The sequence below is a fragment of the Nonomuraea sp. NPDC052129 genome (assembly GCF_040680095.1).
Taxonomy (GTDB): Bacteria; Actinomycetota; Actinomycetes; order Streptosporangiales; family Streptosporangiaceae; genus Nonomuraea.
The window spans coordinates 334,847-444,259 of the sequence record NZ_JBFAVX010000003.1; the positions used below are offsets into that span (position 1 = coordinate 334,847).

Here is a 109,413-nt window from a genome sequence, read left to right on the forward strand (position 1 = left end):
GCAGCACCTTGTACAGGCCGGGGTGCCGTTGGACCCACCTGCCCAGCAGCAGGACGCGGGCACGCAGCTTCCCCGCCGGATCGGCGGCACCGGTCTCCGCCTGATCGACGGCCTCCAAGAGCTCGCGATGGAACTTCTCCAGCGCGGCCAGGACGAGCGCGTCCCGGTCGGCGAAGTGAATGTACACAGAGGTCGCCGCGACGCCGACCTCCCGGGCCACCGCGCGCATGGACAAGGCCTGGTCGTCGCCGTGTTCGTCCAGCAGTCGCAGGGCGGCGCCGATGATGTCCTCGCGCAGCCGCTCGCCCTGGCCGCGCGGGTTGCGGCCCCGCCTGCCACCGGAAGGGCTGGCCGGAGCGGAGGGGGTCGTGTCCATAGCGGCCCATTGTAGGCGAACGCCTTTAGCGCTACAGTCGTAGCACTACAGTCGTTCACATAGGGAGGATTCCCCATGGTCAACCAGGTAAAGGCGCTGGACCCGGTATTCGCCGAGATGAGCGCCGCCACCGACCGCCTGCTCTGGGACGAGAGCCCGGAGCTGACCGCGCGCGAGAAGGTCCTGCTGTGCCTCACGGCCGACGTCTGCCAGCAGACCCTCGGCCTGCCCTTCCAGCAGCACGTGATGATGGCGGCGGACTACGGTTTGTCGGCCGACGACCTGCGCGAAATGCTCCGCTTCGTCGCCTACGACAGTGGCTATCCCGCCGCCCTTGCGGCGCTCGCCTGCCTGACCGACCTGGAACGGGAGCACGCCCTGCCCGCCCCCGCCGGCCAGGGCCACGAGGTGAACGCCAACGGCACGGGCAGCCCGCTCCCCGAGTCGATGCGGCAGGCCGTGGCCGCCCTTGATGCACCGTTCGGCATCTACATGGACCTCCAGTCGCGGATGCGCGCCGGCATGCGACTGCTGTCGGTCCGTGAGCGCGCGTTCATCACGATGACCGTCGACGTGCTCTTCCAGACCCTGGAGGAGAGCTTCCGCGCCCACCTGACGCGCGCCCTCGCCGCTGGCGCCACGCCGGAGGAGGCCCGTGCCGTCGTACGGTTCTCCGCGCAGTTCGGCATGACCAAGGCATGGCGCGCCATGCACGTGCTCGACGCCCTGCTCGCCGAACTCGGCGCCGCCCGGGTCTGAAGTGAGAGGTCGCGGGGAGGGCTGTACGGCGCTTGCTGACGAGGAACCTCAGTGTGAGGTCGATGCCCTCCACCTCACCAAGCCGGCCGGCGGCCATGCCGCACTGACGGTGCCGGAAAAGATGCTCTTCGACCTCATTGCTTGGCAGATCAAGAAGCGCGGTGCGTACGTCTGGGTACGGTCAATGTCGTGTCCACCCTCCTCTACGGACTGTCGCAGGCATCGGGTGAGCATCCGGCGGCGTGGTGGTTGGCCAAATCGGGAAAGCTGCTCCAGTTTCTCGCCGGATTGGCGGTCGCACTCGATCTTGTGGGTCGCGCGCGGTGGCGGAGAGCCCACAAACGGGCGACGCGACAACGCGAATTACTTCGCGAGATTCGGAAGTTTGCGAAGTACGACCATCTACCGAAACAGCTTGCCAAAACGATCCTGGGCGCGGCGATCGAGGCACCCATTGCCCCGGGTGCCATTCCGATCAATGGATTTGTCATTCCTCATATAAAGGGGTATCGGTTCTCCGAGTCTCCACCGGTGGCGGTGCCGCCGCTGCTATCGGTTGCCAACGTCGAGGAATTCGTCGCACGGACGAGCACCCGAATGAGGGTGGCATGCCCGTGTAGCGAGCAGCACGACGACCGCATATGCCCTGGTCAGGCTGCGTTCATCGAAATGGAAGCCGTACAGGAGGTCGCTCGCCGACTCGACTTGTCGGACCAGGCGAATTCTTTCCTGGCCGTGCAACACCGTAGGTACAGCACCGATGGTGGTCTGTCCGGCAGCATCATTCCTGGAATGGTTGCGGTCGGTGCGGCGGGGATTGCCGTCTCCTTCTTTTACCTGCAACTGGTCATCACGACAGTCTTGGGGTTCGCCATTTTCGTCGCCGGCAGCTCCTTTGCGATGATCCTGCAATATCGGCGGGCCCGAATCGACGCCCATTTGCGTCTGACCGTGGCCGCTGTACGGGTCCTGAGTTCATGGGGCCTGTTTCTCCTCGGGCGGCAGGCAACCGGTGATCCGGTGAAATGGGCGGCGCTGATCCTCTTCATCGCGGGGTCGATATTGGACTTCGTGTGGGGGTGAACTGCTGCACAGCGCGATGATGAATACCGGCCGATGGCGGGATGCTCGGTGAGTCTCAGCGACGACTACACAGGCTGAATTCGTAGGGTCGGTCATGTGTTCAAGGGGTATTCGATCGTCAGGCCGGTCTGGGCGAGACAGCCGTCGAGCAGGTGCGGCCGGTACTGGATCTTCTTGAGTTTGCGTTTGACGATTCGGACGAGTCCGGGCAGGTCGGCGACGACGAAGTTGGCCATGCCCCGGCGGAGCAGGGACCAGATGCCCTCGGCCGGGTTCAGTTCGGGGGCGTAGGTGGGGAACTGATAGATGCGCAGCCAGTCGGCGTTGGCCTGCGCGAACTCGGTCTTTTCCGTGGCCAGGTGGATGTTGAGATTGTCCCAGCACCACACGAGCGGGGCGCCAAGATGCAGGTGGGTGGAGATGATCAGGTCGCGGTAGTCGCTCCAGGTGAAGCTCTTCGGCTCGCCTTTGCGGCCGTGGTAGATGAGCAGCTTGTAGAACAGATGCGGGCGCTGGCCGGGCCGGAAGCAGAGCACGCCGGCCATGTTGACCCGGCCGACGCGTCTGCCCCGGACGGTCACCCTCGGGCGGGCGCCGCGTGGTGCCCAGGTTCGTCCTTTGGGTGGCCTCAGCCCCTGACCTGCCTCGTCTTCGAAGCAGAGGTAGGCGCCCAGGTCCGCCGCGGTGGCTTTACGGCCGGCCACACCTGTTCTTTCCAGGCGGTGATCGCCTCTTCGTCGCGCTCCAGCGCGCGTTGCACCGGCACCTGCACCGACCAGCCGTGCCGGTGCAGCAGCTTGCCGACCCCCTCGATGGTGTACCCGAGGTGGAAGAGCCGGCCGATCAGCGTCTTGATCCGGGCCAGCGTCCAGCGCTGGTCGTCGGCGAACCCGTGTGTTAGCGGTCCCCGGGCCAGTTCGGCTTCCAGCCGCGCCCACTGCGCGGCGGTCAGCTTCTCCCGCGAGACGGGACCTTGCGATCGCAGTGCATCGATGCCGCCCCGCTGCCAGGCCGCGCGCCAGCGGCCGACCGACCGCTCACTGACCCGTAACTCCCGCGCGATGTCCCGGGTGGACTCCCCGTCCTCGAACCGCTGGGCGGTCTGGAGCCGTAACCGCTCCCGTCGCTCCTGCTCGGCGGGGGTGTACCCGCCCCTCTGCCCGTACCTCATGACTCCGGCATCCACCACAGACAGCAGACAGTCATGACGCTACGACTCTACGAGTTCATTCTGTGTACTGTACTGGCACCGGCCGCGGCGCTAGAGGATGGCAGGTGAGTACGCGATGGTGCACAGCTCCCGACGTGACCGGATGATCGCGGCGTGTGGCGCCCAGCCAGGATCGGTGGAGGACTACCCGTTCGGCGACGAGGTGGCGGTGTTCAAAGTCGCCGGCAAGATGTTCGCGCTGGTCGTGCTGGGCTCGCTCCCCGGCAGCATCAGCCTCAAATGCGACCCGGATCTCGCGGTCGGTCTGCGTGGCCGGTATGCCGCGATCACCGCGGGCTACCACCTCAACAAGCGGCACTGGAACACGATCACGCTCGACGGCTCCGTGCCCGACGACGAACTTCTCGACCTGATCGATCACTCCTACGACCCGGTCGTGGCCCGCCTGACCAGGGCTGAACGGGACAAGCTGACACCCGACCGGTAGTCCGCCGGAACACCGACGGGCTGGCGAGCTCCTTGATCCACACCTCGGCGAGCGTGATTGCCTGGCCGGGGCCGAGAGCTTCCTCTTGCTCACGAGGGCCTACGAGGGCCTACGAGGGCTTACGAGTGCTCACGAGCTGACGGGTGCTAGTTGCGCGAACTGGCGCTCGAGCACCTTGGTTGCGCTATCGCGCCAGAGAGCAGCCATGGGCGCTGAGGCGCGATCGGGGAATATCTCCTCCTCCCCATTGTCGATCGCGTCGAAGACGGCCAGCGCCACCGATTCCGGGGACGCCTTTGGTATGTCGAAGCCGCGGACCATATCGGTGTCCACCGGGCCGGGCAGGACGGCGTGCACCCTTACCCCCTGCCCGGCCACATGAGCGCGAAGCGACTGGGTCAAGGAGAACGCGGCCGCCTTTGAGACGGAATAGGCCGGGAGTATGAACGGCAAGGCAGCGAGAGAGTTCATTGAGAGGACGTTGACGATGGCCCCGCGGGAGCGGGTCACCGCGGGCAGGAAGGCCTGGGTCACGGCGTAGGTCCCGAAGAGGTTGACGGCCAGATGGCGTTCGAGTACGGCGGGGTCGGTCAGGTCATCGGGCAGCGCGATGCCGGCGTTGTTGATCAACATGTCCAGTGGCTCGACCTGATCGGCAGCCGCTTGGATCTGCGCCGTGCTGGTGATGTCCAGGCTCAGGGGCGTCACTCGGTCGTCTGGGTGGGCCAGCGGCTGGCGGGTGCCGCCATACACCCGCCTGGCGCCTCTGGCCAGGGCTTCGGCTGCCAGCGCCTGCCCAAGGCCGCGGTTGGCCCCGGTCACGAGAACCGTCTTGTCTTTCATGGTCATGCCTGTCGCTCCTGTCATTTCGGTGTGATCGGGCGCGAACCTGCCATCGGCAGAAGCCGCCTGGCGGCACGGTCTGTTCAGGGCCGCAGTGCCAGCTTTCCCACGGTTGCCCGCGCTTCCAGTTCCGCGAGCGCTTTCGGCCCTTCGGCCAGCTCGTAGACGGTCGGCCGGCCGGGGCCGAGCACCCCGGCGGCGAGGAGGCCAGACATCTCGCCCATGACTTCGCCGAAGATCTGTGGTGCGGCCTGGATCAGGGTGCCGATGTTCAGGCCGATGAGGTGGATCTGGTGTTTGTAGACCAGTTCCCAGTTGGTGATCGCGGCTTCGCCGCCGGCCAGGCCATAGACGACGACCCGGCCGGTGACCCGCTTGGCCGCGGCCAGGCTGGCGTCGAGGGTGGCGCCGCCGACCGACTCCAGCACCAGGTCGGCGCCCGCGCCGCCGGTCAGTCGCAGGACCTCGGCGGCGATGTCGGTGTCGCGGGAGTCGATGACGTGGTCGGCGCCTTGCGCCTGTACCACCTCGTGCTTGCCTGGCGAGGCCGTGGCGATCACCGTCGCGCCGTAGTGTTTGGCCATCTTCACCGCGGCCTGGCCGGTTCCGCCGGCCGCGGCGTGGATGAGCACGGTCTGCCCGGCGGCGATCTGGCCCAGCGGCTTGAGCGCCGCCAGCGCGGTCGGCCAGTTCACGACCAGGCCGAGCGCCTGCTCATCGGCCCAGCCCGCCGGCACGGGCACCGCGCCGGCCGCGGGCAGCACCATGTACTCGGCGAAGGCGCCGCCTGTGACGTCGCCGCCGATGATGTGGGCGCCGGGCTCCAGGCCGGTAACCCCCTCGCCGACGGCGGTGACCTCACCGGCGCCGTCGATGCCCGCCAGGTACGGCGGCCGCGGGCCGCCCGCGAACGTGCCGCGGGCCTGCGAGATGTCGACGAAGTTGACGCCGGCGGCGGTGACCCGGATCAGGACCTCGCCCGGGCCCGGGCTCGGTACCGGCGCGTCGGTGATCAGGCGCAGGTCCTGCGGGCCGTTCAGTGACGTCTGCTCCAGGGCGCGCATGGTCGCGGGAATGCTCATGACGATCGACTTCCTTTTTGTTTATCGAACAGCAAATAAATCGTGGCACGCCCGTACGACGCAGGTCAAGGTAAACTTGATCGAACGACAAACAAGTACGGAGGCACATCCCGATGGCTGCTCGCGGCAGGCCGCGCACGTTCGACCCGGACACCGCCCTGCGCCAGGCGCTGGACCTGTTCTGGGAACGGGGCTACGAGGGCACCTCGCTCAACGACCTGGCCCAGGTCATGGGAATCGCCTCGGCCAGCATCTACGCCTGCTTCGGCAGTAAGGAAGACCTGTTCCGCAAGGTCATGGCGCTCTACGGCGCGACCTCAGGCGAGCCGCCCAGGCGCGCGCTACGCGAACAACCGACCACACGCGCCGCGATCCACGCCATGCTGCGCGCCACCGCCGATGAGATCACTCGCCCCGACGCCCCGCACTACTGCATGCTCATCCTCGCCGCGCCGACCGGCGCCGTGGAAAACCACGCGGTCCGAGAATTCCTCGCCGACCGCCGGCACGACCAGTTCACCACCGTCAAAGACCGGCTCGCCCGCGGCATCACCGACGGCGACCTCACCGCACCACCCACCAGCCTCGACGCCATCGCCCGCTACTACACCACCGTGGTACAGGGCCTCTCCATACAAGCCCGCGACGGCGCCACCCGCGCCGAACTGGAAACGGTCATCGCCTGCGCGATGGCCGCCTGGGACACCCTCACGTCCGCGCCATCACAGCAGGTGATCTAGTGGAAACTCGCTCGTTCCCGTCGGCCGCGGCATTCGAGGCATGGCTCGCCGACCGCCATGCCTCCTCGTCCGGAATCTGGCTCAAGCTCGACAAGAAGGTGGCGGGCGTCCAGTCGCTGACCTATGCCGAGGCGCTTGACGTGGCACTGTGCTTCGGTTGGATCGATGGGCAAAAGGCCAAGTTCGACGATGACCACTGGCTGCAGCGCTTCACTCCGCGCAGGCCGAGGAGCAAATGGTCGAAGGTCAACCGCGACAAGGTCACCGCGCTGATCGACCAGGGTCGGATGAGGCCTGCGGGCCTGCTGGAGATCCAACGCGCGAAAGAGGACGGCCGCTGGGACGCTGCATACGACGGACCTCGGACCGCCACCGTGCCCGAAGATCTGGCGCGCGCCCTGGCTCAGAATCCCGCCGCGCAGGAATTCTTCGCGACGCTGGACAGCCGCAATCGTTACGCGGTGCTCTACCGCGTGCAGGACGCCAAGAAACCCGAGACTCGGGCACGTCGTATCGAGCAGTACGTCGCAATGCTGGCCGAGCAGAAGAAGATCTACCCCTGACGCTGCCCAGCAACGGTTGCCGGCACCACGGCGAGTTGCTGCCCAAGCGAGGGAAGCGCGGCCCTGAGAGACCGCTCTGAGGGCGAGCCGGGCCTGAGCGGGCCGCTGCACGACCGGGTGAGTCGCGCCTCCACGATCAAGGAGCTGAGCGGCTCCTGGTGGGCCGAACAGTGCAACCGGTTGTAGTCAGCGGAAAATTTTAGCTGGGAAGCTAATTGCTCGGATAGCGGCTTGAGCTGGCAAAATATAGATCACGATATATCGGTAACATCTACGTAACGCCTGCAAAGGGTTGACGAAACTTTTGGCGCACCTATAGGAAAGCGCTATCCGATCCCGCCGTGCCGGACGGCCAGGAATGAGGGACACATGCGTCTATGTCCGATTCGATCGCGGTAACCCCGGAACGGGCGCTCGCTCCCAGGCGAGCCCACGCCAAGCCGCCGGGTGCGGGGAGACGCGCCAAGCGGGTGAACGCCCACAAACGGCGAGAGGCCCGTACGGCCTACCTCTTCCTGGCACCATGGTTCCTCGGCCTGTTCGTGATCACGGTCGGCCCGATCCTGGCGTCGCTGTACCTGTCGTTCACCGACTTCAACATGCTGGAAACAGCCAAGTGGATCGGTCTCGACAACTACGCGAAGATGTTCACCGAGGACACGCGGTTCCTCACCTCGCTGAAGGTGACCACGATCTACGTGGTCGTGTCGGTGCCGCTGCAGCTCGCCTTCGCGCTCGGGCTGGCGCTGGCGCTCGACCGGGGACTGCGCGGTCTGTCGTTCTACCGGTCGATCTACTACCTGCCGTCCCTGCTCGGTGGCAGCGTGGCGATCGCCATCCTCTGGCGCAAGCTCTTCGGTAGTGACGGCCTGGTCAACGCCGTGCTGGACGTCTTCGGCATCCAGGGCGCCGGTTGGGTCTCCGACCCCGACACCGCGCTCGGGACGCTGATCCTGCTGCACGTGTGGACGTTCGGCGCACCCATGGTGATCTTCCTGGCCGGGCTGCGGCAGATCCCGCAGAGCTACTACGAGGCGGCCCAGGTGGACGGGGCCGGCAAGCTCCGTCAGTTCCGCTCGATCACGCTGCCCCTGCTGACGCCGATCATCTTCTTCAACCTCGTACTCGAAGTGATCAAGTCGTTCCAGTCCTTCACCCAGTCGTTCATCGTCAGCAGCGGCACCGGCGGACCCGTCGACTCCACCCTCTTCTACACGCTCTACCTCTACCTGAAGGGCTTCAAGAGCTACGACATGGGCTACGCGGCAGCGATGGCCTGGGTGCTGCTGCTCATCATCGCCGGACTGACCGGTGTCAACTTCCTCGCGTCGAAGTATTGGGTCTTCTATGGCGACACCAAGTAAGGCCGTCCCGCTGCTGTTCCGCCCGCTTCCGCGGGGCAGCCGGCTGCTCAAGCACCTCCTGCTGATCGGGTTCGGCCTGGTCATGCTCTATCCGCTGCTCTGGATGGTGTCCAGCTCACTCAAGCCCGAGGAGCTCATCTTCCGCGAGCCCGGCCTGTGGCCGAGCACCTTCACGCTGGAGAACTACAGCGACGGCTGGACCTCGCTCAAGCACACCTTCGGGTTCTACCTGTGGAACTCCGCGGTCATCACCGGCCTGTCGGTGGCGGCCAACCTGATCGCGTGCTCCCTGGCCGCGTACGCCTTCGCCCGGCTGAACTTCCCGCTGAAGAAGCTCTGGTTCGCCGTCATGCTCGGCTCGATCATGCTGCCGCACCACGTGACGGTCGTGCCGCAGTACATCGTGTTCTCCAAGCTCGACTGGATCAACACGATCTGGCCGCTGATCGTGCCCAAGTTCCTGGCGACGGACGCGTTCTTCATCTTCCTGATGGTGCAGTTCATCAGGACGCTGCCGAGGGAACTGGACGAGGCCGCCTCCATCGACGGCGCGGGTTACTGGCGGGTCTTCCTCCAGGTGATCCTTCCGCTCTGTACCCCGGCGCTCGCCACGACCGGCATCTTCACCTTCATCTGGACGTGGAACGACTTCTTCAGCCAGAACCTGTACCTGACGAACTCCGACAACCTCACGGTCGCCGTCGCGCTGCGCCAGTTCCTGGACTCCAGCGGTGAGTCCTCGTGGGGGCCGATGTTCGCGATGTCGATCGTGTCGCTGGGGCCGATCTTCGGATTCTTCCTGGCCGGCCAGAAATACCTGATCCGTGGCATGGCGACCACCGGACTCAAGTAACACCCCCCGCAACTCTTCACCAGGAGGTAGAGCTGTGAGTTTCAGCTCGCGCAAGAAGGTTTGGACGGTTGCCCTGCTCGCGGCCACCGTCATGATGTCGGCCGGCGCCTGCGGCGGCGGCGACAAGGCGGACAGTGGCAAGGTCGAACTCCGCTTCTCCTACTGGGGCAGCGACTCCCGGCAGAAGCTCACCGAGCAGGTGATCAAGAAGTTCGAGGAGAAGAACCCGACCATCAACGTCGAGGGTGACTTCTCCGACTTCAACAACTACTACGAGAAACTCGCCACCAAGGTGGCGGCGAACGACGCCCCCGACGTCATGAGCATCGAGATCCGCGGCCTGGGCGAGTACGCCGGGCGCGGCGCCCTGGCCGACCTGGCGGGCAAGGTGGTCACGACCGACCTCGACCAGCAGGCGCTCGCCGCCGGGAACATCGACAGCAAGCAGTACGCCATTCCCTCCGGCGTCAACGCCTTCTCCATGCTCGTCAACAAGGCGACGATCGAGAAGGCCAAGCAGAAGGTACCCGACGACAAGTCCTGGACCTGGGACGACTGGATCAACCTGGCCAAGCAGATCAGCGCGAGCGGTGGCGGCATCACGGGAGCCGAGTACAACTACAACCCCGCCTGGCTGCAGATCTTCGCGGCCCAGCGCGGCGAGAAGCTGTACGACGGTAAGAAGCTGGGCGTCTCGCCTGACACGCTGAAGGCCTGGTGGGCCATCCACCAGCAGCTCATCCAGACCAAGGGCTCGCCTGACGCGGCAAAGAGCTCCGAGCTGATCGCGGGCGGGGTCGAACAGTCGCCGTTGGGCACCAACGCCGGTGCGACGGGCATGTGGTGGAGCAACCAGCTCGGCGGCCTGACCAAGGCGTCCGGTCAGGAGCTGACCCTGCTGCGCATGCCCAAGGTGAAGGAGGCGACCACCAGCGGTATGTTCCTGCAGCCGTCGATGTTCTACACCGTCGCCGCCAAGTCCGAGCATCCGGCGGAAGCCGCCAAGTTCATCGACTTCATGGTCAATGACCCGGACGCGGCCTCGATCCTGCTGAGTGACCGTGGCCTGCCGACCAACGCCAAGGTGCTCGCGGCCGTCAAGGACAAGCTGCCGGCCGTCGACCAGAAGACGCTGGGCTTCATCGACGAGGTCAGGAGCGAGCTGAGCCCGATCGCCGCTCCGCCGAAGGGCGCCCTCCAGGTGGATGACATCCTCAAGCGCGTCACCGAGGAGGTCGTCTTCGCCAAGACGACACCGGACGCCGCCGCGCAGAAGTTCCTGACTGAGGCTAACGCCGCCCTCGCCGGCTGAGGTCGGTACGGGCAGGGCCGGGGCCGTCAGTGGCTCCGGCCCATCATTTTCGCTACTCGGGGAGAGAAGTTGAGCACCAGGTACGCCTTCGTCGGCCTTGGTCACCGCGTCCGGATGTACATCGACGCCCTGCTGGGCGACTGGCGGGACACCGGTACGATCGTCGGCCTCTGCGACACCAACCGGACTCGCATGGACTACTACGCCGAGCGCATCGGAGACGAGGTGCCCCGCTTCCATCCGGACGAGTTCGGCAAGCTGCTGGAGCTGGCCGACGCCGTCGTGGTGACCACGGTGGACGTGACCCACGCCCGCTATGTCGTCGCCGCCCTCGACGCGGGCCTCGATGTCATTGTGGAGAAGCCGCTCACCGTCGACGCCGAGGGCTGTGAGGCCATCGCCGCCGCCGCCGAGCGCAACCCGGGCAAACTGGTGGTCACCTTCAACTACCGCTACTCCCCGCGCAACTCGGCAGTGAAGAAGCTGATCAGCGAAGGCGCGATCGGCGACGTCACCTCGGTCCACTTCGACTGGGCGCTCGACACCATCCACGGCGCCGACTACTTCCGCCGCTGGCACCGTGAGCGGGCCAACTCCGGCGGCCTGCTGGTACACAAGTCCACCCACCACTTCGACCTGGTCAACTGGTGGCTCGCGGCCGCGCCCGAGCTCGTCTTCGCCCAGACCGACCTGCGCTTCTACGGCCAGGCCCTGCCCAGAGGCCCGCGCCCCGCCCGCGGCCAGGGCGCGCCCGGCCTCGGCACCGATCCGTTCATCCTGGACATCTCAGCCGATCAGCACCTCAAGCGCCTCTACCTGGACGCCGAGCACGAGGACGGCTACATCCGCGACCAGGACGTCTTCGGGCCGGGCGTGACGATCGACGACAACATGTCGGTCCTGGTCCGCTACGCCAACCGGGCCATGCTCACCTACTCCCTCACCGCGCACGCCCCGTACGAGGGCTACCGCGTCGTCTTCAACGGTACGGAGGGCCGGATCGAGCTGGAGGTGTGCGAGCGATCTTGGACGCCGCCGCACGCCGCGATCGACCCGAGCGCCGCCACCAAGCAGCACGCGGCCGGCGCCTGGGAGAAGCTCACCCTGCACCGGCACTGGCAGGAGCGCGAGGAGATCGTCATCGAGCAGGGGGAGGGTGGTCACGGCGGTGGCGACCGGCTGCTGCTCGACGACGTCTTCCGCGGCCCGAGCGAGGACCCGCTGGGCCGCCCCGCCGGGTACCGCGACGGCATCCGCAGCGTGCTGGTGGGAGCCGCGGCCACCCGCTCGGCCACCACCGGCCGCGCCGTCCGCCTGACCGACGACGGCACCCGCCTGGCCGACGCCTGACCGACGGCCCGGTCACCCGGTCGGCCCGGAAGGCCATCCATCCGCAGGCCGGCACACCACCTGCTCGGCGAGGCTCTGCCGGGCTTCCTGCTCGGCTACCCGCCCGCCGCGGTCGCGGAGATCACCGGGATACCCGAAGCCGACCTGCGGCGGGCGGCTCAGTGGATCGGCGAAGCCGGCGAGTGGATGAGCTGCTGGACGATGGGGCTCAACCAGAGCACGCACGGCACCTGGAACACCAACGCGCTGTGCAACCTGCACCTGGCCACGGGCGCGATCTGCCGCCCCGGCAGCGGGCCGTTCTCGCTGACCGGCCAGCCCAACGCGATGGGTGGGCGCGAGATGGCTACATGGGGCCCGGCCTGCCCGGGCAACGGTCGGCGCTGGTGGAGGAGGATCGCCGGTTCGTCGAGGAGTTGTGGGGGATCGCGCCCGGCACGCTTCGGACCGAGGTCGGGCAGGGCACGATCGAGATGTTCTCGCGGATGGCCGAGGGCGAGATCAAGGCGTGCTGGATCATCTGTACCAATCCGATCGCCGGCGTCGCCAACCGCAAGAGGGTGATCGCCGGTCTGGAGGCCGCCGAGTTCGTCGTCACCCAGGACGTGTTCGCGGCCACCGAGACCAACGCCTACGCCGACGTCGTCCTCCCGGCCGCCCTGTGGGCCGAGTCCGAAGGCGTGATGATCAACTCCGAGCGCAACCTCACCCTGCTCCAGCAGGCCGTGGAGCCGGTCGGGGAGGCGCTGCCGGATTGGCGGATCATCGCCAGGGTCGCCTGCGAGATGGGGTTCGAGGCCGGCTTCTCCTATGAGAGCGCGGAGGAGGTGTTCGAGGAGATCAAGCGTGCGGGCAATCCCGCGACCGGCTACGACCTGCGTGGCGTCACCTATGAGCGGCTGCGGGAGACGCCGGTGCAGTGGCCGAGCCCGCCCGGTTCCGGCGCGCGCAACCCGATCCGCTATCTCAACGACGGTCTCAGCCAGGCGCCGCTCGTACGGGAGGACGGCAGCCGTCCGCGCCTGGCCTTCGCCACCGCCGATGGTCGTGCCGTCTTCTTCCCGCGCCCGCACCTGCCCGCCGCCGAGCTGCCCGACGACGACTTCCCGTACGTACTCAACACCGGTCGGCTGGGGCACCAGTGGCACACCCTGACCAAGACCGGCAAGGTCGCCAAGCTGAACAAGCTCAACCCGGGCCCGTTCGTCGAGATCAACCCGCAGAACTCACCCAAATGCGCGACGACGGGCTGCTGACCCGCCTCGACCTGGCCTTCTCCCGTGACCAGCGCGCCAAGGTCTACGTTCAGGACCGCATGCGCGAGCACGGTGCCCAGCTCTGGGCCTGGCTGCGGGACGGGGCGCACGTATATGTGTGCGGCGACGCCGGCCGGATGGCCAAGGACGTCGACCAGACTCTGCATGACATCACGGCCCGCTATGGCGGCCTCTCTCCTGATGACGCGACCGCGTACGTCAAGCAGCTGGGCGCGAGCAAGCGTTACGTACGGGATGTGTACTGACGCCGGGCACCGAGCGTTTGCTTCAGGCGGCGCGCGAAGGGCGGTCGCGGTCGGTGTGACCCGCCGCGTCCGCCCCTCGATCCCCGGTCCGCCTTTCCCGAGTCGGCCCGGAGGCTTGTCACAGCTTGGTAGTCCCTATGAGACGGCTGGGGACGGCAGAAAGTAAGAGGGCATGAGCGGCTTGGATCAGGCGATCGTCCTCTCATTTGCCATGACTAAGATGAAAGCGCCTCGCAGTTGAGTGTCGCGACACTCCGCTCGATGCCGCAGCGGGAGACCACGGTGAGATTCGAGTGCCGCACCTCCGGGCTGCGGCGGCACACCGGGCGATGCCGGGTGACCGGTGCGGCGGCCGGCACATCAGCCCAGGTCACCGACATCGGGGTGTACGCCGACGACCGGTTATGGGGCTGAGCACTCCCAGGAGCAGGGCGGGCCGGCCCAGTGCAGGGCGATGTACGGCTCGGTCTGGCCCCAGTAGCGCACCCGTTCGCGGGTGACGCGGTAGCCGGCGCACTGCTCGGGCTCGTCCGGTGAGCGGCGCGGGACGGGGATGGCCAGGATGCCGATGTCCTGGTCGACGTGGGTGAGCAGGCCGTGGCAGGGCCCGCCGAGGCAGATGGCGTTGCAGTCATGCCGGTCGTCCGGCGCGGGCGGGTTCATGCGGGGTAGGCGTGGGTCTCGGTGGCCTTGGCCGAGGCCCAGATCTGCTGGCCCAGGGTCAGGTCGAGGTCGGCGACGGCGGCGGGGGTGATGTCGGCGAAGGCGATGATGGGGCCGTCGAGGTGTACGCGTACGTTGTCGCCGTGGCGTTCGATGCCCTCGATGCGGGCTTGCCACAGGTTGCGTGGACTGCCGTCCGGGCGGGTCCGGTAGAGGGCGACGGCGGAGGGCGGGAAGGCGACGAACGCGGGCCCGTCGAGGTGTTCGTAGGTGTGCAGCAACAGCTCACCGACCTTGACCCGCGATCCGTCGGCCACGCCGCGATACAGGTTGAGCCCGACGAGACGGGCCACGTAATCGGTACGGGGGCGGCGGGCCACCTCGGCCGGACTGCCCTGCTGGACGATGGCGCCGTTCTCGATCACGATCAGCCGGTCGGCCAGCACCATCGCGTCGAGGGGATCGTGGGTGACCAGCACGGTCGCGCCGTCGAAGTCGGCCAGGTGACGGCGCAACTGGGAGCGGACCTCCAGCCGGGTGTGGGCGTCGAGCGCGGCCAGCGGCTCATCCAGCAGCAGCAGATCGGGCTGTACGGCCAGCGCCCGCGCCAGTGCGACCCGCTGAGCCTGGCCGCCGGACAGCTGCCGTGGCTTGGCGGTGGCACGCTCGGCCAGGCCGACGCGTTCCAGCAGGGCGGCGGCGGTACGGCGGGCCTCGGCCTTGGGCACGCCGTGGCAGCGCGGCCCGAACGCGACGTTGTCCAGCGCCGTCAGGTGCGGGAAGAGCAGGTAGTCCTGGAAGACCATGCCGATCGGGCGTTCCTCGGCGGGCAGGGTGTGCAGCGGCCTGTCGCGCAGGACGATCTCCCCGTCGGACAGGCGGGTGAGCCCGGCCAGGGCGCGCAGGGCGGTGGTCTTGCCCGCGCCGTTGGGGCCGAGCAGCGCCACGACCTCGCCCGGAGCGACCTCCAGGGTGAGATCGAGGGTGAAGGCGGGCCGGGTGACCACCAGTCGGGCGTACAGGGTCATGGCGCGCTCACCCACCGATCCCGCAGGCTGGTCAGGATGATCACCGAGACGGCCAGCAGGACGAGGCTGAGCACGATGGCCGCCTCCGGCTCGGTCTCCAGCGCCAGATAGACCGCCAGCGGCATGGTGCGGGTGGTGCCGGGGAAGTTGCCCGCGAACGTGATCGTCGCGCCGAACTCGCCCAACGCCCGCGCCCAGCACAACACCGCCCCGGCCACGACACCCGGCATGACCATCGGCAGCGTCACCCGCCGGAACACGATCCACCGCGAGGCGCCCAGCGTGGCCGCGGCCTCCTCGAAACGCCGGTCGGCACCACGCAATGCCCCCTCCACGCTGATCACCAGGAAGGGCATCGCCACGAACGCCTCGGCGATGATCACCCCGGCGGTGGTGAACGGCAGCGTGATGCCGAACGTGGCCTCCAACCACTGCCCGACCAGCCCGCGCCGCCCCAGTACGAGCAGCAGCGCGACACCGCCGACCACCGGCGGCAGCACCAGTGGGACGGTGACCAGGGCCCGGACCAGCCGCCGCCCGGGAAACGACACCCGGGCCAGCAGCCAGGCGAGCGGCACTCCGAGCAGCAGGCACACGGCGGTGGCGATGGTGGCGCACACCAGCGACAGCCGCAACGCCTCCAGCACCTGCGGCTCGGCCAGCCGCTGCAGCAGCGTGGACCAGGGGGCGCGGATCAGCAGCCCGGCCAGCGGCAGTACAAGGAAGATCAAACCCACGACGGCGGGCACGATCAGCATCCACGGCAGGCGCCCGGAGACCTCGCGCCCCGCGGCCGGCCGACTGCCGGGCCCGCGTGGCGAGCTCGACAGGTCGACCTGCTCCGGCACGGAAGGGTTCATGAGCGATCAGGGAGCCTCGAAGCCGGCCTTGGTCAGCACGTCCTTGCCCTGCTGCGACAGCACCAGATCCACGAACTGCTTGGCCAGGTCGCCGGCCGGCGCCTTGGCCAGCGTGGCGATCGGATAGTCGTTGATCGCCTTGTCCGCCTCAGGGAACTCCAGCCCCTGCACCTTGCCCGCCGAGGCGATCACATCGGTCTTGTACACCAGCGCCGCGTCCACCTCACCCAACTCGACCTTGGTCAGTGTGGCCTTGACGTCCTGCTCCAGCGTCACGGGCTTGACCTTCAGCCCGGCCGCGTCCAGCGCCTTGACCGCCGCCGCCCCGCACGGCACCTGCTCGGCGCACAACGCCACCTTCACCTTGCTGTCGGCCAGGTCCGTCAACTCATCCACCTTGGCCGGATTATCCTTCGGCACGGCGATCTCCAGCTTGTTACGCACGAACGTGGTCGGCGCACTCGCCAGCGACGCGTCGGTCACCGTCTTCATCGTGGCCGGGCTCGCCGCGGCGAACACATCCGCCGGCGCCCCCTGAACGATTTGCTGAGCCAGCGTCGCGCTGGAGCCGAAGTTGAACTTCACCGTCGTACCAGGGTGCGCGGCCTCGAAGGTCTTGCCGAGCTCGGTGAACGTCCCGGTCAGCGACGCTGCCGCGAACACCGTCACCTCCTTGGCCCCGCCCGCTCCGGAAGCCGACGCCGAGCTCGAATCCGACGCCGTGGAGGAGGTGGCCGGTTGGCCGGAGCCGCAGCCGGACAGGCCCGCCAGCGCGAGCGCGACGGGCAGGGCGATCGCCCATCGGGAAAGACGCCTGAACACCAAGGAGGGCTCCTCACAAATAACTGGCCACGCGCTCGTGACCGGGAATCTCCACGACGACGTTGGTGGACTTGATCACGGCGACCGCCACCACCCCCACCTCCAGGCCCAACTCATCCGCGGCCTGGCGGCTCATCAGCGAAACCACCCGAAACGGCCCGGCGGCGATCTCCACCTGCGCCATCACCGCATCGCGGATCACCTCGGTCACGATCCCGCGAAAGCGGTTACGCGCCGAGGAGCGACTACCGCCGTCGCTCTCCTCGATCTGCGAGCGAGCGAAGGCGGCCAGGTCGGCGCCGTTGACCCGCCGGTGACCGTGCTCATCCCGCTCGGCGCCCAGCCGACCCGCGTCCACCCACCGGCGAACGGTGTCGGCGCTGACCCCGAGCAGCGCCGCGGCCTCGCTGATCCGAAACGTCGTCACAAGCCTCACGATACCTTCCGCACATTCAAGCCTGAATACCCGTCTTCTACCGCAGCAGCGGCATGACTGGCGGTCCTTCCATGGCATCCACGAGATCGGAGAGTGACCCCATGGGCCTCGGTTCCTCCCGCCTGGGTCTTGGTTCCTCCCGCCGCTGGGCCGTCGCGTCCGCGCTCGCCGCCGCCCTGCCGGCCACGCTCACGCCCGCCACCACAGCCATGGCCGCGGTCGCTGCCGGTCCATCCTCCGCCAAACAGAGCGCCGTCGGCACGGTCGTCCTCATGACGACCGTGATGCGGATGCTCACCAGCCCCGGTACGGACCCGCTCCGGCCCGGCCTGGTGCAATGGCTGCTATGACGATCGCCCGTTCTCTGCTGTTGTTCGGTCTGGCCGCGCTGTTCGAGATCGGCGGCGCCTGGTTGGTCTGGCATGGCGTGCGTGAGCAACGCGGCCTGATCTGGGTCGGCGCGGGCGTGATCGCGCTCGGACTGTACGGTTTCGTCGCCACCTTTCAACCCGACGCCCACTTCGGACGCATCCTGGCCGCCTATGGTGGCGTGTTCGTGGCCGGCTCGCTGATCTGGGGCATGATCGCAGACGGCTTCCGCCCCGACCGCTGGGACGTCATCGGCGCGCTGATCTGCTTGGCGGGCGTCCTGGTGATCATGTACGCGCCACGCGGCTGACCCGCACGGCACATAGGACCTCGCTTACGCTCGGACGCCCTCCTCAGGCGCAGGCTTCGCCTGCGCATTCTCCGCTGGCCCACAGGCAAGAGATATCGCTGCCAGTGATGCCCAGGGAAGCAAGGTGTGGCCTGAGGGCTCTCCCGGGCCTCGGTCCCAGGCGAGGTTCAACGATCCGGCTCTCATGGGTGGCGAAACGCCTTGATGATTGGTAGCCATCGGCGCAGGTGGTGAGCTGAGCGTAGTGCAAGGTTTCGTCCGCGGAGGTGGTGCACCGCGGCCGATACAGCAACACCGTCTTAGAGGAACACCCTCCACCGACTCGTACCACCATCTGGGCAAGGCGAGATTCCGCTGACCAGGCGTCCGCCCTTGCCTACGAACCGGATGGTCAGGTGTCGTACAAGCCGTCCCAGGGTTCGTAAAAGCCGATGCCGTTCGGGTAGAACTCGGCGTGTTCTTCGCCTTCGAAGGTCTCTATGACGAGGCCGTACAGGATGTCGTTGCACGTTTGCTGGAAAGGTCGGATGGCGATGTCGCCGAACCGGAGGCCGTGAAGGGCGCTGAGCCACTCTTGCAGTCGCTCTTGTGCGGTGTCGACGGCCGTTCGGTGGTCGTCGTCGGTGCCGGTTTGTTCGACGCGGGTGTCGAGGTGATGGCCGGCGGCGTCGAAGGTGTGCAGGACGGCGGACCAGCGTTTGTGTGCCGGCCAGTCGTCAGTGTGCGTGTAGCCCTGGGGGAAGGCGGCTATGACGGAGCCGAAGAACTGCCCGCCGTCCCAGCGGCCGATTGTGTCGGTGTGGTAGTCGGGCTCGTAGACGATGGGAATGACCTCGGGGACTGACATGTGCCGGAGAGTAGCCGTCGGGTACGACAAACATCCTGCGAGCGGGCGACGCTGACCTCTTCCGCTTCGCTTCCATCGCACACCAGCCGAACACGCTGAGATTGCTCAGCGGATGTGCGGCGTTCCACCCGTGCAGAGCCCACCGAAAGCCCATCGAGTCATCGCGCCTGGCCACTCAGGATCCTCAACCAAAGATCGTCGGCTGTTCTGGCGGGCACCCATGTGCTTTCCACGATGCCGGCCGGAGCCTGGTCAGAGATTCGCCGGACGAACCATAGCCCGCCTGCCGTACACAGCTCAAAGATCGGAAGCTGGCAGCTGCACGTGTACTGGCGCACCCGTATCCGATGCGCGCGTGGTCGGCTGGGCTCCCAGTTCGCCGGCTTGGCCTGAGCGTGCGGAGCTGCCACATGCAACCCGTGGCAATCGGCGAGGGGCATCGACGTGGCCACGGCTTAACTACCGGGTGTGCTGGTCGTGAAGTAGTGCCACGAACGTCGCCACGTCGTCAGCGCTCACCGTCTGCTGAAGACCCGCGTCGATCTCGGCGGTGCGGAGCTGGACGCCGCGTCTGGTCGCGTAGAACACGCCCGCGTCGCTGCGGAAGAACGACCAGCCGGGGAACGTGGCACGAAGCGCGTCAAGGTCATAGCCGAGTGTCGCCATGCCTCAACATTAAGCATGCGCCACATGGTTGTCTATAGGCGTCTACGGTGCCATCCGGTAAACGATGGTAGTTCACAGTTTTCTACAGTTGCATCGTGATCGAGTTCCGTGAGGATCAGCCAAGATGGCAGCAGGCTGCACAGGTGATCCGCGAACGCATCGCGGCAGGTGTCTACCGCCCCGGCTCACGCGTGCCAAGCGAAAACGATCTCATGCAGGAGTTCGGCATCGCCCGGATGACCGCCCACAAGACGATGAGAGCCCTCCGCGAAGAGGGCGCCATCTATACCGTCCGAGGCATGGGCAGCTTCGTCAGCCCGCCCGACGCCAGCAGCCCCTCCGAGGCGTAGGCCATAGCGCCAAGCCGACCGTCCAAGAACAGGCAGACTTAACTAAGCAACCTGGTGGGCTGGAGTGGTGCTCCACGCGGAAGCCCGACCCCATCGAGCTGTTCGATTCAAGCCGACAACATATTCGTCAGGTGCCTCATCGCCGCCAGGGCCTGCGACATCAGCGAGAACTTGCGCAGCTTGCCGCGCCCGAGTCGAATGGCCGTCCGGTCGCGTGCGTGAGGGCTGGCTGCGCACCGGCGAGGGCATGACGTTCACGGTCGGCGCCGTCACCGAGGTGGCCCAGCGCCTGGCCAAGGGCGAGGGCCGCCCCGGCGCGTTCACCCCGGCCAGGCTCTTCGGCCCCGAGGTGGCGCTGGCCGAGTTCGTGGTTACGGACTAAAGAGCTAGGCGAGAGCATTCCCGCCTTCTGATCTCGACATGCTAACTAGCATGTTGCTCGCATGCTCGTCCGCGCTGCTCAGGAGCTTACGGTGCTCGACGGTGAGCTCTCCAAGAGCTTCCGCCGAGCGGATCACATGGGCGTAGACCCAGAGGATGATCCAGGGATCCGAATCGCCGGGCTGGGCTCGCGACGACGTGTACCAGGACGCCTGTATGCCCAGGTGAAGCGGCATAGGTACCCCTAGCTATACCCCCATTGGGGCGTACATGGGAGCGACCGGGAGGGCCCCTGACTGGTGTGCTGATCACTGTCAGAGTCAAGCGCATCTCTCAGGAGAAAATGAAATGACAGTCGACAGTCGGCGGAGCAGCGAGCATTACGCGAGTCAGACCGGGCTACGGGGTTTCATCCGTCGTCGTCCGCTGCTCAGTTTCTTCGTACTGGCGAATCTGATGAGCTGGCTCGCCTGGACGCCCTACATTCTCTCGGCGACCGGCCTGGGGGTTTTAGATTTCACCTTCCCCTCGGTACTCGGGACCACGCAGTTCGCCGGTGTTCTCCCCGGCGCCTATCTCGGACCCATCTTCGCCGCGTTCATCGTGACCGCGGTCGCGGACGGCAAGGCGGGCCTTCGTCGGTGGGTCGGGCGGATGATGAAGTGGCGGGTCAGCTGGATCTGGTATGTCGGGGCCGCCGCCGGTGTTCCCGCAGCCATCATCATCAGCGGTTTCGCGGTGTCCAACGAAGACATCCACATGCCGCCCGTCGCCGTGCTGGTGGCCTATCTACCGAGTCTGCTGCTCCAGATGGTCACCACCGGGCTGGCGGAAGAGCCCGGCTGGCGTGACTTCGCCCTGCCCCGCCTGCAGCGCAAGTTCGGTCCGCTGGTCGGCACCCTCATCCTCGGCCCGCTGTGGGGCTTCTGGCATGTGCCGCTGTTCCTGAGCGAGTGGGGCGGGTGGCCGAACGTCACCTGGCTCACGGTCGCCGAGTTCATCGCCTTCGCCTGCCTGTTCAGCGTGATCGTCACTTGGGTGTTCAACCGGACCGGCCAGAGCCTGCCGTTGGTCATGGTGCTGCACGTCAGCGTCAATAACTTCATGTCGCTCGCCTACGCGGACATGTTCCCGTCGATCGCCAACGCGCAGCAGACGTCCCACGTCACCCTGCTGGCGAGCGGCACAGCAGCGATCATCATTCTCGTCGCGACCCGCGGCCGTCTCGGCTACCGCAAGACCGAGGAACCCGCACCGGAGGTCACTCATCAGAGCTGAACAACCGCAGAGCGAGAGCGCGGGCGTGGGGCCGGAAAGCGGTCCCACGCCCGCTTTGCGTCTTCGCCCCGGTTACGGAACGTCCCCCGCGTCGTCCACGATGCCGACGGCCACCTGAGCCACCGACAGGACCACCTCGTTCTTGGGCAGCTTGGCGTACGGGGACCGCGCATCCGCTCCGCCGATGTAGACGCGGCGCCCGCCGAGCAGGGCGTAGGTGTTCAGGTCGATGATGATTTCCTGGCGAATCCCCTCGCCGGCGTTGTCCGTGTAGATGGCCAAGCCTTCTCTGCCCAGCAGATCGCGTACCTTCTCCACGCCGACCCCGTCCAACTATGATCGCCGAGTCCTCCATCGGGGCCAGCACGTCGAAGGCCGCCGGATCCTCTGCCAGGTCGGCTCCACGCGTAGGGCCGCCTCTTCGTGGCTGAGCTGATGTCGCCATGCGGAGCGTCAAGCCCGCCGGGGTCGGATCCTCATCTGGAATGGGTGTCACAGCCGTACTTATCCGGATGCAAGAGAAAGGTTCCCATCCACATCCCGGACGTCAGCTGCGGAGGGTGAGTGGGGTGAGCTGGTGGATGTCATGGCGGACCCGCAGGGCGATGATCTCGGCCTGGTCCGGAGGGCCACCGGCTGACAGGAGTTCGCCGAGTTCCTTCAGGTAGTGCTCGTGGCCGGTGGGGGAGACGAGGAAGAGCATCCGGGCGGTGGTGGTGCCGGGGTTGGAAAAGGCGTGCGGGCAGCCGGCCGGGACGAACATGAAGCTGCCGGGCCCGCCACGCATGACCGTCGCTCCACTCGCGGACTCCCAGGTCCGCCAGTCGCCGACGGTTTCATCACGCGGGGAGAAGGCGAGCAGGTCGAGCTCCCCTTCGAGCACGTAGAAGACCTCCTCAGCCTCGTGGTGCAGGTGCGCGCCGACGTTGAAGCCGGGCGCGACCTCGCTCTCGAACGCCGAGAACACCTGCGACCGCTCGGCGCCGACCTTGAGGGTCATGCCCGCGGCTTCGAGCCGATGTCCGCCACCGGGCGGGAGAATCAGTCCATCGGTCATCACGGCCTCCAGCCAGTCGTGCGCAGGTAGGAGTCCAAGGTCATCAGGCCGGGGTGCTCGGCCCGCAGCTCCGCGAAGTCGGGAGCCCGCACGGCACCCTGATCGAACCACTCGAACGACTTGGCCACCTGCTCGTCGAAGGCCCGCAAGTGCTCGATCGGCAACTGCTGGAACCTGCCGGGCAGGCCGGTGACGCGGCCGAAGGCCTCGGCCATCTCGGCGGCCGACAGTTCGTCCCCAGCGATCTTGAGGGTGCGGCCGAGGAACCGGTCGGGGCGCTCGAACGCGATCGCGGCGAACGCGCCGATATCGCGGGTGGCGATCAGCGGCAGCCGGGTCTCGGGGCGCAGCGCGAGGCTGAGAACGACTTCGCCGTCGCCCAGCACTGGCCGGGTGAGGGTCGCGAAGTTGTCCATGAAGAAGAACGGGCGCAGAATCGTCGCCGGAACCGCTGCCTTGGCGATGTACTGCTCAATCATCAGCTTGTTGGCGTAGTAGGGGATCCCGGTGTCCCGGTCGGCCCCGCTGACAGAACTGTAGACCAGGTGGCCGACGCTGCTCTCCCGGGCGATGTCCACCACGGACCTGCCGCGCCGCGCTTCGGCCGCGATGCCCCCGGCGGTCACCTTCCGGCCTTCCAACATGGTCAGCACGAGGAAGACTCCATGGACCCCGCGCATCGCGGCCCGTAGCGACGTCGGATCGTCCAGGTCTCCGACGACGAGTTCGGCCCCCGCCTCGCGCAGCGCCTTGGCGGCTGACGTGTCGGTGTCGCGGACGAACGCATGGACGGCGCAACCCCGTTCGAGCAGTTCTCGTACGGCTCCGCCGCCCTGCTGGCCGGTGGCCCCGATGACTAATATCGGCCCATTTTGATCACTCATGCACTCTCTCCTCGGTTGCTATCGATGATGGCGGCGTTGGTCAGGAATGGGCAGTGCTGTCTGGTGACTCCGTACTGGCCCCGGCGAGCGCGGCGAGTTCGCCGCGCTTGCCGTACCAGGCGCTCCAGGCGGCGATCAGGCAGAGCGTGCCGACCAGCAGGGCGGTCGACAGCCCGGTCATCACGTCTACGGGGAGCAGGTAGATGAGCGGGATGCGGATCAGCGACTCGGCGACCAGGGCCATCACCCAGGTCAGGGTCATCACTAGATAGATGCGCCGGAAGGCCGGCTCCGCCTGGTACAGCACCCGCCAGCGGGCCGCCGTCTTCTCGTCCTCGGCGCCGAAGCGGATGGCCAGCGCGAACGCGGCGGGCCTGCCGACCAGGCAGGTGGCCGTCAGGACGGCGGCGATCGCGAACGTGCTGACGGACTTGATGGCCAGCATGAAGCGCTCGTCGCCGGTGAAGAAGGCCAGCACCAAGCCGATGCCGAAGACCAGGCCGGTGAAGGCGGCGAAGCCGTCCAGCTTGCGCTCGCGGAGGGCGACGTAGGCGGTGCGGGCGAGGCCGACCGCGGTGGCGGTCAGCAGCGCGGTGTACTCGCTCACGTGGAAAGCGCGCAGCAGGTAGTACGCGGCGATAGGCGGTGCCACATCAACCAGGATCGTCTTGACGAAGCCGCCTTTCATGACCAGGTCCTTTCCATAGCTGGGCTCCTTATCGCGAAGAATTTCGCTTCAAGATAAGCCCTTGGAAGGGCTAACGCAAGGAACTTCGCGTTAAAGTGGAAGCATGCAACAGGCACGAAGGCCAGGAGGTCGCAGCGCACGCGTCCGCCGGCAGGTCCACGAAGCGGTCCTCGACCTCCTGTCAGAACAGGACTGGCACAGCCTGTCGATCCCGCAGGTCGCCGAGCGTTCGGGCGTCCACCAGGCCACCGTCTACCGCCGCTGGGGGACGCTGGAGGCGCTGGTCGACGACGTGGTGACGGAACGGCTGTCGCAAGAGTCGCCGGTGCCCGACACAGGGTCGCTGCGCGGCGACCTGGAGGCCTACGCGGTCCAGCTGGCGGCGGACGTAGCCGGGCCGCTCGGCGCCCTGTACGTACGCGCCGCGCAGATCAGCACCCGAACCCACGAGCACGAGACCTACCTGGTCGACCGGGCCGTCCAGCTGCAGGACATGCTGGAGCGGGCGGCCAAGCGCGGGGAGGGCTCTCCCGACCTGCTGGAGTTCATGGAGGTGATCATCGCGCCGGTCTACTACCACGCGATGTTCTTCAACCGCCCCATCGGCCCCGACCATGCCCGCACCCTCGTGGACCGCCTGCTCCGCCTCAGAAAGTGACCTGCCGGACGTGGCCCTGCTCGATATCCGGATGCCGCTGCTGGACGGGCTGAGCGCGGCGGCCGAATTGCGCCGGGCGGCCCCGGACGTCGCTCTGTGCCGGTGATCCGGCGTCGGACCTCGCGGCCGCGTGGCTGCTCCTGCCCTCAGGAGCGGACACCCGATTCCTCGCCGCGTACGCCGACACGGACGAGGCGATGATCCGGCGCGCACGAGGGTGGGCGATCCTGCGCGCCCTGATGCTCATCAGTATCGGCCGGGCCGGAGACCGGGGCCTCCCCGGTGGCAAGAAGACCTGGGGACCCGCGGGTCGCTCGACGATCGAACGTGTTCTGGCGTCGATCTAGGAAGCCGGTGGACTGAGTCGGCACGCAGTCAGAGGGGCGGGGTGCCCAGGTCGGTGATGACTTGGGCGAAAGCGCGGATGAGGTCGGTCTCTGTCTCCGTACGCCACACGATGCCGTACGCGAGAGGTTCCATGTCGGTGATGGGCAGCCACACGATGTCGGGACGTGGCCAGTAGCGAGTCGAGTGAGCCGGCAGGAGATTGACGATCTCCCCGTTACTGACCAGCGAGAGCAGCTCGTCCATGTTCGCCACCAGGGGTCCGCGTTCGATCGTGCGGCCCCGGGGAGTGTGGAAAGGGATGAAGCTGTCCTCCCAGTAATCGGGAGTGCTCCGGGCACCGGAGTGCTGGTAGAACGCGATGTCCTCCACGGAAACCGATGCCCGTGGCGCCAGCTCGTGGTCGGCGGCCACGGCGAGTACGCGGCGGTCCTTGAACAGGATGGGGCCCACGCTGAGGTCGGGCTCTTCGACGGGCAGCCAGGTGACCAGGATGTCGATCTCGCCGGACCGTAGGCCGGCGAACGGGTCGACGAAGGAGGCGTGGCGGAGGCGGAGCTCGCAGTGCGGGTGGCGGGCCCGGAAAGCGTCCCAGAAGGGGCGAAGCTCGTGGGCGTTCACCGGCATCATTCCGATGCTCAGCCGTGCGGTCTTGCCACGGGCGGTGTCCTTGGCCCGTCGGACCGTGTCGGCCAGGGTGAGGTAGATCGGCCGGAGGTCCTCGCGCAGCTGACGGCCGAAGGGTGTGAGGCGGACCGTGCGGCTGGTCCGGTCGAAGAGCGTCGCGCCGAGAGCGCGTTCCTGCTTCTTGATCGCCTGACTGACGCGTGCGGGGGTGAGATGCAGCCGTTGGGCAGTGCGGCCAAAGTGCAGCTCGTCGGCCAGCGTCAAGAAGATCTCGATGTCGCGAAGCTCCATGATCCCTCTGGATCGTTAAGTCGAGGTTGATGCTCCGTTGTCGGATCTGGCGTTGTTCCAGATGGAGAGCGTATTCGATGCTGAGGCTTGTCCGAGTGGAGGTCCGGAGCCCACTCGGCCATGACGATCAACCCCGCCCCTCTGGTTCCAGGTGACCACGACTGGCTCCAGCTGACCGCATTTCTAGCGCCGCTAGCGTAACTGTCGCGGCTATGTTAGCGTCACTCTTGCAACTAGCAGCGCTAGAAATTGGAGTGGATCGTGCTTACCCCCATCGCTTACGGACTCGCTGTCGTGCTCGACCTGTTCATCCTCTTCATCGGCCTGCAGTTCCTGCGGGCGCCGCAGGCCGCCGCCGCCGGCTACGGCGTGCCTGCCAAGAAGGACGGGGACGCCGTCTACCTGACCGTCAAGGGCCAACGCGACTCCGTCTACGGCATCGTCGGCCTGGTCCTGCTCTTCTTCGTGGGGGTCCACGCCGAGGCCTGGTTCATGCTGGCCGTCGCCCTCCTTCCGTTCTCCGACACCTTCATCGTCCTGCGCAACGGCGGCACCAAGGCGGTGGCGTTCGGCATCCACTTCGCAACCGCCGTGGTCGTCCTCATCTGCGCCGTCCTGCTGTTCCTCGCCTGAGCCTGAAGCCGTCCTGCCGTTCCTCGCCTGAACCTGAAGTCGCCTGAGCCTGAAGGAGTCACCGAAATGTCGCTCATCCTGCCCAACTCCGGCAACAACGCGAACGAGTCCGTCATCGTCAGATCCGGGGACGCCGAAGTGATCGGCCAGGCCCCCACCACCATCCGGCTGCTGGCCGACAGCAGTTCAACCGGTGGCGCGCTGTCGACCCAGCGGGTCACGCTCGCGAACGGCGCGGACGGCGCCAAGCCGCACCGCCACGGCGCCTCCGCCGAGCTGTTCTACATGCTCGACGGCACCGCGCAGCTGTTGTCCGGCGAGCAGGTCGTCACCGCCGAGCGTGGGGACCTCGTGATCGTGCCGGCCGGTCTTCCCCATGCCTTCGCCGCGGCGCCGGGAGAGGACGCCGACATCCTCATCGTCATCACTCCGGGCGTCGAGCGGTTCGAGTATTTCCGCCACCTGGAGCGCATCGCGTACGGCAAGGTGCCGCCGGAGAGCCTCCTTGACGTGCAGGAGCTCTACGACACCTACTTCCTCACCAGCACGACCTGGAACGACGCCAGGTCCTGAAGCGCTGCCGACTGATCAACCCCTAGCAAATCACCGATAAAGGCGACAATCGTGAAAAAGCTCCTCCATGCGGCACACATCTACATGATCATTGGCGTGATCAGCGGACTGTACTATCGCGAGCTCACCAAGTTGACCGACTTCACGGGCGACACCCAGCTCGGCGTGGTGCACACACACTTGCTCGCGCTCGGCATGCTCTTCTTCCTCGTCGTGCTGGCGTTGGAGAAGCTGTTCACCTTGTCGGCCAGCAGGCTCTTCAACTGGTCCTTCTGGGTCTACAACGCGGGTCTGGCGTTAACGGTCCTGATGATGATCATTCACGGCACCCAGACCGTCCTGGGCGCTCAGACCAGTGCGATGATCTCCGGCCTCGCCGGACTGGGGCACATCGTGCTGACCGTGGGCTTGGTCCTATTCTTCATCAACCTCGGCAAGCGGATCGCTGCCGAAGACGAATCCTGATCATGGCGCCCTTAGCAGGTGCGGAGCATGTTGAGCAGGGCCACCTTCTCCTTTCGGGTCACGAGGAGCCGGTAGTGATGCTTCACGGTGATCCACGAGGTCGCGTACCGGCACCAATAGGCGCGCCGCGGCGGACGCCAGCTCTGCGGCCCTTGGCCGCCCTTGGCGATGTTGGCGGAGTGGCTGACCACCACCAGCTCGGGGCGGGTGAGGTCGTTGGCGAAGGCGCGGCGCCGCGCTTGGCTCCATTTGCTGGCACCGGAGCGCCAGGCGTACGCCAACGGCACGACATGGTCGACGTCGACCAGTCTCTCGCTTTTCAGCCGCTTGCCGTCGTACGGGCTGTACCAGACGCCCTTGACCGGATGACAGGCGGCGTTCCTGCGTACATGTCGCCCGTCACGGGCCAGGACCACCTCTCGTGCGTCGCACCTGCCCTTGTGGTGCGCCCACCGGGGCAGGAACCGCCGGTGGCTGTAACCACGGCTGGATAACGGCTTGGCGACCTTCAACCGGGCCAGCATGCGGCGGCCCGCCGTCCCGCCCTCGGCCTGCGACCGTTCGCGCACGTCGGCGGCCGCCGGTGGCGTGGCTGTGGCAGCGGTGATCGGGATGGCCAGAAGGGTGAGTACGGCGACTCCCACTGTCCGCCTTAAAAAGATCATGCTTCTACCCTTACCAGCTACTTCCGCTGACCGCGATTTTCACGACAGGGACGCTGCGGGTCCATGGTGCTGACGGACGGTGTGGGAGGAGTCGCCAGTGCGGCAGGGTCACCGCTCGTTACGTTGCCCGGCTTAGTAGATGCGGTACTTGCGGCCGCAGTTGTCGAACTTGCCCGCCCAGCAGGTGAACGTGTACACCTTCTTGATCCCACGCCCGCTCCAGCGGCCGACGACCTCGCCGTCCCACGACTGGTTGAACTTGTGCCAGCTGCCGTTCTTGTAGTACTCGAACCACACCCAGCCCTTCTTGCCGCCGACGTTGTCCACCCCGTGCCACGTCGTGAAGACCTTGCCACCGCTCTTCCACGTCCTGCCGAACGTGTACGCCTTGCGGTCACTGGAGAAGAACTTGCCCCAGTTCACGGTGAAGTTGGTCGCGCTGGCGGTGGTGGTCGTGGACTGGGTGGTCGCCTGGGCGGCCGGGCTGAGAGCGATACCGGTGAAGGCCATCGAGCCGGCCAGAGCCGCGATCGCAAAGGTCTTACGCATTGGGTTCCTCCCCCTTGTCGGTGCTGCCGGGTTCGTCCGGCAGGACAGACATTAGGGAGACGGCCAGCGATCAACTGTGCAGAAATCCGCACATCCAAGGTGATCAGCGCCACACGCGTACGGGACATCCAACCAGCGGTTTCGCACGAACGCCCGCCCGATTCAGGGGTCAGGCGTGCTGTCATCTTCAGCTGTCGTCGGCGCGGTTCGGCAACTCTGGGAGCACCCCTCGAATCGAGCGGTGTCGATGGGGGAGAAGGGCGTCGGGGGCACGCCCGCCAACGCGCCGATCATCGTGTCCTTCCAGATCGGCCCGGGAAGGGTGGCACCCGCCACCGCCCCGTAGTAGCGCCCGCCGATCGTCACCCCGGTCAGCTTGTGCTTCTGGGAGCCGCGCGGGTCCCCGATGCTCACCGCCGCCGCCAGGTCCGGGGTGAACCCGGCGAACCACGCTGACGCGTAGTCGTCAGTGGTGCCGGTCTTGCCCGCCGCGTCGCGCCCGATGCCCCCGACGTCGCGCATCGTGCCCTTGGTGAGCACGCCGGACAGCACGTCGGCCGTCGCGTCGGCGATCGCGGGGTCGAGCGCCTGACGGCACTTCGGCCGGTACCGGGTGGCCTTGCCGTCGCGGTCGGTGACCCGGGTGATCGCCGTCGGCGCGCAGTACTTGCCGCGTGCCGCTATCGCCGCGTACGCGGTGGCCACGGTCACCGGGTCCATCTCGTTGATGCCGAGCGTGAACGTCTCGTACTCCTGCAGCTTCCGCCCGTCCGAGCGGCGGATGCCCAATGACTTGGCCGTGGTGACCGTCTCGCAGAGCCCGGCCCGCCGCTCGAGCTCCATGAAGAAGGTGTTCACCGAGGCCCAGGTGCCGGTCCGCAGCGTCTTCCACCCGGGGGAGCCTTCGTCGTTGGTGACCGTGTGCGTCGGGTCGCCGATGTTCTCGCCCTTGCAGTTCTTGAACGTCGAATAGCCCGGGGCCCGGTATCCGGCGCCCGCGCTCAGGCCGTCGTCGAGTTTCATGCCGTTCTTCAGCGCGCTGATCAGGGTGAAGGTCTTGAACGTGGAGCCGGCCTGGAACCCGGCGCCGCCGCCGTGCACGGCGTCCGCGACGAGGTTGTAGGAGATCTCGTTCCTGGCGCGGTCGACGCCGTACGGCCTGCTCGCGGCCATGGCCTTGATCGCGCCAGTGCCCGGCTGGACCAGCGCCTCGGCGGCGACGGCGTCGTCGGAGGCGTACACGTACTTCCTGATCGCCCGATCCGCGGCCCGCTGCATGGCGGGGTCGATCGTGGTCCTGATCGTCAGGCCGCCGCGGTTGAGCATCGCCAGGCGCGCCGCGGCGGTCTTGCCGAAGTCGGGGTTGCTGAGGATCTCCTGCCGGACATACAGGCAGAAGTACGGATATTTGCTGGAGTCGCAGCCGCCGGGGAGCTTGGTGCCCTTGTAGCCGAGTTTGGTGGCCTTCGCCGCGGCCGCCTCGGCCGGGGTGATCTTGCCCAGCTCGGCCATCCGGTTCAGCACCACGTTACGGCGGTTCAGCAGCCTCTCGCGGTGCTTCCTGTCGATGTTCGGGTCGGTGGCGTTCGGGTCCTGTACGGCCCCCGCCAGCGTCGCGGCCTGTGGCAGGGTGAGCCGATCGGCCTTGACGCCGAAGAACCGCTTGGCCGCCGCCTCGACGCCGTAGGCACCGGCCCCGAAGTACGCGATGTTCAGATATTTCCCGAGGATCTGGTCTTTGGTGTACTTCTCCTCGACTCCCATGGCGTACCGCAGCTCGTTCAGCTTGCGCGTGTAGCTGGCCGCAAGGGCCGCGTTCCGCTCCGCGTCGGTGTCGGCGGAGTTGAGCAGCACCTGCTTGACGTACTGCTGGGTGATGCTGGACCCGCCCTGGCTCACCTTGCCCGCCCGCAGGTTCTTGGCCAGCGCTCGTACGGTGCCCTCGATGTCGATCGCGCCGTGCTCGTAGAAGCGGTAGTCCTCGATCGAGATGATCGCCGTCTTCATGACCTCGGCGATCTGGTCGAAGCCGACGATCTCCCGATACTCCTCGTAGAAGCGCGCGATCTCGCCCCCCTTGGCGTCCTGCACGATCGTGACCTCGGCCGGCGGCGGCTCGACGAGGGCGACCGGCTTGAGCTCCGCCTCGCCCACCGCCGACACGAACCCGAGCGCCGCACCCCCCACGGCCGGCACCGCGATCCCCGCCATGAGCACACCCGCGGCCACCCCGGCCGCAGTGAGCCGTACGATCTTCGTCCCCCGACGCGCCATCAAAGCCTCTCTTGGTCAGCAGAGGGCAGGAGCAAATCAGAACCGGGCGGATGATGTCTAATAGCGCTATTCGCCCGGAATCGATATCCGATTCTGTATGATCCCTGGTCAAAGGGCAGGCGGGCGAGTTGAGAGGCCGTGACCGGATTCGAACCGGCGTCCACCGCTTTGCAGGCGGTTCCCTGAACCACTCGGGCACACGGCCTAGCAGACGAACGGTCAGGCGCCGGCGCGGCGGGCCAGACGCTCGTCGAGGTGCTCCAGGCCGGACACGAACCAGACGTGATCACCCTGGTTCGTCTCATGAACGAAGTCGCGCAAGGCCGAGCTCGCCGCCGTGTGCCGGGAGATGTCCCCCACGATCACCAGAAGCAGCCGGTACGTCGTGAACTTCTGCATGATGTCACCCGCGACCCGGGTCCGGAGTTGGAAGAAGGCGTCGTCGAGCCGTTCCGCCGGAATGACGATCACCTCGGCGCGCTGCCCCCACGCCTCGCCCACCAGATCGGTGGCGGCGCGTTCGTCCTTAATGGGTTCGCCATTAGGGGCGCACGAGAGAACACGGAATCCCTGAATAAGGGAAAGCGTTTCAGGCATGACGATAACCACTCTCTCGAAAAGGGAAGAAAGCTAAAGGTGTGCGCGCGACGTCATTCGACCGCGCAGCGAGAAACCGCCTGTGGGGCGGTGGGCATGGAGGGGTTGCGCGTCAGGCGCGACAACAACGACAACAGGACGAAGCGGCCGGATCGCAGGCGGAGCAGGCCATCATGGCTGCTACCTTCCTGTCCATCGTCCGGCTCCTGACCTTCGTCTTCAGGCGGTCGGTGAATTCACGCCTGTTCGTCATTTCCAAAACGACAATAGCGACGGATATCGGCGACGTCAATCGCCGCGACTCGCGAGAAGGATCAGCGCCTGCTTTCGAGGACCGACTTCGCGTTCGCCATGTCGTCGGTGGCGATGACGATCCGTACACCGCCGAAGGTCGTGTAGGCGAGGTCGATGTTGACGTTGGCGTCAGCGAGCTGCCGGGTCAGGTCGCCAAGGGCGCCCGGATGGTCGTCCATGTCCGCCACGAGTACGGAGCGCTCGTCGGCGATCCCCATCCCGGCGCCTTCGAACGCCTGCCGGCATCTGGTGGCGGCCTCGTCATCGACGAGCACGTGTACGACGCCCTTGCCCTCTCCGGTGAAAGCCGCGAGACCTTGGATGTTCACGCCCGCCTCGCCGGTGATCCTGCCGAGTCGGGCCAGCTCACCCGGCTGATCATTGAGGATCACAACAATATCTGTTGGCATCGTCCGCCGATCCTCTCACTAGACCTCAAATGCGACAAAGCGCATGTGAGGCGACATTAATGAGGAAATTTCCCACTAAACGGCAACGTATTGAGCCTTTGGGCAAAGCTTGTCCGGCGCATATCCCACCCGCGACCATAGGCACGTGAACCCACAGGCGTTCTACCGCGACCCGTACCCCGTCTACACCGAGGCTCGCCGGACGCAAGGGCTTACCTTCGTACCCGAGCTGGACGCCTGGCTGGTGAGCAGACGCGAAGACGTACGCGAGGTGCTGGGCAATCCTGAGCAGTTCTCGTCGGCGGGCGCGCTGCGGCCCGACTACCTGCCGAGCAAGACCGCGCTCTCGGTGCTGAGCCAGGGGTTCGGTGGCGTCCGGACGGTGCTCGGTGCCGATGGCGACGCGCACCGGCGCCTGCGCCGCCCCCTCAGCAGAGGGCTGTCGTCCGCCAAGGTGACCGCCGCGCTCCCGTTCATCACCGAGCGGGCCGAGGCGCTCATCGGCTCCTTCGCCGGTGACGGTCAGGTCGAGTGGATGGCCGCGTACGCCAGGCCACTGCCCGCTGCCGTGATCGGCCATCTGGTCGGCCTGGACCCCGCCGACGCGCCTGGCGCGATTCGCGGGGCGCAGGGAGCGGAGAGGCTGGTGTTCACCGAGCTGACGGAGAGCGAGCAGGTCGAGGTAGCGGAAGAGATCGTGGACATGCAGCGGCTCCTCGACGGCTACGCCCGCGCGCGGAGGAGGGCTCCGCGTGACGACCTGTTCACGGAGATGGTCCGCGACCTGGCCCCCGGATCCGAGGACCTCACGCTCGACCAGCGCAAGGAGATCGTGTCCAACGTCCAGAACCTGCTGCTGGCCGGCCACCTGACGACGACCGCGCTGCTCGGCACCGTGGTGCTGAACCTGCTGCGCGATCGCCGCCAGTGGGAACTGCTCCGCGAGCAGCCGCGGCTCATCGCCGCGGCCATCGAGGAGGCACTCCGGTTCGAGGCACCGGTCCAGGGCTTCCGGCGTACGGTCACCACCACCGTGACGCTGAGCGGCACCGAACTGCACGAGGGCGACGTGGTCTTCGTGTCCTTCGCCTCAGCCGGCCGCGACGCTGACGCCGCCGCACGGGCGGACAGCGATGTGCGGGCGGACAGCGATGTGCGGGCGGACGGTGACGTGCGGGTGGACGAGTTCGACATCGGCCGGGAAGCCTTTCGCCACCTGTCCTTCGGTCACGGTCCGCACGGGTGTCCGGGCTCGCAACTCGCCAAAGAACAGGTCCGGATATCCCTGGAAATCCTGATCCGCGAACTCCCCGGCCTGCGCCTGGCCCGCACCGACATCACCATGGCCCCCACCCTCATCCACCGCTCTCCCGAGGCGCTCTTCCTCGCCTGGTGAGAAGGCGCCCGAACTCCGGTTCCGAAGTCACGCTGAGTTACGGTTCGCGCCTCGGATGAGTAGGCGGAACGGGGTTGCTCGAACGGGAAAATCCCCAGCTCATACTCCTTTTTTCGGGAGAGTGTCGTGCCATGGAGTAGCGCTTCGCGGCGATTACCATGTGTGATGATCGCTTTATCCTCGCACGCCATGGCTGCCCCCTGCGGACAGTGTCTCTCCGAGGTCATGACCGCTGAGGACTTTGACCTAAGGAGCGCGCATGTCCATCGTAAGATTCACGACCCTTGCCACTGCCCTGGCATTCGGAGCCGCCCTCACGACAGGGGTCGGTGCGCATGCCGACGCCCGCCCTGTCGTCAAGCAGACGGTAGCCAAGGCACTTTCGGGGACGACGACTCAGCGGATCGCTTCCGGGAGCACGGCGCCGGGAATGGGTTGGCAGCTCTACATAAACAACTCGCCCGGCCTCTACATCGACGTGGACACCACGTCCGCGGGCTTCAGGGGCACTCCCGTCTACACGGTCTCGGTCGGCGGCACGGATCACCAGTTCGAGCTGACGGGAACCAGCACCGTTTACCACCCCACCGCGACCGGATTCCGCGTTTATATCCGTTGGAGCGAGAGGGACATCCCCCCACTCACCGTCGCCGACGCGGAGACTTACGGGTGGTACGTCAACTGGATCGGTGTCGACAACCCGTAAGTACTCCCATAGTCACACCTCCGCTTGCCCAGTCGGCTCGGCAAGCGGAGGGACGGGGTGCGGTCAGCAGCGATACATCCGCAGTAGACAGATTCCACCCAGATCTGTCACCATTTCCACCATGATCGTAGGAAAGGACGACGCCACCTTCATCTGGTGAGCGCTCCCGAGCAGCGGGAAGCTGCCGCAATCCGCGAAGAATGGCTGGGTTCGACGCTGTCGACCATGCCCGCCGACCGTCCGGCCAAAGAGGCCGCCATCTCCGAGCTCTACCACCTGATCGGGCTCGCTCCACCGCGTTTCCACTGGGTCTCGTCACCGCTCGCGGCGCTGGAGACCGTCCCACCGGGCCTACGGCCTTCGGAAGCCGCCCGGCACATGTCCGAATGGCCGCTGCTTCGTCAGCTCTCCACCCTGATGAGGCAGCTGTGCCTCGAACTCGACACCCGGGTCAGATGGGAGCCGATGGACCGGCTGATTCGCCGGGAGGTGGTCGGCCCGCTCGCGCGATCCACCCAAGATTCGCTCCTCGTGCCGGTCCGGGCGGCGCATGACTTTCGGGAACGCCGGATGAACGGCTGGTACGGCGTGCAGTGCGTCTCCTGGATCGCCCATTACGACGCCCTCCGTCGAGCGGCCGGTGTGGTCTTCGCGACCGAGCGGGCCAGACAGCTCGATCTGTGGGCGGCAGCCGCCAGGTCAGGCGGCTGGTGGTGGCCTCGTGAAGGCGTGTGCGTCATCTCCGAACGGCCCGTCGCCCTGCACACGGAGGTGTGGAGCGACGACGGCGAAGTCCGGCTGCACTGTGCCGACGGCCCGGCGGCGCGCTACGCGGACGGGTGGGACGTGTACGCCTGGCACGGCACCCAGGTGCCCCCCTGGGTGATCACGGGTCCGGACGTCCAGCGGATCGCCCAGGAGGCCAACGTCGAGGTCAGGCGGTGCGCGATCGAGCGCATCGGCTGGAGCTCGTACATCGAACAGGCCGGCCTGCGGCTGGTCGCCGCCGCGCCGGACCCCGGCAACCCCGGGTCGGAACTGCGGCTGTACGACATGCGCAAGGAGACCAAGGTGCTCCTCGCGGTCAACGGGTCCGTCGAACGCGACGGGCACCGCCGCCGGTACGGGCTGACCGTGCCGGGGTTCCTCGACGACCCGCTCGAAGCCGCCGGCTGGACCTACGGGCTGTCCGCCGAGCAGTACTCCCTTCTCGTACGCCGAACCTGAGGTGATCTCCATGACTGTGACTCTCGCTTCCCTCTCCCAGCAGACCGGACTCGCCGTGCTCGACCACCTCGAGCAGACGGTGCGCATCCCTGTCGTCGACGGGCTCCAAGCCCAGGGCGACCTCATCGTCATCCCGCTCTCCGTCGTCGCGTCGTCCGTACGGCCATGGAACCCGACTACCTGGACGGACGTACCGCCCGAAGGGGTCGAACTCCTGCGTGGCGCGGCCGGCGGCAACCCGCACACGCTCGTCGCCGACCCGGGCACCTGCCGCTGGACGGTTGACGTGATGGACTCCGACCGGCTGGCGATCGGCATCTTCCAGACCTCCGCCGTCGCCTACCTGCTGCATCCCGAACACGGGGGCACGGGCTGCACGCCGGGCACGTACGTCATCCGGCGGCAGCGCGAGCACGAGGGCCAGAGGAGCCGCCTCGTGGCGGACTGAATCCACGCCGACACCCCTGCGGCGCGCGATCCCGGTGCGCCGCAGGCGGTACCCGATGATGGAGGGGCAAGTGTGGACAGTCTGCGGGAGGTTCGGTGGAACTCGGGTTGAGGGACAAGGTCGCCGTCATCACCGGTGGCAGCTCCGGGATCGGCCTGGCCGTGGCACAGGGGCTCGCGGCAGAGGGCGCGCATCTCGTACTCGCCGCCCGTGTCGGCGACCGCCTGGAGGAGGCGGCGCGCGGCATCCGCGAAGCCCACGGCGTGCGCGTGGTGCCCGTCCCGTGTGACGTGGCGACCGCGGACGGCACGGCGACGCTGATCGAGGCGGCCGAAGAGGGCTTCGGGGGCGCGGACATCCTGGTCAACAACGCCGGAGCCGGGTCCAACGAGACCATACTCGAGGCCCCGGACGAGAAGTGGCAGGCGTACTGGGACCTGCACGTCATGGCGGCGGTACGGCTGGCCCGCGGACTCGTGCCCGGCATGCGGCGGCGCGGTGGCGGGGTGATCCTGCACAACGCGTCGATCTGCGCCGTCCAGCCGCTCTGGTACGAACCCATCTACAACGTGACCAAGGCCGCGTTGATGATGTTCTCCAAGACGCTGTCGACGGAGGTCATCGACCACAACATCCGGGTGAACTGCGTCAACCCCGGCCTGGTCCTCACTCCCGACTGGGTGAAGACCGCCAAGCAGCTGACCGCGGACAGCGGCGGGGACTGGCAGGCGCACCTCGACGAGGTCGCGCGGGAGCACGCGCCGATCAAGCGGTTCGCCACCCCGGAGGAGGTGGCGGACTTCATGGTCTTCCTGTGTTCGGAGCGGGCCGGCTATTCGGTCGGCTCCACGTACTTCGTCGACGGCGGGATGCTCAAGACGGTGTGAACCGGGGGTCAGGTGAAGTGCGCCTCGGCTCGCAGCCTGCCGGAGGTGTCCTGGACGCTCAGCTGCCCCGACTCCGGCGAGCCGGTGACGACGAACGGCTCGCCCTCGAAGACGGGACGGCGCAGGCGGTAGGTCAGTCCGGTGATCCGCCGCCCCAGAGCGTGCCGTCGGGGCAACTCGGCCATGAGAACGGCGAGCAGCGGGCCGTGCACGACGAGGCCGGGGTAGCGCTCGACGTCGGCGCAGTAGCGCTGGTCGTAGTGGATGCGGTGGGCGTTGGCGGTGAGCGCGCTGAAACGGAACAGCAGCGGCGGAGTAGCGGTAACCGCAAGCCGCCACGCGGCATCAGCATCCGCAGGACTGGCGTCAGCGCCAGCCGAGGCGGGGGCGGAGGCAGCGGCCGGGGCCGGCTCTCCCGGTTGCGGAAGCGTCCCGCCGGGAGTCGCTCCCTCAGCCGGCGGAAGCGTCTCGCCGGGAGCCGTTCCCTCGGTCGGCGGGTCCGAGCGGTAGACCAGGTCCTGCTCGTCGACCAGCCGCAACTCCCCACCCTGCCGGTACTCGTACCGCACCGTCACGAACAACAGCTCTCCCGTCCGCCCCTCCTTCGGCGTGACAGCCGTCAGCTCAGCGGTCCGTACGGCGGGCCGCCCCATCTCCAGCCCCCGCCGCGCCCGCATCCGCCCGCCAGCGATCATCCGCCGCCGATGCGGGATGGGCGGCAGGAAGTGACCCTCGGCCAGATGGCCGTCGAGGCCGAGGGCGGCCTGTGGCGGCCACTCCAGGAAGTACAGCCACTGCCACGGCAACGGCAGCGCCTCACCGGCGGTGGGTGGCGCGTCGAGAACCGCCGCCAGGGCCGCCGCGGGCTGGGGCGAGATGACGTCTTCGCTGGTCACGGGCTTGGGTTGCCAGTCGCGTAGGTAATCCAAGAGTGTCATTCGCCTACCACCTCTTGAGCGCGCGACCGGGCCACCACGGCAGCGGTTCGCCCGGCACCTCATCTGTACGAGGCTATCGGCGAGGCAGGCGACGAAGGGCAGGTGGTCGCCCCAACTGGTCCGGACAGGCGGCAGGTGGTGACCCCAACTGGCGGAAGAGCCGTCTCGACAGCCCCGGGGACGGTTAGTGTCACTCCGGACACGAGGAGTGATGATGACCATGCTGGCGCGGGCCGTTGAGCTCAAGGCCGAGCTGATCCACTTTGCCACCTCAGGCAGGTTCGAACGCGAGCTGAGCGGGGTGCTCGATCGGTTCCACGCCGACGACCCGCCCACCGACGAGGCCGCGGCCTTCCTGCCCATCGACTACTTCGCCCACCAGCACCCGCTGACCGGTGGCGACACGGTCATCGACCGGTTCCTGCGCGAGCGGCCCGACCTGGCCAGGGCCGAGGTGGAGCTGCTGTCGAGCTGGAAGGAGGTGGTCGAGGGGGTGTACGAGGTGCGGGTGGTCGACGGGGCGGCCGTGCTGCTGTTCAACCTCGTGGACGAGCTGGTCTACCGGGCGTTCTCCAACCTGGGCGAGGCGGCGTTCGGGGAGCTGCGGCCAGGGATGTACGTGGTGGGCAGGCTGCTGCCGCTCGGCCTCGACTGGCTGATCAGCGGCACGCCCGCGGTCCACGCCGCCGCCGCGCGTGACACGCTCCTGCCGGTGGCCGCGCACATCGCGCTGGAGCATCCCGACTGGGTGTTCCGCAACCCGGTGCTGCTGGCGCGGGCCAGGGAGTTGCAGAGCGAGCAGCGCCGGTGCTTCATCAGTCACTTCGGGACCGACCTGGTCGTGCTGCGGCCCGCCGAGCTGGCCGACCGCATCCGCGGCTATCTGGCCTACCAGTCGGGTCGCCTGGGCGGCGCGGCGCCGACCACGGAGGAGCTGCCTGTACGAATGGACGGGGCCGAGACGGTGGCCCTGATCTTCGACGAGGTGGCGGGGCTCGGTTACTACGCCGACTTCGCCAAGCTGGAGGAGGTCTTCCTGGACCCCGGCCTGGTCGCCAGGCGGCCTTATCGCGAGCTGGTCAGCTCCTACCTCCGGGGCGACGCCGTCTCGCCGGTGCCGATCCAGCGGCTGGCCGAACGCGATCCCGAGAAGGCCGGCGCGGTCTTCGCGAGACTACTCAACAAGCGCGGCTTCGACTGGGAACGCAGCGGCGAGCTGCTGCTGCGCACCCACAAGCCAGCGCATTTCACCGCCCGGCCGCTGCCCACGGTCATACCGGTCACCGGGGCCATCGCCGAACACGTGGGAGCCGCCTGACAGCACCCGAAGGTCAGGAGGCCTTCTCCTCCGGGAGCGGGATCCACTTGTGCGCCCAGATGACCAGCTCGTCTATGACCGGGCGCAGCTCCTCGCCCATCTCCGTCAAGTGGTATTCGACCCTGACCGGTGAGGTGGCGAGCACTCGCCGCTCGATGAGCCCGGCCGCCTCCAGCTCCCGCAGGCGCCGGGCGAGCATCGTGTCGTTGACCCCGGGGATGGCCGCCTTGAGCGCGGCGTAGCGGTGCGCACCTTTGAAGATCATTTGCAGCACGGCGCCCGACCACCGGGCGCCGATCAGTTCGAGGGCGGTGTGGAACCTGACGCACACCGAATCAATGCTCACGCCGCAGATCTTACCCAACCGCCGCTCCATTTGCTAAGGAATATGTAGTTACTCAATAATGTTGAGCAGCTAGCCGTCTGAGATTGAGGAGCGCCCCATGTCCAAGCCCGTACTGCAGGTGGTCATCGCCAGCACCCGCCCCGGCCGCGTGGGCAGGATGATCGGGGAGTGGTTCTACGAGCGGGCCGTGGCCGGCGGCGACTTCGACGTCGAGCTGATCGACCTGGCCGAGGTCGGCCTGCCCTTCCTGGACGAGCCGAACCACCCCAGGCTCAAGCAGTACGAGCACGCGCACACCAAGGAGTGGAGCGCCATCGTCGAGCGCGGCGACGCCTACGTCTTCGTGACGCCCGAGTACAACCACAGCTTCAACGCCGTACTCAAGAACGCCCTCGACTTCCTGCACCAGGAGTGGCAGCACAAGGCGGCCGGTTTCGTGAGCTACGGCGGCCTCTCCGGCGGCACCCGCGCGGTCAACAGCCTGCGCCAGGTGGTCAGCACCTTGAAGATGATCCCGGTGGTCGAGGCCGTCAATCTGCCGTTCGTTCCGCAGTTCGTCGAGGACGGCACGGTCAAGCCCAACGACGTGATGACCGCCGCCGCCGACGCCATGCTGGCCGAACTCGCCAAGCTCACGGGCGCCCTACGCCCCATGCGCCTCTCGGCCGCCTGACCCGCCCGCTCCGCCTGGCGCGGCGGAGCGCCCGTCTGACCCGCCTGGCCACTCGCCCGTCCCGCGTGGCGCGTCCGATCGCCCGCCTGACCGTCTGACTGCTCGCCTGGCGCGTCCGATCACCGTCCACCCCACCGGCCTCACAGCCTGGCCCGCCCGTCGCGAGCGACGGCGAGCGAGGCCAAGCATCCGGTACGGCCTGCCATGGGCTTGCGGATGCCGGGCCGGTGCGGCAGGCGGGCTTATAGCGGGTTATGTCAGGTCATTCGGGTTATTTCAGGACTCGTCGTCGTTGTCGATCAGGTTGTCGAGCACGCGGGTCACGGCGTCACCCAGTGGGCGGAACGCCTGGCTGAGCGCGTTCGCGAGCGGGCCGAAGATCTCCGTCACCTCGTGGATCAGGTCTTCGGACTTGCTCTCGGGAGGCGCCCAGCGCATCGCGTCGGCGCTCAACGTCTCCCATTCGTCGACGACACCGTCGATGGCGTCGAGAACATGGTCGGGATCGCTCGGCATGGCCCTCCTCCAAAGCGCGGGAGTGGGATAAGGCCACGGTACATCCAGTGCGAAATGTGACGCCAGGACGTCAGGCGAGGGATGGAGACGCCAGGACGTCAGGCGGGGATAGTCGGGACGTCAGGCGGGGATGGAGACGCCCACGCCGCCGCGCGTCTGGCCGCCGTACCTCTCCTTGTCGGCCGCGAGATTGAGCGGCCGGATGCCGCTGCGCGCGGTCAGCACCTCTTCGGTGAGGAGCGAGGCGGGCACCAGCCACGAGACCTCGAACTCCAGGCCGTCCGGGTCGTGCGCGTACAGGGCCTTCGTGGTGGAGTGGTCGGAGGCCCCGGCCAGCGCGCCCAGCTCGCTCAGCTTGGCCGCGATGCGCTCCAGCTCGTCGAGCGTGTCCACCTCCCAGGCCAGGTGGTAGAGGCCCACGGTGGACCGGCCGGCGGTGGACTGACCAGCCTGCTCGCCGATCTGGAACAGGCCGAGGTCGTGGTCGTTGGTCGAGCCGGCCGCCTGCAGGAAGGCGGCGCCGGGCATGCCCATGACCACCTCGAAGCCGAGGGCCTCCCGGTAGAAGGCGACGCTGCGCTCGACGTCGCGTACGTACAGGACCGCGTGATTGAGCCGCTGGACCGGCATGGTGAACCCCTCTCGGCGGAAGCTATCTCCGAGTATATGAGAGTTCAACTAAAATGGGCGCATGACCCGATGGCTGGACGATGACGAGCAGCGCACCTGGCGCGACTTCCTGGCCGCGACCCAGTTGGTGAACGAAGCGCTCGACCGCCAGCTCCAGCGTGAGGCGGGCATGCCGCACACGTACTACATGATCTTGGTGGCCCTCTCGGAGGCGCCGGAGCGTTCGATGCGGATGAGCGAGCTGGCCAACAGGGCGCAGAGCTCGCAGAGCCGGCTCTCCCACGCGGTCGCGCGACTGGAGGAACGCGGTTGGGTGCGGCGCCGCCCCTGCGACTCCGACCGCCGGGGCAGCTTCGCCGCGCTCACCGATGAGGGCTTCGCCGCGCTGGCCGCCGCCGCGCCCGGCCACGTGGAGGAAGTGCGGCGGAGCCTGTTCGACGTCCTCACCCCCGAACAACTGGGGCAGCTCGCCGAGATCTGCGCGGCGGTGCGGAACACGCTGGAGCCGTAGCGCGAACGTAGCGCGAAACGGTGCGGAACACGCTGGAGCCGTAGCGCGAACGTAGCGCGAAACGGTGTGGAACACGCTGAGGCCGTAGCGCGAAACTGTCCCCGCGACGCCGTACGGTTCTCCCGGAAGTCGAACGAGGAGAGCGGATGCACGACACGGATGAGGCGCTGTTCAGGGCAGTTCACGGGATCGCCGGCCGCTTGGCCGGGCAGCCGGTACCCGTGGTGATGGACGCCTTGCTACGCCAGCTGCCCAAGGCCCCCGGCCTGGACATGGCCGAACTCCGCCGAATCGCCGAGGAGATCAGCGTCGGCAGAGACCCCTCGGGCTTGTAACCACGAGGGACCACGAGGGACCACGAGGGACCACGACAGATCCCGACAGGGTGTGTGGGCCCTCAACTCCCGAGCGGTGAGCACCGATGGACCGTGCCCGGCCAAGAAGACGCACGTCACGGCGCCCAGCCGGTGAGGCGGAGGACCGTGCCCCTGGAAGGCCGCCGACCCCGGTCGGCGGATGGGCCCTCCCGTGCCTGCCGTAAAAGAAAAGACCCTTAAAAAACCCCGACATCACCTCCGGGTCGGGTCAGGGGCGGCGCCGGATGTAAGCGTGGGCCGGGGGCGGGAAAGTAGGGCCATGACCGCAAAGAGGCTCTATCCCATCATCGCCTGCGGATCGATCGTGTTCGCGGTGGTCGGGATCGTGGTCGGGCAGCTGGTGCTCGACCCCGGCCTGAACCCACTCAACGCGACCGTCAGCGAATACGCCGTGTCCGACCGCGGGGGCGTCACGGAAGCGGCGATGATGGTGCTGGGCCTCGGTTCGCTCGTCCTGCTGAGGGCGCTGAAAGCGGCGAACGCACCGGTGCGGGGGCTACCGGAGCGGTTGCTGTGGGTGTGGTCGGGGGCGCTCATCGTCGCCGCGGTCATCCCGACCTCGCCCATCGGCGCCGACCTGACCCTGACAGCGGAGATTCACCGCTACGTGTCGGTGGCGGCGTTCGTCAGTCTGCCCGCGGCGGCGGCCCTGCTGGTGCCCCGGCTCACGGCCGACGAGGTGTGGAGGCCGGTCGCGCGGACCGTCGAGTGGCTGGCCCTGGCGGGCGGGCTCGGGGTGCTGGCGGTCACCTATGTGGCGCTGCCCGGCGAGCGGGTGATGATCGGGTTGGTGGAGCGGTTGCTGCTGGGCGCGGAGGTGGCGTTGCTGGCGGTGCTCGCCGCGTGGCTGCTACGGCTGGCATGGGGACGGGCAGTCGAGCGACCTGCGGATTTCCCGACATATCATAGATTTGTCGCGAGTCGATCTTAAGAACCGCCGCATTTGGTGCTATTCTCTCCCGCGATCTTCTATCCGGGAGCGGGCGTCATGGCATCTGGCAGATCCATCAGATTCAAGATCTCGACGCTGCTGGTTCTCCCACTGGTTTCTCTGGTCGGACTCTGGGGCTTCGCCGCGAGCACGACCTCCGGTGAGGCCATGGGCCTGCTGAAGGTCGACACGATCTGGTCCGGAGTCATCAGCCACGCCGACTTCCTGGTCTACACACTCGAGCAGGAGCGTCTCGCCTCCGCCGAGGTGATCTCCGGCGGCGTCGCCGACCCCGCCCAGCTGGCCGCCACGCGCGGCAAGGTCGACGAGGTCAAGAAGCGGCTCTCCGACGGGGGCCTGTCGGAGACGACGCAGGCCGCCCTCACCCCTGAGATGCGGGGGCGGCTGAAAGAGGTCTTCACGGCCATCGACCGCCTGCCTGAGATCAGGAAGAAGGTCGACAGCCGCAAGCTGACCCCCGGCGCGCTGGTCACCGAATACTCGGCGGTCAGCGACGCGGTCCATCACCTGTACCCGTCGCTGACGCTCGGCACGGACGTCGAGCTGGCCCAGCAGGCGCAGGGTCTGATCGCCGCCAGCGAGGTCCGCGAGCTGCTGAGCCGCGAGCACGCGCTGATCATCGCGGCCAACGGCAAGCCGTCCATGGGCGACATGCACATGCTCGCGAAGCTCGACGGCACGCGGACGTACATGTTCCCCAAGGCCATGGCCAACCTCGACGCCGAGCTGCGGGCCCCGTTCGAGCAGGTCACCGAGTCCGCGCGCTGGGCCGCGATGGAGCGCGCGCTGGACGGCTACGTCTCGGGCCGGATGCTCGACCCGGCGGTCTGGCGCGGCATGGCCGACGCCGAGCTGAAGGACTACACCCAGGTCATCTGGGACAACGGTGACCGGCTGCTGGCCCGGATGACGCCGGCCGGCATCGCCATCCTCGTACGGGCCGGCGTGGCGGGCGTCCTCGGCCTCATCGCGGTCGCCCTGTCCATCTTCATCTCCATCCGGGTGGGCCGGCGCGTCAGCCGTGAGCTGGCGGCGCTCCGCCGCAACGCGCTCGACCTGGCCGAGATCCGGCTGCCCGGCGTCGTGACGAAGCTGCGGCAGGGCAAGAACGTCGACATCCCGGCCGAGGTGCCGCCCATCAAGATGTGCGACGGCGCGACCAGCGAGATCGACGACCTGGCGAAGGCGTTCGACAGTGTCCAGTACACCGCCGTGGACGCGGCCGTCGAGCAGGCCAAGCTGCGCCAGGGTGTCTCCGAGGCGCTGCGCAACCTGGCCCGGCGCAGCCAGTCGCTGTTGCAGCGCCAGCTCAAGCTGCTGGACGAGATGCAGCGCGAGACCGAGGACCCGGAAGCGCTGTCGCGGCTGTTCAAGATCGACCACCTGACGACCCGCATGCGCCGCCACGCCGAGGGCCTGGTGCTGCTGTCCGGCGGCTCCGCCGGGCGCAGGTGGCGCGGCGTCATCCCGGTCGAGGACGTGCTGAGCGGCGCCGCCGCGCAGGTCGAGGAGTACACCCGGGTCCGCGTCTACCCGATGCCGGAGTGCGGGGTCTCCGGCGCGGCCGTGGCCGACCTCATGCACCTGTTCGCGGAGCTGATCGAGAACGCCGCCGCCTTCTCCTCACCAGGCAACGAGGTGTCGGTCCGCGGCGAGCTGGTCGGCAGGGGCTTCGCCGTCGAGGTCGAGGACCGCGGGCTGGGCATGACCCCGGAGGCCCGGCAGGTTGTCAACGAGAAGCTGGAGAGCCCGCCCGAGTTCGAGGCGTCGCAGACCGAGCGGCTCGGCTTCTCGGTGGTCGGCATGCTGGCCGCCAGACACGGCATCACGGTCACGCTCAAGCCCTCCCCGTACGGCGGCACCACCGCGATCGTGCTGGTGCCCACAGCGCTGATCCAGGCCCTCCCGACGCCGGTGCGGATGCCCGAACTGGAGTCGGTGTCCGTCTCGGTGGTCAGGACGCCTCAGGACACCAGGACGCCTCACGACACCAGGACGCCTCACGACACCAGGACGCCTCACGACACGACGGCCCCCGGCCAGCTGCCCCGCCGCCAGCGCACGGCCAAGCACGGCCCTGAGCGGTCCCAGGAGTCGGCGCTGCCCCGCCGGGTGCGACAGGCCAACCTGCCGGAGCAGCTCAAGCAGTCGCCACCCCCCGAGCAGACTGAGGCACGCTCGCCCGAGAGCCGTTCACCGGAGGAGGCCAGGGCTCTGCTCTCCTCGCTCCAGTCGGGCTGGCAGCGCGGGCGGCAGGACAGCGATCAGGATGGGGGATCCCAATCGTGACCCATGGGCCAGACGAGTGGGTTGACGAGGAGGCCGGCCCGGTTGTGCGGCCGTACGCGGTGGCCAGGGGGCGCACCAAATCCTCGTCACCCGAGCTCGACCTGCTGGCGACCGTGTCGTCGACCGGCCTGCCGGTGCCCGCCAAGGCGGAGCTGAGCGGTCAGCACCGCCGGATGATGGACTGCGTCATGGCTCAGACCAGGCCGGTAGTCGAGATCGCCGCCGAGCTGAACCTGCCCGTGGGGGTGGCCAGGGTACTGCTCGGAGATCTGCTCGACTACGGCCTGGTGTCGGCCCGGCCGCCGCTCGCCAAAGCGACGACCCCTACGGAGAGTTTGCTCAGAGAGGTCATCAACGGTCTACGGGCGCTCTAGTTCGCTGACGTCATCGTCCTCAAAGAGTGCTCGACCAGCGTGACCATGACCTCCTTGGCCGAGGTGCGCCGCCGTACGTCACAGAGCAGCACGGGCACGTCGTCGTCCAGGTCGAGCGCGATCCGCACGTCGTCCACGCTGTGCCGGTCGGCGCCGTCGAAGCAGTTGACGGCCACCACGAACGGCGTGCCGCGCTGCTCGAAGTAGTCGACGGACGGGAAGCAGTCGGTCAGCCGCCGGGTGTCGGCGATCACGACGGCCCCGAGCGCGCCGTAGGACAGCTCGTCCCACATGAACCAGAACCGTTCCTGCCCCGGGGTACCGAACAGGTAGACGACAAGCCCTTCGCGGATCGTGATACGGCCGAAGTCCATCGCGACGGTGGTGGTGGTCTTGGCCTCCACACCGTCGAGATCGTCGACGCCGACGCCGCGATCGGAGAGCACCTCCTCCGTGCGTAACGGCCTGATCTCGCTGATCGCGCCGACCAGCGTGGTCTTGCCCACGCCGAACCCCCCGGCGATCAGAATCTTCAGCGCGACGGGGTCCTCAGAGAGCACGGAGTCCATTGATCACTTCCTTGAGAATGCGCTCATTCGGGCGCGGTCCCTTTTCCGAGGGGGACGACACCGAGATGAGGCCGTGGTCACGCAGGTCGCCGAGCAGCACCCGGACGACGCCTACGGGCAGATCGAGCTCGACGGCCACGTCGGCCACCGTGATCGGGTTACGCGCTGCCCGCAGGATGAGCAATTGCTCGGGTTCGAGATCGTACGCCTCCGTGTCTCCGACGACGGAGACGATCGCCATGAGGTCGAACGCCTCCCCGGAGGTTCTGGTGCGCCCGCGAATGAGGGCGTAGGGCCGGACGACCGGCCCCGCGTCCTCGTCAAGCCACCGCGGGGGTTCGTTCATGACGATGTCGCCCTGGGGTTGGTGGATATGTGCTGCCCCACCCGCTTGACGAGCATCGCCATCTCGTAGGCGATGTGGCCGACGTCGACGTTGGCGTCGGCCAGTACGGCCAGGCAGGTGCCCTTCCCCGCCGCCGTCACGAAGAGGAACGCCGACTCCATCTCGACGATGGTCTGGCGCACGTCGCCGCCGCCGAAGTGCCGTCCCGTGCCGCGGGCCAGGCTCTGGAACCCGGCGGCCACGGCCGACAGGTGCTCGGCGTCCTCGCGGCTCAGCCCCTTGGAGTAGCCGACCGCGAGGCCGTCGGTCGACAGGATGACGGCCTGGCGTACTGCTGCGACCCTGGTCGTCAGGTCGTCGAGGAGCCAGTTCAGCTCACCGGTGTTGGTCGTCGGCACACTCATGCCTCCCCCTCCTCATTCGCTTCTTCTCGGGCGCGCTGGGTTCCCCGCTGGTAGGCGGAGAACAGGTCCCGTACCTCATCGGGAGAGCGCTCTGTCTTCGCTTCCGGTTCCGGCTCAGGCGGTTCGTCCGTCTTGAGCTGGGGTGCCAGATTTGCCTGTTTCACTCGCCTTGGCAGCCCGGCATGCGTGCCGTTCACCACCGCGAGCGTCTTCTTCTTGGTACGGCTGGGCAGCACGGGTGCCTCCCCGTCGCCGCCCGCCTCGAGTGCGGCCTGGTCGTGGACCAGCCCGCGCGGCACCAGCACGATCGCGGTGGTGCCGCCGAAGGGAGAACGGCGCATCAGCACCTGGATGCCGTGCCGTTCGGCCAGCCTGGCCACCACGAACAGGCCGAGCCGGTCACTGTCGGCCAGGTCGAACTCCGGCGGGTTGGTCAGCAGCGCGTTGAACGCCGCGTACTCGCCCGGAGACAGCCCCAGCCCTCTGTCCTCCACCTCGATCGCGTAACCGTTGCTCACCAGGTCGCCGCGGACGACCACGGTGGTGGTCGGTGGAGAGTAGATGGTGGCGTTCTCGACCAGCTCGGCGACCAGGTGGGTGAGGTCGGCGGCGGCGGCTCCGTCGAGCGCGCTGCCGGGCATGGCCTCGACGGTGACCCTGGTGTAGTCCTCGACCTCGGCGATCGCCGCCCGGACGATGTCGACCGCGGGCACCGGCTTGCGCCAGGCCCGGCCGGGGGCGGAGCCGGACAGGATGATCAGGCTCTCCGCGTGACGCCGCATGCGCGTCGTCAGGTGGTCGAGGCGGAAGAGCTCCTCCAGCCGGTCAGGGTCGTGCGTACGGCGCTGCATGCCGTCGAGCAGCGCGAGCTGGCGGTGCAGCAGGCCCTGCTTGCGCCGGGCGAGGTTGAGGAACACCTGGCCGATGCCGCGGCGCATCGCGGCCTGGCTCACGGCGGCCTGTACGGCGGTGCGCTGCACGGAGCCGAACGCCTTGGCCACGTCGACGATCTCGGCCGCGCCGCTGACCTTGAGCGGCTTGGCCTCCTTCTTGACGTTGACCTCTTCGCCCCGGCTCAGCCGGTCGACCAGGCCGGGCAGCCGGTTGTCGGACAGCTCCACGGCCGCGGACCTGAGCGCGGCCAGTTCGCCGGCGAGGCGGCGGCCGAAGCGTACGGAGATGATGATCGAGGCGAGCACGGCGATCAGCCCGAGACCGCCCGCGGTGCCGATCTTCACCATGGTGCTGGTGGCGGAGTCGAGCGCGCGCTCGCTCAGCACCTCGCCGGACGACGCGCCGAGCTTGTCGAGCTGCGCCGTGAGCCGGTCCACGGTCGCGTTCCACGTCGCGCCGTCGGCGGGTGGGGCGCCGCTCGCGATGATGCGCGCCTCCATGGCGGTGAAGTCCCTGAACGGCTCACCGGCGAAGATCTGCTCGTACGGCCGGCGGAGCGCCGTGTCGAGCCCGGCCTGGCCACGGGCGCTGAGGAACCTGCGGCTCGCGACGTACTCGGTGAACGCCGTGAGCTCCGGCTCGGTGAGCCGGCGGTCGATGAGCGCGCCGCTGACCAGCGCGTGCTCGCGGGCGATGATCTCCCGGGCGTTGCCCATGGCCTGCAGCGACGACGCCTGCTGGAAGAGCGGCAGGTCGGGCACCGAGACGAGTTGGTCGTAGAGCCGGAAGATGGCGTCGAGGACCCGGTTGTACTCGTTGAGGCTGGTCAGCCGGGAGCTGATGCCGCCGTCGATGTCGGCGCGGATGGAGCCGAGCCGGTTCAGCTCCGCGGTGAGGGTGTCGAGCGCGTCGCGCAGGTTGTCCTTGATCGCGTCACCCGCTGTCACGGCGGACTTCTGGAAGTCGGCCACGGACTTGTCGGTGCGGGCGCGCTGTGTCCCGAGCTCCTGGGTGAGTTGACGGGTGGTGACCGCCACGGCCGATTGGGCCCGCTCGGCTTGGAGCTGTAAGCCCAGGTCGGTGGAGGTGATGCCGATCGTCTGATAAAGCGTGTTGGCTCTTAGCAGGGCCTGGCCGTCACCCACGGTGAGATTGAGGGCAAAGCCCCAGAGCGCACTCAGAGACAGGAGGGGTAGCAACAGCAATAAGAAGATCTTGAACCGAATTGACCGGTTATGCGAGCCCATGTCCCAACCTCGGAGTCGAGGGGTATTTGCACACTCTGTGTAAACACACCTCCGGAAGATCGCACAGGAGACTAGCACCGATTATGCTTCCGGCGCAGTGGGAGGAACGCGTTGATTAGCGTGATTACTGGGGCGAGTGCCGGCATCGGCGCCGCGGCGGCGGCCGAGCTGTCACGACGGGGGCACCGGGTAGTGCTCGTCGGTCGGGACGAGGCTCGGCTCAAGGCCGTGGCCGACGGATTGAGCGGGCCGGAAGCCGATGTTTTGACCTGCGACTACACATCGCTTGACGACGTTCGTAGGCTCGCGGCGGTGTTGCGTGAGCGTTATGACCGAATTGCCGTACTGGCCAACAACGCGGGCGTCATGAGTCCGGGGCGCCAGATTACTGTGGACGGTCACGAGCTGATGGTTCAGGTCAACCATCTTGCCCCCTTTCTGTTGACCGATTCTCTAACAGATCGGGTCGACAGGGTAGTCACCACTTCTTCACGGGCGGGCAGAAGCGGCCGGCTCGACCCGGACGACCTGTCGCGTGAGCGGCGACGATGGAACGGCTGGCTCCAGTACGGCGACACGAAACAGGCGAACGCCCTGTTCACGGTCGGGTTGGCGGCTCGGGGGGTGGCGGCCACCTGTTTCCATCCCGGCGTGATCCGCACCGGGTTCGCGGCGCAGACGTGGATCATGCGGATGTTCCTGGCCGTGCCCGGCTACGCCAAGCCGCCCGAGTACGGCGCGCGCACGCTGGTGCACCTGGCCACGCACACCGACGGCGAGCGGCGCGCCGGAGCCTACTTCGCGAAGCGCGCCCCGGAGCCGGTCCCGTCCGCGATGTCCGACCCCGCCCTGGCCGAACGCCTCTGGCAGGCCAGCCTCACGGCCCTGAAGAGCTGACGCGGGCAGGCCGTCTCGGCGCCCTAGAGGGCTGACGCGCGCTGAACAGCTGACCCCAGCCTCAGCGCCCTGAGCGGCTGACGGAGCGCAGCCAGAGCAGCGCGACCAGCGAGATCGCCAGGAGCCCCGCCCACTCCAGGATCGTGTAGACGTGCACCTGCGCCGCGGTGACGCCGGGCACCCTGCCGATGCGCAGCAGCTGGAACTGCCACACCTGCCCGGTCAGTACCAGCGTGATCGCGATGGCGATGGCGTTCATCGAGTCCCACAACGCGTGGAGCAGCGAGACCCCGAGATAGGCGAGCACCACCCGCCCCTTGAGCCGGCCCCCGGCGGAGAAGAGCACCCCGCCCACGATGGCCGTCCACAGACCGTGGCCGACGGGCGACAGGACCCCGCGCAGCACCTCGGTCTCGACGAGTTGCGACAGCGACAGCCCGGCCGAGGTGAAGAGCGAGTTGAAGGCGTACCCGGCGCTCTCCAGCGCGGCGAAGCCGAAGCCCACGGTCGCGCCGAGCACCAGGCCGTCCTTGGTCGTCCGGCGGATCAGCCGCCGCGAGACGAACATCAGTGCCGCCAGCTTGACGCCCTCCTCGATCAGCCCCACCACCACGTACATCAGGAGCGACGGCCGGACCAGCCAGCTCTCCAGCAGGGACGCGCCGAGCACCCCCAGCGCGCCGCCGGTCACGAACGCGCCGAACATCGTCTCGACCGTCACCTCGGGCGAGCGCGCGCGCCCGTAGGCCCAGGTCACGAAGGTGACCGGGACCAGGAAGCTGCCGAACAGCACCACCGTCGGCACGAGGTTGGAGTTGGCGGTCCACGCGGTGACGATCACACTCGCCACCCAGAGCACGAGGCCGACCAGGAAGACGCGTAGCCATGGCCTCACGTCGGCAGTTCGCTGATGGCCCGATGGGCGGCGGTGATGGCCGCGTCGGCCCGGGAGGCCGGCACCGAGTCGCAGTTGGCGATCGCGATCCTGCCGAACCGCCGGCGGGCGAGGTCGGCGGGGAACGGGCCGTCCGGGTAGAAGGAGTTCCACGGGCGGCAGTACTCCGGGGCGTAGCCGTGGCCCCAGCGGTTGACCGTGATCGCCTCTATGTCCGCGGCCGGGTCGAAGCCGCCGGGGCCGAGCAGCCGGGCGAGCTGGTCGCGGATGGTGTACTCCAGGCGGCTGTAGGGCGTGTTGAGCAGCTCGTTCCGGCCCGTGGCGGCACCCGCGGCCGGACCCAGCTCCGAGCGGCACGTGGCGGCCAGCATGCGTACGTTGATCGGGTTGCCGGGCTTCGTCGGGCAGTCGTAGCCGGGCATGGTGACCGGGTGGTCGAGCTCCGACAGGCACCAGTAGGCGCCCGTCCAGCGGGTGCGGTCGATGCCGAGGCGCTGCCACGCCTCCCAGTCGCGCAGTTGCACCATGGCGTCCACCACCGGCATCTTGACCGCGTCGCGCAGCGCCTGCTTCTGGTCCTCGGGCAGGTCGGGGACGAGGTAAGGGATGACCATGTTCCAGCAGGCCAGGACGACCGCTCCGGCGCGGACCGTACGCACCCGGTAGCCGTCGAAGTAGCCGACGGTCGCGGTGCCCGCCGTGTCGGCCGGGCCGTCGTTGCGCGCGCTGACGGCCGTGCTCGACAGCCGGAAGCGGACCCGGTTCGCGGGCAGGTCGAGGCGGCCGTAGTCGAAGGAGGCGGTGGTGATGCCGTCCATGGAGGTGGAATCGGTGAAGCCGGGGATCATCCGGCCGACCATCATGCGGACCAGCGCCTGGTTGCCTTCGGGGAAGTGGTAGATGTTCGGGTCGGCCGCCTTCCACTCCTTCTTCATGCTCGGCGAGCTGAACCGCGAGGGCTTGCCGCCGTCCAGCCCCAGGCCGCCGAAGCCGGGGTAGTCGCTGCCCCAGGCGTCGATCGCGCCGAACGTCTGCGTGCCGTACCCCCACATGACGCTCGGCATGGTCCGGCAGAAGAGCTCGACGTCGGGGTGCGCCCGGCAGACCTTCAGCAGGAAGTCCGAGTAGGTCAGCGCCGCCAGCCGCTCCTCCTTCCGCTCCTGCGACAGGCCGGGGAACCAGTCGCGCGGCTTGTCGTACAGCATGACGAGGTCCTTCTTGGCCTGCTCGGCGATCGGCAGCCCCTTGACCCACTCCTCGGTCCGCGTCTTTGGGGCGATGCGGACGAGAGCGTCCGTCCGGAACGTCTCCCGGTCGCACATCACGCCGCGATGCATCCCGAGCTCGCCGTAGAGGCGTTGGTCGAAGTACCGGTCGAACCGCTTCAGCTCGATGCCGAGCCGGTGGAGCAGCTCCTTGCCCTCGGGCGTCCACACCGAAGGCGTCCGGATCGATCGCGAGCCGCCGCAGCCGACCAGCACCCCGTTGCGGCCGGCCGGGTGGAACTCGTTGCGCCGCGCGTGCCCGCCGATCTCGTCGTGGTTGTCCAGGATGAGGATGCGGGCCCCGGGGTTCTGCCGGTGCCACTCGAAGGCCGCGCTCACCCCGCTGATGCCCCCGCCGACCACCACCAGGTCGTAGTGCTCGCCGGTGGGTACGGGCGTGCCCGCGTACTGCCAGAAGCGGCCGTCGCGGAGCGCGTGGGCGACGCTGAGCGACTCCGGGGTGCCGCCCCGCAGTCCGGTCAGGCTCGGCGGAGAGACCTCGGCCCGGGGCACGCCCGGCGGAAAGGTCTCGACGGTGCCCGGCGGGCCCGGTCGCGACGTACAGCCCGCCGACACTCCCAGAGCCAGCGTCCCCACCGCCATGGCGACGCCGTCCAAGAAGTCGCGGCGCGAAATGGGCCGGTCCATCCCGAGGTCGCGCGCCGAGCGCGCGTTCATGTCGCTCATGCGCCGATCCTCAGGACTCCGGGTAAAAGCCGCGTCCTGCCGCGCAGTGCTTCGAGAAACATTTTGCGTGACCTATTACCGCGAATGCCTGTTTGGAGTAGCGTCCGAAATATCACGACGGGGGGAGTCCGGGTGGTCGGCAAGCAGGGCAGGGTCACTGGCAAGATCGGCCCTGGCCTCGTCGGCGAGGTCATGGTCCCGGTCAGAGGAGGCGTGGAGGCTTTCTACGCTCATCCGACCGTGCCTGACGAGGAGTTCTCCGTCGGAACGATCGTGATCGTGGTGGACTACTTCCCACCGCGAACGGTCTATGTGGCCCGAGCACTCGTCTAGGGAGGCCCCCGATGTCCCCCGAGCTCCTTCTTCTCGGCGGCGGCATCCTCGTCGCCGTCATCGTGCTGATCCTGCTCTTCAAGGCCGTGTGGCGGGTCGCCGAGCCCAACGAGGCCCTGATCATCTCGGGTCTCGGCGCGCGCCGGCGCAGCGAGGGCCCCGACAGCCTCGGCTTCAAGATAATCACCGGCAAGGGTACGGCGGTGCTGCCCGGCTTCCAGACGTCCAGGAGGCTGCGCCTGGACACCAGGGCCGCCAACCTCCAGGTCTCCTGCGTCACCCAGCAGGGCATCCCCGTGCACATCCGCGGCGTGGTGATCTACAAGGTGGGCGACGACCTGTCCTCGATCGCCAACGCCGCCCGGCGCTTCCTCGACCAGCAGGACTTCATGACCGGCGCGATCCACGAGCTGTTCACCGGCCACTTGCGCTCGATCATCGGTAACCTCACGGTCGAGGACCTGATCCTCAACCGCGAGCGGCTGACCAGCGAGACCAGGGCGTCGGCCGCCGACGAGATGAGCAAGCTGGGCCTGATCGTCGACTCGCTGCAGATCCAGGAGATCGACGACGAGACCGGCTACATCGTCAACCTCGGCAAGCCGCACGCCGCCAAGGTCGCCTCCGTGGCCCGCATCGCCGAGGCCCAGCGCGACCAGGAGGCCACCGAGGCCGAGCAGGCCGCCGCCGCGCGCAAGGCGGCCGCCGTACGCGAATCCAAGATCAAGCAGGCCGGTTACCAGGCGGAGATGGACCAGGCGGCGGCCAGGGCCAGGCAGGCGGGGCCGCTGTCGGAGGCGACGGCCAGGCAGGAGGTCGTCGTCCAGGAGACCAGGGCCGCCGAGCTGGAGGCGCAGCTGTCGGAGCAGCGGCTGCAGTCGCAGGTCCGCAAGCCCGCCGACGCCAAGGCGTACGAGACCGTCACGCTCTCCCAGGCCGAGCGGGACGCCCGCATCGCCCAGGCCGAGGCGGAGGCGCGGGAGACCGAGCTGCGCGCCGTCGCGCAGGCCTCCCAGGTCAAGCAGGCCGCCGCGGCCGAAGCCGAATCCGTACGGCTGCGCGGCGAGGCGGCGGGCGCGGCCACCAAGGTGGCGGGAGAGGCCGAGGCCCAGGCCGCCAAGGCGCGCGGGCTGGCCCACGCCGAGGCGGCCAAGGCGCTCGGCCTCGCCGAGGCGGCGGCCGCGCAGGCCAAGGGCCTGGCCGAGGCGCAGGCGATCAGCGCGCGGGCGGAGGCGCTGAAGGAGAACCAGGAGGCGGTCATCGCCCAGCAACTGGCCGAGCGCTGGCCCGAGGTGGTCGAGGCGGGCGCCAAGGCGTTCGGCAACGTCGAGCACATGGTGGTGCTCAACGGCGCCCAGGGCGTGGAGGAGATGCTGGCCAAGGCGCTCACCCTTGGCGGCACCGGCCTCGGCCTGGCCAGGGCGCTGCTCAACGGCGCGACCCCGAACGGCTCCGAACCGGAGTCCTCCGGCAAAGCGCAATAACCGGCCCGCCGTCACAAGCAGGTGAGCCGGGAAGTCCCTACGACACTCAGGGGGTAGTCATGGACTTAATTCTCACCGGCGTCATCGTGGCTCTGGCACTTGTCGCGATCGTCGCCTTCAAGCTGATCTGGCGCGTCGCCGAGCCCAACGAGGCGATCATCATCTCCGGCCTGGGCGCGCGGGGCAGGGAGACGCTCGGCTTCAAGATCGTCACGGGGAAGGGCGCGCTGGTCGTGCCGGGGTTCCAGACCGCGCGCCGCATCTCGCTCGACAGCCGGGTCTCGCCGCTCGAAGTCAACTGCGTGACCAAGCAGGGCATCCCCGTACACGTACGCGGGGTGGTCATCTACAAGGTGGGCGACGACTTCGCCTCCGTCGCGAACGCGGCGCGGCGCTTCCTCGACCAGCAGAAGACCGTGGACGACAAGACGCACCAGCTCTTCTCCGGTCACCTGCGCTCGATCATCGGCAACCTCACGGTCGAGGATCTGATCATCAACCGCGACGCGCTCACCAACGAGATCCGCACCTCCTCCTCCGACGAGATGAGCAAGCTGGGCCTGATCGTCGACTCGCTGCAGATTCAGGAGATCGAGGACGCCACCGGCTACATCGTCAACCTCGGCCGCCCGCACGCCGCCGCCGTGTCGGCGCTGGCCAGGACCGCCGAGGCGCAGCGCGACCAGGAGGCCAACAGCGCCGAGCAGGAGGCCCAGATCAAGAAGTCCGCCGCGATCCGCGAGGCCCGCATCCAGCAGGCCGGCTACCAGGCGGAGATGGATCGGGCCGCGGCCAAGGCGAAGCAGGCCGGGCCGCTCGCCGAGGCCACCGCGCGCCAGGAGGTCGTGGTCCAGCAGACGACGGCCGCCGAGCTGGAGGCGGTGCTGGCCGAGAAGCGGCTGGAAGGAGAGGTACGCAGGCCGGCCGACGCGCGGGCCTACGAGCAGGTCACCATCGCCGAGGCGGAGCGGCGGGCCGCCGTGGCGCGGGCTCAGGCCGAGGCGGAGGGCATCCGGCTGCTCGGGGAGGCCGAGGCCGAGGCGACCAGGCTGCGCGGCATGGCCGAGGCGGACGCGGCACGGGCCAAGGGCCTGGCCCAGGCCGACGCCATCAAGGCCCGCGCCGACGCGCTGGCGTCCAACCAGGAGGCGGTCGTCGCCCAGCAGCTGGCCGAGCGCTGGCCCGAGGTGGTCGAGGCGGGCGCCAAGGCGTTCGGCAACGTCGAGCACATGGTGGTGCTCAACGGCGCCCAGGGCGTGGAGGAGATGCTGGCCAAGGCGCTCACGCTCGGCGGCGCCGGTCTGGGCCTGGCCAGGACGCTGCTCAACCGGCCCGCGTCGGAGGCGCCCATAGCCGCCGCCCCCGCCCCTACTCCCAATGGAGCAAACTCCGAGGTCGTTCGCGAATCACCTGAATCACGTGAATAGCGCCGTTGCTCGGCTCGTTACTCCGCGCTTCCTCTAGCGTTTTATTATAAGTCGCTTTAGGGAAGTGGAGAATTCATGCTTAAGGCTCTTTCTCTCATTTGTCTGAGCATGATGGCCATATCGGGATGTGCTGCCGACGAGGTCGTGGGCGCGCCCCTGCCGGACGTGCCCCCGGCCGCCGACCCGTCCGGCACCACGCCCGCCGACCCGTCCGCCGCCCCGTCCCCGTCCCGGTCCGCGCCCGGAGCGGCCAGGCTCCGGGCCGGCCTGCTGCCCACCCCCAAGGGCATGAGCCTGACCTACGGGCCGGAGGCCGGGGCGTTCGGCTCGCTCAAGTCCACCAGGCAAGGGCTCGCGGCCGTGCGCCAGGCCAAGCTCGACCGGCCAGAGTGCGGCGGGGCCGGTCAGCTGGACCTGACCAAGCCCGAGGTCGCGGAGGCGCCCGCCGCCGTGGTCGCCTTCTCCTCCGGCAGCGACTCGATCACCCAGGCACTGGTGTCGATGCCCGCCTCCGCCTTCCCCGCGCCGCTGCCCGCGCAGTGCGCCTCCTACGGGGCCGACGTGCACGGCACGCGGGTGACCTACCGTACGCGCGACCTGGGCATGCCCACGCGGGGCGAGGAGTCCCGGGCCTACCTGACCACCGCGTCGGGCGGTCACGGCGACGCGCAGGTCGGTTCGGTCGTCATCCGGCGCGGCAAGGTCATCATGAGCATGCTCGTCGTCGGCCGGAAGGTGGCGCCCGCCGACCTGTTCGAACTCGCCGGCCTTGCCGACCAGAACCTGGCCCGCATCACCAGATAAAACTAAACAAGCACGTGATCGTCCGGCCGGCCCACAAAGGAGAATTGCGCGTTCCGCGTCAGCTTGATGTGGTCGGCCTGCCAGGTGTGCATGGAGGCGTCGGCGCTGCGCCAGTAGACGAAGTTGAACCGGTCCGCGGAGTAGATCTTGACGCTGTCCTCCTTCAGCCTGCGGACCAGGTGCGTGTCCTCGCCCCGGGTGATGTCCGCGAAGCCGTACGACCGGAACATGTCCGCCTTGCCGAGGAACGTCCCGCCCTGCACGAGGAACGAGTACCGGTGCTCCAGCCCCGGCAGCCGCAGCATCGTGGTGTTGAGGCCCTCGAAGTAGGAGTAGTGGGCACCCTTGCCGACCAGCTCCGCGTCGGTGTAGTCGAAGGCCCTGACCAGGTCCGACAGGTAGTGCTCGCCGTACAGGTTGTCGTCGTCCATCTTGGCGATCAGGTCGCCTTCGGCGGCTGAGATGCCCAGGTTCATGCAGGCGCCCAGCGACAGCTCAGCGGAGGCGGGCAGGACGACGACATCGGAGATGCCCGCCATGCGGGCCTTGTCGGCCACCACCACCGGGTCGATGTCCAGGCCGTGCAGGACCATGACGAGCTGCAGCGGCCGGTGGATCTGCTTGGCCACCGAGGAGATCGCGTGCTCGATCTGCGCGGCCCGGTTGGTCGGCAGCACCACGGAGATCGACCGGGCCCCGGTGGTGACGGGCCGCCCCAAGAACCGGAGTATCTGGTCCACCCGATGTGTGAACAGGTGCTTGTCGAACACCTCGCGCATCGCCAGGTGCCCCATGCGGGCCCGCAGCTCCGGGCTGTTGATCAGGTGCAGCACCTGGTTGTACGACTCGACCGGCTCGCGGGCGATCGGCAGCAGCTCGCCGAACGTCTCCTCGATCGCCCTGGACCACCCGGAGACGACCGGCGTGGAGCAGGCCGACAGCTCGAACACGCGGCGCGCGCACATCGTGGGCGAGTCGAGCACCGAGTTGACGTTGAGGAAGACCTTGTACATCCGGTAGGCCGCGAGCATCTGGTCGTAGGGGAGCTCGCCCACGATGTGCGGGCGATACTTCTCCGGCCAGGCGTACTTCTCGTCGACCTCGCCGTTGCGGGCGAAGATGTGCAGGCCCAGCTCGCGGATCGGGTCGATGACCGTCTCCATCTGCTCGCGGCGCTCGGGGTGCTTGTCGCGGAAGTACATGCCGGCGAAGACGACGTCGTGCAGGCGGCCCTGCTTCTGCTGGATCGGGTTGTGCACGCGGGGCTGGGCAGCGAACTGGAGCACGTCCACCCGATCGTGGCCCAAAGTTTCACGATATTTCGGGACCATGTCACCGTCGCAGGTGAACACGTAGTCGAACAGCTTGGCCGTGTCGATGAAGAACTCGAAGTTCGGCGGGTCCTCCTTGTTCCAGAAGACCGTCGGGATCCCCTCGGCGCGGCACCACGCCACGAGGTCGCGCAGCGGGTCCTTGGGGGCGTTCGTCCCGGTCATCTGGTAGCGCCAGCGGCCCTGGTTCCCGTGCCAGGCCGACTCGCAGAACAGCAGGTCAGGCCGCTTCTCGGCGAAGATCTCCGGCCAGTCCTTGAGCCCGAACTCGATCTGGTCCCACTCGTACCTGAACGCCAGCCGGGAGAAGTCGTCCAGGATGACGGCGACCTTGAGGTCCGGCCGGTTCACCGGCCCGGCCGGCCACTTCACGGTCGGCACCTCGACCAGCGGCGGCCGGTGGTTGGCCGCCGCGACGGCCAAGGTGACCGGGATCGGGGCCTTGGGTGCCCGGTCCTTGGACCTGACCGCCTCCAGCACCTTGCCCGGGCTCTTCGACCCCAGCGCCTCACCCAGCTTGAACGTCCGCTTGGCCTGGGTGGCTTCCAGCTTCCACGTGGCATAGGCGGCCTTGGCCTCGGCTATCTCCAGCCGCCGGCGCAGCTCCCTGATGTCCGCTTCGTAGCGCTCGACGAGCTTGCGCTCCTCGGGCAGCCAGTTCACGGGGCCGAGTCGCTGGTACGTGGGCTCTTCAGGGGTTTCGGCCATGGGGATGCACGCCTTATCGCTTAGCGGAGGTATGTCATGGTACGGCGGGGACCGTACGGAATGATGGGGTTATTCGGAACGCGCACCCTGTGCGGCGGGCGAGAGGTTGTCCCCCTTGAGCCAGGCCGAGATGACCCGGGCGATCCGCGGCCCGGCGGCGCCGTCCCACAGCGGCGGCAGCTCACCCGACGGCGTCGAGGCCCCGTCGGCCAGCGCCTTCCCGGCCGCGGCCGGCAGCAGGGCCGGGGTGACCAGGCGGTTGGTCCCATGCGTGATCGTGATCGGCCGCTCGGTGTTGGGCCGGACCGTCAGGCACGGTACGCCCAGCATCGTCGTCTCCTCCTGCACGCCGCCCGAGTCGGTGACCACCAGCGCGGCGCCCCGGACGAGTGAGAGGAAGTCCACATAGCCCAGCGGCTCGATCACCTTGACCGAGGGACCGTCGACCAGGCCCGCCTCGGCCAGCCGGGTACGCCCCCTGGGGTGGATCGGCACCACGATCGGGATCTGGCGGGCGACGTCCAGCACGGCCGAGACCAGCTCCTTGGCCGCCTCGGGGGTGTCGACGTTCGCCGGGCGGTGCAGGGTCGCCACGGCATAACGAGCCGGTATGTCCAGCCGGGCCACCACGGGCGCCGGATCCAGCGAGGGCAGCGCGGAGAAGAGGCTGTCGATCATGGGGTTGCCCACCAGGTGCACCTTGGCGGCGGGCACGCCCTCGGCGGCCAGGTGCGAGAGCGCGTCGGGCGAGGTGGCGAAGAGCAGGTCCGACAGGGAGTCGGTGACGATCCTGTTGACCTCCTCCGGCATGCCCCGGTCGAACGAGCGCAGGCCCGCCTCGACGTGCGCGGTGCGTACGCCCAGCTTGGCGCAGACCAGGATCGCGGCCAGCGTCGAGTTCACGTCGCCGTAGACCACCACCAGATCGGGGTCGTGCTCCAGGACGACCTCCTCCAGGCCGACGAGCAGCGCCGCGGTCTGCTTCGCGTGACTGCCCGAACCGACACCCAGATTGGCCACCGGCTCCGGCAGTCCGAGGTCGGCGAAGAACACGTCGGACATCAGCGCGTCATAGTGCTGACCGGTGTGGATGATGCCCTGCCGCACGCCGAGTTCACCGAGTGCCCGCACCACCGGGGCCGCTTTCACGAAGTTGGGACGGGCGCCCAGAACGTGCAGGACCAGGGGGTTCTCCCTCATTGACCTCGCCTTTCATAGCGGAAGGGAAAAAACGCTGCCTATGGTACGGTCACCGCGTGGCATCCGACGCCAGTCGTGAAGACTCCCCAAGACCAAACGGCAAGGTTTCCGCCAAGTCCGCTAGAGCCGGTGTCGGCGGCCTCATCAGGGGCTTCGTGCAGCACCCGATCATCGTCTCCCGCGTCGTCATGACGAAGGTGAAGGCCGACCCGGTGCGCGTGGCCCAGGCGGCGGCCGAGTCGCTCCCGCCCGCCCTCCGCCCCGTCGTGGGCAAGGTCGCCTGGCCGGCCGCCCGCCGGGCCAGGCGCGCGGTCCGCAAGTTCAGCATGCGGGTGCTCAAGGGGCCGTGGAACGAGGCCAAGGAGCACTGGGACCAGGGCCGGGTCAGCCAGGCCGCGGCCGTGCTCGAAGAACACACCAAATACCCCTTCGTCAAGCGCAGGGCCGCCTACTACCGGGGTGAGCTGGCCGCGATCAGCCCCGACCCGATCCCGCCGCAGCCCAAGGTGGCCGTCGTGGACCGGGTGGCCGGGCGGGTCCTGCACTGCGTGACCAACGCCCTGCCGTACACACAGGCCGGCTACACGGTCCGTACGCACCGCATCGTCATGGCGCAGCAGGCCAAGGGCCTGGATCCGCACGTGGTGACCAGCTGGGGCTGGCCGATGCTGCAGGGGCACGCCGACGCGCCGCCGTTCGAGGAGCTCGACGGGATCCCCTACTACCGGCTGCTGCCCGACGGGCACGGCGAGATGCCGTTCGAGACCCGCGGGCGGATCATCAAGGGCGCCGAGGGCGTCACCAAGCTCGTCGCGGAGCTGCGGCCCCAGGTCCTGCACGCCGCCACCGACCACCGCAACGGCTCCATCGCGCACGCCGTACGCGAGCGGACCGGCACGCCGTTCGTCTACGAGGTCCGCGGCTTCCTGGAGGAGACCTGGGCCTCCCGCGACCCCGGCCGGATCGGCAGCGAGCGCCATGTGCTCCAGCGCGAGCGCGAGGCGTTCCTGATGCGCGAGGCCGACGCGGTCGTCACGCTGGCCGAGACGATGGCCACGGAGATCGTCGAGCGGGGCGTGCCCAGGGAGCGGATCTTCCTGGCGCCCAACGCGGTCGACGACTCGCTGCTCACGGCCTCCTACGACGGCGAGGCGTTCAGAGCGGGCATGGGCATCGCGAAGGACGAGATCGTCGTCGGGTCGGTGTCCAGCATCGTGGGCTACGAGGGGTTCGCGACGCTGCTGCGGGCCGCGGCGCTGCTGCGCGACGAGGGCACGCCGGTGCGGGTGCTCATCGTGGGCGACGGCACCGAGCGCGAGAACCTGCTGGAGCTGGTCGGCGAGCTGGGGCTGATGAGCGCGCTCCTGCCGGGTCGTGTGGGCCCGGACGAGGCGCTGCAGGCCCAGGCGGCCATCGACATCTTCTCCTGTCCCCGCGAGGACCTGCGGGTGACCCGGCTCGTCACGCCGCTGAAGCCCGTCGAGGCGATGGCGCTCGGCAAGCCGGTCGTGCTCAGCGACCTGCCCGCGCTGTCGGAGCTGGTCGGATCCGACGGCGCCGGGCTGCTGGTGCCGCCGGGCGATCCGGAGGCATTGGCCAAGGCGCTCGCCGCGCTCAGGGAGGATCCTGCCAGGCGCGCGGCGATGGGTGAGGCGGGCCGGGCAGAGGTGGCCGCCAAGCGTACTTGGGGCCGAGTTGCCGAAACTTACCGGTCTCTCTACCGCTCCATTACCGAACGATGACCTTCAGATTGGCTGTCTGTTGTGACGGGTTCGGTCGCATTAGGCGTGAGCTAGGTGGACTTGAGATAGCCTTTGCGACCATGAAGTGTTGTTTCCGGCTCTCTAAGGCACTGCTGTGACAGAAATCGACTTGGCGGTCATCGGCCTGGGCTACGTCGGCATGCCGCTCGCCAAGGAGGCGGTCGCGGCCGGTCTGCGGGTCGTCGGCGTGGACGTCGACCCCCGCAAGGTCGACGCGCTCAACGCCGGTCAGTCCTACATCGATGACCTGACCGATGCCGATCTCGAGCACATGCTGACCAACGGGTTCAGCGCCACGCTCGATGAGTCCGTGCTGGCCAAGAGCAACACGATCGTCATCTGCGTGCCCACTCCGCTGGACGAGGACCACCGACCGGACCTGTCCGCCGTCGAGGGCGCCACGGGGACGGTCGCGCGCAATCTGAGCAAGGGCACGCTGGTCGTGCTCGAGTCCACGACGTGGCCGGGCACCACCGACGAGGTGGCCCGCCCGATTCTCGAGACCTCGGGCCTGGCCGCGGGGGAAGACTTCTTCCTGGCCTTCTCGCCGGAGCGGATCGACCCGGGCAACCCCAAGTTCGGGCTGCGCAACACGCCCAAGGTGGTCGGGGGCTACACGAGCACCTGCCGTGACCGCGCGACGGCGTTCTACGGCCAGTTCATCGAGCAGGTCGTGCCGGTCAGCGGCACGCGCGAGGCCGAGATGGCCAAGCTGCTCGAGAACACCTACCGGCACGTCAACATCGCCCTCGTCAACGAGATGGCGATCTTCTGCGACGAGCTGGGGATCGACCTGTGGGAGTCGATCGAGGCCGCGGCCACCAAGCCGTTCGGCTTCCAGAAGTTCCTGCCCGGTCCCGGCGTCGGGGGGCACTGCATCCCCGTCGACCCGTCGTACCTGTCGTACACGGTGCGCAAGCTCGGCTACCCGTTCAGGTTCGTCGAGCTGGCCCAGGAGATCAACGAGCGGATGCCGTCCTATGTGGTGGCACGGGTACAGCGTCTGCTCAACAGGCATAAAAAGGCCGTAAATGGCGCCAAGGTGGTTATGCTCGGCGTGACCTACAAGCCGGACATCGCCGATGAACGGGAGACCCCGGCCCTGCCGGTGGCGCGCGCGCTGCTGGAACTGGGGGCCGAGCTCACGTTCGCGGACCCGCATGTCAAGGAGTGGTCGGTCGACGGCACCCCGGTGCCCCGTGAAGAGGACCTGGCCGAGGCCGTGGTCGGCGCCGACGTGACGCTGCTGCTGCAGCAGCACGCCGCGTTCGACCTCGACATGGTCGAGGCTAAGGCCAGGCTCGTGCTCGACACCCGCGGTGTTCTCACCGAGGGTGAACGCGTCGAGCGGCTGTAGCGACGGAGGGCTGCGCGCAGTGCACGTGCTCGTCATGACGGTGGTGCATAACCCCGAGGACGCGAGGATCCTGCATAGGCAGATCCGTGCCCTCGTGGATGCAGGTCATGAGGTCACGTATGCCGCCTCGTTCACCGCCCACGGGGTCGTGCCTCGTCCTTGGGTCAACGGCGTCGATCTGCCCAGGGCCGCGCAGCGTAAGCGCATGGCCGGAGTCTGGGCCGCCCGCAGGCTGTTCAAGCGCATGCGGCGCAAGGTCGACATCGTGCTGATCCACGATCCGGAGTTGCTGTTCGCGATCTGGGGCGTGCGCAACCGCCCGCCCGTGGTCTGGGACGTCCACGAGGACACCCCCGCGACGCTCTCCCTCAAGCCGTGGCTGCCGTCGCTGCTGCGGCCCCCGGTACGCTTCCTCGCCCGCATGCTGGAGGGCACGGCCGAGCGCCACCTGCACCTGCTGCTGGCCGAGACGGCCTACGCGGGCCGGTTCAAGCACGCCCACCTGATCGTGCCGAACGAGACCTGGGTCCCCGACTCGGTCACGCCGCCCGGCGACGACCGGGTGGTGTACCTGGGCTGGCTGTCCAGGGCCCGGGGCGTGATGGAGGCCGTCGAGGTGGCCCGGTTGCTCCAGCCGTACCGGGTGGCGGTGGAGCTGATCGGCTACGCCGACCCGTACAGCCGGCCGATGCTCAACCAGGCCGTCACGGAGGGCCTGCTGGAGTGGCGCGACTTCATGCCGAACGACGAAGCGCTGAAGCGGCTCGACGGCGCGCTGGCCGGGCTCTCGCTGCTGCACGACGAGCCGAACTACCGCCACTCGATGCCCACGAAGATCGTCGAGTACATGGCCCACGGCATCCCGGTCATCACGACGCCGTCTCCCCGCGCGGTCGAGCTGGTCGAGCGGTATGACAGCGGCGTGGTCGTCCCGTGGGAGGACCCGAAGGCCGTGGCCCAGGCCGTACTGACGCTGAGGGACGACGTACGGGAGCGGCGGGCGCAGGGCGCGCGCGGCTACGCGGCGGCCCGCGCGAACCACCACTGGCCCAACTCGGCCAAGCGGTTCGTGGCCCAGCTCGAATCGTGGGCCGGCGTCAAGAACTAGCGGCTTATCCTCGGCAGATCACTAAGGCGGTAGGTTCCTCAACGTGCGCTGGCTTCTCGTGCTTCTCGGCGCTGCGATCCTGGCCGCCGTCGCGGCCGTGATCGTCGTGCTGCCCAACGACGAACCTCCGAAGAAGACCAGCCAGCAGGCCAAGGCGACGCCGACCCGCACGGAGCCCACGCCTAAGGTGAGCGAGGTCACCGACCGGTGTGGAACGTTCGAGACCAAGGAGAAGGCTCCCTACGCCGTCACCGGCTACTGGATCACCCCCAAGTCCAACCCCTGCACCTGGCGCCACCAGATGGAGGACATCCACAACCTCGGCGGCGACACGGTCATCAGGATCGGTTACGGCCTGCAGTTTCGTACCTCCGACGACGAGGGCCGCGTGCAGACCAAGGACGGACAGCTCGACCCGCTCTACAAGGACTGCGTGGAAGACGGCCGGAGCTGCCGCGACGCGGCCGAGCTCGACCTTCAGAAGGCGAACCCGAAGAACCGGATCGCCCGCACATACGTCTACCGCACCGATGAGTCGTTCGGTCCCGGCCTGTTCCGCTGCCCCCAGATGGAACGCAAGATCACCGTGGGCAAGCGGGTGTACTTCCGCGTGCTCACCCCGATGGACGGCTCCGACGACGCCACCTGCGACTTCACCAAGCCCAAGCCGTACGACCTGATCCTCGTCGCCGGCTCGGACACCGACAGCCTGACGCAACTCCTCGACCTCGGCGAGCAGTTCGGTGTGCAGGTCTTCCCGGCGCTGCCGCTCGCGCCGCGCGACCCCGTGACCCCGACCAGGGCCAACAAAAAGCACATCGACACACTTCGGACGCTGACCCGCCGCATCCTGCAGGACTACGGGGCGCGCTTCGCCGGGCGCACCTCGCTCGGTGGCGTCTACCAGCCGTTCGAGGTGCAGATGGCCGACACGCTCGCTGGCAACCCCACCCTTGAGGTGTACGCCGAGCAGCACCAGATCGTGGAGCAGGAGCTGGGCAAGCCCATCCTCATCAGCCCCTACCTCGACGCCCGCAAGCGCGTCCCCTTCGGGCAGACGCCCAAACAGGTGGCCGCGGCGTTCGTGGCGCTGGCCAAGACCGGGGTGGGCATCATCGCGCCGCAGGACAGCCGCGGCACCGGCAAGGTGGGCCTGTTCTGGCCCGACCAGCGCGACACCGAGGTCGACGAGCGGCTGCGGCCCGTCGTGGGCGAGACCACGTACGGCACCGCTTACCACGGCTCGACGCGCGACTACTACCGCGAGATGTCCGCCGCCCGCGACCAGATGCTCCAGGCGGGCTTCGACGTGCAGCTCTGGGCGAATGTCGAGGCGTTCGAGCCCTCCGGTGATCGCCCGTGCGCCCCGCAGGGCACCCGCGGTCAGACCGACAAGAAACGCCTCGACCAGGCCGTCACCATGGCCGGCAGGTACGTTCAGAAAATTGTCTCCTACATGTGGAGCGACTTCCTGACCTGCGGCTCCCCGTCGCTGGAAACGCAGATCAGCCAGGACTGGCAGCGCCCGATCGCGGTGGACGCCATCCGGCGCTCCCGCGACATCCAGGACGGGGTGGAGGTGCGCGGGTACAACCTCAAGGACGGCACGGTCACCCTCCAGTACGGGGACGAGCTGAAGGAACTGGTGATCTCCGCCGTGGGCTGGCTCGACGAGGACCCGCTGGAGGATCTGCCGGAGGGCATGCAGACGGCGTGGGTGCCGTTCGACTGGGCCCAGGTGCCGCCGGACGAATGGGTCAAGGTCGGCGTGAAACTCCCCACGGGGAAGGCCACCACGGAGCCGCTCCACGTCCGCATCGCGGCGTGAGCGCGCCCGCCGCTGAGGGCGACCTGGGCCGGTCGGCGTGTAACGTGCCTGCCATGGTCCCGAGCATCCCGGTGAGCGTCGATCTGGTCGTGCTCACCGTGCGCTGCCAGGCCCTGTGCGCCCTCGTGTGGCGCCGGGACAACCCGCCGTTCCTGCGGCGCTGGTCGCTGCCTGGCGGCTTCATCCAGCTCGACGAGGACCTCCCCGCGGCGGCCCAGCGCATCCTGGCCGAACGCGCCGGCCTCCCCGGCGCCCCGGTGCACCTGGAGCAGCTCCAGACCTACGGCTACCCGGACCGCGACCCCCGCCAGCGCGTGGTCAGCGTCGCCTACCTCGGCCTGGCCCCGGACCTGCCGGCCTCGGAGAAGGCCCACATGAGCTGGCAGCCCGTCGACGCCCTGTCGGTGATGGCCTTCGACCACCGGCGCATCATGCTGGACGGCATCGAGCGGGCGCGGGCGAAGCTCGAATACACCTCGCTGGGCGCCGCCTTCTGCCCGCCGGAGTTCACGGTGGCGGACCTGCGGCGCGTGTACGAGATCGTCTGGGGCCGTCCCCTGGACCCGCGCAACTTCCACCGCAAGGTCACCAAGGCGGAAGGCTTCCTGGTCGAGACGGGTGCCACCACCACCCGCGACGGCGGCCGCCCGGCCAAACTCCACCGCCGCGGCCCCGCCGAGCTGCTCCACCCCCCGATGCTGCGCTCCTTGAAGGAATAGCTCCATGAAGGAACAGCACCCGGACCTAGGGGCGGCGCCTCAGGCGGCGATCAAGGCGGAGCGCGGCCGCCCTTAGGAGAGGGTCGATCCGCGCCCGGCGGGGCTCGGCGGTGGATGGTCGCGGATCCGCAGGTCCCGGTTGACGGTCTCCAGTCCCAGGTTTCCGCGGGCAGGCGCCGGAGCGGTGCACGATCTCCGTGTTCTTGGTTGTCGGCCCTCTGTATGGCGAGGTTGAATAGATTTTGAATCGTTTATCATTTGGGGGAGTGATGATCGAGGAACGCGCCTACCTGCGACGCCTGATCCCCACACAGGAGTCCGTCGCCGAACTGCCGGCGGCGGCATGACCCGGCCCAGGATCGCCGTGTCGAGCTGCCTGCTCGGCGAGCCCGTCAGATTCAACGGTGGCCACAGCCGCGACCGTTTCCTGGCCGGGACCTTGGACGCGCACGTCGAGTGGGTGCCCAGTGGGCGGCGGCGGGCCGCCACGCTGGACGTGGACGGGTACGTGTTCAAGGCCAGGAGCCCGAGGAGCCAAGGCGTCCCGCTCTGTCCCGCGCTTGACCGGCGCAGGCGTGGCCTGTTCGCCGGCGCCGTCATCGAGGCCCACCCGCTGCTGCCGGTGGAGGACGAGGGGCGGCTCCACGACGCGCTGCTGCGCGAGGCCTTCGTAGAGCGCGTCTTCGCCCACGCCCGGCTGCGCGAGTTCCTGTGCGGCGACTGGCGGCCCCGCGACCTGGTCGCCTTCCACGCTCGCCACAAGATGCAGCTGCTCGCGCACGATCCTGCCCTCTACCGCGAGGCCGGCCGGATCGTCGCCGTCGCGGGGCCGCGGCCGCGCGCCGAACTCGTCGCGGACTACGCGCAGGTCTTCCGCCGCGCTCTGGCCGGGAAGCCCAGCCCGGGGCGGCACGTCAACGTGCTCCACCACTGCCTGGGCATGCTCGACCTCGACGGCGCGCTCCGCGACGACCTGCTGGAGGTCATCGAGTCGTACCGGCGGGGGCTGGTGCCGCTCAGCGTGCCCGTGACCCTGCTGCGCCACCACGCGACCGGCCGGGACGCGGGGTACGTGCGCGAGCAGAGCTACTTCTCGCCCTACCCCGACGCGCTGCGCCCGCGCGACCACGTCCCCGCCTGATCAGCGGATGCGCATGCACGGCTCACCGTCGCTGATCAAGAGGTCATTCAGCACGAAAGGAGCGATCGGGTGTCTGAATCGGGACAAGTGCTGGTGACGGGCGCGACCGGGTACATCGGCGGGCGACTCGTGCCCGAGCTCCTCGACACCGGGCATCGCGTGCGCTGCATGGTCCGCTCCCCTGCCCGCCTGCGTGACCTGCCCTGGGCGGGCAGCACCGAGATCGTGGCGGCCGACACTCTGGACGCCGCTGCCACGCGCGCCGCGCTGCACGACGTCGACGTGGCCTACTACCTGATCCACACCATGGGTGGCGGGAAGGGTTTCGCCGACGCCGACCGCCGGGCCGCGCGGACCTTCGCCGCCGCCGCCGAGGCAGCGGGCGTACGCAGGATCGTCTACCTCGGCGGGCTCACCGGCGACGAGAACCTGTCACCGCACCTGCGTTCACGCGCCGAGGTCGCCGAGATCTTCCTGGGCTGCCGGGTGCCCACCGTTGTGCGCGCTGGGTGCGCAGCCGTACGCAACCCATCGCGGTAGGTGACGTGCTGCGCTACCTGCGGGCGTGCGCGTCCATCCCCGAGGAGGTCAACCGCGCCTTCGACGTCGGCGGCCCGGACGTGTTGACCTACGCCGACATGATGCGCGGCTACGCGGCCGCCGCCGGGTTGCCGCCGCGATTCATCATCCCGGTGCCCCTGCTGAGCCCGTGGCTGTCCAGCCACTGGGTCGGCCTGGTCACGCCGGTCCCCGCCACCATCGCGCGACCCCTGGTGGAGTCGCTGCGAAACGAGGCGGTCTGCCGCGAGCACGACATCGCCGCTCTCGTTCCCGATCCGCCGGAAGGCCTGATCGGATTCCGCCGCGCGGTCGCCCTCGCCCTGCGGAAGATCAAGGAGGCCGACGTCGCGACCCGCTGGTCCTCCGCCTCCACCCCAGGCGCCCCGAGCGACCCCCTGCCCACCGACCCCGACTGGGCGGGCGGCAGCCTCTACATCGACCGCCGCACCCTGGCCTGCGACGTCCCGCCGGGTGCGGTGTGGAACGTCATCGAGGGCATCGGCGGCGGTAACGGGTGGTACTCCCTTCCCGTGGCCTGGCGGGCCCGCGGCGTGCTCGACCGGATCGCCGGCGGCGTCGGGCTGCGCCGCGGGCGACGGGACCCGCGCAGGCTCAGGGTGGGTGACTCCATCGACTTCTGGCGGGTGGAGGAGATCGAGTCCGGCCGCCTGCTGCGGCTGCGCGCCGAGATGCGGCTGCCTGGCCTGGCCTGGCTCGAGCTCGCCGTACGGCAGGAGGACGGCAGAACCGTCTACGAGCAGCGCGCCATCTTCTACCCGCACGGGCTCCTCGGCCACCTCTACTGGTGGACCCTGGTCCCCTTCCACCGGCTGATCTTCGGACGACTGCCAAAGAACCTGGTCACCGCGGCCTCCTGATCAGCTCGCCGCCGCCACCAGCCGGGTCACCGCCTCTTCGAGCGAACCCACCCTTGTCACTCCGCGTGGCAGCCCATCCCACCAGCCAGGACCGCCTACCACCACCCGGCACGGCGGCCGCACCGGCGGCAGCGCCGCCAGCGGAGCCGGATCTCCTGTCAGCGCCTGCTGTGACCAGAGGAAGACCGCGCACGGCCCCAGCGTGCGGATCGCACCGGCCAGCGCCCCGTACGGCGTCCGCGCGCCGAGCAGCCGCACCGCCACCCCCATGGTCCCGGCCAGCACGGCGCCGACCGCGTACAGGGGCAGACTGTGCTGCTCCTCCTCCGCGCACGCCAGCAACACGGGCCGGTGGTTGACCGGCGCCGCGGGCGGTTCGAGCAGCGGATGCAGCGCCGCCAGGACGCCGTCGGAGAACAGGTGCTCGACCTCGATGCCCGCCCCCGTCCTGCGCTGCAGGCGGCTGATCGTGGCGAAGACGGGCAGGACGAGCCGCTCCCACGTCCAGGCAGGGCCGTGCCGCGCGATCGCGGCCGTGACCCCCGCGCCGACGGCCCCGCCGTCCAGCCTTGTCGCGGCCCTGGCCAGCATCGCCGTCGTGGGCACCGGCCCGGTCACCCCGGCTCCGGGAGCGGCGGGCTCGGCCGGTTCGCGCTGGTCCGCCCCCGGTCGCAGACGCAGCGACGCCCGCGCCGCCTCCGCCGGTGCGACACCCTCCCGGATCAACCTGTTCATCTCCTCCAGGCGGAGAAGATCCGTGGCGTCGTAGCGGCGGTGCCCACCCCGGCTGCGGCCGCTCGGGCCGATGCCGTACCGCAGGTTCCAGGTGCGCAACGTGGGCGCGGGCACGCCGAGCCGCCGGGACACGGCACCGATGCCATATCCCGTTTCCACCGAATCCTGATGCTCGGCCATGGCTCCGCCCATTCTTTCGAACGATCGGCCTCCACGGTTGCAGTGAACCGGGTATTCGGCGCCGATGGCCTTGCGGGTGCGGATTTCGCCAGATTTGTTCAGCGGGCTGAGGATTCGCATAATGTTCAGCATGCTGAACAAATGGCGGTCGGGTCACGCCCTCGTGCTGGGAGTTCTGGCCTGCGCCGTCCTGACCGGGGTGGTGTGGCTGCTCGGGCAGCGCCTGAACGGCATCGCGCACCTGCCGGACCAGGGCGCGTCCTGGTACTACTGGAAACTGCCGGAGCCGACCCTCTGGACCCGGCTGTCGGCCTGGATCCCGTACGCCGCCCACCAGCTCGCGCTGTGGGGTCTGATCTACTACGCCCAGACCAGGGTGCGGACACCCGCCAGCGGATTACATCGGGTCAACCTGGTGGCCCTGGCGGTCAATGCGTCCTTCATCGTCCTGCACATGGCGCAGACGCAGCTGTTCTACGACGGCCTCGCCCAGGATGCGTCGATCTTCAGCTCCCAGGGGTCGGTGATCCTCCTCCTGGTCTTCGTTCTCATCATGGAGAACCGGCGTCGCGGCCTGTTCTTCGGCAAGCCCGCGCCGATCGGCAAGCAGGTGGTGGACTTCGCCCGCCGCTACCACGGCTACCTGTTCAGCTGGGCCGCCGTCTACACCTTCTGGTATCACCCCATGGAAGCCACCAGCGGCCACCTGATCGGGTTCTTCTACATGTTCCTGCTGCTCCTACAGGGCAGCCTCTTCCTCACCCGCGCACACACCAACCGCTGGTGGACTGTGACGATGGAACTGGCCGTCGCCGTCCACGGCACACTCGTGGCGGTGATGACCAGCGGTCCCCACGGCTTCTGGCCGATGTTCCTGTTCGGCTTCCTCGGTGTCTTCATCATCACGCAGATGCACGGGCTCGGCCTGCCGCGCGTGCTGAGGTGGGTACTCGCCTTGGCCTACACCTCGAGCGCGATCACGGTGTACGCCGCACGCCATGACGTCGCAGGGGTCCTGGCGGCCGGACGCATCCCCGCGATCGAGTACGTGCTGGTGACCGTGTGCGCCGGGTTGATCTGGCTGGGCCTCGCCGCCGCACAGGCCCTGCGCTCGCGTCCGGCCGTCCGCGCCAGTGGGCGCCCAAGGTCGTGATGCTCGCGGCGGCGCGAGGCTTTGCGACAATGAGCCGGTGGCCGACATCGACACCTGGCCCACCGGCCGGTTGCTGTCGGTGGCCGCGCGACTGGTTGAGGGGCGCTTCTACGAGTTCCTCGCCTCTCATGGGCTGACCCACGCCGGGCTCATCACCCTGCATCACCTGGCCGAGGGCCCGCTGGCGCAACGCCGCCTGGCGGTGCTGTGCCGGGTCACCGACCAGACGATGAGCCGTACCATCGAGCGCCTGCGACGGGCAGGGTACGTCGACAAGCAGGTCGACGGCCAGGACCGCCGGCGCGTGCTGGTGACGATCACGCCTGCGGGGTCCCAGGTCCTGGCCCTGGCCTACGAAGCGGAGCGAGAGTCGGAGCACCTGATGGGCGCGGTCGACGACTATGAGCAGTTCAGGCAGCAACTGGTCAAGCTCATCAAGACCGTCTGACCGTACGGTGCTCACTGCATGTCGGTGACGTATGCCTCCCGATGCTGCCCTGCTGGTCGGCTTCTTTTAGGGTGAAGCCATGCCTCGTTTCCGCACGATTCTGGACACCATGCCGGCGTACAAGCCGGGCAAGGCCGTCACGTCTCCTGACGGCCGCTCGTACAAGCTCTCCTCCAACGAGTCGCCCTATGACCCGCTGCCGTCCGTGGTCGAGGCGATCGCCGAGGGGGCGCGGCAGGTCCACCGCTACCCCGACCCGGGGGCGATCAAGCTGACGGAGGCCATCGCGGAGCGGTTCGGGGTGCCGGTCGAGCACATCGCGCTCGGGGCGGGGTCCGTCACCGTGGCGCAGCAGCTGTTCGAGGCCGTGAGTGAGCCGGGCGCCGAGGTGATCTACGCGTGGCGGTCGTTCGAGGCGTATCCGCTGCTGGCCGACCTGGCCGGGGCGGAGTCGGTCAGGGTGCCGCTGGTGGGCGAGGACCACGATCTGGACGCCATGGCCGAGGCGATCACCGACCGGACGCGCATGATCTTCGTCTGCAACCCCAACAACCCCACCGGCACCGCGATCCGCCGGGCCGAGCTGGTGGCCTTCCTCGACCGGGTGCCGGACGACGTGCTGGTGGTCCTGGACGAGGCATACCGCGAATACGTGCGCGACGAGGACGTGCCCGACGGTCTCACCCTCTACCGCGACCGGCCGAACGTCTGCGTCCTGCGTACGTTCTCGAAGGCCTACGGGTTGGCGGGGCTGCGTGTCGGTTACCTGGTGGGACACGAGGCGGTGGCGTCGGCCATCCGGAAGACGATCATCCCGTTCGCCGTCAACCACCTCGCGCAGATCGCGGCCATCGCTTCCCTGCGCGCGGAGGACGAGCTGATGGAGCGGGTCGACACGGTGGTCAAGGAGCGGACCCGGGTGCGCGAGTCGCTCATCGCCCAGGGCTGGACCGTACCCCTGACCGAGGCCAACTTCGTCTGGCTGCGGCTCGGCGAGCGCACGCTCGACTTCGCGGCGGCGTGCGCGGCCGTGGGCGTGGCGGTGCGGCCGTTCGCGGGAGAGGGCGCCCGCGTCTCGATCGGCGACCCGGAGGCGAACGACACGTTCCTCGCGGCGGCGGCGGCCTTCAAGGCGAGTTGACAGTTTGTGTGGTTAGGCCCTGTAATGGGCCTCTTGTCGCGTGTCGCCGGCCGGAGGACGTCGGCGGCATGGAGGCACCGGTTGTAGGGGATGATGTCGTGACTTCTCACTTCACAGGCAGCGCCTGATCTGATCGCGCGCCCGCGCGTCGTCCCCATGCCCGGTGGTGCCCCGCACCACCGCCGCACGCGATCCTTTGCGCTGCCCTGCGGTCCGGCCATCGCCTGACCGTTGTGCTGCCCTGCGGTCCGGCGATCGCCTGACCGCCCCTTCCTCTCGCGTGCTCATCGAGGCTCTCCGCCCGAGGCCGGTACGGCGTGCCGTGCGCATCCCGCCCGTCGTAACCCCTTCTCACATCTGGAGAGCAAGCAGAGCATGCCCCAAGACTTCAATCAGCAGATCATCGACGAGTTCCGCGCCAACCAGGGACAGGTCGCCATGTTCGACGGCGCCCGGTTGCTCCTTCTGACGACCACCGGCGCCAGGACCGGCGCCCAGCACACCACTCCGGTCGGCTACCTGCCCGACGGCGAGCGCATGCTGATCATCGCCTCCGCCGGTGGGGCGCCCAAGCACCCGGCCTGGTACCACAACCTCCGGGCCACGCCGCGAGTGACGGTGGAGGACGGCATCTTCACCTACCCGGCTGACGCGGTCGTCCTCGAAGGCGAGGAACGCGACGGCGCCTTCGCGCGGGCGGTCGAGATGGACCCCGGCTGGGCGGCCTACCAGGCGAAGACGAGCCGGGTCATCCCCGTGGTCGCGCTGACCCCGCGCGGCGGCGGTCCGGACGGCACGCGAGGGGGTGACTTCCTGGTGCGGGTGCACGACGCGTTCCGCCGGGAGCTGCGGCTGATCCGCAAGGAGGTCGCCGCGTCCGGGACCGGCGGCCTGGGCGTGCAGTTGCGGGTCAACTGCCTGACCCTGTGCCAGGGGCTCCATCAGCATCACAGGTTCGAGGACGCCGGGATGTTCCCTTGGGTCGAAGGGCGGCATCCCGAGCTCACCCTTGTGATGGACCGGTTGCGCGAAGAGCATGGCACGGTCTCCCGGCTCCTCGACGAGCTCCAGGGACTGCTCGCGGACGGCGAGCCGGCTGCGCCCGCCCCGAAGGTGCTCGCGGAGGTGAATCGGCTCGTGACCGAGCTCGAAGCGCACCTCGATTACGAGGAACGGGAGCTTGTCCCGATCCTGAACGCTATGAACCCCTAAGCCCTGACCTCTTCAGGGGTGAGCCGTTTCGCTCTGGGCCGTCGCTCCGTGGACACCACGAGGGCGACGCCCAGCAGGATCACCAACCCGCCCAGCATGATCTGCCAGGTCACCTGCTCGCTCACCACGAGCGCGCCGAGGAGCACCGCCACCGCCGGGTTCACGTACGCGTAGGTCGACACCAGCGAGATCGGCGCGTTGCTGAGCAGCCAGCTGTAGGCGGTGAAACCGACCAGCGACCCGACGAGGATCAGGTAGACCAGCCCGGCCCACGACCGGCCGGAGACGGCCGTGACGTCCAGACGTTCGCCCACCGACAGGCCCGTGACGGCCAGCCCGGCCCCGCCCACCAGCATCTCGATCGTGCTGGCCGCGAACGGGTTGGCCGGCATCGGGATTCGGGCCGACAGGAACGACCCGACCGACCACGACAGCGACGCCACCAGGACCACCACGATCCCGCTGGTGCTCGCCGACCCGCCACCGCCGCTCAGCGACAGTGCCGCCACACCGCCGAACCCGACCAGCACGCCGGCCAGCGTCAGCACCTTCGGCCGGTCCCTGGCCATGATCCTGAACACCACCAGCCACAGCGGCACCGAGGCGACGAGCAGCGCGGCCAGCCCGCTGGACACACTCCGCTCCGCCACGGCCAGCAGGCCGTTTCCGGTGGTGAGCAGGAGCAACCCCACCAGCGCGGCCCCGCCGAACTGGGCCCGGGTCATCCGGAACGGCGCCCAGCCCTTGCGCGCGACCAGGAATCCGCCGAGGATCACCGCCGCCGTCACGAACCGCAGCGCCCCGCTGAGCATCGGCGGGATGGTCTCGACGGCGATCTTGATGCCGAGGTACGTCGAACCCCAGACCACATAGACGATGACCAGCGCGCTCCAGACGAGCAAGGGAGGGCGGTCAGGGGTGTCCGATGCCATAGGCCATGACAATAGCGGGCGTTCCCGACAGAACGCTGGCGGGTCCCGGACTACGAAGTCGACGGGAGAGAGGCTTTGGTGCCCCCGTCCGAATCCCGTCGATCGGGGGCGACGCAATACATACCCTCTTCGGACGCGGCCAATCACTAGTTCACTTGACCAAAACACACCCGGCCGAAGAGTCAGGGGGCCCGCCGCCCCAGGAAAGGGAAGGGGGGACGGCGGACCCGTACCTGGGGGCGATCAGCGAGGCCCGAGCTTCTCCACGATGAGGCGGTAGAGCTGGCGCGGCCGGCCCGGTTGAGGCGTACGGTTGGGCGGCAGCGGCCACGCGAGTCCCTCGTCGACCAACGTGCGCAGCAACCGCCGAGCCGTACGCGGCGTCACTCCGAGCATCTTTCCCGCGCCCTCCGCGTCCACCACGGTGTCGCCGCCCTCCAGCTTGGCGGCGAGCCGGGCCAGCACCTCCACGCCCTTGGGCTTGAGCGCGGTGGAGCCCTGAGGGGGCATCCGCGGGGCCGGGATGAGCGCTCGGCCCTCACGGTCCACGGCGAAGCCCTGGGCCTGTTTACCGGCCTGGGTACGCGCCAGAGCCGCCCGTGCGTGCGACTCCGCGTCATGGGTGGTGCGTCCCATGCCCACGCCGACCTCGACCGCCAGTCCCAGCTCGTCGCGGATCCTGGCGGCGAACGGCAGCACCCTGAACCCGTCGGTCGCGGCGGCGATCGAGCCCCTGGTCGCGGTGACCAGATAGCTGTGATCGTCGATCGGCCAGACGGTGGCGTTGATGCGGTTCGCCTCCTGGACCAGCAGCCGGTGCAGCGACAGCCGGAGCTCGTCGCGCCAGTAACGCGGCGCGGCGCGGCGTACCGGCTCGCGTAACGTCGGCACCTCGACCAGCACCACGGTGAGCTGCGACTCCTCTAGGCGGTGGTGCGCACCGAGCAGCGCTGCGGTGTGCAGCGCGGTGCGCACGGCCGCGGAGGTCGGCCTGATCCTGATGACCGGGACACCGGACGCCTGGAGGCGTTCGGCGACCGCCGGCAGGCACGTGAGCGCGCCTGTGGTGGATCCCTGGCGGGCCAGGCGCTCGTGGTAAGCCGCGATCGTGCCGGTGGCGCCCGGCTCGTCGCGGCTGTGGACATCCGTTGCGGCAATCCCGAGATCTGTGTACGCCTCCTCGACGTCCGCCCTGGCCACCACATCGATGCTCACCCGCTGCGGGTCGATGCGCGAGTCCAACGCCGCCTTGGCCAGCGCGGCGACCAGCGCCGCGCCGCCGAGCTGCACGTAGGTCGCGGGCATCGTCAGCACACCCGAGCGCCTGGCCAGGTCGTAGGGGACCGGGCTGGCGAACAGGCATGCGTCCACGCCGGGCCCGAGCCGCGTCACTTTGTCGGGCGCCTCCTGCTCATCGCGGTAGGCGGCCGCCACAAGGCGGCACGGAAGTGGCGCAGCAGCGTGCCCCATCAGCATGACCCGCTCGACCAGATCGTGGGGTCCGACCACACCAATGGTGAGGTCCGGTGTCATGGCTCCCGGGCGTGACACTCGGGGAGTTTCTTCGGCCCTCTCGACCAATGTTCGTCCCATCCTGCTGTCTGTTGCAGTGCTCTCTTTTGGAACGATCGCTCGCGGGGACCATAATGTCACGCCCGACTTTTCCGGAAAGTCGTTCTGCTTGACAGGCTGTGAAGGTATATCAGCAGCTCAAGCAGGTATTCCTAACGCTTTTTAGTGGTCGGAAATCTCTTGTGTAATGTCCGCCCCCAGTGCCCGCATTCGCTCGGCGAGATGCGCGTGCCCGCGGTCGATGAGGTATCCGGACTCGATGACGGTCTCGCCTTCGGCGGCCAGTCCGGCCAGCACCAGCGCGATTCCGGAACGCAGGTCGTGCGCCGTCACCCGGGTGCCCTTCAGCGGGGTGGCGCCCCTGACGATCGCCCTGCTGCCCTCGACCTCCACGTCGGCGCCCATCTTGTTCAGCTCGCCGGCCAGCGCGAAGCGGCCGTCGAAGATGCGCTCGTGGATGTAGCTGGTGCCGTCGGCCAGGGCGGCGACCGTCATCATGGGCGACTGGAGGTCGGTGGCGAAGCCCGGGTAGGTGTCGGTGATGATGTTGATCGGCCGCAGCGGCCGCTCGCACCGTACGTGAAGAACCGCGCCGGGCCGGGCGAAGTCGACGCCCATCTGCTCCAGCTTGTAGCGGACGACGCCCAGGTCGAGGCCGGTGCCCACGAGGCTGAGGTCGCCGCCGGTGATCGCCGCGCCCATCGCGAACACACCGGCGTCGAGCCGGTCCGGCATCACGGTGTGCTCCACGGCCTGCAGCTCGTCGACGCCCTCGACGGTGATGAAGCCGGTGCCGCCGCCGCTGATCCGCGCGCCCATCTTGGTGAGCATGTCGATGACGTCGAGCACCTCGGGCTCCAGCGCCGCGTTCTCGATCACCGTGGTGCCCTTGGCCAGGGCGGCGGCCATGATGAGGTTCTCAGTGCCGGTGTGCGAGGGGGTGTCGAGGTAGAGGGTCGCACCCGTAAGGCCGGACGCCTTGACGTGGATGACCGTCTCGCCCTCGTCGACGACCGCGCCCAGCCGCTTGTAGCCCAGGTAGTGGAAGTCGAGGTTGCGACTGCCGAGATTGCAGCCGCCGACCCCCTCCACGATCGCCTCGCCCAGCCGGTGCAGCAGGGCGGGGGTGAACAGGACCGAGCCGCGGAAGCGCCTGGCGATGTCGGCGGGCAGCACCGCACTGGTCAGCCGGGAGGCGTCGATCACCAGCGTGCGCTCGGCCTCGTGCAGCTCGACGTACGCGCCGATGGCCTCGGCCAGCTCCACCGCCCGCCGCACGTCCTCGATGATCGGTACGTTGCGCAGGACGGTGCGGCCTTTGGGGGCAAGCAGGGCCGCACCGATCATGGGCAGCACGGCGTTCTTCGCGCCCTGGATGAAGGCGGTTCCACGCAGTGGGTTGCCACCGCGCACGCGGTAACGGACCATTCGTGCGGCTCCTCGGAGGTCTCGGTCTGAGCTGGACCGGGCCAAGAGTAGCCGCTAACCACTGCTGCCCCAGCCGAATCATCCCCTAAAGGGAGCTCCGGTGATGCGCTCGTAGGCTTCTAGATAACGCTGTCTGGTCTGTTCCACTACCTTGTCGGGAAGGCGAGGTGGGGGAGTTCCGGAGCTTTTGTCCCATCCCGATTCGGGCGACAACAACCAATCCCTTACATATTGCTTATCAAATGACGGTTGGGAGCGTCCCGGCTGCCACTGGTCAAGCGGCCAGAATCGTGATGAGTCGGGCGTCAGGACCTCGTCCCCCAGCGTGAGCACGCCGGCGGCGTCACGACCCAGCTCGATCTTGGTGTCGGCCAGGATGATGCCCCGCTCGCGGGCGATCTCGGCGCCGCGCGTGTAGACGGCGAGCGTGATCCGGCGCAGCTCCTCGGCCGTCTCCGCGCCCACGTCGTCGATGACCCGCTCGAAGGAGATCGGCTCGTCGTGCTGCCCGACCGGGGCCTTCGTCGAAGGTGTGAAGATCGGCTCGGGCAGCCGGGACCCGTCTTCGAGGCCCGGCGGCAGCTCTATCCCCGAGACCGCCCCCTCGCGCCGGTAGTCGACCAGGCCCGAGCCGGTCAGGTAGCCGCGCGCCACGCACTCGACCGGCACCATCGACAGCGGCCGGCACAGCACGCTGCGGGAGTCGGGCCCCGGCCCGAGGAGGTGATGGGGCACCAGGTCGGCCAGCTGCTCGAACCACCACAGCGACATCTGGGTGAGGATGGCCCCCTTGTCGGGGATCTCGGACTCGAGCACGTAGTCGAAGGCCGAGATCCGGTCGGAGGCGACCATCAGCAGCTGACCGTCGTCGGTCTGGTAGAGATCGCGGATCTTGCCGGAGTGCAGGTGCTTCATCGGGCGATGTCCGTCCTGTGGTGCGAGCCGCGCAGCCGTACGCGGGAGACCAGCTCATAGGCGTTGCGGCGGGCCGTCTCCTGGTCGGGGCCGGTGCCGACCACGTTGAGCACCCGCCCGCCGTCGGAGAGCACCTGGCCGTTGACCCGCTTCGTGCCGGCGTGGAGGACGTAGGCGCCCCCGATGGGGTCGAGCCCCTCGATGACGTCGCCCTTGACCGGGGCGTCCGGGTAGTTCTCGGCCGCGACGACCACGGCGACCGCCGACCCCGCGCGGAACACCGGCGCCGGATGCTCGCTCAGCCGCCCGGTAGCGCAGGCCGCCAGCAGCCCGGCCAGCGGGGTCTCCAGGCGGTCGAGCACCACCTGGGTCTCCGGGTCGCCGAAGCGCGCGTTGAACTCGATCACCTTCGGCCCCTTCGCGGTCAGGGCCAGGCCCACGTACAGGACGCCCTGGAACGGGCTGCCGCGCCGGGCCAGCTCGTCGATCGTCGGCTGGACGACCTCGCGCATGACCTGCTCAGTGAGCCCTTCGGGCGCCCAGGTGAGCGGGGTGTAGGAGCCCATGCCACCGGTGTTGGGGCCTTCGTCGCCGTCATAGGCGCGCTTGAAGTCCTGGGCGGGCTGCAGCGGCACGGCCGTCTTGCCGTCGCAGAGCGCGAACAGCGAGACCTCGGGCCCGTCGAGGAACTCCTCGATCACCACCCGCTCGCACGCCGCCGCGTGCGCGAGCGCCTGCTCCCGGTCGCCGGTGACGACCACGCCCTTGCCCGCGGCCAGCCCGTCGTCCTTGACCACGTACGGGGCGCCGAACTCGTCGAGGGCCTGAGCGGCCTCCTCGGGTGTGACGCAGGCCCGCGCCCTGGCCGTGGGGACGCCGGCGGCCGTCATGATCTCCTTGGCGAACGCCTTGGAGCCCTCGATCATCGCCGCCCGGCTCGACGGGCCGAAGCAGGCGATGCCCGCGGCGCGCACCGCGTCGGCCACACCCGCCACCAAGGGCGCCTCGGGGCCCACCACCACCAGGTCGGCGCCGAGTCGTAGGGCCAGCTCGGTCACCTGGGCGGGATCGGTGGCCGTGACCGGATGCGGGGCCGAGATCTCCTCCGTGCCCGCGTTGCCGGGGGCGCTGTGGAGCTCGGTGACCTGGGGATCGAGCATGAGTGAGCGGCACAGGGCGTGTTCACGCCCGCCGGAGCCGATGACTAGAACGCGCACCGCCCCATTGTGGCAGGGACGGCCGGACGGCCACCCGGCGCACCCGCGTCAGACCAGCCTGGGCGCTCGAAATGTGGGAACAGAGCAGTCGAAGTGTGGGAATAGGCGGGAATCTTTGTGGAGTTCTACCTGCTGTCGGGACCCGTCGGAGAGTATCGTCAGTCGGGTCCATCCGCCTGTGGTAACTTAGGGCGGCTTTGTGGCATCTCTTGTGATTGGAGGTGGTCCGGGATGAAACCTGGCGATCCCAGCAGTACGTGCTCACCCACGTACACCCTGTATGCCCCCGACCACTCCAATCCGGCAGCCTGATCGTGCCTCCACGTACTTTCGTTGATTGAGGTGACTTTTCGTCGCGCGTGGAGCGTGCCAGGTCGGGCGGAAAGGGACTGCCATGCGCACGTCTACGCTTTTCCGTCGCACCACCCGTCACCCCGCACAGCCGCATGTCTCGCGCCAGCTCACCAAGCCGGTGCGTGAGGTCTGCGTGCCTCCCGTTGACTCCATCGTCGAGTTCGGCGCCTACATCAAGGGCGAGAAGGTCGTCGCCCCGGGCATCGAGGAGTCGCTCGAGCTGGTCCGCGAGCACAACAGCCGCTCCGACGGCGCCAAGGCGTTCGTCTGGGTCGGCCTGCACGAGCCCGCCGCCCCCGAGGTCGAGTGGCTGGCCGGCGTGTTCGGCCTGCACCCGCTGTCCGTCGAGGACGCGGTCAAAGCCCACCAGCGCCCCAAGGTCGAGCGCTACGGCGACTCCCTGTTCATGGTGCTCAAGTCCATCGCCTACCTCGACCACGACGAGCTGACCGCCACCAGCGAGATCATCGCCACGGGCGAGATCATGGTGTTCCTCGGCGTCGACTTCGTGGTGACCGTACGACACGGCCGGCACTGTCCCCTCACCGAGGTGCGCGAGCGGCTCGAGGACAAGCCCGAGCTGATGAACCGCGGACCCGCGGGCGTGCTGCACGCCATCGCCGACCACGTCGTCGACCGCTACCTGCAGGTCGCCGACCTCATGCAGCTCGAACTCGAAGAGGTCGAGGCGACCGTCTTCGCCGACGTCAGCTCCCGCGACATCAACCGCATCTACCAGCTCAAGCGGGAGATGCTGGAGCTGAAGCGGGCCGTCACGCCGCTCCAGGCCCCGCTGGCCGCGCTGCCGCAGCGCCGGGTGATCCCGTCGGAGATGCGCGAATACTTCCGCGACGTCGGCGACCACCTCTCCCGCGTGTGCGAGCAGGTCGAGTCGTCGAACGAGCTGTGCAGCTCGATCCTGCAGGCGGCGCTGGCCCGCTCGAACGCCCTGGCCAACGAGGACATGCGCAAGATCTCGTCCTGGGTGGCCATCATGGCCGTGCCCACGATGATCGCCGGGATCTACGGCATGAACTTCGACTTCATGCCCGAGACCAATCAGGTGTGGGGCTATCCGGCGGTCCTCGGTGTGATGATCACGGCCTGCGTCCTGCTGCACCGCGGCTTCCGCCGCAACGGCTGGCTTTAGACCGTCAGACTCCGACGGGCCGCTTGAGCGGGCCGACGGGGTCGGGCAGTCGCAGACCGCGCTCCCGCCACAGCTCGCGCATCCGATCGGGGTAGTCGGTGACGATCCCCGCCACCCCCAGGTCCAGCATCCGAGCCGCCAGCGCCTTGTCGTTGACGGTCCAGACCGCCACGTCCAGCTCCGCCGCGGCCACCTGGGCCATCAGGTCCTCATTCACCATCACGTGCTCGGGCGACAGCGTCGTGGCCCCCGCCTCGCGGGCGGCGGCCGGGATGTCGTCGCCCAGCGGGCCGTTCCAGTGCAGGGTGTCGAGCTCGATCAGCGCGAAGCGCCGCGTGCCCGGCGCCAGCCGGGCGGCGTGGCCGATGATCCGCCAGTCGAAGCTGAGTATCGCCGCGTTGTCCAGCCTGCCGTGCCGGTCGAACTCCTCGAGCACCATCTCGGTGAACAGCTCGGGATCGGCCGTCAGCTCCGGCCTGGTCGGGTCGGACTTGAGCTCGACGTGCAGGCGTACGTCCTCGGCCTCGTAGGCGTTGACCAGCCCGAGCACCGCGCCCAGCGTGGGCATCCGGGTCTCCGGCATCGGCCGCTGCGTCAGCGCGAAGGGATCGTCGGCGTGCCGGGGCAGCCGTACACCCACGTCGAGCATGCGCAGCTGCGCCAGCCCGAGCGAGTTGATCGGCTTGCCGACATAGGGGAAGTGGGGGTCGTCCTTCGCGATCGGCCGCGTGTCGGCACTGGTCACGGCCGAGACCGTGAGGTCGTGCGTCAACACGAGCCGCCGATCGGCGGTGAGCGCGACGTCGAACTCGAGCGCGTGCACCCCGAGCTCCATCGTGCGGCTCAGCCCCGGAAGAGTGTTCTCGGGCCAGAGGCCCCTCGCTCCCCGATGACCGTGAATCTCAACGCGCACACCGGGGACACTACCTGCCGCGCGCCACGAGCACGACGTGCCACGCCGCGCCCTTTTTGTGGTGGGTATGGCTATTCCTGGCTGAACGTCCACACATAGACCACCTGGTCCTTCTCAGGCACCCCGCCCGCGCCGCTGTACGTGGCCTGGGCCGCCTCGTTGCCCTCGTCCGTCGCCACCCACATGCCGTGGCAGCCGCGCTCGCGAGCGAGCCGTTCCAGGGCCGCGACCAGCGCCCTGGCGATGCCCCGGCCACGGAAGGGCTCGTCCACGCCGAGCTCGTAGAGGAACATCTCGGTCCCCTTGTCGGGGTGGGTGGTCTCGACCCCGGTGATCATCCCGGCCGGGGTGTCGTCCACGTAGGCGATGAGCAGGTGGTGGCGCTCGTCCGCCAGGAATCTCGCGGTGGCCTCCGGCAGGGGAGCGGAGTCGAAGAGATGACCGGCCGCCTCGACGACCTCGGGCTCGGTGGCACGACGGATCTCCATGCCCGGAGAGTAAGCGCAGGTCGCCGCGCCACGCACGGCATTAATTAGGTCGATAAATGCGACTCTGTGGCAATAAGCTGGCGGTCATGACGGAGGCACTCGAAACGGTCCGGCCGGAAATCGTCCAGGCCTGGGTCGACGGCTGGGTGGTCTCGCGCAGCGCCCCGCGGCCCGTACGGGAGCCATGGGGCCTGCGAGTGGACGTCGGCCGGCCCGGCCACGTCGCCCGCCACGTGCTGCCCGCGCCCACCCCGGACGACCTGCGGCTGCTGGCCGAGACGATCAGCACGCCGGGCACCTGGCTCAAACTCTGCGCACCCGCTGAGGCGGTCGTCCCCTGGCTCACGCCGGCCTGGTCGATCGACGAGCCGGAGTTCATGATGACGGGGCCGCTGGCGCGGGGCCGGGCCGAGGCTCCCGACGGCTACACGCTGGCCGTCACCACCCGGTCGGACGTGACCGTGGCCCGCCTGCTCACGGCGGCGGGCGAGATCGCGGCCCGAGGGCAGATCGCGGTCACCGGGCGTACGGCGGTCGTGGACCAGGTCGAGACCGCCCCGAACCACCGGCGCCGCGGCCTGGGCCGCGTGGTCATGACGGCCCTGGCCGACACCGCCGCCTCGCGTGGCGCCAGGACGGGCATCCTGGTGGCCACCCCCGCCGGTCAGGCCCTCTACCGGAGCATCGGCTGGACGACGCGCACCCCGATGACCGCCGCCGTCCTGGCCGCCTCCTGACGGGCCTGACGTCCTGGGGGCTTTTTACGGTTGTTCGGGTACGGCCGGCGACGCGGTGCCGGCCGTACCCGTGAACCGGTTGGGTCAGACGAGCGAGCGGAGCACCAGCGTCTGGTCGCGGCCGGGGCCGACGCCGATCGCGGAGATCGGCGCGCCGCTCATCTCCTCCAGCGCCCGCACGTACGACTGCGCGTTGGGCGGCAGGTCGTCGAAGGTCTTGGCGCCGGTGATGTCCTCCTGCCAGCCGGGGAACTCCTCGTACACCGGCTTGGCGTGGTGGAAGTCCGTCTGCGTCATCGGGATCTCGTCGTGCCGCGTGCCGTCGACGTCATAGGCGACGCACACCGGGATCCGCTCCAGCCCGGACAGTACGTCGAGCTTGGTGAGGAAGAAGTCGGTGACCCCGTTGATCCTGGTCGCGTAACGGGCGATGACCGCGTCGAACCAGCCGCAGCGCCGGTTGCGGCCGGTGGTCACGCCGTACTCGCCGCCGGTCTGGCGCAGCCACTCGCCCATCTCGTCCTCGAGCTCCGTGGGGAACGGGCCCGAACCGACGCGGGTGGTGTACGCCTTGAGGATGCCGATCACCTTCGTGATCCGCATCGGCGGGATGCCGGACCCGGCGCAGGCGCCGCCGGCCGTCGGCGAGGAGGAGGTGACGAACGGGTAGGTGCCGTGGTCGATGTCGAGCAGTGTGCCCTGACCACCCTCCAGCAGCACGAACTTGTCCTCGTCCAGCGCCCGGCTCAGCACCAGTGAGGTGTCGGCGATGTGCGGCTTGAGGCGTTCGGCGTAGCCGAGATATTCCTCCACGACGGCCTCGGCCTCGATGCCGCGCCGGTTGTAGACCTTGGTGAGCACCTGGTTCTTCTCGGTCAGCGCGACCTCGATCTTCTTGGCCAGGATGCCGGGGTCGAGCAGGTCCTGGACGCGTACGCCCATCCGGTAGATCTTGTCGCCGTAGGCGGGGCCGATGCCCCGGCCCGTCGTGCCGATCTTGGCCTTGCCCAGGTAGCGCTCGGTCACCTTGTCGAGCGCCTTGTGGTGGGGCATGATCAAGTGCGCGTCGGCGGAGATCAGCAGGCGCTCGGCGGAGATGCCGCGCGCGGCCAGCCCGTCTATCTCGCTGAGCAGGACCCCGGGGTCGATCACGACCCCGTTGCCGATCACCGGCACGACGTGCGGCGACAGGATTCCGGTGGGCAGAAGGTGCAGTGCGTATTTCTGGTCACCGATGACCACGGTGTGACCCGCGTTGTTGCCACCCTGGTAGCGGACGACGTAGTCGACGTCGCCACCGAGGAGGTCGGTGGCCTTGCCCTTGCCCTCATCGCCCCATTGGGCACCAACGAGAACGGCAGCCGGCATGGTTCAGTCTCCCGAGCACAAAACGAAACCCCTGGCGCAAGTGCGACAGGGGCTCTTGCGTAGAGAGACTACCCGAGTCGGCCTATTCGTCCCAAGTGCTAGTTCTTGGCCAGCGCGTCATAGGCGTCCTCGCTGCTGTCCCTGAGGAACTGCAAGCATCGTTCGGCCTCGTCCTTCTCACCGATCGCCTGGGCGGCCCTGGAGAGCGAGTAGAGGCAGCGCAGGAAGCCGCGGTTCGGCTCATGCTCCCAGGGGATGGGACCGTGCCCCTTCCAGCCGCTCCGGCGGAGCTGGTCGAGCCCGCGGTGGTAGCCGGTGCGCGCGAAAGCGTAGGAGGTGACGGCGTGGCCCTGCGCGAAGTACTCCTCCGCGAGCGTGGCCCAGGCCGCCGGGTAGGCGGGGAAACGGGCCGCCACGTCGGCGGCCTTGGCGCCGGCTTCCAGCGCCTCCCTGGCCTCGGGCAGGTCCGGCAGTTGAGTCGGGGGCGGCCCGGCGAGAAGGTTATCCATAGGACAAGTCATACCCGCCGAGCCGCCGAAGTGGCTAGGAGATCTTCGTCCCAGCGGATTTGAGGTGCTCACAGGCCTCGACGACGCGGGCCGCCATGCCGGCCTCGGCCGCCTTGCCGTAGGCGCGCGGGTCGTAGGCCTTCTTGCTGCCGACGTCGCCGTCGACCTTGAGTACGCCGTCGTAGTTGCGGAACATGTGGTCCGCGATCGGCCTGGTGAAGGCGTATTGGGTGTCGGTGTCGACGTTCATCTTGACCACGCCGTAGGAGATCGCCTCGTGGATCTCCTCCATCGCCGACCCGGAACCGCCGTGGAAGACCAGATCGAACGGTTTGTCCTTGCCGTACTTGGCGCCGACGGCGTCCTGGATCTCCTTCAGCACGCTGGGCCGCAGCTTGACGTGCCCCGGCTTGTACACGCCGTGCACGTTGCCGAACGTGGCGGCCAGCAGGTAGCGGCCCTTCTCACCGAGCCCCACGGCCTCGGCCGTGGCCAGCGCGTCCTCGGTCGTGGTGTAGAGCTTCTCGTTCATCTCGCCGACGACGCCGTCCTCCTCGCCGCCGACGACGCCGATCTCCATCTCCATGATGATGTTGGCGCGGTGGCACTTGTCGATGAGCTCCTTGGCGATCTCCAGGTTCTCCTCCAGGGGTACGGCCGAGCCGTCCCACATGTGCGACTGGAAGAGCGGGTCGAGACCCTTGGAGACCCGCTCCAGCGAGATGTCGATCAACGGCCGCATGAAGCCGTCGAGCTTGTCCTTGGGGCAGTGGTCGGTGTGCAGCGCGACCGTCACCGGGTATTTGGCGGCGATCACCCTGGCGTACTCGGCCAGCGCCGTCGCGCCGATCACCATGTCCTTGACCGTGGCGCCGGACAGGAACTCCGCACCGCCGGTCGACACCTGGACGATGCCGTCGCTCCCGGCCTCGGCGAAGCCGCGGAGCGCGGCGTTGAGCGTCTGGGAAGAGGTCACGTTGATCGCCGGGTAGGCGAATCCGCCCGCCTTCGCGCGGTCGAGCATCTCGGCATAGACCTCTGGGGTTGCTATAGGCATGCTTCATCTCCCTGAGAAGTACGGCTTCGCGCAGCCCAGTATCCCGGTCCGCTACCCCGCGTGGTAGAGACAACGCGCGGCGGCCAAGGCCGTTCGCGACGGGTAGGCTCACCCCGTGGACTGGCTTTCCAATCTCCTGGACCCGACGTGGTGGCTGATGATGCTCGGCGCCTTCGCGACCGTCGGCGTCCTGGCGATCATCTTCGCCGAGACGGGCTTGCTCATCGGGTTCTTCCTGCCCGGTGACTCGTTGCTCGTCGCCGCGGGCATTTTCAGCTCCGCCGCCGCGGCGAAGGGGATTGGCATCGAGCCGCTGTCCTTCCCCGTGCTGCTGATCGCCACGCCGCTGTGCGCGGTGGCGGGCGCCCAGCTCGGCCACCTCATAGGGGTCAAGATCGGCAGGAGGCTCTTCGACAAGCCGGACTCACGGCTGTTCAAGAGGGAGTACGTGGAGAAGGCCGAGCACTTCTTCGTGAAGTTCGGCCCGGCCAGAGCGGTGATCATCGCCCGCTTCGTACCGATCGTCCGCACGTTCCTCAATCCGGTCGCCGGCGTCCTGGAGATGCCGGCCCGCACGTTCTTCCTGTGGAACGTGGTCGGTGGCGTGCTGTGGGTCGAGAGCATGCTGCTGATCGGCCACTTCCTGGGCAACCAGGTCGATCCGACCAAGATCGACAAGTACATCCTGCCTGGTGTCTTCCTCATCGTGCTCATCTCGCTGATCCCGATCATCGTCGAGGTCGTGAAGACCCGCAGGGCCGGCAAGCAACTACCGGAGCCCAACGGCAAGCACCACCGCGTGCGCTGATCCTCCTGGCGATCGTTCAGCGATCGAGCTTTAGCGATCTTTTAGTGATCGAGATCGACCCCGCCTACGAGTACGCTCCCCCTTGTGGGACGCCACAGGTCAGATCCGATGGGCCTCGCCCGCCTCGCGCTCGCCGTTCTGGCGGCGGTGGCCGTGGTGACGCTCCTGGTCGTCGGCGGTCGTGCGCTGCTCACCTCGCTCGACACGCGGCAGCAGCAGCCCGAACGCGGAAAGGTCGCGGCCCAGCCGCAGGCCAGCGCCCAGGTGCCGACCGTCCGCATCGAGTGCGTAGCGGACACCTGCCCCCTCGTCACGGTCCGCGTGCCGGGCGGTGATGTGCTGCAATATCGCGACATGAGTAGGGGCGAAGAGGTCAGCTACTTCGAACCCGAGCTCGACGTGGTGCTCAGCGACGCCGCCACGGTCGTGGTGACCGAGAACGGCAAGCCCCGCGCGCAGGGCAAGGCCGGCGCGCGGGAGGCGTTCACAGTCCGGGGTCGTGGAGCGTGAACGGGGCGCGGGAGATGTTCACAGCCCGAGGTCCTGGAGCGTGAACGCGGAGCGGTAGTCGAGCCCCTCCTCGGCCATCCGGGGCGCCGCGCCGCGCTCGACGATCGTGGCCACGGCGACCACCTCCGCGCCCGCCTCACGCAGCGCCTCGACGGCCGTCAGCGGGGAGGCGCCGGTCGTGGAGGTGTCCTCGACGGCCAGCACGCGACGGCCCTTGACCTCCGGACCCTCGATCCTGCGCTGCATGCCGTGCGCCTTCTGCGCCTTGCGCACCACGAACGCGTCGAGCGGGCGCCCCTGCGCGGCGGCGGCGTGCATCATCGCGGTCGCGACGGGATCGGCGCCCAACGTCAGCCCGCCCACGGCGTCGTACTCCAGATCCTTGGTCAGGTCGAGCATCACCCTGCCGACCAGGGGTGCGGCCACCCCGTCGAGCGTGATCCGGCGCAGGTCCAGGTAGAAATCGGCCTCCTGACCCGAGGAGAGCACGACCTTGCCGTGCACGACGGCCTTCTTCTTGATCTCGGCGAGCAGGTTGTCGCGGTCTGTCATGGGTCCCAGCTTAGGGTCCTCGCGTACGTCCAGGAGGTCCCGCCTACGGCTGGCCAGGAGGTCCGCCTAGGGCCGCCGGGAGCGGCTGTCGGAAAGCCCGGGAGGGCCGTAGGAAGGTAAACGCGGCCCTTCGGTTTAGCCGGGACGGTGGCTGCGGAATGCTCGGAGGTAAACTCTGGGTAATCGTGAGGTCACTATGAGTGCAGAATCGCCGCAGAGCGATGCGGATCTTCTCCACGCGGTCCGAGCCGGCGACGCCACCGCCTACCGCGAGCTCCACGACCGCCACGTGGCCGCCGCGCGCTCGCTGGCCCGCCAGCTCGTCAGGGGCGAGGCCGAGGCCGACGACGTGGTCGCCGAGTCGTTCACCAAGATCCTCGACCTCGTCGGCCGTGGCGGCGGTCCTTCGGCGGGCTTCAGGACGTACCTGCTGACGGTTGTGCGCCGCACCGTCTGTGACCGTACGCGGGTGGCCGACGGCCAGATAGCCCTGGGCGGGATCGAACGCCAGGCGACCACGGGCGGGATCGAACGCCAGGTGATCCTGGGCAGAATCGAGGGCCAGGAGGTCATAGGCGGGACCGAGCGGCAGTCGGCCGTGGGCGGGGCCGAGTGCCAGGCGGCCGTGAGCAGGGCCGAGCGGCAGGTGACCATGAGCGGGGGCGAGGGCCAGGCGGCTACAGGCGGAATCGAGCCGGTCGATCCCGGTGTGCCCTTCATCGACCCGGCACTCATCGGCCTCGAACGGTCGCTGATCGCCAAGGCGTTCCTGTCGCTGCCTGAGCGGTGGCGGGCGGTGCTCTGGCACACCGAGGTCGAGCACTTGCCGCCCGCCGACGTGGCCCCGCTGCTCGGCCTGTCAGCCAACGGCGTCACCGACCTCGCCCGCCGGGCTCTCGCGGGCCTGCGCCAGGCGTACCTGCAGACGCACCTGGCGGCGCCACCGCCCCACACGTGCCGACTGGCGCTGGGCAGGATGAGCCGTTACGTCCGGGGCGTGCTGGCCAGGCGCGACTCCAAGGCGGTGGACGAGCACGTGAGCGGCTGCCCCGAATGCCGCGCGGTCCTGCTGGAACTGACGGACGTGAGCCGGGGGCTACGCGTCATCATCGGACCCCTGATCACCGGCCCGGTCTTCGCCGGGTACGCGGCGGCACTGGCCAAGGAGGGAGCCTCGAGCGACGGCCCGGATGGCCTCCCGCGCGCACTGGGCCGCTTGGGGCGGGCGCCTGGGCGGCTGTTCGGGAGGGTGCGGCGGGTGCCCGTGTACATGCTCGGTCGGATGTGGCGGGCGCCTGAGCGCGTGTTCGGCTGGGTGTGGCGAGCGTCCGCACAAGTGCTCGGCCAGCTTGGGCGCCTGCCCAGGTACGTGCTCGGCTGGGTTCGGGACGTGCCCAGGCCCGCGCTCGGCTGGGTTCGGGGCGTGCTTAGGCATGTGTTCGGCTGGGTTCGGGGCGTGCCCACGTACGCACAGGCGGCGGTGGCGGGTGGTACCGCCGCCGCCGTCGCGGCCGCCGCCGCGTTCACGCTGGTCTCGGCCGAGGAGCCGATGCCGAGGCCGGTCGCCAAGCCCGTCGCGTCAGCCGGACCGCCGCCCGTACGGCCGGCCGACAAGCCCACACGGGTTCCTCCCGGTCGGCCGGACACCCCGACGGCGGCGAAGGGGCACCGGGCGCGCCTGCACGCCACGATCGGCGTGCTCGGCGCACTGGTCCGCGACCAGCCCGGCATCATCGGGCTACGACTCCGCAACTCGGGCAACGCCCCGACCGCCGAACTCACGGCCACCGTGGACCTGCCCGCAGGCGTCACGCTGATCCCATCGGGCGATAACCGTCCTGGCACAGCCGCAGGCGTGACCCTGACCCGCCCGCACGATTCCGACCACGGCGCCGCACCGATCCAGTGGGGTGGCTACAAGCGCAGTGTCGCGGCGGGCGAGATGCCGATCCAGCCGGGTGCCTACGAGCACAGCGTCGTGGGGGGTAAGGCGCCGATCCAGCCCGGTGGCTACGGTCGTGGTGTTGCGGTGGTTACGCCCGTTGGGACCCTGGATGGCTGGACTTGTCGCCCGGCCGGGCACGGCGCTGTGTGTGCCAGGGGGCCGCTTGAGGCGCGTCGCCGCACCGCCGTGTTTTTGCGCGTTCAGGTGGCCGCCCAGGCGCCCCAGGGCGACGGGCCCGCTGTGCGGATCACGTCCGGTTCCCTGCGGATCGGGGCGCGGTCAGCGGCCGGGGTACGGCGGGAGGGCATGCCCGCCAGGTTCGCCACCGACGGCCAGGTGACGGTCAGGGCGGTCGGCAACTCGCTCCTGAGCTGCCCGCTGGAGCGCGACGGCTGCGCGGAGGCCCGGCGGCGGGAGGGCGACAGGCGTGACGACGAGCTGTGGCCCATGGCGGTCGTTGACGGGGATGGGGTGCCGGATACGTACGCCTCCAGCGGCGCCACGCTGCGATTGCCCCCGGGCGGTCGGGTCGTGTGGGCGGGCCTCTACTGGTCGGCCAGTGGGGAGAACACGGGGCCGATCAGACTGCGGCCGCCGGGTCGGCGGCGTTACCTGTTCATCAGGCCCGAGCAGGTGACGGTCCGCGAGCTGCCCTCTGGGCCCGCCTACCAGGCGTTCGCCGACGTGACCGGGCTGGTCGGGAGTGTCAGGCAGGAGGGCACGTGGTGGGCGGCCGACCCGCCAATGGGGGAGGGGGTCGCGCAGCACGCCGGATGGAGCCTGGTGGTGATCGCGACCGATCCGACCGAGCCGTACAGCCACGCCGTGGTGCTCGACACACCGACTGTCATCGGCGGCGAGGCGGGTCAGGCCCGGATCCCGCTGGACGGGCTGGTCGCCGCACCCGAGCTCGCCCGAGGCCCGGGACGCCCGCGAGAGAACGTGGCTCCCGCGACCGTGCCTGCGCGGAGCCTGCGGGACGGTGCGACCTCATCTGCGGCCGCGTCTGTGCGGAGCGGGCAGAAGGGCGTGGCTCCTGGGGCCCTGTCCGCGCGGAGTCCGCGGAAGCGCGTGGCCCCTGCGGCCGTGCGCGCGCGAGTCCCGAGTAGACGCCCGGCCTCCGGAGGCTCGTCCAGGCGGGTTTCGTCGGGCGGGCTGGTGCCTGCTCGGGTCGAGGTGGTGACCTGGGGAGGCGATGCCGATCTCGACGGTGACCGGCTCTCTTTGGGCTCGGGGCCGCTCACCCCCGCAGGAGGCGACCGTGACGCGGACAACGTCTTCGACGGCTCGTCCAACGGCGCCAAGGGGATGACGTTCGGTGTCGACGTCGACACGTTCGGCGGCGAACTCGGCCATGACCCGGCGCTGGCCATCGATACGCGGAAGGATGTGGTGTTGTTCGCGATCGCCGCCGTCAGCGTGCGTGCACGGTCGTGACGTACGTGCACGATAGTGACCAAAGTCCGACATATTGGTACGGTCAGCCCGGACGCACCGGCGTATGGTCGGGGCAGGGGCGAATCGTCGGGATTAACCTCGCGCGATCACCCGCTTTCATTACCCTGAGAGAGGGCCGCCCGCGAATCCGGCTCTGACGGTGCACAGTCTGCTAGGTCGGACCACCAGGAAAGGGGCCGTGTCAGTGGATCGCTGCGCGCTGTTCGTGGACGCTGGCTATCTGCTGGCCGACGGCGCGATGGCCGTGCATGGCACCCGCCATCGTGAAGCCGTGGCCTGGGACTATCCAGGGCTCTTGCAGCTCCTGTCGAACCTCTCGCGCGAGCGCACCGGCCTGCCGATGCTGCGGTGCTACTGGTACGAGGCGACCGTCGAAGGCCGCCGTACTCCGGAGCACGACGTGCTCGCCGACATCCCCGGCCTCAAGCTCCGTCTCTCGCGCATCCGCCCCGGTCGGCGCGAAGGCGTGGACGCCCAGGTACACCGCGACCTGATGACCCTCGCCCGCAACAGCGCCATCTGCGACGCCGTCGTGGTCAGCGGTGACGAGGACCTCGCCCAGGTCGTCAGCGACGCCCAGGATCTCGGCGTCCGGGTGACCGTTGTGCACATCGCGGTGGACGGCAGCTGGGCGGTCTCCCGCACGCTCATGCAGGAGAGCGACGACCTCATCGAGCTGGGCGGCGTCCACCTGCGCCCCTACGTCAACATGGTGACCGGCGCCATCGAGGCGTCCAACGGACATCACCAGCCGGCCGGCAACGGCCACGCCGGCCACGCGCAGCGGGAGCTGCCGCCCGCCCAGTCGAGCGGGGGCAGCCACGCCGCCGACCGGGCGAGCCAGTCCGGTGCCAACGGCGCGATGCCGTCGGCGGGGCGTGGCCAGCAGTCGCCGCCCAGCTACGCCAATTACCAGCCCGATCCGACGCCGTCGGCCGCCCCGGTGACCGGACCCATCCCGCAGCAGCCGCAGGCGCCGACGACCGGGCAGTTCGCGTCGCAGTCCAACGGCACCTATCAGCCCCCGCCGTCGCAGTCCAACGGCACTTACCAGCCCTCGCAGCTCGGTGCCTACACCGGCCCGCAGCCCGCGCCGGTCTCCCAGCAGCCCTCGGCCGCCACGGCCGGGGCGACCACGCTGTCCGACGCCGTCAAGGCCGCCCATCGCGAGGGGCACGACTTCGGCGAGTCCGTGGCCCGCGACGCGCCGGCCCTGTGGCTGGAGGCCGTGCTCGCGCGCAAGCCGCGGATGCCCTCCGACCTGGAGGCCCGCCTGCTGCAGGGGTCGTCCCTGCCGATCGACTTCCTGCTGCACGACGAGGTACGCCACGCGCTGCGCCGCGGCTTCTGGGACGCCCTGGAGCGCGCCAGGCACTAGCTTGACGCCCCCTGGGGCCAGACCTCTCCGCCGCTGCCGTCCAGACGCCAGCGCGCCTCTGAGAACGATCTCAGCGCCTCGGGGGCGCACATGAGACGGCGCCTCTCGTACGGACAAGGCACAGCGCCTCTCGTACGGACAAGGCACAGCGCCTCTCGTACGGACAAGGCACAGCGCCTCTCGTAGGGGACGGCGTCTCGCGTACCGACGAGGGACGCCGCGGCGGCTTACGACAGGGCGTCGAAGCCGGAGCGCAGGTGGGCGAGCCGATCGGCGAGGTCGGCGAGCGGGACGGACAGCGTCGGGTCGTGCGACTTGTTGGCCAGCTCCCGCACCCTGCCCAGCTCGTCCTCCACCGCTGTCAGCCGCCGCGACAGCTCGGGCAGGATCGCCGCCTGGTCACCCGCGCCCGGCGGCAGCTCGCCGCTCAGCCGCTCGCGCAGCATCGACGCCTGCTCGGCCAGTCGCTTGTTCATGTTGTACAGCTCGGTGAACACCGACACCTTGGCCCGCAGCACCCACGGGTCGAACGGCTTGGTCAGGTAGTCGACGGCGCCCGCCGCGTAGCCGCGGAAGGCGTAGTCGGGCGCGCTGTCGACCACCGTGAGGAAGATGATCGGGATGTTGCGGGTCCGCTCCCGCCGTTTGATGTGGGCGGCCGTCTCGAACCCGTCCATGCCCGGCATCCGCACGTCGAGCAGGATCAGCGCGAACTCCGTGTTGAGCAGCGCCTTGAGCGCCTCCTCGCCGGACCTGGCGCGTACGGGCACCAGGTCGAGCGAGCTCAGGATCGCTTCGAGGGCGATCAAATTCTCCTCGCGGTCGTCGACCAGGAGGATCTTGGCACGATCCGGCATGGATCACGCCCCTTCGGCGGTGGACTCGCCGGTCGACCGCCCCCGGCCGAGCCAACCGCGCAGCCGTTCGAGCAGCCGGTCGACGTCGACGGGCTTGGGTACGTAGTCGGACGCGCCCGAGGCGATGCTCTTCTCGCGATCGCCCCGCATGACCTTGGCGGTCAACGCGATGATCGGGAGATCGGCGAACTGCGGCATGCGCCTGATGGCCGAGGTCGTGGCCCAGCCGTCCATCTCCGGCATCATGATGTCCATCAGCACGAGAGCGACGTCCTCGTTCCGTTCGAGCTGTTCGATTCCTTCCCGGCCGTTTTCAGCGTAGACGACCGTGGAGCCATGCCGTTCGAGGACGCTGGTGAGGGCGAACACGTTGCGGATGTCGTCGTCGACGATGAGGATCTTCGCGCCGTTGAGCGGGTCGTCGCCGTGCCACTGGCTGGTCTCGGCGGGCGGCTCGATCAGCTCGGGCAGTGGCAGGTCGAGCGGCATCGGCGGTTCGTGCAGCGCGGCCGCCGTCTCCTCGACCGGCACGGCGAGCAGTTGCCTGCGCTCGACCACGGCGTCGCTGTCGGTCTCGGCCAGCGGGCCGGTGTAGGAGGCCGGCAGGTAAAGGGTGAACGTGCTCCCCTTGCCCAGCTCGCTGTCGACGTGGATCTCACCGCCGAGCAGCCTGGCGATCTTGCGGCAGATCGACAGGCCCAGCCCGGTGCCGCCGTACTTGCGGCTGGTGGTGCCGTCGGCCTGCCTGAACGCCTCGAAGATGACCTCGCGCTTGTCGGGCGCGATGCCGATGCCGGTGTCGATCACCTGGAAGGCCAGCAGGTCGTGGGCGCCGTGCAGGGTGTCGTCGTCGAACTGGACCCCCGCCGGCACCGGCGTGACCCGCAGCTTGACCTCGCCCTTCGGGGTGAACTTCACCGCGTTGGACAGCAGGTTGCGCAGCACCTGCTGCAGGCGCTGCTCGTCGGCGCGCAGCTCCTGCGGCACGTCGCTGTCCACCTCGACGGCGAACGCCAGCCCCTTGTCCTGGGCCAGCGGCGCGAACGCCGCCTCCAGGAGGTCGACCATCTTCGGCAGCGACACCTGGATCGGATGGATGTCCATCCGGCCGGCCTCGACCTTGGACAGGTCGAGCATGTCGTTGATCAGCTGGAGCAGCGCGGAGCCCGCGCCGTGGATCGTCCTGGCGAACTCGACCTGCTGCGAGGTCAGGTTGCCCTCGGCGTTCTCGGTCAGCAGCTTGGCCAGCACGAGCAGGCTGTTGAGCGGCGTGCGCAGCTCGTGGGACATGTTCGCGAGGAACTCGGACTTGTAGCGCGAGGACACGGCCAGCTGCTCGGCGCGCTCCTCCAGCGTGCGGCGGGCCTGCTCGATCTGGAAGTTCTGGATCTCGATGGCGCGGTTCTGCTTGGCCAGCAGCGCCGCCTTGTCCTCAAGCTCGGCGTTGGACCTGCGCAGCTCCTCCTGCTGGCGCTGCAGCTCGTCCGAACGTTCCTGCAGCTCGCGGGTGAGTCGCTGCGACTCCGTCAGCAGGTCTTCGGTCCGCGAGTTGGCGATGATGGTGTTCATCGTGACGCCGATGGTCTCGACGAGCTGGGTCAGGAAGTCGAGGTGCACCTCGCCGAACGGGGTGAAGGAGGCCAGCTCCAGCACGCCCAGGACGCGGTTCTCGAACAAGATCGGGAGTACGACGATCTGCGCGGGCGTCGACTGGCTGAGGCCGCTGTCGATGGTGATGAACCGTGGCGGCACGTCGTCGAGGACGATGTGCCTGCCCTGGGCCGCGGCCTGGCCGACGATGCCCTCACCGACCGCGAAGCGCTGGCGCGGGCCGCGGTCGGGGCGTACGCCGTAGCCGCCGATCAGCAGCAGCTCGTGCTCGCCCTCGGGATCGACGCCGTAGAAGGCGCCATAGCGGGCCGACACCAGCGGTGTCAGCTCGCTCATCGTCAGCTTGGCCACCTCGAACAGGTCGCGGTGGCCCTGCATGAGCCGGGAGATACGGGCCAGGTTGGACTTGAGCCAGTCTTGCTCCTGGTTGGCCTGGGTGGTCTCGCGGAGGTTGGCCACCATCGAGTTGATGTTGTCCTTGAGCTCCGCCAGCTCGCCCTGCGCCTCGACGGCGATCGAACGGGTCAGGTCGCCCCTGGCCACGGCGCTGGTCACGGTGGCGATCGCGCGTACCTGCGTGGTGAGGTTGCCGGCCAGCTCGTTGACGCTCTCGGTGAGCCGCTTCCAGGTGCCTTCCACGCCCTCGACCCGCGCCTGGCCGCCGAGCTGGCCTTCGGAGCCCACCTCGCGGGCGACTCGGGTCACCTCGGAGGCGAACGAGGACAGTTGGTCGACCATCCGGTTGATGGTGGTCTTGAGCGCCAGGATCTCGCCCTGGGCGTCCACGTCGATCTTGCGGGTGAGGTCGCCGTTGGCGACCGCGGTGGTCACCTCGGCGATGTTGCGCACCTGGTAGGTCAGGTTGTTGGCCATGAAGTTGACGTTGTCGGTGAGGTCCTTCCAGACGCCCGACACGCCCTGCACCCGGGCCTGGCCGCCGAGCTGGCCCTGCGTGCCGACCTCGCGGGCGACTCGGGTCACCTCGTCGGCGAAGGACGACAGCTGGTCGACCATCGTGTTGAGGGTGTCCTTGAGCTGGAGGATCTCGCCCTGCGCGTCGACGGTGATCTTCTTCGACAGGTCACCCTGGGCCACCGCGGAGGAGACCGCCGCTATCTGGCGCACCTGGGAGGTCAGGTTGTTGGCCATGGAGTTGACGTTCTCCGTGAGGTCCTTCCAGACCCCGGAGACACCGCGTACCTGTGCCTGGCCGCCCAGCTGCCCCTCGGTGCCCACCTCGCGGGCGACTCGGGTCACCTCGGAGGCGAACGACGACAGCTGCTCGACCATCGTGTTCATGGTCGACTTGAGCTCCAGGATCTCGCCCTGGGCGTCCACGTCGATCTTGCGGGTGAGGTCGCCGTTGGCCACGGCCGTCGTCACCTGGGCGATGTTGCGTACCTGATAGGTCAGGTTGTACGCCATGGAGTTGACGTTGTCGGTGAGGTCCTTCCAGACGCCCGACACGCCCTTCACCTCGGCGCGTCCGCCCAGCTTGCCCTCGGTGCCGACCTCGCGCGCCACGCGGGTCACCTCGTCGGCGAAGGACGACAGCTGGTCGACCATCGTGTTGAGGGTGTCCTTGAGCTGGAGGATCTCGCCCTCCGCGTCGACGGTGATCTTCTTCGACAGGTTGCCCTGGGCCACCGCCGTGGCCACGGTCGCGATGCTGCGTACTTGGCTGGTGAGGTTGTTGGCCATGAAGTTGACGTTGTCGGTGAGGTCTTTCCAGACGCCCGACACGCCCGACACCCGGGCCTGGCCGCCGAGCTGGCCCTGTGTGCCCACCTCGCGGGCGACTCGGGTGACCTCCTCGGCGAAGCCGGAAAGCTGGTCCACCATCGTGTTGACGGTGTTCTTGAGCTCGAACATCTCGCCCACGGCGTCGACCGTCACCTTGCGGCTCAGGTCGCCCTTGGCCACGGCGGTGGTCACGACCGCGATGTCACGCACCTGCGCGGCCACCCGGGAGGACATCGTGTTGACGGCCTCGGTGAGGTCGCGCCAGCTGCCGGACATGCCGCGCAGGTTGGCACCGCCACCCAGCCGGCCCTCGGTGCCGGCCTCCCTGGCCACCCGCGTGACCTCGGAGTTGAACAGCGCGAGCTGGTCGACCATGCCGTTGATCGCCTTGCCCAGGCGGCGCACCTCGCCGCGGGCCGAGCGGTCGAGGTCGATCCGCCGCGACAGGTCGCCCTTGGCCACCGCGTCGATCACGTCGGCGGCACCGCTCACCGGGCTCACCAGGGCGTCGATCAACATGTTGACCGACTCGACGCTCTCCGCCCAGGCGCCGACTCCCGGCCCCGGCGTCAGCCGCTCGCCGAAGCGGCCCTCCTTGACAACTTCCTTGCGTACGCGCACCAGCTCGTTGGCGAGATGTTCGCGACGATCGGCCACTTCGTTGAGCAGCAACCGCACTTCACTGAGGATGCCGGCCGGGGCATGCGGGACCCGGCGGCGGAAGTCGCCGTCGCGCCAGGAGAAGAGGGTCTCCAGGATCGGGACGAGATCCGACTCGGTGTAAGTCCTCTCCTCAGAGCTCAATGCGGCCTTGGCCGTTGTCATGGGGCCTCCTTCACTCCCGGGGTGCCACCGCGAGTGAGTCAAGTCTGTCACGATGAGTAGCTCATAGTCGCGTCCTTGGATTTACCCCAAGTCAGCAGGAAGTGTGGTAGGCACGATGCGATGACTGCTACTCCCCATGCGGTGCTGGCCGCTACGTTCGCGCCCGGCGACACCGCCGTGACGGCTGCGATGAGGTTCACCCGTGAGGTGATGACCGCGTGGGCAGTCGGCAGCGTGCTGCATCTGGCCGAGCAGGTCGCGGGTGACCTGGCACAACAGGTGGTGGACGAGCCGTTCGAAGTCATCTGGAAGCATTTTGGTGACGCCGTACAGGTCGAGTTGAGACAGCGGAGCACCTCGCAGGGCGACCCGAAGGCTCCGTCTGTGGGGGTGGAGGAGTGGGGAATCACCTTCGCAGGTGATTCTCGTGTCCATTGGGCAAGACTCACGCTACCCGGCTCGACGGACAGAGTGGCATCCGAATGGCTGGAGGAGAGCGCCAGAGGGCCGCATTGGTTGGGGTTCCTGGCTGACGCGAGTGACCTGCTCGCGGGCACTCTCGACCCCGACATGGTGCCCGCCATCATCGCCCAGATCGTGGTGCCGCGACTGGCGAGCTGGTGCGCCGTCTACACCTCTGACACCGCTGTCGGACCGCTGCGGCTGGTCTACCTCTGGCACGCCGACGAGGCCAGGATCGACGGGCTGCGCGAGCAGCTGGGCGACATGGACGCGATGATCGCCGACGCTCATGTCACCTCCACCGTCCACCTGGCCGACTCGCAGGTGCTCGCGGTCCCGCTGACCGCGCGCGGCCGGGGCCTGGGCATGATGTGCCTGGGCCGGCCCGACCGCTTCCCCGACGAGGTCATCCAGTTCGCCGAGGACATCGCCAGGCGGGCCGCGCTGGCCACCGACAACGCCCGCGTCTACGCCCAGCAGGCCGCGGCCAACCGGGCGCTCCAGCGCAGCCTGCTCCCGCCGAACGAGCCCGAGGTGCCCGGCCTCGACTACGGCGTCGTGTACGAGCCCGCCGGCGAGGCCAACGAGGTCGGGGGCGACTTCTACGACCTGTTCAAGGCCGGCGACGACTCCTGGCGGTTCGCGATCGGCGACGTGTGCGGCACCGGCCCGGAGGCCGCCGCCGTGACGGGCCTGGCCCGCCACACGCTGCGCCTGCTCGCCCGCGAGGGCTACGGGGTGGCAGCGGTGCTCGGCCGCCTCAACCAGGCGATCTTGGAGGAGGGCGAGCGGGCCAGGTTCCTCACGCTGCTGCACGGTGACATCACGCCGGTGCCGACCGGTCTTGAGGTACGCCTGGTGTCGGCGGGCCATCCCGAGGCGCTGCGCCTCAAGCCGAGCGGCGTGGTCGAGACGGTGACGACCCCGCAGTCGCTGCTCGGGGTCTTCCACGAGGTGGTGTTCGAGGCCGACACGCTGCATCTCGACCACGGTGACGTGCTGCTGGCGGTGACCGATGGGGTGACGGAGCGGCGCTCGGGCGGGCGGCTGCTCGACGACGACAGCGGGCTGGCCAAGCTGCTCGCCGAGTGCGCCGGGCTGTCGGCCCGCGCGGTGGCCGAGCGGATCCGTCGAGGGGCGGCCGACTTCGCCACGGAGCCGAGTGCGGACGACCTCGCGATCGTGGTCCTCCGCGCCCGCTGACCTCATGGGTGCGCCACTGACCCTCATGGGCCATTTCTAGCTGACCGCCGACTTGGCGAATTGTCGATTATCAGTGTGGATTTACATGCTTGCGGGCGAATTCAAGCTGTAGCGCGATTTGCGCGATCCGTTCGGACATGACCAGCGAGCCACGGATGGCGTCGTAGGCGTAAACCTCATGCTCCCGCCCGTGCTCAGCCAGTTTCGCCACATACTTCTCGATCTGCCGCAGCGGGCAGCGGCTGTCGTTCTCGCCGGCCAGGATCAGCACCGGGCTTTCCACCCGGTCCACGTACGTGATCGGGGAGCTGGCCGCATAGCGTTCGGGCTGCTCGTCGGGCGAGCCGCCCAGCAGCGCGCGGTGGTAGGCGCGCAGGCTCTCGGCCTCGTCCTCGTAGGAGGTCTCGTGGCAGGCGATGGGCACCGCCGCGATGCCGGCCGTCCACAGCTCGGGCTGGGTGCCGAGGCCGAGCAGCGTGAGGTAGCCGCCCCAGGCGGTGCCCGTCAGCAGCATCCTGGCGGGGTCGGCGATGCCGCGCTCCACGACGTGCTCGCGTACGGCGGCGACGTCGGCCAGCTCGATGTGGCCGATGTCGCTGTGGAGCGCGTCGCGCCAGGCCGAGCCGTAGCCGGTCGAACCGCGGTAGTTGACCCGCACCACCGCGAAGCCGGCGTCCACCCAGGCCGCGACCTCGGGGGAGAAGGCGTCGCGGTCGTGCGTCGTCGGGCCGCCGTGCAGCAGGAAGACGGTCGGGAACGGCGCGGCGCCGGACTCGGGACGGGAGACCAGCGCGTGGATCCTGCCGCCGGGGCCGGGCACGTCGAGGTCTTCGACGGGCACGCTCGGCGGAGCGGAGGGGCCGCTGGAGTTGAGCACGACCTGGCCGTTGCTGGAGCGGATCACCGGTGGCCGGGAGGCGCTGGACCAGGAGTACTCGACGTTGCCGCCGGGGCGCGGGGCCGCGGCGTCGATCACGCCGTGGGGTGTCTCGAGCAGGGTCAGCCCGCCGCCCGCGAGGTCGTAGCGGTGCAGGTAGCTGCGGGCGCGGTTGTCGCGCAGGATCAGCAGGCCGCGGCCGTCGTCGTACCAGCTGGCGGTCAGCTCGCCGGAGTCCTTCATCCAGATCTCGCGCTGCTCGTCAGTCGCCGGGTCCCAGACCAGGGGAGCCTGACGTTGGCGGCGCTCGTGCAGGGCGAGCATGCGGCGGTCGCCCGGCACCGGGGCGAACTTGAGGCCGATCACGCCCTTGTCGGGGCCGTCGTAGAGCTCGCCGACGACGTCGCCGTTCGGGCGTACGACGCGCAGCGCCGGATGACGGAAGTCGCCATACTCGGCATGATTTATCGCGATAAGTGAGCCGTCGAGGGACATGTCGGCTACCCAGGCCGCCTCGGCGTGCTCGTACAGCAGGCGAGACGGTTCGCCGGGCCGTACCAGATGGATCCTGAACGAACCCTCGCTGGCCAGGCTGATCGCCGCGTGGCCCGCCATGGACAGGGCGATGCCGCCCGGCTGGCCGGCCTCCAGGTCGGGAGCGACCTGCTCGTCGGGGCCGCCGGTGAACGGCTGGCGCCACCACACGCCGAACTCGTCGCCCTCGGTGTCGGCGAACCAGTAGATCCACTGGCCGGTGGGGTCGATCGCGGCGTGGGCCGTGCCCTTGGGCCGGTCGGTCACCTGGCGGTTGGCGCCGCTGGCGCGATCCCAGGCGTAGACCTCCCAGGTGCCGGTGGCGTTGGAGCGATAGATCGAGCGGTTCGGGGCCAGCCGTGCCCAGGAGGGCAACGTCATGCGCGACGCTCGGAACCTGGCCTGCCAGCGTTCCTCGGCCTTCATCCGGCGCGCCCCCCTCCCTCTCGCCCCGCCTCCGGGCGTGGGTTGCCGTCCAGTATTGCGCTTGTCTCGCGGAAATACTCCGGGAATGTGGGGGAATTTCGGACTAAATGCCCCATCATTAACACGAGTCTCAGATGTCCGTCAAGGAACAGCCCTTGATCGCGGCGGGGCCTCGAAGATAGACAGGTGGAACGCGGCCTTGGCCGCCACTTTTTCCCGCTTTTTCACAGCAAACCGTGACAGAAAGCTGGAAATCCGCTCCGCCAACTCGGTCGGCTCAGTGTGCCACGCGCTCGGCCCCATCCCCACCACGCCGGCGACCTCGTCAGGCCCCAGCTTCAGATCGAACTCGACCGTCCGCCGCTCGGTCTCCTCGAAGCCTTCCAGGCTCCTGGCCAGCCGCCGCTCCTTCTCCTCGTCGACGGAGAGCAGCCCCAGCTCCTCGACGAGCGGGCTCAGATGCGCCTTAGCGGGGGTCACGACGACCACCGCGCCGCCAGGCCGCAGAATGCGCCGGAACTCGGGACCGTTCCGTGGCGCGAACACGTCGATCACCACATCGGCCACCCCGTCCCTGATGGGCAACGGCCGCCACACGTCGGCCACGAAGGCCCCCGCCCTCGGATGTGACCGAGCGGCACGCCGCACGGCGTGCTTGGAAACGTCGAATGCCATCCCGATGCCACGGTCCACCGCTCTCAGCACCGTCGCCAGGTAGTAACCGGTCCCGGCTCCGGCATCAACGATCACGGGCTCCGGCGCGTGATCGGCGTCCTGCCACGCCGTCCCTGCTCCACGAGCCACTGCGGCACTACGGTACGCCTTCTCGGCCGCCGCGTCCGGCAGTGCCGAGAACCTATCCCTACGGAAAGCATCGTCATCCCGGCCATTGGCGCCGAATATCCTCAACCGCACACTCTCGGCGAGCGCGTCGGCGAGTGGAGCGTAGTGTCCGGTTCCCAGGAACTCGGCCCGCGCCGCCACCATCGCCGCGCTGTCAGCCGTTCCCGGCGTCCGCGAGCCGACCAGGAGGCTCACGTAGCCCTGCTTGGCCACGTCGTACGCATGGCCTTCGGCGCAGCGGAGCGTGTCACCCGCCAACCACATCTCACGGGCACAGACGGGGCAGGCCAGGTATTTGATGATGTCAGCAAGCATGCGCCCATTGTCATGGCCCGGGGGGACCTGACGCGCCAGGGGGTCAGGCGCCGGCCTCAAGCAGGAATGCCGCGTTGGAGGGTGTCTCGCGGAGCTTGCCGACCAGCAGCTCCAGCCCCTGCTGCCGATCGAGCGCGCCGAGCATCCGGCGCAGCTTCCAGATCACCTGCCGCTCGCCGGCCGGCAGCAGGATCTCCTCTCGGCGGGTACCGGAGATGCCCAGGTCGACCGCGGGGAAGAGGCGTCGTTCGGCCAGGTCGCGGGCCAGGTGCACCTCCATGTTCCCGGTGCCCTTGAACTCCTCGTACAGGCTGTTGTCCATGCGCGACCCGGTGTCCACCAGCACGGTGGCCAGGATCGTCAGGGAGCCGCCGCCCTCTACGTTGCGCGCGGAGCCGAAGAAGCGCTTCGGCGGGTAGAGCGCGGTGGCGTCGATGCCGCCGGTGAGCACGCGGCCCCCGCCGGGGGCCAGGTTGTTGTACGCGCGCCCGAGCCGCGTCAGCGAGTCGAGCAGTACCACGACGTCCTCGCCGTTCTCCACGAGGCGCTTGGCGCGTTCGATGGCCAGCTCGGCGACGGCGGTGTGGTCGCGGTCGGGGTGGTCGAAGGTCGAGTAGAAGACCTCGCCTTTGATGGAGGCGCGCATCTCCGTGACCTCTTCCGGCCGCTCGCCGACGAGCACGACCATGAGGTGCGTCTCCGGGTGATTGCGCGCGATGGCCGCCGCGAGCGCCTGCATGACCATGGTCTTGCCGGCTTTGGGCGGGGCCACGATGAGCCCGCGCTGGCCCTTGCCGATGGGCGCGAACAGGTCGATGACGCGGGTGCTGAGCGACTCGGTCTCGATGCGCAGGCGTTCGGTGGGGTGGATCGGGATCAGGTCCGCGAAGTGCGGGCGGTGCCGCCAGTCGGCGGTGCCGTTGACGGACTCGACCTCGACCGGTTTGCCGCCCGCGACGGTGGCGACGACGTGGTCGCCGGGGCGCAGACCGAGCTGCTTGACCCGGTCGGGCGGCACGCGGACGTCGTCGGGGCCGGGCAGGTGTCCCGCGCGGATGAAGGCGCCCTTCTCCCGCACGTCGAGCAGACCACTGACCTGCCGAATGGGCGCACCGGAGCGCGGTTTGGGAATGGTTTGAACAGACATGATGAACCCTCCTCGAGGGCACCGCCGAAGAAAGCCGGCGAGTGTGAAGAATGAGCCGGGCCCGGGAACACCAGGGCGGGCTATAGGGGAAGTGGCGGAGCTGGAAGCTCAACGCCGCTGGCAACGTATCACACGTTCCGGCCCATACAACACCTAGCCCGCTTGGGCTATTCCCGGGGGGTTCTCGGCTCTTCCGCCTCGCCGCCGGGGGTGCGGCGTAACAATGTTCTTCTCGGTGCCGGAGTGCTGCGAATTACCCGCAGCAGGTGTGCACGACGACACAGATCGCCCATCAATGCACCGGCAACCTGTCAAGTGAGATGCAGGGCCGCTGCAATCCGATGAGGCTTTCATAGAACCACGAACTCCTTGGGGGGATCACGATGAAGACCAGCACCCGTTGCCCGCGGTGTCACAACGAGCTCGATGAGGGCCCGATCATCTACCGGTGCGCCCACTGCAGCCGCGCCGTCTACGCCGCCGACGTCGAGAACGAGTACGTTCCGCGCCAGCGCGTGGCCGCCTAATCTGGGCGAATGCCACACAAACCGCGCACGATCTCCGGCGTCGAAGTGACGCCTCTCTGCGACGCCGTGGGTCCCATGGGCCCGGCGATCCGTCGCCCGCTCACCGAGATGTTCCCGGGGGGAGGGCTCGCGGACGAGCCGTGGATTCTGCACTTCCACTGTTACCTGCTACGTGACCGGGCGGGCCGGGTCACCCTGGTCGACACCGGCATCGGCGCCGCAGACTCACCGGCGTCGAGCTGGGCGCCGGTGCCGGGGACATTGCCCGGTGAGCTGGCCGCCGTCGGCGTCGAACCGGCCGACGTCGGCACCGTGATCCTCACGCACCTGCACAGCGACCACGCCAGTGGCGCGGTCGCGGACGGCCGGCCGCTGTTCGAGAACGCCAGGTACGTTCTCCAGCAGGCCGAGGTCGACGCGGCCCATGGCGCGATGCTCGACCAGATCGTCACTCCCATCAAGGGCCAGTTGCAGGTGGTCGACGGCGACTTTCAGGTCGCGCCGGGCGTACGCGTCCAGCTCACCCCAGGGCACACCCCAGGCCACCAGATCGTCCGGCTGGGCGAGCTGGCGATGACCGGCGACCTGGTGCTGCACCCGGCGCAGCTGGCCGATCCGAGCGTCCGTTATGTCTACGACGACGACCAGGCGGCGGCGGCCGCCACCCGCGCCGAGGTGCTCGGCGCGCTGCGGGCCGAGCGCGCGGTCCTGGCCACCGCCCACTTCAGCGACCCGTTCCTGGACCTTTAGCTCCCTGTAGGGGAGTCCTCAGGCGGGTACGGGCTGGTCGGCCAGCAGGTCGGCGGGGAGGCTGACAAGCGCGGTGAGCCCCCCGTACGGCGAGACGTCCAGCGTGACCTTGATCCCGTTCCGGGCCGCCAGCCTGGCCACCACGAACAGCCCCAGCTGATCACTCTGCGCCAGGTCGAACTCCGGCATCTCGGCCAGCCGCGTGTTGAGCTCGTCGAGCTCGACCCTGGTCAGGCCGAGACCGCGGTCCTCGACCTCGACGATCACTCCGTGCGGGGTGATCGTGGTCCGCAGGTCCACCCGGGTCTGCGGCGGCGAGAAGAGGGTGGCGTTCTCGATCAGCTCGGCCATCAGGTGGGCGACGTCGGTGACCGCCGAGCCGACCAGGGAGACGGGCGGCGGCTGCAGCACCTCGACCCGCGGATACTCCTCGACCTCGGCCACGGCCGCGCGCAGCACGTCGTGGATCGGCACCGGGTTGCGCCAGCCCCGACCGGGCGCCTGGTCGGACAGGATGATGAGGCTCTCCGCGTGCCTGCGCATGCGGGTCGTGAGGTGGTCGAGCTTGAACAGGTCGCCGAGCGTCTCGGGCTCCTCCGCGCCGCGTTCCATGCTGTCGAGCTGCAGCAGCTGGCGGTGGAGCAGCGTCTGGTTGCGCCGGGCCAGGTTGACGAAGACCTGGCTGACGCCGTGCCGCAGCCTGGCCTGGCTCAGCGCCGCCGTCACGGCCGTGGCCTGCACGTTGTTGAACGCCTGCACGATGTCGAGCACCTCGCTGGTGTCCGTCTTCACCTCCAGCGGCGGCAGCTCGTCGGGCGTCGGCGCGCCGACGTTCGTACGCAGCCGCTTGACCAGCGCCACCAGGCGTACCTCCGCCAGCTCGGTGGCGGCGTCGCGGAGCCCGGCGAGCTCGCGTACCAGGCGGCCGCGGAAGCGGAGTGACAGCAGGATGGAGGCGAGGACCGCGAGCAGGCCGACGCCGCCCGCCACGCCGATCTTGATCAGCACGTTGACGGCCGTGGGCGTGACGCGCTGCGTGATCTCCCGTACGGCCTGGCGCTGGTTGCGATCGACGGCCGTCCACAGGTTGCTCGCGTCGACGGGCCAGGTGGCCGCCGTGGCGGGCAGGCCGTTCGTGGTGGCCTGGCCCATGATGGCGTCCTCCGCGCGCATGAACTCGCGGTAGGCGGGCGAGGAGACCAGCTGCTCGTACGGCCCGCGCAGCGCGGGGTCGAGGTGGGACAGCGCCTGGGTGTAGAGCAGGCGCCTGGTGGCGACCATGCCGGTGAACTCCCGGCGCTCAAGGGTGGTCGCCTTGCCCCTGTCCAGCACTACGGCGATGATCGCCCGCTCTCTCGACAGCAGGTCCTTGGCCTCGCCCAGCATGGTGACGGCGCGGGCCTGCCGGTAGAGCGTCATGTCCGGCATGAGGATCATCGCGTCGTACATGCGGAAGGAGGCGTCGGCGATCTGGCTGTAGCCGTCGATCACGTCGAGCGGGGCGGGGTTCCCGCCGTCGACCTGGCGGCGGATCGCGGGTAGCGCGTCGAGCTGGTCGTACAGGGCTCTGAGCTGCACGGCCATCCCGGACGAGATGGCCTGCTGGTCGCCGGCCAGCTTGCGGAAGTCCGCGACGGCCTTGTCCGTCTGGGCGCGTTGCCTGGCCAGCTGGGCGGTGCCGCGCTTGGTCGTCAGGAACTCGACGGAGGCCAGCCGCTCGTTCTGGAGCTCGACGTTGATCTGCTCGGACGGGTCGGCCAGGTTCGTCACCAGATCGTTGATCTCCAGCAGGCGCAGGCCGTCGCCGCCGGTCAGTGTCGCCGCGAAGGCCCACAGGCCGACCAATGACGTGAGCGGGACGATCAGCAGGATGAGGAGCTTGATGGCGATGGGACGGCCACGCGTGGGGGGCATGCGACCTCCGGAGGCATGATGAGATCGTCTCGCAGAGTACACCCCCTTTTACCGGGATTTCTGGCGACGGCTCGGCGCGAGGGCCCTGACGCCCCCGCGCCTGCCGCGCTTAGGGCTACTGCCGCCTGGTGTTCTCGGCGCCACCGGCCACGAGCCGGTCGGTCGCCTCGGACTCGTGCACAGGCTCGGGCTGGCGTGCGTGCTCGGGCCGGCGTGCGTGCTCAGGCGCGCGCACCTGCTCGGGCACACGCAGGTTCTGCGTCTCGCGCATGTCCGGCTCGCGCGCGTGCTCAGGCTCGCGCGTGGCGGCGTGCTCGTGCTGCAGCTTCCGCTCCAGCTCGCGCTTCTCCTCTTCGAGCCGGGCCACCCGGCTGGAGGCCTCGGCGCGCGCCACGCGCTTCTGGCGGCGCCGCTTGGCCGACCGGCGGGAACCGGAGCTGATCATCGCGATGCCCAGCAGCAGCACGGCCGTGGTCACGGCACCGGCGATGAACATGCCGAACGAATTGAATTCGAACGTGTAGCCGAACAGAATGTACCTGGAGGTCTCCTCGGCGGCCACCAAGGCGATGGCGCCACCGGCGAGCAGGACCAGGAGTAGACCCAGCAAGATCATTTCAGCTCACTCCCTGTCGTCAGAGCGAGTCCCTACTGCCCCGGCTCGGGCGGACTATGCCGCGCAATCGCCGATCTGGCCGGGGTTCCCGGTCATCATGGAGATCATGAGACCTGAGCCCGGCCAAGTGCTGCACTTCTCCGAGGATCCGACGATCGAGCTTTTCGTGCCGCACGTGGCGCCGACCTCCGCCCTGCGCGAGCCGTACGTCTGGGCGGTCGGCTACGAGCGCTGTCCCGACTACTGGTTCCCGCGGGCCTGCCCGCGGGCGATGGCCTGGAAAACGGCCGGCACCACCGCGGCCGACGCCGACCGGATCATCGGCGCGGGCAGCGGCGACCGGGTGCACGCCATCGAGTACGGCTGGCTCAAGGCGCTCATGGACGTCGGCCTTTACGCCTACCGGCTGCCCGCCGGCCCTTTCCGCGCCATCGGCGACGACGGACACGCGCTCGTGGCCGAGGTGCCGGTGAAGCCGCTCGGCCCCGCGGAGCCGGTGCCGGATCTCCTGGACCTGCACGAGGAGGCCGGGATCCAGCTGCGCGTGCTGGACAACCTCTGGCCGTTCTGGAACGAGGTGACGGCCAGCACGCTGGGCTTCAGCGGGATACGGCTGCGGAACGCTCGTCGATGAGCGCGGCCAG

Annotated in this window: 111 protein-coding genes, 1 tRNA gene and 3 pseudogenes (2 of these 115 only partly in view); 60 read left to right on the forward strand and 55 right to left on the reverse strand. The window is 68.7% G+C overall.

Features of this window, described 5'->3' with window-relative positions:
• On the reverse strand, window positions 1–376 hold the 5' portion of the coding sequence (locus AB0L53_RS09590) for a TetR/AcrR family transcriptional regulator (protein WP_363992461.1). It extends 266 nt beyond the left edge of the window; 376 of the gene's 642 nt are visible here — the first part of the coding sequence; the start codon lies at window positions 374–376; its stop codon lies off the left edge, out of view.
• A 75-nt stretch (window positions 377–451) separates the two neighbouring features.
• On the opposite strand from AB0L53_RS09590, the gene AB0L53_RS09595 reads away from it, so the two are divergent.
• Both AB0L53_RS09595 and AB0L53_RS09600 read left to right on the forward strand, forming a co-directional pair.
• Complete coding sequence (locus AB0L53_RS09595; protein ID WP_363992463.1) at window positions 452–1,135, forward strand: carboxymuconolactone decarboxylase family protein; 684 nt, start codon at window positions 452–454, stop codon at window positions 1,133–1,135.
• A gap of 189 nt (window positions 1,136–1,324) precedes the next feature.
• On the forward strand, window positions 1,325–2,218 hold the full coding sequence (locus AB0L53_RS09600) for a hypothetical protein (RefSeq protein ID WP_363992465.1): 894 nt from the start codon (window positions 1,325–1,327) through the stop codon (window positions 2,216–2,218).
• A gap of 92 nt (window positions 2,219–2,310) precedes the next feature.
• On the opposite strand, the gene AB0L53_RS09605 is transcribed toward AB0L53_RS09600, so the two are convergent.
• Together AB0L53_RS09605 and AB0L53_RS09610 are read right to left on the reverse strand one after the other, a co-directional pair.
• Entirely contained in the window at window positions 2,311–2,922 is a 612-nt protein-coding gene (locus tag AB0L53_RS09605; RefSeq protein ID WP_363992467.1) for a transposase, read from the reverse strand.
• On the reverse strand, window positions 2,847–3,389 hold the full coding sequence (locus AB0L53_RS09610) for a winged helix-turn-helix domain-containing protein (RefSeq protein ID WP_363992469.1): 543 nt from the start codon (window positions 3,387–3,389) through the stop codon (window positions 2,847–2,849). The genes AB0L53_RS09605 and AB0L53_RS09610 overlap by 76 nt, the downstream gene beginning before the upstream one ends.
• A 115-nt stretch (window positions 3,390–3,504) precedes the next feature.
• Between AB0L53_RS09610 and AB0L53_RS09615 the strand changes: the two genes are divergently transcribed.
• Window positions 3,505–3,876 (forward strand): MmcQ/YjbR family DNA-binding protein, encoded by a 372-nt coding sequence (locus tag AB0L53_RS09615; protein ID WP_363992471.1) that lies wholly within the window; start codon window positions 3,505–3,507, stop codon window positions 3,874–3,876.
• 129 nt (window positions 3,877–4,005) lie between these two features.
• Here the strand turns inward: AB0L53_RS09615 and AB0L53_RS09620 are convergent, their stop codons facing one another.
• Both AB0L53_RS09620 and AB0L53_RS09625 read right to left on the reverse strand, forming a co-directional pair.
• Complete coding sequence (locus tag AB0L53_RS09620; protein WP_363992473.1) at window positions 4,006–4,725, reverse strand: SDR family NAD(P)-dependent oxidoreductase; 720 nt, start codon at window positions 4,723–4,725, stop codon at window positions 4,006–4,008.
• 77 nt (window positions 4,726–4,802) lie between these two features.
• On the reverse strand, window positions 4,803–5,801 hold the full coding sequence (locus AB0L53_RS09625; protein WP_363992475.1) for an NADPH:quinone oxidoreductase family protein: 999 nt from the start codon (window positions 5,799–5,801) through the stop codon (window positions 4,803–4,805).
• Window positions 5,802–5,914: 113 nt separating this feature from the next.
• On the opposite strand from AB0L53_RS09625, the gene AB0L53_RS09630 reads away from it, so the two are divergent.
• The 9 genes from AB0L53_RS09630 to AB0L53_RS09670 all read left to right on the forward strand — a co-directional run bounded on the left by AB0L53_RS09630 (window position 5,915) and on the right by AB0L53_RS09670 (window position 13,919).
• Window positions 5,915–6,541, forward strand: coding sequence for a TetR/AcrR family transcriptional regulator (locus AB0L53_RS09630; RefSeq protein WP_363992476.1), 627 nt, complete (start codon window positions 5,915–5,917; stop codon window positions 6,539–6,541).
• On the forward strand, window positions 6,541–7,104 hold the full coding sequence (locus AB0L53_RS09635) for a YdeI/OmpD-associated family protein (protein WP_363992478.1): 564 nt from the start codon (window positions 6,541–6,543) through the stop codon (window positions 7,102–7,104). The genes AB0L53_RS09630 and AB0L53_RS09635 overlap by 1 nt, the downstream gene beginning before the upstream one ends.
• A gap of 377 nt (window positions 7,105–7,481) precedes the next feature.
• A complete protein-coding gene (locus tag AB0L53_RS09640) occupies window positions 7,482–8,468 on the forward strand; it encodes a sugar ABC transporter permease (RefSeq protein WP_363992480.1) in 987 nt (328 codons plus the stop codon).
• Window positions 8,452–9,321: a carbohydrate ABC transporter permease gene (locus AB0L53_RS09645; protein WP_358550127.1), complete on the forward strand. Its 870-nt coding sequence runs from the start codon at window positions 8,452–8,454 to the stop codon at window positions 9,319–9,321. Before AB0L53_RS09640 ends, AB0L53_RS09645 begins: the two co-directional genes overlap by 17 nt.
• Window positions 9,322–9,355: 34 nt before the next feature.
• Window positions 9,356–10,633: an extracellular solute-binding protein gene (locus tag AB0L53_RS09650; protein ID WP_363992482.1), complete on the forward strand. Its 1,278-nt coding sequence runs from the start codon at window positions 9,356–9,358 to the stop codon at window positions 10,631–10,633.
• Window positions 10,634–10,702: 69 nt separating this feature from the next.
• Window positions 10,703–11,983 (forward strand): Gfo/Idh/MocA family oxidoreductase, encoded by a 1,281-nt coding sequence (locus AB0L53_RS09655; RefSeq protein ID WP_363992484.1) that lies wholly within the window; start codon window positions 10,703–10,705, stop codon window positions 11,981–11,983.
• Between the two features lie 350 nt (window positions 11,984–12,333).
• The gene (locus AB0L53_RS09660; RefSeq protein WP_363992486.1) at window positions 12,334–13,239 is read left to right on the forward strand and encodes a molybdopterin-dependent oxidoreductase; all 906 of its coding nucleotides are present in this window, start codon (window positions 12,334–12,336) and stop codon (window positions 13,237–13,239) included.
• Window positions 13,218–13,505, forward strand: coding sequence for a hypothetical protein (locus tag AB0L53_RS09665; RefSeq protein WP_363992488.1), 288 nt, complete (start codon window positions 13,218–13,220; stop codon window positions 13,503–13,505). Before AB0L53_RS09660 ends, AB0L53_RS09665 begins: the two co-directional genes overlap by 22 nt.
• Window positions 13,506–13,766: 261 nt before the next feature.
• Entirely contained in the window at window positions 13,767–13,919 is a 153-nt protein-coding gene (locus AB0L53_RS09670; protein ID WP_363992490.1) for a hypothetical protein, read from the forward strand.
• Here AB0L53_RS09670 and AB0L53_RS09675 read toward each other — a convergent pair.
• The 5 genes from AB0L53_RS09675 to AB0L53_RS09695 all read right to left on the reverse strand — a co-directional run bounded on the left by AB0L53_RS09675 (window position 13,908) and on the right by AB0L53_RS09695 (window position 17,305).
• Complete coding sequence (locus AB0L53_RS09675) at window positions 13,908–14,168, reverse strand: hypothetical protein (protein WP_363992492.1); 261 nt, start codon at window positions 14,166–14,168, stop codon at window positions 13,908–13,910. The two genes, AB0L53_RS09670 and AB0L53_RS09675, sit on opposite strands and share 12 nt — an antisense overlap.
• Window positions 14,165–15,196: an ABC transporter ATP-binding protein gene (locus AB0L53_RS09680; RefSeq protein WP_363992494.1), complete on the reverse strand. Its 1,032-nt coding sequence runs from the start codon at window positions 15,194–15,196 to the stop codon at window positions 14,165–14,167. Before AB0L53_RS09680 ends, AB0L53_RS09675 begins: the two co-directional genes overlap by 4 nt.
• On the reverse strand, window positions 15,193–15,954 hold the full coding sequence (locus tag AB0L53_RS09685; RefSeq protein ID WP_363992810.1) for an ABC transporter permease: 762 nt from the start codon (window positions 15,952–15,954) through the stop codon (window positions 15,193–15,195). The genes AB0L53_RS09680 and AB0L53_RS09685 overlap by 4 nt, the downstream gene beginning before the upstream one ends.
• A 108-nt stretch (window positions 15,955–16,062) precedes the next feature.
• Window positions 16,063–16,878 carry a molybdate ABC transporter substrate-binding protein gene (gene modA / locus AB0L53_RS09690; protein ID WP_363992496.1) on the reverse strand — a complete coding sequence of 272 codons (816 nt, stop codon included), beginning with the start codon at window positions 16,876–16,878 and terminating at the stop codon, window positions 16,063–16,065.
• Between the two features lie 13 nt (window positions 16,879–16,891).
• Window positions 16,892–17,305, reverse strand: a complete 414-nt coding sequence (locus tag AB0L53_RS09695; protein ID WP_358437498.1) for a helix-turn-helix transcriptional regulator — start codon at window positions 17,303–17,305, stop codon at window positions 16,892–16,894.
• Window positions 17,306–17,415: 110 nt separating this feature from the next.
• On the opposite strand from AB0L53_RS09695, the gene AB0L53_RS09700 reads away from it, so the two are divergent.
• Complete coding sequence (locus AB0L53_RS09700; RefSeq protein WP_363992498.1) at window positions 17,416–17,664, forward strand: hypothetical protein; 249 nt, start codon at window positions 17,416–17,418, stop codon at window positions 17,662–17,664.
• Window positions 17,661–17,993, forward strand: a complete 333-nt coding sequence (locus tag AB0L53_RS09705) for a YnfA family protein (RefSeq protein WP_363992499.1) — start codon at window positions 17,661–17,663, stop codon at window positions 17,991–17,993. Before AB0L53_RS09700 ends, AB0L53_RS09705 begins: the two co-directional genes overlap by 4 nt.
• 391 nt (window positions 17,994–18,384) lie before the next feature.
• Here AB0L53_RS09705 and AB0L53_RS09710 read toward each other — a convergent pair whose 3' ends face one another.
• Window positions 18,385–18,840: a hypothetical protein gene (locus AB0L53_RS09710; RefSeq protein WP_363992500.1), complete on the reverse strand. Its 456-nt coding sequence runs from the start codon at window positions 18,838–18,840 to the stop codon at window positions 18,385–18,387.
• Window positions 18,841–19,299: 459 nt separating this feature from the next.
• Window positions 19,300–19,506 carry a hypothetical protein gene (locus AB0L53_RS09715; RefSeq protein WP_363992502.1) on the reverse strand — a complete coding sequence of 69 codons (207 nt, stop codon included), beginning with the start codon at window positions 19,504–19,506 and terminating at the stop codon, window positions 19,300–19,302.
• Window positions 19,507–19,601: 95 nt separating this feature from the next.
• On the opposite strand from AB0L53_RS09715, the gene AB0L53_RS09720 reads away from it, so the two are divergent.
• The 3 genes from AB0L53_RS09720 (at window position 19,602) to AB0L53_RS09730 (ending at window position 21,515) form a co-directional block, all read left to right on the forward strand.
• Complete coding sequence (locus tag AB0L53_RS09720) at window positions 19,602–19,856, forward strand: GntR family transcriptional regulator (protein ID WP_363992504.1); 255 nt, start codon at window positions 19,602–19,604, stop codon at window positions 19,854–19,856.
• 214 nt (window positions 19,857–20,070) lie between these two features.
• Window positions 20,071–20,238 carry a hypothetical protein gene (locus AB0L53_RS09725; RefSeq protein WP_363992505.1) on the forward strand — a complete coding sequence of 56 codons (168 nt, stop codon included), beginning with the start codon at window positions 20,071–20,073 and terminating at the stop codon, window positions 20,236–20,238.
• Window positions 20,239–20,507: 269 nt separating this feature from the next.
• Complete coding sequence (locus tag AB0L53_RS09730; protein ID WP_363992507.1) at window positions 20,508–21,515, forward strand: type II CAAX endopeptidase family protein; 1,008 nt, start codon at window positions 20,508–20,510, stop codon at window positions 21,513–21,515.
• Between the two features lie 72 nt (window positions 21,516–21,587).
• Here the strand turns inward: AB0L53_RS09730 and AB0L53_RS09735 are convergent, their stop codons facing one another.
• The 4 genes from AB0L53_RS09735 to AB0L53_RS09750 form a co-directional block, all read right to left on the reverse strand.
• Window positions 21,588–21,833 carry a hypothetical protein gene (locus tag AB0L53_RS09735; protein ID WP_363992509.1) on the reverse strand — a complete coding sequence of 82 codons (246 nt, stop codon included), beginning with the start codon at window positions 21,831–21,833 and terminating at the stop codon, window positions 21,588–21,590.
• A gap of 229 nt (window positions 21,834–22,062) precedes the next feature.
• Complete coding sequence (locus tag AB0L53_RS09740; protein ID WP_363992511.1) at window positions 22,063–22,572, reverse strand: cupin domain-containing protein; 510 nt, start codon at window positions 22,570–22,572, stop codon at window positions 22,063–22,065.
• Complete coding sequence (locus AB0L53_RS09745) at window positions 22,572–23,456, reverse strand: NmrA/HSCARG family protein (RefSeq protein WP_363992512.1); 885 nt, start codon at window positions 23,454–23,456, stop codon at window positions 22,572–22,574. Before AB0L53_RS09745 ends, AB0L53_RS09740 begins: the two co-directional genes overlap by 1 nt.
• Window positions 23,457–23,496: 40 nt before the next feature.
• Window positions 23,497–24,144 carry a VC0807 family protein gene (locus AB0L53_RS09750; protein ID WP_363992513.1) on the reverse strand — a complete coding sequence of 216 codons (648 nt, stop codon included), beginning with the start codon at window positions 24,142–24,144 and terminating at the stop codon, window positions 23,497–23,499.
• Between the two features lie 103 nt (window positions 24,145–24,247).
• Between AB0L53_RS09750 and AB0L53_RS09755 the strand changes: the two genes are divergently transcribed.
• Both AB0L53_RS09755 and AB0L53_RS09760 read left to right on the forward strand, forming a co-directional pair.
• Window positions 24,248–24,802, forward strand: a complete 555-nt coding sequence (locus AB0L53_RS09755; protein WP_363992515.1) for a TetR/AcrR family transcriptional regulator — start codon at window positions 24,248–24,250, stop codon at window positions 24,800–24,802.
• Between the two features lie 4 nt (window positions 24,803–24,806).
• Window positions 24,807–24,890, forward strand: a pseudogene (locus AB0L53_RS09760) (DNA-binding response regulator); the annotation flags it as partial.
• Window positions 24,891–25,177: 287 nt separating this feature from the next.
• On the opposite strand, the gene AB0L53_RS09765 reads toward AB0L53_RS09760, so the two are convergent.
• On the reverse strand, window positions 25,178–26,065 hold the full coding sequence (locus AB0L53_RS09765; RefSeq protein WP_363992516.1) for a LysR family transcriptional regulator: 888 nt from the start codon (window positions 26,063–26,065) through the stop codon (window positions 25,178–25,180).
• 261 nt (window positions 26,066–26,326) lie between these two features.
• Here AB0L53_RS09765 and AB0L53_RS09770 point away from each other — a divergent pair, with 261 nt between their 5' ends.
• From AB0L53_RS09770 to AB0L53_RS09780, 3 genes are all read left to right on the forward strand, one after another.
• A complete protein-coding gene (locus tag AB0L53_RS09770; protein WP_363992518.1) occupies window positions 26,327–26,698 on the forward strand; it encodes a DUF4267 domain-containing protein in 372 nt (123 codons plus the stop codon).
• A 66-nt stretch (window positions 26,699–26,764) separates the two neighbouring features.
• Window positions 26,765–27,271: a cupin domain-containing protein gene (locus AB0L53_RS09775; RefSeq protein ID WP_363992520.1), complete on the forward strand. Its 507-nt coding sequence runs from the start codon at window positions 26,765–26,767 to the stop codon at window positions 27,269–27,271.
• A gap of 51 nt (window positions 27,272–27,322) precedes the next feature.
• On the forward strand, window positions 27,323–27,736 hold the full coding sequence (locus tag AB0L53_RS09780) for a DUF2871 domain-containing protein (RefSeq protein WP_363992522.1): 414 nt from the start codon (window positions 27,323–27,325) through the stop codon (window positions 27,734–27,736).
• An 11-nt stretch (window positions 27,737–27,747) separates the two neighbouring features.
• On the opposite strand, the gene AB0L53_RS09785 is transcribed toward AB0L53_RS09780, so the two are convergent.
• The 6 genes from AB0L53_RS09785 to AB0L53_RS09810 form a co-directional block, all read right to left on the reverse strand.
• Window positions 27,748–28,401: an HNH endonuclease family protein gene (locus AB0L53_RS09785; protein WP_358550185.1), complete on the reverse strand. Its 654-nt coding sequence runs from the start codon at window positions 28,399–28,401 to the stop codon at window positions 27,748–27,750.
• A 132-nt stretch (window positions 28,402–28,533) separates the two neighbouring features.
• On the reverse strand, window positions 28,534–28,950 hold the full coding sequence (locus AB0L53_RS09790; RefSeq protein ID WP_358550186.1) for a hypothetical protein: 417 nt from the start codon (window positions 28,948–28,950) through the stop codon (window positions 28,534–28,536).
• A 162-nt stretch (window positions 28,951–29,112) separates the two neighbouring features.
• Window positions 29,113–31,224, reverse strand: coding sequence for a transglycosylase domain-containing protein (locus AB0L53_RS09795; protein ID WP_363992524.1), 2,112 nt, complete (start codon window positions 31,222–31,224; stop codon window positions 29,113–29,115).
• Between the two features lie 133 nt (window positions 31,225–31,357).
• A tRNA-Cys gene (locus tag AB0L53_RS09800) sits at window positions 31,358–31,429 on the reverse strand.
• A 14-nt stretch (window positions 31,430–31,443) separates the two neighbouring features.
• Entirely contained in the window at window positions 31,444–31,833 is a 390-nt protein-coding gene (locus tag AB0L53_RS09805; protein ID WP_363992526.1) for a DUF4180 domain-containing protein, read from the reverse strand.
• A gap of 302 nt (window positions 31,834–32,135) precedes the next feature.
• On the reverse strand, window positions 32,136–32,525 hold the full coding sequence (locus AB0L53_RS09810; protein WP_363992528.1) for a hypothetical protein: 390 nt from the start codon (window positions 32,523–32,525) through the stop codon (window positions 32,136–32,138).
• Window positions 32,526–32,670: 145 nt separating this feature from the next.
• Here AB0L53_RS09810 and AB0L53_RS09815 point away from each other — a divergent pair, with 145 nt between their 5' ends.
• From AB0L53_RS09815 to AB0L53_RS09835, 5 genes are all read left to right on the forward strand, one after another.
• Entirely contained in the window at window positions 32,671–33,921 is a 1,251-nt protein-coding gene (locus AB0L53_RS09815; protein ID WP_363992529.1) for a cytochrome P450, read from the forward strand.
• A 259-nt stretch (window positions 33,922–34,180) separates the two neighbouring features.
• Window positions 34,181–34,627: a hypothetical protein gene (locus AB0L53_RS09820; RefSeq protein WP_363992530.1), complete on the forward strand. Its 447-nt coding sequence runs from the start codon at window positions 34,181–34,183 to the stop codon at window positions 34,625–34,627.
• 156 nt (window positions 34,628–34,783) lie between these two features.
• The gene (locus tag AB0L53_RS09825; RefSeq protein WP_363992532.1) at window positions 34,784–35,854 is read left to right on the forward strand and encodes a DUF6745 domain-containing protein; all 1,071 of its coding nucleotides are present in this window, start codon (window positions 34,784–34,786) and stop codon (window positions 35,852–35,854) included.
• Window positions 35,855–35,864: 10 nt separating this feature from the next.
• The gene (locus AB0L53_RS09830) at window positions 35,865–36,302 is read left to right on the forward strand and encodes a hypothetical protein (RefSeq protein ID WP_363992534.1); all 438 of its coding nucleotides are present in this window, start codon (window positions 35,865–35,867) and stop codon (window positions 36,300–36,302) included.
• A 95-nt stretch (window positions 36,303–36,397) separates the two neighbouring features.
• Window positions 36,398–37,189: an SDR family oxidoreductase gene (locus AB0L53_RS09835; RefSeq protein ID WP_363992536.1), complete on the forward strand. Its 792-nt coding sequence runs from the start codon at window positions 36,398–36,400 to the stop codon at window positions 37,187–37,189.
• 8 nt (window positions 37,190–37,197) lie between these two features.
• On the opposite strand, the gene AB0L53_RS09840 is transcribed toward AB0L53_RS09835, so the two are convergent.
• Window positions 37,198–38,127 (reverse strand): hypothetical protein, encoded by a 930-nt coding sequence (locus AB0L53_RS09840; protein ID WP_363992538.1) that lies wholly within the window; start codon window positions 38,125–38,127, stop codon window positions 37,198–37,200.
• Window positions 38,128–38,338: 211 nt separating this feature from the next.
• On the opposite strand from AB0L53_RS09840, the gene AB0L53_RS09845 reads away from it, so the two are divergent.
• Window positions 38,339–39,445 carry a hypothetical protein gene (locus AB0L53_RS09845; RefSeq protein ID WP_363992540.1) on the forward strand — a complete coding sequence of 369 codons (1,107 nt, stop codon included), beginning with the start codon at window positions 38,339–38,341 and terminating at the stop codon, window positions 39,443–39,445.
• A gap of 13 nt (window positions 39,446–39,458) precedes the next feature.
• Here the strand turns inward: AB0L53_RS09845 and AB0L53_RS09850 are convergent, their stop codons facing one another.
• Window positions 39,459–39,791: a helix-turn-helix domain-containing protein gene (locus AB0L53_RS09850; protein ID WP_358550209.1), complete on the reverse strand. Its 333-nt coding sequence runs from the start codon at window positions 39,789–39,791 to the stop codon at window positions 39,459–39,461.
• A 97-nt stretch (window positions 39,792–39,888) separates the two neighbouring features.
• Between AB0L53_RS09850 and AB0L53_RS09855 the strand changes: the two genes are divergently transcribed.
• Window positions 39,889–40,464 (forward strand): NAD(P)H-dependent oxidoreductase, encoded by a 576-nt coding sequence (locus tag AB0L53_RS09855; protein ID WP_363992543.1) that lies wholly within the window; start codon window positions 39,889–39,891, stop codon window positions 40,462–40,464.
• A 276-nt stretch (window positions 40,465–40,740) separates the two neighbouring features.
• Here AB0L53_RS09855 and AB0L53_RS09860 read toward each other — a convergent pair whose 3' ends face one another.
• Both AB0L53_RS09860 and AB0L53_RS09865 read right to left on the reverse strand, forming a co-directional pair.
• Window positions 40,741–40,980 carry a hypothetical protein gene (locus AB0L53_RS09860; RefSeq protein WP_357957564.1) on the reverse strand — a complete coding sequence of 80 codons (240 nt, stop codon included), beginning with the start codon at window positions 40,978–40,980 and terminating at the stop codon, window positions 40,741–40,743.
• Between the two features lie 120 nt (window positions 40,981–41,100).
• Complete coding sequence (locus AB0L53_RS09865; RefSeq protein ID WP_358550213.1) at window positions 41,101–41,610, reverse strand: VOC family protein; 510 nt, start codon at window positions 41,608–41,610, stop codon at window positions 41,101–41,103.
• A 61-nt stretch (window positions 41,611–41,671) separates the two neighbouring features.
• Between AB0L53_RS09865 and AB0L53_RS09870 the strand changes: the two genes are divergently transcribed.
• The 5 genes from AB0L53_RS09870 to AB0L53_RS09890 all read left to right on the forward strand — a co-directional run bounded on the left by AB0L53_RS09870 (window position 41,672) and on the right by AB0L53_RS09890 (window position 46,113).
• Window positions 41,672–42,121, forward strand: a complete 450-nt coding sequence (locus AB0L53_RS09870) for a MarR family transcriptional regulator (RefSeq protein WP_358550215.1) — start codon at window positions 41,672–41,674, stop codon at window positions 42,119–42,121.
• Window positions 42,122–42,267: 146 nt separating this feature from the next.
• Window positions 42,268–42,456, forward strand: a complete 189-nt coding sequence (locus AB0L53_RS09875; protein ID WP_357957558.1) for a hypothetical protein — start codon at window positions 42,268–42,270, stop codon at window positions 42,454–42,456.
• Between the two features lie 301 nt (window positions 42,457–42,757).
• Complete coding sequence (locus tag AB0L53_RS09880; protein WP_363992546.1) at window positions 42,758–43,429, forward strand: DUF998 domain-containing protein; 672 nt, start codon at window positions 42,758–42,760, stop codon at window positions 43,427–43,429.
• A 57-nt stretch (window positions 43,430–43,486) separates the two neighbouring features.
• Window positions 43,487–45,739 carry a nitrate- and nitrite sensing domain-containing protein gene (locus tag AB0L53_RS09885; protein ID WP_363992548.1) on the forward strand — a complete coding sequence of 751 codons (2,253 nt, stop codon included), beginning with the start codon at window positions 43,487–43,489 and terminating at the stop codon, window positions 45,737–45,739.
• Entirely contained in the window at window positions 45,736–46,113 is a 378-nt protein-coding gene (locus AB0L53_RS09890; protein WP_363992550.1) for a DUF742 domain-containing protein, read from the forward strand. The genes AB0L53_RS09885 and AB0L53_RS09890 overlap by 4 nt, the downstream gene beginning before the upstream one ends.
• Here the strand turns inward: AB0L53_RS09890 and AB0L53_RS09895 are convergent.
• The 4 genes from AB0L53_RS09895 to AB0L53_RS09910 are packed head-to-tail and all read right to left on the reverse strand — an operon-like array spanning window position 46,110 to window position 49,471.
• Entirely contained in the window at window positions 46,110–46,682 is a 573-nt protein-coding gene (locus AB0L53_RS09895; RefSeq protein WP_225300026.1) for an ATP/GTP-binding protein, read from the reverse strand. The two genes, AB0L53_RS09890 and AB0L53_RS09895, sit on opposite strands and share 4 nt — an antisense overlap.
• Window positions 46,663–47,028, reverse strand: a complete 366-nt coding sequence (locus tag AB0L53_RS09900) for a DUF742 domain-containing protein (protein ID WP_358550223.1) — start codon at window positions 47,026–47,028, stop codon at window positions 46,663–46,665. The genes AB0L53_RS09895 and AB0L53_RS09900 overlap by 20 nt, the downstream gene beginning before the upstream one ends.
• Window positions 47,025–47,432, reverse strand: coding sequence for a roadblock/LC7 domain-containing protein (locus AB0L53_RS09905; RefSeq protein ID WP_357653508.1), 408 nt, complete (start codon window positions 47,430–47,432; stop codon window positions 47,025–47,027). The genes AB0L53_RS09900 and AB0L53_RS09905 overlap by 4 nt, the downstream gene beginning before the upstream one ends.
• Window positions 47,429–49,471, reverse strand: coding sequence for an ATP-binding protein (locus AB0L53_RS09910; protein WP_363992553.1), 2,043 nt, complete (start codon window positions 49,469–49,471; stop codon window positions 47,429–47,431). The genes AB0L53_RS09905 and AB0L53_RS09910 overlap by 4 nt, the downstream gene beginning before the upstream one ends.
• Before the next feature lie 222 nt (window positions 49,472–49,693).
• Between AB0L53_RS09910 and AB0L53_RS09915 the strand changes: the two genes are divergently transcribed.
• On the forward strand, window positions 49,694–50,470 hold the full coding sequence (locus AB0L53_RS09915) for an SDR family NAD(P)-dependent oxidoreductase (RefSeq protein ID WP_363992811.1): 777 nt from the start codon (window positions 49,694–49,696) through the stop codon (window positions 50,468–50,470).
• 61 nt (window positions 50,471–50,531) lie between these two features.
• Here AB0L53_RS09915 and AB0L53_RS09920 read toward each other — a convergent pair whose 3' ends face one another.
• Together AB0L53_RS09920 and AB0L53_RS09925 are read right to left on the reverse strand one after the other, a co-directional pair.
• Complete coding sequence (locus tag AB0L53_RS09920) at window positions 50,532–51,365, reverse strand: PrsW family glutamic-type intramembrane protease (protein ID WP_363992554.1); 834 nt, start codon at window positions 51,363–51,365, stop codon at window positions 50,532–50,534.
• Window positions 51,362–53,317 (reverse strand): NAD(P)-binding protein, encoded by a 1,956-nt coding sequence (locus tag AB0L53_RS09925; RefSeq protein WP_363992556.1) that lies wholly within the window; start codon window positions 53,315–53,317, stop codon window positions 51,362–51,364. Before AB0L53_RS09925 ends, AB0L53_RS09920 begins: the two co-directional genes overlap by 4 nt.
• Window positions 53,318–53,449: 132 nt before the next feature.
• On the opposite strand from AB0L53_RS09925, the gene AB0L53_RS09930 reads away from it, so the two are divergent.
• The 4 genes from AB0L53_RS09930 (at window position 53,450) to AB0L53_RS09945 (ending at window position 57,365) form a co-directional block, all read left to right on the forward strand.
• Complete coding sequence (locus tag AB0L53_RS09930) at window positions 53,450–53,650, forward strand: hypothetical protein (RefSeq protein WP_225300038.1); 201 nt, start codon at window positions 53,450–53,452, stop codon at window positions 53,648–53,650.
• 11 nt (window positions 53,651–53,661) lie between these two features.
• Window positions 53,662–55,134: an SPFH domain-containing protein gene (locus AB0L53_RS09935; protein ID WP_363992558.1), complete on the forward strand. Its 1,473-nt coding sequence runs from the start codon at window positions 53,662–53,664 to the stop codon at window positions 55,132–55,134.
• A gap of 59 nt (window positions 55,135–55,193) precedes the next feature.
• Complete coding sequence (locus AB0L53_RS09940; protein WP_363992560.1) at window positions 55,194–56,561, forward strand: SPFH domain-containing protein; 1,368 nt, start codon at window positions 55,194–55,196, stop codon at window positions 56,559–56,561.
• 108 nt (window positions 56,562–56,669) lie between these two features.
• A complete protein-coding gene (locus tag AB0L53_RS09945) occupies window positions 56,670–57,365 on the forward strand; it encodes a hypothetical protein (RefSeq protein WP_363992562.1) in 696 nt (231 codons plus the stop codon).
• A gap of 2 nt (window positions 57,366–57,367) precedes the next feature.
• Here the strand turns inward: AB0L53_RS09945 and AB0L53_RS09950 are convergent, their stop codons facing one another.
• Window positions 57,368–59,404 carry a glycosyltransferase gene (locus AB0L53_RS09950; protein ID WP_363992563.1) on the reverse strand — a complete coding sequence of 679 codons (2,037 nt, stop codon included), beginning with the start codon at window positions 59,402–59,404 and terminating at the stop codon, window positions 57,368–57,370.
• Window positions 59,405–59,473: 69 nt separating this feature from the next.
• Window positions 59,474–60,604 (reverse strand): UDP-N-acetylglucosamine 2-epimerase (non-hydrolyzing), encoded by a 1,131-nt coding sequence (gene wecB, locus AB0L53_RS09955; protein WP_363992565.1) that lies wholly within the window; start codon window positions 60,602–60,604, stop codon window positions 59,474–59,476.
• Window positions 60,605–60,759: 155 nt separating this feature from the next.
• On the opposite strand from wecB, the gene AB0L53_RS09960 reads away from it, so the two are divergent.
• The 7 genes and pseudogenes from AB0L53_RS09960 to AB0L53_RS09990 all read left to right on the forward strand — a co-directional run bounded on the left by AB0L53_RS09960 (window position 60,760) and on the right by AB0L53_RS09990 (window position 69,959).
• A complete protein-coding gene (locus tag AB0L53_RS09960; RefSeq protein WP_363992566.1) occupies window positions 60,760–62,346 on the forward strand; it encodes a glycosyltransferase in 1,587 nt (528 codons plus the stop codon).
• A gap of 115 nt (window positions 62,347–62,461) precedes the next feature.
• Complete coding sequence (locus tag AB0L53_RS09965) at window positions 62,462–63,724, forward strand: nucleotide sugar dehydrogenase (RefSeq protein WP_363992568.1); 1,263 nt, start codon at window positions 62,462–62,464, stop codon at window positions 63,722–63,724.
• A 19-nt stretch (window positions 63,725–63,743) separates the two neighbouring features.
• Entirely contained in the window at window positions 63,744–64,832 is a 1,089-nt protein-coding gene (locus tag AB0L53_RS09970; protein ID WP_357957525.1) for a glycosyltransferase, read from the forward strand.
• Between the two features lie 43 nt (window positions 64,833–64,875).
• Window positions 64,876–66,660 carry a DUF4434 domain-containing protein gene (locus AB0L53_RS09975; protein WP_363992570.1) on the forward strand — a complete coding sequence of 595 codons (1,785 nt, stop codon included), beginning with the start codon at window positions 64,876–64,878 and terminating at the stop codon, window positions 66,658–66,660.
• 53 nt (window positions 66,661–66,713) lie between these two features.
• The gene (locus tag AB0L53_RS09980; protein WP_363992572.1) at window positions 66,714–67,379 is read left to right on the forward strand and encodes an NUDIX domain-containing protein; all 666 of its coding nucleotides are present in this window, start codon (window positions 66,714–66,716) and stop codon (window positions 67,377–67,379) included.
• Between the two features lie 343 nt (window positions 67,380–67,722).
• Window positions 67,723–68,520: a DUF523 and DUF1722 domain-containing protein gene (locus AB0L53_RS09985; protein WP_363992574.1), complete on the forward strand. Its 798-nt coding sequence runs from the start codon at window positions 67,723–67,725 to the stop codon at window positions 68,518–68,520.
• A gap of 69 nt (window positions 68,521–68,589) precedes the next feature.
• Window positions 68,590–69,959, forward strand: a pseudogene (locus AB0L53_RS09990) (SDR family oxidoreductase).
• Here AB0L53_RS09990 and AB0L53_RS09995 read toward each other — a convergent pair.
• Window positions 69,960–70,874: a MerR family transcriptional regulator gene (locus AB0L53_RS09995; protein WP_363992576.1), complete on the reverse strand. Its 915-nt coding sequence runs from the start codon at window positions 70,872–70,874 to the stop codon at window positions 69,960–69,962.
• A gap of 130 nt (window positions 70,875–71,004) precedes the next feature.
• Here AB0L53_RS09995 and AB0L53_RS10000 point away from each other — a divergent pair, with 130 nt between their 5' ends.
• The 4 genes from AB0L53_RS10000 (at window position 71,005) to AB0L53_RS10015 (ending at window position 74,828) form a co-directional block, all read left to right on the forward strand.
• Window positions 71,005–72,027, forward strand: a complete 1,023-nt coding sequence (locus AB0L53_RS10000) for a hypothetical protein (protein WP_363992578.1) — start codon at window positions 71,005–71,007, stop codon at window positions 72,025–72,027.
• 37 nt (window positions 72,028–72,064) lie between these two features.
• The gene (locus AB0L53_RS10005; RefSeq protein ID WP_363992580.1) at window positions 72,065–72,475 is read left to right on the forward strand and encodes a MarR family transcriptional regulator; all 411 of its coding nucleotides are present in this window, start codon (window positions 72,065–72,067) and stop codon (window positions 72,473–72,475) included.
• Between the two features lie 79 nt (window positions 72,476–72,554).
• Entirely contained in the window at window positions 72,555–73,616 is a 1,062-nt protein-coding gene (gene hisC / locus AB0L53_RS10010; RefSeq protein ID WP_363992582.1) for a histidinol-phosphate transaminase, read from the forward strand.
• Window positions 73,617–73,991: 375 nt separating this feature from the next.
• Window positions 73,992–74,828, forward strand: coding sequence for a nitroreductase/quinone reductase family protein (locus AB0L53_RS10015; RefSeq protein ID WP_363992584.1), 837 nt, complete (start codon window positions 73,992–73,994; stop codon window positions 74,826–74,828).
• Here AB0L53_RS10015 and AB0L53_RS10020 read toward each other — a convergent pair.
• From AB0L53_RS10020 to purD, 5 genes are all read right to left on the reverse strand, one after another.
• Window positions 74,825–75,760, reverse strand: a complete 936-nt coding sequence (locus AB0L53_RS10020; protein WP_363992586.1) for an EamA family transporter — start codon at window positions 75,758–75,760, stop codon at window positions 74,825–74,827. The two genes, AB0L53_RS10015 and AB0L53_RS10020, sit on opposite strands and share 4 nt — an antisense overlap.
• Window positions 75,761–76,003: 243 nt before the next feature.
• Window positions 76,004–77,293: a GTP cyclohydrolase IIa gene (locus AB0L53_RS10025; RefSeq protein ID WP_225300073.1), complete on the reverse strand. Its 1,290-nt coding sequence runs from the start codon at window positions 77,291–77,293 to the stop codon at window positions 76,004–76,006.
• 201 nt (window positions 77,294–77,494) lie between these two features.
• Window positions 77,495–78,760 carry a UDP-N-acetylglucosamine 1-carboxyvinyltransferase gene (murA, locus tag AB0L53_RS10030; protein ID WP_363992588.1) on the reverse strand — a complete coding sequence of 422 codons (1,266 nt, stop codon included), beginning with the start codon at window positions 78,758–78,760 and terminating at the stop codon, window positions 77,495–77,497.
• 78 nt (window positions 78,761–78,838) lie between these two features.
• Window positions 78,839–79,675, reverse strand: a complete 837-nt coding sequence (locus AB0L53_RS10035) for a phosphoribosylaminoimidazolesuccinocarboxamide synthase (RefSeq protein ID WP_363992590.1) — start codon at window positions 79,673–79,675, stop codon at window positions 78,839–78,841.
• Window positions 79,672–80,892 carry a phosphoribosylamine--glycine ligase gene (purD, locus tag AB0L53_RS10040; protein ID WP_363992592.1) on the reverse strand — a complete coding sequence of 407 codons (1,221 nt, stop codon included), beginning with the start codon at window positions 80,890–80,892 and terminating at the stop codon, window positions 79,672–79,674. Before purD ends, AB0L53_RS10035 begins: the two co-directional genes overlap by 4 nt.
• A 394-nt stretch (window positions 80,893–81,286) precedes the next feature.
• On the opposite strand from purD, the gene corA reads away from it, so the two are divergent.
• Window positions 81,287–82,396: a magnesium/cobalt transporter CorA gene (gene corA / locus AB0L53_RS10045; RefSeq protein WP_363992594.1), complete on the forward strand. Its 1,110-nt coding sequence runs from the start codon at window positions 81,287–81,289 to the stop codon at window positions 82,394–82,396.
• 4 nt (window positions 82,397–82,400) lie between these two features.
• Here the strand turns inward: corA and AB0L53_RS10050 are convergent, their stop codons facing one another.
• Entirely contained in the window at window positions 82,401–83,309 is a 909-nt protein-coding gene (locus AB0L53_RS10050) for a glycerophosphodiester phosphodiesterase family protein (protein ID WP_358550276.1), read from the reverse strand.
• Window positions 83,310–83,380: 71 nt separating this feature from the next.
• On the reverse strand, window positions 83,381–83,797 hold the full coding sequence (locus AB0L53_RS10055; RefSeq protein ID WP_363992597.1) for a GNAT family N-acetyltransferase: 417 nt from the start codon (window positions 83,795–83,797) through the stop codon (window positions 83,381–83,383).
• A gap of 86 nt (window positions 83,798–83,883) precedes the next feature.
• On the opposite strand from AB0L53_RS10055, the gene AB0L53_RS10060 reads away from it, so the two are divergent.
• Window positions 83,884–84,534, forward strand: a complete 651-nt coding sequence (locus tag AB0L53_RS10060) for a GNAT family N-acetyltransferase (protein ID WP_363992599.1) — start codon at window positions 83,884–83,886, stop codon at window positions 84,532–84,534.
• 84 nt (window positions 84,535–84,618) lie between these two features.
• Here AB0L53_RS10060 and AB0L53_RS10065 read toward each other — a convergent pair whose 3' ends face one another.
• From AB0L53_RS10065 to fbaA, 3 genes are all read right to left on the reverse strand, one after another.
• Window positions 84,619–85,902, reverse strand: a complete 1,284-nt coding sequence (locus tag AB0L53_RS10065) for an adenylosuccinate synthase (protein WP_358550281.1) — start codon at window positions 85,900–85,902, stop codon at window positions 84,619–84,621.
• 98 nt (window positions 85,903–86,000) lie between these two features.
• Window positions 86,001–86,411: a DUF3151 domain-containing protein gene (locus tag AB0L53_RS10070; RefSeq protein ID WP_358437672.1), complete on the reverse strand. Its 411-nt coding sequence runs from the start codon at window positions 86,409–86,411 to the stop codon at window positions 86,001–86,003.
• A 34-nt stretch (window positions 86,412–86,445) separates the two neighbouring features.
• Window positions 86,446–87,468 carry a class II fructose-bisphosphate aldolase gene (gene fbaA, locus AB0L53_RS10075; protein WP_358437675.1) on the reverse strand — a complete coding sequence of 341 codons (1,023 nt, stop codon included), beginning with the start codon at window positions 87,466–87,468 and terminating at the stop codon, window positions 86,446–86,448.
• 115 nt (window positions 87,469–87,583) lie between these two features.
• Between fbaA and AB0L53_RS10080 the strand changes: the two genes are divergently transcribed.
• Window positions 87,584–88,276: a DedA family protein gene (locus AB0L53_RS10080; RefSeq protein WP_363992601.1), complete on the forward strand. Its 693-nt coding sequence runs from the start codon at window positions 87,584–87,586 to the stop codon at window positions 88,274–88,276.
• A gap of 108 nt (window positions 88,277–88,384) precedes the next feature.
• Window positions 88,385–88,786: a hypothetical protein gene (locus AB0L53_RS10085; RefSeq protein ID WP_363992603.1), complete on the forward strand. Its 402-nt coding sequence runs from the start codon at window positions 88,385–88,387 to the stop codon at window positions 88,784–88,786.
• 18 nt (window positions 88,787–88,804) lie between these two features.
• Here AB0L53_RS10085 and pyrE read toward each other — a convergent pair whose 3' ends face one another.
• Window positions 88,805–89,338, reverse strand: a complete 534-nt coding sequence (gene pyrE / locus AB0L53_RS10090) for an orotate phosphoribosyltransferase (protein ID WP_357653568.1) — start codon at window positions 89,336–89,338, stop codon at window positions 88,805–88,807.
• A 196-nt stretch (window positions 89,339–89,534) separates the two neighbouring features.
• Between pyrE and AB0L53_RS10095 the strand changes: the two genes are divergently transcribed.
• Window positions 89,535–92,720: a sigma-70 family RNA polymerase sigma factor gene (locus AB0L53_RS10095; RefSeq protein ID WP_363992605.1), complete on the forward strand. Its 3,186-nt coding sequence runs from the start codon at window positions 89,535–89,537 to the stop codon at window positions 92,718–92,720.
• A 205-nt stretch (window positions 92,721–92,925) separates the two neighbouring features.
• Window positions 92,926–94,119, forward strand: a complete 1,194-nt coding sequence (locus tag AB0L53_RS10100; RefSeq protein ID WP_363992812.1) for an NYN domain-containing protein — start codon at window positions 92,926–92,928, stop codon at window positions 94,117–94,119.
• Window positions 94,120–94,346: 227 nt separating this feature from the next.
• Here AB0L53_RS10100 and AB0L53_RS10105 read toward each other — a convergent pair whose 3' ends face one another.
• On the reverse strand, window positions 94,347–94,976 hold the full coding sequence (locus tag AB0L53_RS10105) for a response regulator (protein ID WP_357957483.1): 630 nt from the start codon (window positions 94,974–94,976) through the stop codon (window positions 94,347–94,349).
• Between the two features lie 3 nt (window positions 94,977–94,979).
• Window positions 94,980–99,155 (reverse strand): HAMP domain-containing protein, encoded by a 4,176-nt coding sequence (locus tag AB0L53_RS10110; RefSeq protein ID WP_363992607.1) that lies wholly within the window; start codon window positions 99,153–99,155, stop codon window positions 94,980–94,982.
• Window positions 99,156–99,275: 120 nt separating this feature from the next.
• On the opposite strand from AB0L53_RS10110, the gene AB0L53_RS10115 reads away from it, so the two are divergent.
• Entirely contained in the window at window positions 99,276–100,820 is a 1,545-nt protein-coding gene (locus AB0L53_RS10115; RefSeq protein ID WP_363992609.1) for a GAF domain-containing SpoIIE family protein phosphatase, read from the forward strand.
• Between the two features lie 70 nt (window positions 100,821–100,890).
• Here the strand turns inward: AB0L53_RS10115 and AB0L53_RS10120 are convergent, their stop codons facing one another.
• From AB0L53_RS10120 to rho, 3 genes and pseudogenes are all read right to left on the reverse strand, one after another.
• Entirely contained in the window at window positions 100,891–102,657 is a 1,767-nt protein-coding gene (locus AB0L53_RS10120; protein WP_363992611.1) for a prolyl oligopeptidase family serine peptidase, read from the reverse strand.
• A gap of 141 nt (window positions 102,658–102,798) precedes the next feature.
• Window positions 102,799–103,815, reverse strand: coding sequence for a putative RNA methyltransferase (locus AB0L53_RS10125; protein WP_363992613.1), 1,017 nt, complete (start codon window positions 103,813–103,815; stop codon window positions 102,799–102,801).
• A gap of 43 nt (window positions 103,816–103,858) precedes the next feature.
• Window positions 103,859–104,911 (reverse strand): annotated as a pseudogene (gene rho / locus AB0L53_RS10130) (transcription termination factor Rho); the annotation flags it as partial.
• A gap of 434 nt (window positions 104,912–105,345) precedes the next feature.
• Between rho and AB0L53_RS10135 the strand changes: the two are divergent.
• Window positions 105,346–105,489, forward strand: coding sequence for a hypothetical protein (locus tag AB0L53_RS10135; protein ID WP_357653584.1), 144 nt, complete (start codon window positions 105,346–105,348; stop codon window positions 105,487–105,489).
• A gap of 9 nt (window positions 105,490–105,498) precedes the next feature.
• On the forward strand, window positions 105,499–106,239 hold the full coding sequence (locus AB0L53_RS10140) for an MBL fold metallo-hydrolase (protein WP_363992615.1): 741 nt from the start codon (window positions 105,499–105,501) through the stop codon (window positions 106,237–106,239).
• 18 nt (window positions 106,240–106,257) lie between these two features.
• Here the strand turns inward: AB0L53_RS10140 and AB0L53_RS10145 are convergent, their stop codons facing one another.
• Together AB0L53_RS10145 and AB0L53_RS10150 are read right to left on the reverse strand one after the other, a co-directional pair.
• Window positions 106,258–108,153: a nitrate- and nitrite sensing domain-containing protein gene (locus AB0L53_RS10145; RefSeq protein ID WP_363992617.1), complete on the reverse strand. Its 1,896-nt coding sequence runs from the start codon at window positions 108,151–108,153 to the stop codon at window positions 106,258–106,260.
• A 115-nt stretch (window positions 108,154–108,268) separates the two neighbouring features.
• A complete protein-coding gene (locus AB0L53_RS10150) occupies window positions 108,269–108,769 on the reverse strand; it encodes a hypothetical protein (protein WP_363992619.1) in 501 nt (166 codons plus the stop codon).
• A gap of 106 nt (window positions 108,770–108,875) precedes the next feature.
• Between AB0L53_RS10150 and AB0L53_RS10155 the strand changes: the two genes are divergently transcribed.
• Window positions 108,876–109,403: a DUF6886 family protein gene (locus AB0L53_RS10155; RefSeq protein WP_363992621.1), complete on the forward strand. Its 528-nt coding sequence runs from the start codon at window positions 108,876–108,878 to the stop codon at window positions 109,401–109,403.
• Here AB0L53_RS10155 and AB0L53_RS10160 read toward each other — a convergent pair.
• A protein-coding gene (locus AB0L53_RS10160; protein WP_363992623.1) for a 2-dehydropantoate 2-reductase N-terminal domain-containing protein crosses the window boundary here: on the reverse strand, window positions 109,369–109,413 show its 3' end. The gene runs 927 nt beyond the window's last position; 45 of the gene's 972 nt are visible here — the last part of the coding sequence; its start codon lies off the right edge, out of view; the stop codon is at window positions 109,369–109,371. The genes AB0L53_RS10155 and AB0L53_RS10160 overlap by 35 nt on opposite strands.

Excerpts from the sequence above, each read along its gene's own strand:
- AB0L53_RS09595 (WP_363992463.1), top strand. The coding sequence starts at position 452 with ATGGTCAACCAGGTAAAGGCGCTGGACCCGGTATTCGCCGAGATGAGC.
- AB0L53_RS09610 (WP_363992469.1), bottom strand. The coding sequence starts at position 3,389 with ATGAGGTACGGGCAGAGGGGCGGGTACACCCCCGCCGAGCAGGAGCGA.
- AB0L53_RS09615 (WP_363992471.1), top strand. The coding sequence starts at position 3,505 with ATGGTGCACAGCTCCCGACGTGACCGGATGATCGCGGCGTGTGGCGCC.
- AB0L53_RS09620 (WP_363992473.1), bottom strand. The coding sequence starts at position 4,725 with ATGACCATGAAAGACAAGACGGTTCTCGTGACCGGGGCCAACCGCGGC.
- AB0L53_RS09625 (WP_363992475.1), bottom strand. The coding sequence starts at position 5,801 with ATGAGCATTCCCGCGACCATGCGCGCCCTGGAGCAGACGTCACTGAAC.
- AB0L53_RS09630 (WP_363992476.1), top strand. The coding sequence starts at position 5,915 with ATGGCTGCTCGCGGCAGGCCGCGCACGTTCGACCCGGACACCGCCCTG.
- AB0L53_RS09640 (WP_363992480.1), top strand. The coding sequence starts at position 7,482 with ATGTCCGATTCGATCGCGGTAACCCCGGAACGGGCGCTCGCTCCCAGG.
- AB0L53_RS09645 (WP_358550127.1), top strand. The coding sequence starts at position 8,452 with ATGGCGACACCAAGTAAGGCCGTCCCGCTGCTGTTCCGCCCGCTTCCG.
- AB0L53_RS09660 (WP_363992486.1), top strand. The coding sequence starts at position 12,334 with ATGGGGCCCGGCCTGCCCGGGCAACGGTCGGCGCTGGTGGAGGAGGAT.
- AB0L53_RS09665 (WP_363992488.1), top strand. The coding sequence starts at position 13,218 with ATGCGCGACGACGGGCTGCTGACCCGCCTCGACCTGGCCTTCTCCCGT.
- AB0L53_RS09670 (WP_363992490.1), top strand. The coding sequence starts at position 13,767 with ATGCCGCAGCGGGAGACCACGGTGAGATTCGAGTGCCGCACCTCCGGG.
- AB0L53_RS09675 (WP_363992492.1), bottom strand. The coding sequence starts at position 14,168 with ATGAACCCGCCCGCGCCGGACGACCGGCATGACTGCAACGCCATCTGC.
- AB0L53_RS09680 (WP_363992494.1), bottom strand. The coding sequence starts at position 15,196 with ATGACCCTGTACGCCCGACTGGTGGTCACCCGGCCCGCCTTCACCCTC.
- AB0L53_RS09685 (WP_363992810.1), bottom strand. The coding sequence starts at position 15,954 with ATGCTGATCGTGCCCGCCGTCGTGGGTTTGATCTTCCTTGTACTGCCG.
- AB0L53_RS09700 (WP_363992498.1), top strand. The coding sequence starts at position 17,416 with ATGGGCCTCGGTTCCTCCCGCCTGGGTCTTGGTTCCTCCCGCCGCTGG.
- AB0L53_RS09705 (WP_363992499.1), top strand. The coding sequence starts at position 17,661 with ATGACGATCGCCCGTTCTCTGCTGTTGTTCGGTCTGGCCGCGCTGTTC.
- AB0L53_RS09710 (WP_363992500.1), bottom strand. The coding sequence starts at position 18,840 with ATGTCAGTCCCCGAGGTCATTCCCATCGTCTACGAGCCCGACTACCAC.
- AB0L53_RS09715 (WP_363992502.1), bottom strand. The coding sequence starts at position 19,506 with ATGGCGACACTCGGCTATGACCTTGACGCGCTTCGTGCCACGTTCCCC.
- AB0L53_RS09730 (WP_363992507.1), top strand. The coding sequence starts at position 20,508 with ATGGGAGCGACCGGGAGGGCCCCTGACTGGTGTGCTGATCACTGTCAG.
- AB0L53_RS09740 (WP_363992511.1), bottom strand. The coding sequence starts at position 22,572 with ATGACCGATGGACTGATTCTCCCGCCCGGTGGCGGACATCGGCTCGAA.
- AB0L53_RS09745 (WP_363992512.1), bottom strand. The coding sequence starts at position 23,456 with ATGAGTGATCAAAATGGGCCGATATTAGTCATCGGGGCCACCGGCCAG.
- AB0L53_RS09750 (WP_363992513.1), bottom strand. The coding sequence starts at position 24,144 with ATGAAAGGCGGCTTCGTCAAGACGATCCTGGTTGATGTGGCACCGCCT.
- AB0L53_RS09755 (WP_363992515.1), top strand. The coding sequence starts at position 24,248 with ATGCAACAGGCACGAAGGCCAGGAGGTCGCAGCGCACGCGTCCGCCGG.
- AB0L53_RS09765 (WP_363992516.1), bottom strand. The coding sequence starts at position 26,065 with ATGGAGCTTCGCGACATCGAGATCTTCTTGACGCTGGCCGACGAGCTG.
- AB0L53_RS09775 (WP_363992520.1), top strand. The coding sequence starts at position 26,765 with ATGTCGCTCATCCTGCCCAACTCCGGCAACAACGCGAACGAGTCCGTC.
- AB0L53_RS09785 (WP_358550185.1), bottom strand. The coding sequence starts at position 28,401 with ATGATCTTTTTAAGGCGGACAGTGGGAGTCGCCGTACTCACCCTTCTG.
- AB0L53_RS09790 (WP_358550186.1), bottom strand. The coding sequence starts at position 28,950 with ATGCGTAAGACCTTTGCGATCGCGGCTCTGGCCGGCTCGATGGCCTTC.
- AB0L53_RS09795 (WP_363992524.1), bottom strand. The coding sequence starts at position 31,224 with ATGGCGCGTCGGGGGACGAAGATCGTACGGCTCACTGCGGCCGGGGTG.
- AB0L53_RS09810 (WP_363992528.1), bottom strand. The coding sequence starts at position 32,525 with ATGCCAACAGATATTGTTGTGATCCTCAATGATCAGCCGGGTGAGCTG.
- AB0L53_RS09820 (WP_363992530.1), top strand. The coding sequence starts at position 34,181 with ATGTCCATCGTAAGATTCACGACCCTTGCCACTGCCCTGGCATTCGGA.
- AB0L53_RS09830 (WP_363992534.1), top strand. The coding sequence starts at position 35,865 with ATGACTGTGACTCTCGCTTCCCTCTCCCAGCAGACCGGACTCGCCGTG.
- AB0L53_RS09840 (WP_363992538.1), bottom strand. The coding sequence starts at position 38,127 with ATGACACTCTTGGATTACCTACGCGACTGGCAACCCAAGCCCGTGACC.
- AB0L53_RS09845 (WP_363992540.1), top strand. The coding sequence starts at position 38,339 with ATGATGACCATGCTGGCGCGGGCCGTTGAGCTCAAGGCCGAGCTGATC.
- AB0L53_RS09855 (WP_363992543.1), top strand. The coding sequence starts at position 39,889 with ATGTCCAAGCCCGTACTGCAGGTGGTCATCGCCAGCACCCGCCCCGGC.
- AB0L53_RS09860 (WP_357957564.1), bottom strand. The coding sequence starts at position 40,980 with ATGCCGAGCGATCCCGACCATGTTCTCGACGCCATCGACGGTGTCGTC.
- AB0L53_RS09865 (WP_358550213.1), bottom strand. The coding sequence starts at position 41,610 with ATGCCGGTCCAGCGGCTCAATCACGCGGTCCTGTACGTACGCGACGTC.
- AB0L53_RS09870 (WP_358550215.1), top strand. The coding sequence starts at position 41,672 with ATGACCCGATGGCTGGACGATGACGAGCAGCGCACCTGGCGCGACTTC.
- AB0L53_RS09875 (WP_357957558.1), top strand. The coding sequence starts at position 42,268 with ATGCACGACACGGATGAGGCGCTGTTCAGGGCAGTTCACGGGATCGCC.
- AB0L53_RS09880 (WP_363992546.1), top strand. The coding sequence starts at position 42,758 with ATGACCGCAAAGAGGCTCTATCCCATCATCGCCTGCGGATCGATCGTG.
- AB0L53_RS09885 (WP_363992548.1), top strand. The coding sequence starts at position 43,487 with ATGGCATCTGGCAGATCCATCAGATTCAAGATCTCGACGCTGCTGGTT.
- AB0L53_RS09895 (WP_225300026.1), bottom strand. The coding sequence starts at position 46,682 with ATGGACTCCGTGCTCTCTGAGGACCCCGTCGCGCTGAAGATTCTGATC.
- AB0L53_RS09900 (WP_358550223.1), bottom strand. The coding sequence starts at position 47,028 with ATGAACGAACCCCCGCGGTGGCTTGACGAGGACGCGGGGCCGGTCGTC.
- AB0L53_RS09905 (WP_357653508.1), bottom strand. The coding sequence starts at position 47,432 with ATGAGTGTGCCGACGACCAACACCGGTGAGCTGAACTGGCTCCTCGAC.
- AB0L53_RS09925 (WP_363992556.1), bottom strand. The coding sequence starts at position 53,317 with ATGAGCGACATGAACGCGCGCTCGGCGCGCGACCTCGGGATGGACCGG.
- AB0L53_RS09935 (WP_363992558.1), top strand. The coding sequence starts at position 53,662 with ATGTCCCCCGAGCTCCTTCTTCTCGGCGGCGGCATCCTCGTCGCCGTC.
- AB0L53_RS09940 (WP_363992560.1), top strand. The coding sequence starts at position 55,194 with ATGGACTTAATTCTCACCGGCGTCATCGTGGCTCTGGCACTTGTCGCG.
- AB0L53_RS09945 (WP_363992562.1), top strand. The coding sequence starts at position 56,670 with ATGATGGCCATATCGGGATGTGCTGCCGACGAGGTCGTGGGCGCGCCC.
- AB0L53_RS09950 (WP_363992563.1), bottom strand. The coding sequence starts at position 59,404 with ATGGCCGAAACCCCTGAAGAGCCCACGTACCAGCGACTCGGCCCCGTG.
- wecB (WP_363992565.1), bottom strand. The coding sequence starts at position 60,604 with ATGAGGGAGAACCCCCTGGTCCTGCACGTTCTGGGCGCCCGTCCCAAC.
- AB0L53_RS09980 (WP_363992572.1), top strand. The coding sequence starts at position 66,714 with ATGGTCCCGAGCATCCCGGTGAGCGTCGATCTGGTCGTGCTCACCGTG.
- AB0L53_RS09985 (WP_363992574.1), top strand. The coding sequence starts at position 67,723 with ATGACCCGGCCCAGGATCGCCGTGTCGAGCTGCCTGCTCGGCGAGCCC.
- AB0L53_RS09995 (WP_363992576.1), bottom strand. The coding sequence starts at position 70,874 with ATGGCCGAGCATCAGGATTCGGTGGAAACGGGATATGGCATCGGTGCC.
- AB0L53_RS10000 (WP_363992578.1), top strand. The coding sequence starts at position 71,005 with ATGCTGAACAAATGGCGGTCGGGTCACGCCCTCGTGCTGGGAGTTCTG.
- hisC (WP_363992582.1), top strand. The coding sequence starts at position 72,555 with ATGCCTCGTTTCCGCACGATTCTGGACACCATGCCGGCGTACAAGCCG.
- AB0L53_RS10015 (WP_363992584.1), top strand. The coding sequence starts at position 73,992 with ATGCCCCAAGACTTCAATCAGCAGATCATCGACGAGTTCCGCGCCAAC.
- AB0L53_RS10020 (WP_363992586.1), bottom strand. The coding sequence starts at position 75,760 with ATGGCATCGGACACCCCTGACCGCCCTCCCTTGCTCGTCTGGAGCGCG.
- AB0L53_RS10025 (WP_225300073.1), bottom strand. The coding sequence starts at position 77,293 with ATGACACCGGACCTCACCATTGGTGTGGTCGGACCCCACGATCTGGTC.
- murA (WP_363992588.1), bottom strand. The coding sequence starts at position 78,760 with ATGGTCCGTTACCGCGTGCGCGGTGGCAACCCACTGCGTGGAACCGCC.
- AB0L53_RS10035 (WP_363992590.1), bottom strand. The coding sequence starts at position 79,675 with ATGAAGCACCTGCACTCCGGCAAGATCCGCGATCTCTACCAGACCGAC.
- corA (WP_363992594.1), top strand. The coding sequence starts at position 81,287 with ATGCGCACGTCTACGCTTTTCCGTCGCACCACCCGTCACCCCGCACAG.
- AB0L53_RS10055 (WP_363992597.1), bottom strand. The coding sequence starts at position 83,797 with ATGGAGATCCGTCGTGCCACCGAGCCCGAGGTCGTCGAGGCGGCCGGT.
- AB0L53_RS10060 (WP_363992599.1), top strand. The coding sequence starts at position 83,884 with ATGACGGAGGCACTCGAAACGGTCCGGCCGGAAATCGTCCAGGCCTGG.
- AB0L53_RS10065 (WP_358550281.1), bottom strand. The coding sequence starts at position 85,902 with ATGCCGGCTGCCGTTCTCGTTGGTGCCCAATGGGGCGATGAGGGCAAG.
- AB0L53_RS10070 (WP_358437672.1), bottom strand. The coding sequence starts at position 86,411 with ATGGATAACCTTCTCGCCGGGCCGCCCCCGACTCAACTGCCGGACCTG.
- fbaA (WP_358437675.1), bottom strand. The coding sequence starts at position 87,468 with ATGCCTATAGCAACCCCAGAGGTCTATGCCGAGATGCTCGACCGCGCG.
- AB0L53_RS10085 (WP_363992603.1), top strand. The coding sequence starts at position 88,385 with ATGGGCCTCGCCCGCCTCGCGCTCGCCGTTCTGGCGGCGGTGGCCGTG.
- pyrE (WP_357653568.1), bottom strand. The coding sequence starts at position 89,338 with ATGACAGACCGCGACAACCTGCTCGCCGAGATCAAGAAGAAGGCCGTC.
- AB0L53_RS10095 (WP_363992605.1), top strand. The coding sequence starts at position 89,535 with ATGAGTGCAGAATCGCCGCAGAGCGATGCGGATCTTCTCCACGCGGTC.
- AB0L53_RS10105 (WP_357957483.1), bottom strand. The coding sequence starts at position 94,976 with ATGCCGGATCGTGCCAAGATCCTCCTGGTCGACGACCGCGAGGAGAAT.
- AB0L53_RS10110 (WP_363992607.1), bottom strand. The coding sequence starts at position 99,155 with ATGACAACGGCCAAGGCCGCATTGAGCTCTGAGGAGAGGACTTACACC.
- AB0L53_RS10115 (WP_363992609.1), top strand. The coding sequence starts at position 99,276 with ATGACTGCTACTCCCCATGCGGTGCTGGCCGCTACGTTCGCGCCCGGC.
- AB0L53_RS10120 (WP_363992611.1), bottom strand. The coding sequence starts at position 102,657 with ATGAAGGCCGAGGAACGCTGGCAGGCCAGGTTCCGAGCGTCGCGCATG.
- AB0L53_RS10125 (WP_363992613.1), bottom strand. The coding sequence starts at position 103,815 with ATGCTTGCTGACATCATCAAATACCTGGCCTGCCCCGTCTGTGCCCGT.
- AB0L53_RS10135 (WP_357653584.1), top strand. The coding sequence starts at position 105,346 with ATGAAGACCAGCACCCGTTGCCCGCGGTGTCACAACGAGCTCGATGAG.
- AB0L53_RS10140 (WP_363992615.1), top strand. The coding sequence starts at position 105,499 with ATGCCACACAAACCGCGCACGATCTCCGGCGTCGAAGTGACGCCTCTC.
- AB0L53_RS10145 (WP_363992617.1), bottom strand. The coding sequence starts at position 108,153 with ATGCCCCCCACGCGTGGCCGTCCCATCGCCATCAAGCTCCTCATCCTG.
- AB0L53_RS10150 (WP_363992619.1), bottom strand. The coding sequence starts at position 108,769 with ATGATCTTGCTGGGTCTACTCCTGGTCCTGCTCGCCGGTGGCGCCATC.
- AB0L53_RS10155 (WP_363992621.1), top strand. The coding sequence starts at position 108,876 with ATGAGACCTGAGCCCGGCCAAGTGCTGCACTTCTCCGAGGATCCGACG.